This window comes from Nonomuraea zeae (genome assembly GCF_005889725.1).
Classification (GTDB): Bacteria; Actinomycetota; Actinomycetes; order Streptosporangiales; family Streptosporangiaceae; genus Nonomuraea; species Nonomuraea zeae.
In genome coordinates this window covers 1-95,935 of the sequence record NZ_VCKX01000011.1, presented here as the reverse complement: position 1 = coordinate 95,935, position 95,935 = coordinate 1, and the positions used below count along the sequence as shown (strand labels likewise).

Annotated in this window: 84 protein-coding genes, 2 tRNA genes and 1 pseudogene; 57 read left to right on the top strand and 30 right to left on the bottom strand. The window is 67.9% G+C overall.

Annotated features, from left to right (window positions below):
- From ETD85_RS05935 to ETD85_RS05920, 4 genes are all read left to right on the top strand, one after another.
- Positions 1 to 353, top strand: a 353-nt coding sequence (locus ETD85_RS05935) for a CehA/McbA family metallohydrolase domain-containing protein (protein ID WP_206058117.1), incomplete at its 5' end; no start/stop codon positions are given.
- 25 nt (positions 354 to 378) lie between these two features.
- Positions 379 to 1,389, top strand: coding sequence for an extracellular solute-binding protein (locus tag ETD85_RS05930; RefSeq protein ID WP_138688577.1), 1,011 nt, complete (start codon positions 379 to 381; stop codon positions 1,387 to 1,389).
- Positions 1,389 to 3,095 (top strand): ABC transporter permease, encoded by a 1,707-nt coding sequence (locus ETD85_RS05925; protein ID WP_138688576.1) that lies wholly within the window; start codon positions 1,389 to 1,391, stop codon positions 3,093 to 3,095. Before ETD85_RS05930 ends, ETD85_RS05925 begins: the two co-directional genes overlap by 1 nt.
- A 10-nt stretch (positions 3,096 to 3,105) precedes the next feature.
- Positions 3,106 to 4,149, top strand: coding sequence for an ABC transporter ATP-binding protein (locus ETD85_RS05920; RefSeq protein ID WP_138688575.1), 1,044 nt, complete (start codon positions 3,106 to 3,108; stop codon positions 4,147 to 4,149).
- A 14-nt stretch (positions 4,150 to 4,163) separates the two neighbouring features.
- Here ETD85_RS05920 and ETD85_RS05915 read toward each other — a convergent pair whose 3' ends face one another.
- A complete protein-coding gene (locus ETD85_RS05915) occupies positions 4,164 to 5,711 on the bottom strand; it encodes a hypothetical protein (RefSeq protein WP_138688574.1) in 1,548 nt (515 codons plus the stop codon).
- Positions 5,708 to 8,443 (bottom strand): NACHT domain-containing protein, encoded by a 2,736-nt coding sequence (locus tag ETD85_RS05910; RefSeq protein WP_170246521.1) that lies wholly within the window; start codon positions 8,441 to 8,443, stop codon positions 5,708 to 5,710. Before ETD85_RS05910 ends, ETD85_RS05915 begins: the two co-directional genes overlap by 4 nt.
- Before the next feature lie 231 nt (positions 8,444 to 8,674).
- Between ETD85_RS05910 and ETD85_RS05905 the strand changes: the two genes are divergently transcribed.
- From ETD85_RS05905 to ETD85_RS05865, 9 genes are all read left to right on the top strand, one after another.
- A complete protein-coding gene (locus ETD85_RS05905) occupies positions 8,675 to 9,715 on the top strand; it encodes a LacI family DNA-binding transcriptional regulator (RefSeq protein ID WP_276617176.1) in 1,041 nt (346 codons plus the stop codon).
- A gap of 143 nt (positions 9,716 to 9,858) precedes the next feature.
- Positions 9,859 to 11,310, top strand: a complete 1,452-nt coding sequence (locus ETD85_RS05900; RefSeq protein ID WP_240778983.1) for an ABC transporter substrate-binding protein — start codon at positions 9,859 to 9,861, stop codon at positions 11,308 to 11,310.
- Positions 11,307 to 12,242: a carbohydrate ABC transporter permease gene (locus tag ETD85_RS05895; RefSeq protein ID WP_206058116.1), complete on the top strand. Its 936-nt coding sequence runs from the start codon at positions 11,307 to 11,309 to the stop codon at positions 12,240 to 12,242. The genes ETD85_RS05900 and ETD85_RS05895 overlap by 4 nt, the downstream gene beginning before the upstream one ends.
- A complete protein-coding gene (locus ETD85_RS05890; protein WP_206058115.1) occupies positions 12,239 to 13,099 on the top strand; it encodes a carbohydrate ABC transporter permease in 861 nt (286 codons plus the stop codon). Before ETD85_RS05895 ends, ETD85_RS05890 begins: the two co-directional genes overlap by 4 nt.
- Complete coding sequence (locus tag ETD85_RS05885) at positions 13,083 to 14,429, top strand: sulfatase family protein (RefSeq protein WP_206058114.1); 1,347 nt, start codon at positions 13,083 to 13,085, stop codon at positions 14,427 to 14,429. The genes ETD85_RS05890 and ETD85_RS05885 overlap by 17 nt, the downstream gene beginning before the upstream one ends.
- On the top strand, positions 14,422 to 15,645 hold the full coding sequence (locus ETD85_RS05880; protein WP_138688570.1) for a hypothetical protein: 1,224 nt from the start codon (positions 14,422 to 14,424) through the stop codon (positions 15,643 to 15,645). The genes ETD85_RS05885 and ETD85_RS05880 overlap by 8 nt, the downstream gene beginning before the upstream one ends.
- 8 nt (positions 15,646 to 15,653) lie before the next feature.
- The gene (locus ETD85_RS05875; protein ID WP_138688569.1) at positions 15,654 to 17,030 is read left to right on the top strand and encodes a sulfatase family protein; all 1,377 of its coding nucleotides are present in this window, start codon (positions 15,654 to 15,656) and stop codon (positions 17,028 to 17,030) included.
- A 60-nt stretch (positions 17,031 to 17,090) separates the two neighbouring features.
- The gene (locus ETD85_RS05870) at positions 17,091 to 17,588 is read left to right on the top strand and encodes a hypothetical protein (RefSeq protein WP_138688568.1); all 498 of its coding nucleotides are present in this window, start codon (positions 17,091 to 17,093) and stop codon (positions 17,586 to 17,588) included.
- 143 nt (positions 17,589 to 17,731) lie between these two features.
- Positions 17,732 to 19,321 carry an FG-GAP-like repeat-containing protein gene (locus tag ETD85_RS05865; RefSeq protein ID WP_138688567.1) on the top strand — a complete coding sequence of 530 codons (1,590 nt, stop codon included), beginning with the start codon at positions 17,732 to 17,734 and terminating at the stop codon, positions 19,319 to 19,321.
- Positions 19,322 to 19,444: 123 nt separating this feature from the next.
- Here the strand turns inward: ETD85_RS05865 and ETD85_RS05860 are convergent, their stop codons facing one another.
- The 3 genes from ETD85_RS05860 to ETD85_RS05850 form a co-directional block, all read right to left on the bottom strand.
- A complete protein-coding gene (locus ETD85_RS05860; RefSeq protein WP_206058113.1) occupies positions 19,445 to 20,695 on the bottom strand; it encodes a serine hydrolase domain-containing protein in 1,251 nt (416 codons plus the stop codon).
- A 100-nt stretch (positions 20,696 to 20,795) separates the two neighbouring features.
- Positions 20,796 to 22,775 carry an FxSxx-COOH system tetratricopeptide repeat protein gene (gene fxsT, locus ETD85_RS05855; RefSeq protein ID WP_170246519.1) on the bottom strand — a complete coding sequence of 660 codons (1,980 nt, stop codon included), beginning with the start codon at positions 22,773 to 22,775 and terminating at the stop codon, positions 20,796 to 20,798.
- A 258-nt stretch (positions 22,776 to 23,033) separates the two neighbouring features.
- Positions 23,034 to 24,185, bottom strand: coding sequence for an ROK family transcriptional regulator (locus ETD85_RS05850; RefSeq protein ID WP_138688564.1), 1,152 nt, complete (start codon positions 24,183 to 24,185; stop codon positions 23,034 to 23,036).
- 167 nt (positions 24,186 to 24,352) lie between these two features.
- Here ETD85_RS05850 and ETD85_RS05845 point away from each other — a divergent pair, with 167 nt between their 5' ends.
- The 13 genes from ETD85_RS05845 (at position 24,353) to ETD85_RS05785 (ending at position 39,883) form a co-directional block, all read left to right on the top strand.
- Entirely contained in the window at positions 24,353 to 25,657 is a 1,305-nt protein-coding gene (locus ETD85_RS05845; protein ID WP_138688563.1) for a glycoside hydrolase family 36 protein, read from the top strand.
- Positions 25,654 to 26,580 carry a carbohydrate ABC transporter permease gene (locus ETD85_RS05840; RefSeq protein WP_206058112.1) on the top strand — a complete coding sequence of 309 codons (927 nt, stop codon included), beginning with the start codon at positions 25,654 to 25,656 and terminating at the stop codon, positions 26,578 to 26,580. Before ETD85_RS05845 ends, ETD85_RS05840 begins: the two co-directional genes overlap by 4 nt.
- Positions 26,581 to 26,586: 6 nt before the next feature.
- Entirely contained in the window at positions 26,587 to 27,393 is an 807-nt protein-coding gene (locus ETD85_RS05835) for a carbohydrate ABC transporter permease (RefSeq protein ID WP_138688562.1), read from the top strand.
- Between the two features lie 25 nt (positions 27,394 to 27,418).
- Positions 27,419 to 28,717: an ABC transporter substrate-binding protein gene (locus ETD85_RS05830; protein ID WP_206058111.1), complete on the top strand. Its 1,299-nt coding sequence runs from the start codon at positions 27,419 to 27,421 to the stop codon at positions 28,715 to 28,717.
- A 9-nt stretch (positions 28,718 to 28,726) separates the two neighbouring features.
- Positions 28,727 to 30,274: an alkaline phosphatase D family protein gene (locus ETD85_RS05825; protein WP_206058110.1), complete on the top strand. Its 1,548-nt coding sequence runs from the start codon at positions 28,727 to 28,729 to the stop codon at positions 30,272 to 30,274.
- A 122-nt stretch (positions 30,275 to 30,396) separates the two neighbouring features.
- Complete coding sequence (locus ETD85_RS05820; RefSeq protein ID WP_170246518.1) at positions 30,397 to 32,247, top strand: NPCBM/NEW2 domain-containing protein; 1,851 nt, start codon at positions 30,397 to 30,399, stop codon at positions 32,245 to 32,247.
- 12 nt (positions 32,248 to 32,259) lie between these two features.
- Complete coding sequence (locus tag ETD85_RS05815) at positions 32,260 to 33,873, top strand: beta-N-acetylhexosaminidase (RefSeq protein ID WP_138688559.1); 1,614 nt, start codon at positions 32,260 to 32,262, stop codon at positions 33,871 to 33,873.
- 8 nt (positions 33,874 to 33,881) lie between these two features.
- On the top strand, positions 33,882 to 34,580 hold the full coding sequence (locus ETD85_RS05810; protein WP_170246517.1) for a tyrosine-protein phosphatase: 699 nt from the start codon (positions 33,882 to 33,884) through the stop codon (positions 34,578 to 34,580).
- A gap of 250 nt (positions 34,581 to 34,830) precedes the next feature.
- Positions 34,831 to 36,207, top strand: a complete 1,377-nt coding sequence (locus tag ETD85_RS05805) for an NADP-dependent succinic semialdehyde dehydrogenase (protein ID WP_138688557.1) — start codon at positions 34,831 to 34,833, stop codon at positions 36,205 to 36,207.
- A gap of 158 nt (positions 36,208 to 36,365) precedes the next feature.
- Positions 36,366 to 36,599: a hypothetical protein gene (locus tag ETD85_RS05800; RefSeq protein WP_138688556.1), complete on the top strand. Its 234-nt coding sequence runs from the start codon at positions 36,366 to 36,368 to the stop codon at positions 36,597 to 36,599.
- 94 nt (positions 36,600 to 36,693) lie between these two features.
- Positions 36,694 to 37,347, top strand: a complete 654-nt coding sequence (locus ETD85_RS05795) for a TetR/AcrR family transcriptional regulator (protein ID WP_206058109.1) — start codon at positions 36,694 to 36,696, stop codon at positions 37,345 to 37,347.
- Positions 37,344 to 38,276, top strand: a complete 933-nt coding sequence (locus tag ETD85_RS05790) for an ABC transporter ATP-binding protein (RefSeq protein WP_138688554.1) — start codon at positions 37,344 to 37,346, stop codon at positions 38,274 to 38,276. The genes ETD85_RS05795 and ETD85_RS05790 overlap by 4 nt, the downstream gene beginning before the upstream one ends.
- Entirely contained in the window at positions 38,273 to 39,883 is a 1,611-nt protein-coding gene (locus ETD85_RS05785; RefSeq protein WP_138688553.1) for an ABC transporter permease, read from the top strand. Before ETD85_RS05790 ends, ETD85_RS05785 begins: the two co-directional genes overlap by 4 nt.
- A gap of 58 nt (positions 39,884 to 39,941) precedes the next feature.
- On the opposite strand, the gene ETD85_RS05780 is transcribed toward ETD85_RS05785, so the two are convergent.
- Positions 39,942 to 41,021, bottom strand: a complete 1,080-nt coding sequence (locus tag ETD85_RS05780) for an ABC transporter substrate-binding protein (RefSeq protein ID WP_138688552.1) — start codon at positions 41,019 to 41,021, stop codon at positions 39,942 to 39,944.
- Positions 41,018 to 41,554 carry a SigE family RNA polymerase sigma factor gene (locus tag ETD85_RS05775; protein WP_138688551.1) on the bottom strand — a complete coding sequence of 179 codons (537 nt, stop codon included), beginning with the start codon at positions 41,552 to 41,554 and terminating at the stop codon, positions 41,018 to 41,020. The genes ETD85_RS05780 and ETD85_RS05775 overlap by 4 nt, the downstream gene beginning before the upstream one ends.
- Before the next feature lie 180 nt (positions 41,555 to 41,734).
- On the opposite strand from ETD85_RS05775, the gene ETD85_RS05770 reads away from it, so the two are divergent.
- Positions 41,735 to 43,660 (top strand): ABC transporter ATP-binding protein/permease, encoded by a 1,926-nt coding sequence (locus ETD85_RS05770; RefSeq protein WP_138688550.1) that lies wholly within the window; start codon positions 41,735 to 41,737, stop codon positions 43,658 to 43,660.
- Positions 43,661 to 43,685: 25 nt separating this feature from the next.
- Here ETD85_RS05770 and ETD85_RS64475 read toward each other — a convergent pair whose 3' ends face one another.
- Complete coding sequence (locus tag ETD85_RS64475) at positions 43,686 to 45,290, bottom strand: EamA family transporter (RefSeq protein ID WP_206058108.1); 1,605 nt, start codon at positions 45,288 to 45,290, stop codon at positions 43,686 to 43,688.
- Between the two features lie 73 nt (positions 45,291 to 45,363).
- Between ETD85_RS64475 and ETD85_RS05755 the strand changes: the two genes are divergently transcribed.
- Complete coding sequence (locus ETD85_RS05755; RefSeq protein ID WP_138688549.1) at positions 45,364 to 46,305, top strand: LysR substrate-binding domain-containing protein; 942 nt, start codon at positions 45,364 to 45,366, stop codon at positions 46,303 to 46,305.
- A 487-nt stretch (positions 46,306 to 46,792) separates the two neighbouring features.
- On the opposite strand, the gene ETD85_RS05750 is transcribed toward ETD85_RS05755, so the two are convergent.
- On the bottom strand, positions 46,793 to 47,899 hold the full coding sequence (locus ETD85_RS05750) for a sigma-70 family RNA polymerase sigma factor (protein ID WP_240778982.1): 1,107 nt from the start codon (positions 47,897 to 47,899) through the stop codon (positions 46,793 to 46,795).
- A 212-nt stretch (positions 47,900 to 48,111) separates the two neighbouring features.
- On the bottom strand, positions 48,112 to 48,525 hold the full coding sequence (locus ETD85_RS05745; protein ID WP_138688548.1) for an SgcJ/EcaC family oxidoreductase: 414 nt from the start codon (positions 48,523 to 48,525) through the stop codon (positions 48,112 to 48,114).
- Between the two features lie 1,031 nt (positions 48,526 to 49,556).
- On the opposite strand from ETD85_RS05745, the gene ETD85_RS05740 reads away from it, so the two are divergent.
- Positions 49,557 to 50,099, top strand: coding sequence for a cysteine hydrolase family protein (locus tag ETD85_RS05740; RefSeq protein WP_138688547.1), 543 nt, complete (start codon positions 49,557 to 49,559; stop codon positions 50,097 to 50,099).
- Positions 50,100 to 50,272: 173 nt separating this feature from the next.
- Positions 50,273 to 52,084, top strand: a complete 1,812-nt coding sequence (locus ETD85_RS05735; RefSeq protein WP_206058107.1) for a protein kinase domain-containing protein — start codon at positions 50,273 to 50,275, stop codon at positions 52,082 to 52,084.
- A gap of 1,119 nt (positions 52,085 to 53,203) precedes the next feature.
- On the opposite strand, the gene ETD85_RS05730 is transcribed toward ETD85_RS05735, so the two are convergent.
- Together ETD85_RS05730 and ETD85_RS05725 are read right to left on the bottom strand one after the other, a co-directional pair.
- Complete coding sequence (locus ETD85_RS05730; RefSeq protein ID WP_170246516.1) at positions 53,204 to 53,635, bottom strand: IS3 family transposase; 432 nt, start codon at positions 53,633 to 53,635, stop codon at positions 53,204 to 53,206.
- Positions 53,632 to 54,009, bottom strand: a complete 378-nt coding sequence (locus ETD85_RS05725; RefSeq protein ID WP_170246515.1) for an IS3 family transposase — start codon at positions 54,007 to 54,009, stop codon at positions 53,632 to 53,634. The genes ETD85_RS05730 and ETD85_RS05725 overlap by 4 nt, the downstream gene beginning before the upstream one ends.
- A 305-nt stretch (positions 54,010 to 54,314) precedes the next feature.
- On the opposite strand from ETD85_RS05725, the pseudogene ETD85_RS05720 reads away from it, so the two are divergent.
- Positions 54,315 to 54,548, top strand: a pseudogene (locus ETD85_RS05720) (transposase); the annotation flags it as partial.
- 330 nt (positions 54,549 to 54,878) lie between these two features.
- Positions 54,879 to 55,109, top strand: a complete 231-nt coding sequence (locus ETD85_RS05715) for a hypothetical protein (RefSeq protein ID WP_138688543.1) — start codon at positions 54,879 to 54,881, stop codon at positions 55,107 to 55,109.
- Here the strand turns inward: ETD85_RS05715 and ETD85_RS05710 are convergent.
- Genes ETD85_RS05710 through ETD85_RS05690 form a run of 5 tightly spaced genes read right to left on the bottom strand, consistent with a single transcriptional unit; the run spans position 55,087 to position 60,101 of the window.
- Positions 55,087 to 55,914: an endonuclease/exonuclease/phosphatase family protein gene (locus ETD85_RS05710; RefSeq protein WP_206058106.1), complete on the bottom strand. Its 828-nt coding sequence runs from the start codon at positions 55,912 to 55,914 to the stop codon at positions 55,087 to 55,089. The genes ETD85_RS05715 and ETD85_RS05710 overlap by 23 nt on opposite strands.
- A gap of 23 nt (positions 55,915 to 55,937) precedes the next feature.
- Positions 55,938 to 56,744, bottom strand: a complete 807-nt coding sequence (locus ETD85_RS05705) for a carbohydrate ABC transporter permease (protein WP_138688541.1) — start codon at positions 56,742 to 56,744, stop codon at positions 55,938 to 55,940.
- Positions 56,741 to 57,601 carry a carbohydrate ABC transporter permease gene (locus ETD85_RS05700; RefSeq protein ID WP_206058105.1) on the bottom strand — a complete coding sequence of 287 codons (861 nt, stop codon included), beginning with the start codon at positions 57,599 to 57,601 and terminating at the stop codon, positions 56,741 to 56,743. The genes ETD85_RS05705 and ETD85_RS05700 overlap by 4 nt, the downstream gene beginning before the upstream one ends.
- A gap of 29 nt (positions 57,602 to 57,630) precedes the next feature.
- On the bottom strand, positions 57,631 to 58,872 hold the full coding sequence (locus tag ETD85_RS05695; protein WP_138688539.1) for an ABC transporter substrate-binding protein: 1,242 nt from the start codon (positions 58,870 to 58,872) through the stop codon (positions 57,631 to 57,633).
- Positions 58,869 to 60,101 carry a Gfo/Idh/MocA family protein gene (locus ETD85_RS05690; protein ID WP_138688538.1) on the bottom strand — a complete coding sequence of 411 codons (1,233 nt, stop codon included), beginning with the start codon at positions 60,099 to 60,101 and terminating at the stop codon, positions 58,869 to 58,871. Before ETD85_RS05690 ends, ETD85_RS05695 begins: the two co-directional genes overlap by 4 nt.
- 72 nt (positions 60,102 to 60,173) lie before the next feature.
- Here ETD85_RS05690 and ETD85_RS05685 point away from each other — a divergent pair, with 72 nt between their 5' ends.
- Genes ETD85_RS05685 through ETD85_RS05675 form a run of 3 tightly spaced genes read left to right on the top strand, consistent with a single transcriptional unit; the run spans position 60,174 to position 62,855 of the window.
- Complete coding sequence (locus ETD85_RS05685; RefSeq protein ID WP_138688537.1) at positions 60,174 to 61,277, top strand: ROK family transcriptional regulator; 1,104 nt, start codon at positions 60,174 to 60,176, stop codon at positions 61,275 to 61,277.
- A gap of 19 nt (positions 61,278 to 61,296) precedes the next feature.
- Positions 61,297 to 62,226, top strand: coding sequence for an inorganic phosphate transporter (locus ETD85_RS05680; RefSeq protein ID WP_138688536.1), 930 nt, complete (start codon positions 61,297 to 61,299; stop codon positions 62,224 to 62,226).
- Positions 62,223 to 62,855, top strand: coding sequence for a DUF47 domain-containing protein (locus tag ETD85_RS05675; protein WP_138688535.1), 633 nt, complete (start codon positions 62,223 to 62,225; stop codon positions 62,853 to 62,855). Before ETD85_RS05680 ends, ETD85_RS05675 begins: the two co-directional genes overlap by 4 nt.
- A gap of 782 nt (positions 62,856 to 63,637) precedes the next feature.
- Here the strand turns inward: ETD85_RS05675 and ETD85_RS64470 are convergent.
- Complete coding sequence (locus ETD85_RS64470; RefSeq protein ID WP_206058104.1) at positions 63,638 to 64,135, bottom strand: integrase core domain-containing protein; 498 nt, start codon at positions 64,133 to 64,135, stop codon at positions 63,638 to 63,640.
- Positions 64,136 to 64,514: 379 nt separating this feature from the next.
- Here ETD85_RS64470 and ETD85_RS64460 point away from each other — a divergent pair, with 379 nt between their 5' ends.
- Positions 64,515 to 64,907: a hypothetical protein gene (locus tag ETD85_RS64460; RefSeq protein ID WP_206058103.1), complete on the top strand. Its 393-nt coding sequence runs from the start codon at positions 64,515 to 64,517 to the stop codon at positions 64,905 to 64,907.
- A 365-nt stretch (positions 64,908 to 65,272) separates the two neighbouring features.
- On the opposite strand, the gene ETD85_RS05655 is transcribed toward ETD85_RS64460, so the two are convergent.
- Positions 65,273 to 65,998, bottom strand: a complete 726-nt coding sequence (locus tag ETD85_RS05655; RefSeq protein WP_240778981.1) for a helix-turn-helix transcriptional regulator — start codon at positions 65,996 to 65,998, stop codon at positions 65,273 to 65,275.
- 76 nt (positions 65,999 to 66,074) lie between these two features.
- On the opposite strand from ETD85_RS05655, the gene ETD85_RS05650 reads away from it, so the two are divergent.
- The gene (locus ETD85_RS05650; RefSeq protein WP_138688580.1) at positions 66,075 to 67,448 is read left to right on the top strand and encodes a DHA2 family efflux MFS transporter permease subunit; all 1,374 of its coding nucleotides are present in this window, start codon (positions 66,075 to 66,077) and stop codon (positions 67,446 to 67,448) included.
- Here the strand turns inward: ETD85_RS05650 and ETD85_RS64455 are convergent.
- Both ETD85_RS64455 and ETD85_RS62880 read right to left on the bottom strand, forming a co-directional pair.
- Complete coding sequence (locus ETD85_RS64455; RefSeq protein ID WP_206058102.1) at positions 67,342 to 68,040, bottom strand: DUF6262 family protein; 699 nt, start codon at positions 68,038 to 68,040, stop codon at positions 67,342 to 67,344. The genes ETD85_RS05650 and ETD85_RS64455 overlap by 107 nt on opposite strands.
- A gap of 138 nt (positions 68,041 to 68,178) precedes the next feature.
- Positions 68,179 to 68,291: transfer RNA gene (locus ETD85_RS62880), tRNA-Cys, on the bottom strand.
- A gap of 147 nt (positions 68,292 to 68,438) precedes the next feature.
- Between ETD85_RS62880 and ETD85_RS05640 the strand changes: the two genes are divergently transcribed.
- Positions 68,439 to 69,011 (top strand): Pycsar system effector family protein, encoded by a 573-nt coding sequence (locus ETD85_RS05640; protein WP_138688532.1) that lies wholly within the window; start codon positions 68,439 to 68,441, stop codon positions 69,009 to 69,011.
- Between the two features lie 39 nt (positions 69,012 to 69,050).
- Here ETD85_RS05640 and ETD85_RS05635 read toward each other — a convergent pair whose 3' ends face one another.
- From ETD85_RS05635 to ETD85_RS05620, 4 genes are read right to left on the bottom strand one after another with little or no spacing between them, the layout of a single operon-like run.
- Positions 69,051 to 69,821, bottom strand: a complete 771-nt coding sequence (locus ETD85_RS05635) for a hypothetical protein (protein WP_138688531.1) — start codon at positions 69,819 to 69,821, stop codon at positions 69,051 to 69,053.
- A 4-nt stretch (positions 69,822 to 69,825) separates the two neighbouring features.
- Entirely contained in the window at positions 69,826 to 71,913 is a 2,088-nt protein-coding gene (locus ETD85_RS05630; RefSeq protein WP_138688530.1) for a hypothetical protein, read from the bottom strand.
- Positions 71,910 to 72,668 (bottom strand): hypothetical protein, encoded by a 759-nt coding sequence (locus ETD85_RS05625; protein WP_138688529.1) that lies wholly within the window; start codon positions 72,666 to 72,668, stop codon positions 71,910 to 71,912. The genes ETD85_RS05630 and ETD85_RS05625 overlap by 4 nt, the downstream gene beginning before the upstream one ends.
- A gap of 57 nt (positions 72,669 to 72,725) precedes the next feature.
- Positions 72,726 to 73,430, bottom strand: a complete 705-nt coding sequence (locus tag ETD85_RS05620) for a Crp/Fnr family transcriptional regulator (RefSeq protein ID WP_240778979.1) — start codon at positions 73,428 to 73,430, stop codon at positions 72,726 to 72,728.
- 747 nt (positions 73,431 to 74,177) lie between these two features.
- Here ETD85_RS05620 and ETD85_RS05615 point away from each other — a divergent pair.
- Positions 74,178 to 75,314 (top strand): ATP-binding protein, encoded by a 1,137-nt coding sequence (locus tag ETD85_RS05615; protein ID WP_170246514.1) that lies wholly within the window; start codon positions 74,178 to 74,180, stop codon positions 75,312 to 75,314.
- Positions 75,315 to 75,319: 5 nt separating this feature from the next.
- Positions 75,320 to 76,693, top strand: a complete 1,374-nt coding sequence (locus ETD85_RS05610) for a DUF6414 family protein (protein WP_138688526.1) — start codon at positions 75,320 to 75,322, stop codon at positions 76,691 to 76,693.
- A gap of 78 nt (positions 76,694 to 76,771) precedes the next feature.
- Here ETD85_RS05610 and ETD85_RS05605 read toward each other — a convergent pair whose 3' ends face one another.
- Positions 76,772 to 77,224, bottom strand: a complete 453-nt coding sequence (locus ETD85_RS05605; RefSeq protein ID WP_170246513.1) for a GntR family transcriptional regulator — start codon at positions 77,222 to 77,224, stop codon at positions 76,772 to 76,774.
- A 138-nt stretch (positions 77,225 to 77,362) separates the two neighbouring features.
- Here ETD85_RS05605 and ETD85_RS05600 point away from each other — a divergent pair, with 138 nt between their 5' ends.
- The 3 genes from ETD85_RS05600 to ETD85_RS05590 all read left to right on the top strand — a co-directional run bounded on the left by ETD85_RS05600 (position 77,363) and on the right by ETD85_RS05590 (position 79,767).
- Entirely contained in the window at positions 77,363 to 77,632 is a 270-nt protein-coding gene (locus ETD85_RS05600; RefSeq protein ID WP_138688524.1) for a hypothetical protein, read from the top strand.
- A gap of 537 nt (positions 77,633 to 78,169) precedes the next feature.
- Positions 78,170 to 78,859 carry a GntR family transcriptional regulator gene (locus ETD85_RS05595; RefSeq protein ID WP_170246512.1) on the top strand — a complete coding sequence of 230 codons (690 nt, stop codon included), beginning with the start codon at positions 78,170 to 78,172 and terminating at the stop codon, positions 78,857 to 78,859.
- The gene (locus tag ETD85_RS05590) at positions 78,859 to 79,767 is read left to right on the top strand and encodes an aminoglycoside phosphotransferase family protein (protein ID WP_170246511.1); all 909 of its coding nucleotides are present in this window, start codon (positions 78,859 to 78,861) and stop codon (positions 79,765 to 79,767) included. Before ETD85_RS05595 ends, ETD85_RS05590 begins: the two co-directional genes overlap by 1 nt.
- On the opposite strand, the gene ETD85_RS05585 is transcribed toward ETD85_RS05590, so the two are convergent.
- Positions 79,764 to 81,011, bottom strand: a complete 1,248-nt coding sequence (locus tag ETD85_RS05585; protein WP_138688521.1) for an NsdA family TPR-like regulatory protein — start codon at positions 81,009 to 81,011, stop codon at positions 79,764 to 79,766. The two genes, ETD85_RS05590 and ETD85_RS05585, sit on opposite strands and share 4 nt — an antisense overlap.
- 447 nt (positions 81,012 to 81,458) lie before the next feature.
- Here ETD85_RS05585 and ETD85_RS62875 point away from each other — a divergent pair, with 447 nt between their 5' ends.
- The 12 genes from ETD85_RS62875 to ETD85_RS05530 all read left to right on the top strand — a co-directional run bounded on the left by ETD85_RS62875 (position 81,459) and on the right by ETD85_RS05530 (position 91,035).
- Complete coding sequence (locus tag ETD85_RS62875; protein WP_166427605.1) at positions 81,459 to 81,626, top strand: hypothetical protein; 168 nt, start codon at positions 81,459 to 81,461, stop codon at positions 81,624 to 81,626.
- A gap of 61 nt (positions 81,627 to 81,687) precedes the next feature.
- A complete protein-coding gene (locus tag ETD85_RS05580) occupies positions 81,688 to 81,978 on the top strand; it encodes a WhiB family transcriptional regulator (RefSeq protein WP_138688520.1) in 291 nt (96 codons plus the stop codon).
- Complete coding sequence (locus ETD85_RS05575) at positions 81,978 to 82,361, top strand: RRQRL motif-containing zinc-binding protein (protein WP_132638290.1); 384 nt, start codon at positions 81,978 to 81,980, stop codon at positions 82,359 to 82,361. The genes ETD85_RS05580 and ETD85_RS05575 overlap by 1 nt, the downstream gene beginning before the upstream one ends.
- Positions 82,358 to 83,365 carry a DUF2637 domain-containing protein gene (locus tag ETD85_RS05570; RefSeq protein ID WP_138688519.1) on the top strand — a complete coding sequence of 336 codons (1,008 nt, stop codon included), beginning with the start codon at positions 82,358 to 82,360 and terminating at the stop codon, positions 83,363 to 83,365. The genes ETD85_RS05575 and ETD85_RS05570 overlap by 4 nt, the downstream gene beginning before the upstream one ends.
- Positions 83,365 to 83,769 (top strand): hypothetical protein, encoded by a 405-nt coding sequence (locus ETD85_RS05565; protein ID WP_138688518.1) that lies wholly within the window; start codon positions 83,365 to 83,367, stop codon positions 83,767 to 83,769. The genes ETD85_RS05570 and ETD85_RS05565 overlap by 1 nt, the downstream gene beginning before the upstream one ends.
- On the top strand, positions 83,766 to 86,018 hold the full coding sequence (locus ETD85_RS05560; protein WP_138688517.1) for a cell division protein FtsK: 2,253 nt from the start codon (positions 83,766 to 83,768) through the stop codon (positions 86,016 to 86,018). The genes ETD85_RS05565 and ETD85_RS05560 overlap by 4 nt, the downstream gene beginning before the upstream one ends.
- Before the next feature lie 140 nt (positions 86,019 to 86,158).
- A complete protein-coding gene (locus tag ETD85_RS05555; RefSeq protein WP_138688516.1) occupies positions 86,159 to 86,377 on the top strand; it encodes a DnaJ-like cysteine-rich domain-containing protein in 219 nt (72 codons plus the stop codon).
- Positions 86,378 to 86,404: 27 nt separating this feature from the next.
- Positions 86,405 to 86,851: a single-stranded DNA-binding protein gene (locus ETD85_RS05550; RefSeq protein ID WP_138688515.1), complete on the top strand. Its 447-nt coding sequence runs from the start codon at positions 86,405 to 86,407 to the stop codon at positions 86,849 to 86,851.
- A 291-nt stretch (positions 86,852 to 87,142) separates the two neighbouring features.
- Positions 87,143 to 88,069 (top strand): bifunctional DNA primase/polymerase, encoded by a 927-nt coding sequence (locus tag ETD85_RS05545; RefSeq protein WP_138688514.1) that lies wholly within the window; start codon positions 87,143 to 87,145, stop codon positions 88,067 to 88,069.
- 23 nt (positions 88,070 to 88,092) lie between these two features.
- The gene (locus ETD85_RS05540; protein WP_138688513.1) at positions 88,093 to 89,271 is read left to right on the top strand and encodes a DUF3631 domain-containing protein; all 1,179 of its coding nucleotides are present in this window, start codon (positions 88,093 to 88,095) and stop codon (positions 89,269 to 89,271) included.
- 175 nt (positions 89,272 to 89,446) lie between these two features.
- Positions 89,447 to 89,641, top strand: a complete 195-nt coding sequence (locus ETD85_RS05535; RefSeq protein ID WP_138688512.1) for a helix-turn-helix transcriptional regulator — start codon at positions 89,447 to 89,449, stop codon at positions 89,639 to 89,641.
- An 11-nt stretch (positions 89,642 to 89,652) separates the two neighbouring features.
- Positions 89,653 to 91,035: a tyrosine-type recombinase/integrase gene (locus tag ETD85_RS05530; protein ID WP_138688511.1), complete on the top strand. Its 1,383-nt coding sequence runs from the start codon at positions 89,653 to 89,655 to the stop codon at positions 91,033 to 91,035.
- Positions 91,036 to 91,196: 161 nt separating this feature from the next.
- On the opposite strand, the gene ETD85_RS05525 is transcribed toward ETD85_RS05530, so the two are convergent.
- The 3 genes from ETD85_RS05525 to ETD85_RS05515 form a co-directional block, all read right to left on the bottom strand.
- Complete coding sequence (locus ETD85_RS05525; protein WP_138688510.1) at positions 91,197 to 92,228, bottom strand: HNH endonuclease; 1,032 nt, start codon at positions 92,226 to 92,228, stop codon at positions 91,197 to 91,199.
- Positions 92,229 to 92,411: 183 nt separating this feature from the next.
- Positions 92,412 to 93,980 carry an RNA-directed DNA polymerase gene (locus tag ETD85_RS05520; RefSeq protein WP_138688509.1) on the bottom strand — a complete coding sequence of 523 codons (1,569 nt, stop codon included), beginning with the start codon at positions 93,978 to 93,980 and terminating at the stop codon, positions 92,412 to 92,414.
- Between the two features lie 640 nt (positions 93,981 to 94,620).
- Positions 94,621 to 94,692 (bottom strand) — tRNA-Arg (locus ETD85_RS05515).
- A gap of 115 nt (positions 94,693 to 94,807) precedes the next feature.
- Here ETD85_RS05515 and ETD85_RS05510 point away from each other — a divergent pair.
- Both ETD85_RS05510 and ETD85_RS05505 read left to right on the top strand, forming a co-directional pair.
- Entirely contained in the window at positions 94,808 to 95,200 is a 393-nt protein-coding gene (locus ETD85_RS05510) for a response regulator transcription factor (protein ID WP_138688508.1), read from the top strand.
- Positions 95,201 to 95,355: 155 nt separating this feature from the next.
- Positions 95,356 to 95,935, top strand: a 580-nt coding sequence (locus ETD85_RS05505) for an AIM24 family protein (RefSeq protein WP_206058101.1), incomplete at its 3' end; no start/stop codon positions are given.

Genomic DNA, 95,935 nt, shown 5'->3' with positions numbered 1-95,935 from the left:
AGATGTGTATAAGTGACAGCATGGACATGCACGTCAACGGCGTCCCCATGGGCGCGACCGCGGCGGCCCCCGGCGGGCGGGTCCAGGTCGAGGTGGACGTGTGCGCGGACGGCCCGGTCGTCGTGTTCGTCCTGCGCGACGGCCTGCTGATCAACGTCGTCCCGGCCGCCGACCGGCCGGGAGAGTGGCAGCGCATCACCGTCGAGGACCGGATCGCCACGCCCGGGTACTACCGGGCGGAGATCCACGCCGACCCGGGCAGGAACGACCCCCAGTTCTGGGCGAGCTCGCTCAGGAACCACGACTCCCTGCGGGCCGCGGGCAACCCGGTGTGGGTGCGCCCCGGCTCTTGAATCCCCCACGTGTCAGGAGAAGTTCATGCGGTATGCCACCACGCTGGGTGCCGGCCTGCTCGCGCTGGCCCTCACAGGCTGCTCGGGCGTGTTGACCAACAACGCCACCGCAGGCCAGAACGACGACAACACGGTAACGGTCTACTCGGTGAGCGGTCCCGAGGTGACGGATCCGATCCTCAGCGAGTTCAAGGCCAAGCACCCGGAGATCAAGGTCAACAAGATCGGCCTGCCGGGAACCGGGGAGGCGTTCGCCAGAGTACGGGCCGAGAAGGACCGCCCGCTGGGTGACGTGATCTGGGGCGGCTCGTCGGAGCTGTACTCCGCCAACGCCGACCTCCTCGCCCCCGTCGAGCTGCCGAACGACGCCGCCACCGTGGCCAAGGACCCGAACCACATCTGGCACGCCACCGACCTGCTCTTCCAGGCGATCGCCGTGAACACCGACAAGTTCCCCGACGCGGCCAAGCATCCCAAGACATTCGAGGACCTGGCCAAGCCCGGCTATCCGGGCGGTGAAGTCGCCTTCGCCACGCCCAAGTCGTCGGGCACCTCCTACAGCCTGCTCACCACCATGGTCACGCTCCACGACTGGGAGTACGTCAACCGGTTCGTCAAGAACGCCCGCCTGCTCGACGGCTCGACCGCGATGTTCAACATGGTCAAGGACGGCGAGGTCGGCACCTCGTTCATCAACGAGGACCTGGGCGCGAAGTGGCTCACCGCCGGCGCGAAGATCAAGCTGATCTACCCGGAGGACGGCGTGTCCAGCCAGACCGGGTCCGCGGGCGTCATCAAGGGCGCCACGCACGAGGCGGCCGCCAAGACGTTCGTGGACTTCCTCATGTCGAAGGAGGCCCAGCAGATCATGGTGGACCAGGTGCAGCGCCGCTCGTCGCGTAACGACGTGTCCGCGCCCAAGGGGCTGCCGCCGGTCGAGCAGCTCAAGCGGGCCGACATCGACGAGAAGTGGGCGTCGGAGAAGAAGGACGAGATCCTCGCCAAGTTCGACGACGCGGTGAAGAGCGCAGGCTGATGACGGCTCAGACCGCGGCTCAGAGGACGGGGCCGGCCCGGTCGCGCCGGCGTCCCCGGACCAGCTGGCGCGACCCTTGGCGGCTGGCCGGGCTGCTCGCGCTCCTCATCCTGGTGATCTTCATCGTCTACCCGCAGCTGTGGATCGTCAGGGCGGCGTTCACCGGCGACTCGGGCGAGTTCACGCTCGCCAGGTTCGGCGCGTTCGTCACCGACGCACGATTCACCCGGCCGCTCCTGCACAGCGTGGTCGTCAGCCTGGCCGTGGGCGCGGGGGCGGCCGTGGTGGCGGTGCCGCTCGCGTTCGTCATGGCGCGTTACCGCATCCCCGGCCGGCAGGGCATCCTCACCATGCTCACGATGGCCACCACCTCGCCGCCGTTCCTCGGCGCGTACGCGTGGCTGCTGCTGCTGGGCAGCGGCGGCATCATCACCAAGGCCGCCAGGGAGCTGGGCCTGCCGCTGCCGTTCGACTCGATTCTCGGCGTCGGCGGCATCATCTGGGTCGGCGTGTGGTTCACGTTCGCGCTGATCTTCCTCATGGTGTACGACGCCTTCCGGGCGGTGGACCCGGCGCTGGAGGAGGCCGCCGCGTCCGTCGGGTCGACGCCGTGGCGCACCCACGCGAAGGTGACGTTGCCGCTGGCCGTGCCTGCCGTCGCGACCGGCTGCTACCTGGCCGCGATGCGCATCTTCGCCGACTTCGGCACGCCCATGCTGATCGGCGGCGGCTACCAGATGCTGCCGGTCGTGGTGTACCAGAACTTCATGTCGGAGGTCGCGGCCAGCCCGGGCGTTGCGGCCACGGCCAGCATCATGATGGTGCTCGTCTCCGGGCTGGCGCTGCTGGCCCAGCGCAGGATCGTGGCCCGGCGGTCGTTCGCCGTGACGGGCAACAGGGACCAGCCGCTGCGCGAGCTGCGCCGCGGCCCGAAGGCGCTGGTGCTCACCGGGATCTGGACTGCGCTGCTGCTCGGCTTCGTGCCACACCTCGTGGTCCTGCTCACCAGCTTCCTGCGCTGGCAGTCGGGCATCCTGCAGTGGGAGCCGACGCTGGAGAACTACCGGCGGCTGTTCGAGGAGTCGCTGCAGCCGATCGTGCTGAGCTTCGTCTTCGCCGGCATCGCCTGCCTGATCGCGCTCGTGCTCGGCGTCGTCGTGGCCTACATCGTGGCGCGCAAGCGGTTCCTGATCTCCGGGCCGCTGCTGAACAACCTCGTCATGGTGCCGTACATCCTGCCGGGGACGGTCTTCGCGATCGGGTTCATCCTGGCCTTCAACCACCTGCCGGTCATCCTCACCGGCACCGCGCTGATCATCGTGGTGGCGTACTTCATCAGGCGCCTGCCGTACGTGATGAAGTCGATCGAGACCGCGCTCGGGCAGGTCCACCCGTCGCTGGAGGAGGCCGCGATGAGCGTGGGCGCGCCGCCGAGGCGCAGCTTCCGCGACATCGTCGTGCCGATCATCAGGCCCGCCGTCATCTCGGGCGGCACCGTCGGGTTCCTGCAGATGATCACCGAGCTGTCGGCCACCGTCATGTTGTACGCGGTGCCGTGGGTGACCATGACCGTGGTCATCTTCACCAACGCGATGCAGCCGGGCAGCCCGTTCGGCGTCGCCTCCGCCATGACGACGGTGCTGCTGGTCTCGGTCTACGTCCCTCTTTACCTGCTGCGCCGTCGCTACAAGACGGTCTCCCTGTGATCCGGAGCTCATGATGGACATCAGCATTCGAGGGGTCTCCAAGACGTTCGGGGAGACCACCGCGCTCGAGTCGGTCGACCTGCGCGTGCCGTCCGGGCGGCTGGCCACGCTGCTGGGCGCGTCCGGCTGCGGCAAGACCACGCTGCTGCGCATCATCGCCGGGTTCGAGAGCGCCGACGCGGGCGGCGTGCACTTCGGCGAGGTCGACATCGCGAAGGTGCCCGTGTGGAAGCGCCGCATCGGGTTCGTCTTCCAGAGCTACGCGCTCTGGCCGCACATGACGGTCGCCGAGAACGTCGCGTACGGCCTGCGCCTGCGCAAGCTGCCCAAGGAGACCGTCGCGGAGAAGGTCGCCGCCGGCCTGGAGATGGTCGGGCTCACCGGCCGGGACCGGCACCGGCCTGGCCAGCTCTCCGGCGGCCAGCAGCAGCGCGTGGCCCTGGCCAGGGCGCTCGCCCTGGAGCCGGACGTGCTCCTGATGGACGAGCCCCTGTCGAACCTCGACGCCAAGCTCCGCGTCGAGATGCGCAGGGAGATCCGCCGCATCCAGCAGGAGACCGGCATCACCGCCGTCTACGTCACCCACGACCAGGACGAGGCGCTGGAGATCTCCGACCTGGTCGCGGTCATGAACGGCGGCCGCATCGAGCAGATCGGCACGCCCGAGGACGTCTACGAGCGGCCGGAGACCACGTTCGTGGCGTCGTTCGTCGGAAGCGTCACGCTGCTCCGCGGCCGGATCGCCGACGCGGGCGCGCTCGCGCTCGCGGGCGGTGACAAGGTGGACTTCGGGCGGCCGCTCGGCGCCGCCGGCTCCGACGTGTACGTCGCCTTGCGCCCCGAGGACCTGCGGATCGTCGAGAACGGCACCGCCCAGTTCACCGGCAAGGTCGTCCGCAGCAGCTTCCAGGGCAGCGTCAGGGAGTCGGTCGCCGAGCTGCCCGGTGGGGAACTGCTGGCCTTCGAGCACCGTCGCCCCCTGCCCACCGGCACCACCGTGGGGCTGGCTGCGGATCGGTTCACGGTCATCGAGAACGACACCGGCGTCGCCTGACGCGCTCATCCCCGTCAGCCCTTCCTGAGTTGTCGGCGCACCTCTCCGACGTTGAGTAACAGCTCCGTCCTGACCGGCCGGGGTTGTGGCGGGTGATCGGTGATCAGGCGTTCGAGCCACCGCTTTCCCTCGGGATCGGGTTTCTCGTCCCCGAGACAGGCGCGGACGATCGCAGATTCCAGCCGGCTGGGTCCGGTCCCGCCGTAGCCCCAGGTGAACGGGGGATTGTCTGTGACGCACGGACTCGGGAGCAGATCATGGGTGCCGTCCGGAAGGCGGACGTACACGGGTCTGCCGCCCGACGACTGGGGCTTGGTGACGGCGATGATGTTCGCCTCGTCGGGATGAGGACTTCCGCCGTGGCGGAGTGGCCATTCGACCACGAAGAAGGTTTTCCCGGCGGTCCAGCGGAGAACTCTCCGCCCGTAGGGGTCCCGGCCGTGTTCCACGACGGGCCGGGCCTGTTCGTGGAGACGCAGGGTGCACCTGTCGAACCCTTCGGGGAAGAACTCGGCAGCCGCCTCCAGGCCCGTACCCCGCCAGCGAACGGTGGCCAGGAAGTCGAAATCCGCGGCCCCCAGCGCGGGAACGGCGAGACTGACTGCGAACTCTGGCCCCGGATCTTCCGGCAGGAGCCCGGCGAGCCGAAGAACCGCTGCCATTTCCCGGCCGACGAACCTCAGTGCCGCCACGATCCTGGCAGCCGCGGGATTGGCGGATTCCAGTTCCCGGGCGAGCGCCTCGATGGCGTGGTAGGACGCCGGGTCCTGGTAGGCGCCAGGATCCCCTCGGCTCGCGAGAGACTCGGCGACCCCGCGTTCGCCGGGTGACAGCGGAGGGGGCTGGCGCGTACGGATCGGGCCGCCGGGCCCGCGGTCACGGCCGGACCCGGCCTCCAAGGCGTAGGCCCGGTCGATGCGGAGCACAAGGTCGGCCAGCACTCCAGTCGCCGTGGCCAGCGCGCCGGTCTCCGAATCTCCGGCGGCCGCCTGCAGAGCTCCCAGATGTTCGCGGTAGACGGTGAGCATATAAGGGTCATCGACTATCTCGATGTCCGCTCGCCCTTCGGCCACGTACCGCTCCACCAGGGCCGCGGTATAGGTCTTCGCCGGGAAATCAGGCAGGCTGATCCCGGTGTCCGTGGTGAACTCCTCCGGAGTCAACGTGCGCCAGGTCGGATTGTGGAACACGGTCTCCTCGGCGGCCGCACGGTCGACCTCCGGTGGCAGGCCGCCGGCCAGCTCGCCGACCCGGGCAAGGAAAGCGGCGTCACCGCGCCCCTGCACATCGACATCGAAGCCGACCCGGATGAGGGCCGCGCCGTCGCGACCAGGAGCGTCGAGCAGGTACTGGTAGAACTCGAAGTCCTCACCCGAAAGGAAACGCGCTCTGGCGATCTTCGAGACGCACTGCTCGATCCAGCCTTGCGGGAGGAACGGACCGTCCGTCAGGTTGCCGGCGACGACGATGATCCGGCGCTCAAGCCGCCAGATCCGCAGATGACATCCGAAGTGATCGCTGAGCATGGGCAGCCGGACGATGTCCTCGTCGTCAGGGGTCATCCCGCTCCTCCTCGATCAGGCTCCGACTCCCGGATGAGCAGAACCGCGGCGCCGGCGTCGGCGGGACCGGGGTCGTGGCGGGCCTCGACGAGCGCGAGCGCGGCGTACAGCCGGCCGCAAAGACCGGCCAGGTCCTCCAGTGACGCGCCAACCTCTGAAGCAGCCCGCCCGGCGCCGGCTTGGTTCAGGACCGTGGCCAGGGCGGCAGCCTCGACGGCGAGCACCAAGGCGGTCAGCCTCGCGCACCACCGCAGGCCCACGACGGCCGGCCAGTCCAGGGGGCCGCGGCCCTCTCCTCGTCCCTCCAGACCACGTTCCCGATCCAGGCCCGTGCGCGTCGCCGCCAGCACCACCAGGGCCAGCCGGCGTAGCCGGGTGATGCGCGTCCCCTCCCGTGAGGAGCGCAGGCTCCTGGACAGCTCGGCGATCTCGGCCGCTGTCTCCGTCTCGACGTTCAGCAAGGCGATGTCCGGAGGAGAGCCGACGATCATCCGGCAGATCCGTTCGGCTGCGGTGCCGAGCACCCGGTCGGCTCGCGCCGCATGGGCCTTCTCCTCAAGGTACGGACGGGCCAGCTCGATCGCGATCGCGGTCAAGGGCTGTTCGGGCAGGTCGACATCGAGGCTCTGGCGAATTCTGGGATCCACTCGCCAGGCCGGAACGCCGACGGCCGTGGCCAGACCGCTCCAGAGCTCGGCGTCCACCCGTTTCGCCATGGAGGTGCTCAGTTCCTGGAACACGTCGCGTTCGAGCTGGGCACGGAGCAGTTGCCCGGTGCCCGGCTCGCGGGAGGCATGGACAGCCGGTCGGCCGTCGGCCACAAACCAGATCAGCGGCACCTCATCGGGAACGCTCAGCAGGCGGAGCTCCTCCTCGCGCGGCAGGCGATAGCGGAAGCGTCCCCCCACATATCCGGAAAGCCAGGAGCACAGTCGCGGCAGGTCGCCGGACCTGACCCCGACGGCGGGTCGCCCCGCGTGTTCCTCGCTCACGCGGCGGGCAGCCCAGTGATCCAGGTACGCGTCAGGGGCGTCTGCGACGAACAGCTCGTAGTCGGCGCAGGTCAGCACCTGTTCGAGCACCTGACGACGCCCGTCGATGCTGGTGACCGCGTCGAGCCGGGCCAGCAGGCCGACGGCCGGATCGACCGGCTCGTGCCGATCACCGGCCCCGTGCCGGGCGAGGGACAGCCCCAGCGAGCGCGCCCGGGGATCGCGCTCATCGGCGCACGCCCGTTCGACCCGCTCGGCGTCGGCCTCGCCGTAGAGCAGGAGGGGATGCCTCCACCACGGGTCGGCTGCCAATTCGCGCAGGTCGGCCTCGCTCACGCCCGTCCGCCGCAGGTGGCGGGCCGCCAGATGGTCTCCCAACGCCGAATGGGCCAGGACGAGCGACGTTTGACTGTTCTCGTACCGCCAGCCGGTCAGTCCCGAGCGCGCCAGTGGCTCGCCGAGATCTGCCGGGACGTCCAGAGAGTCGCGGTGCTCCCGCAGCGAGGTCGCCATGACGGAGGCCAAGGTGTCCAGGACTCCCTCGGGATCCGGGTGATCTGAGAGGAGATGGCTGGTGAGCCGGTCCCAGACCTGCCCCGGTGGGACCTCCTTACCGTGGGTATGCCAGTGATTCCAGGCGACGGTGAACATCTCGTGCAGTGCCCCCGGGTTTCCAGCGCATGCCCACAGGCCCGGTTCCCGCCGCAGCTGAGCGAGGAAGCCGGCGGGAAATCGCGAGGCCTCCGGTGACACCGCGCCGGCCCAGTTGGTCACCAGGGCCTGGACCTGGGCCACGGTCAGGGCCGACATCCGGAAGGAGGTGAACTTGCCAGGGAGATCCGCGGCCCGATCTGCCGAGTCTTCGGTGATGAGGCAGGAGATGTGCGGATAGCAGCGCAGCTGCCGGCCGAACCACTCACGCACGAGTTCGCAGTGATGTTCGAGTCCGTCGGCCACCAGCAGTCCCTTGCCGGTACGGAGCCTGTCGCCGAACCAGCTCCGCGGGGCGGACACCGACGGGGGCGGCGACAGGTGCAGGACCTCATCGAGCCCGACGGCCTCACCTGCCCGAATCCGCTTCGCACACTCCTCGTCCACCCGCAGGACCAGCGGCAACCGCCGTGACCGCCCACCCGCCAGCTTCAGGACGACTCGCGCGAGCGCGGTGCTCTTGCCGCTGCCTCGGGCGCCGGTCACCAGCAGCCGGACCGGTCCGCGGACGGCAAGCCGGGCCAGGAGCGCCGCGGAAGCCTGCTCGACCGGTGATTCATTGGCGGGTGCCACGAACACCGCGTCGGTGCTCCCCGCATGCGCCTGCCGGACCCCGATATCGACCTGGACCTCTGCTGGTGCCGACGATGCGACAGCCGCGATCTTGACCTGCGCGTGCGAGTGGATGACGGCCTCGCGGTAGGCACGCGCGTGCCTGAGGCCGAGGGCGTCGAGTTGCGCTGACCAGAGGGGGATCGAGCGCCGCGCCGGTGGTCCGACGGGCGGATTCGTCCCGGCCGCTCGCGGCGATTCCGCGAGGCTCTCGCGTGCTGCCGTGCCCGGTCCGGCCCGGCCGGCGAACAGGCCGACGACCGACAACCCCAGACCGGCCAACGCGATGAACACGCCGAACACACTCGCGAGCTGGTCGGCTGCCTCGAGCCCGACCGTCGTGAAGTAGAAGGCCAGCGCCACGACGGCGCAACCGGCCAGCGCCGCACCGGCCCGCACCATGCCTCGAGATGGCATGCGCCCATGAGACCACATGAAGCGATGAGGTGGCGATGAGCCGGCCTCGACGCTGCGGGTGCGCTGGTGCGGGGATTCCTTCCTGTACGCGCTGGACCTGCCCGTCCCCCTGGTGAGCCTGGGCCATGACGTCGCCTGGGACCCCGTCGGCGCGCTCAACCGTCCCTGAGAGGGCTCGGACCGCATCCTAATGATCTTCGAAGCGGATCGGGGCTGTTATCGTTATCAGGTGTGAGGAATCGAAGCCGACCCACTGTCCGGGACGTGGCCGCCGCCGCGGGCGTCAGTCCGATGACCGTTTCCAGGGTGCTCAACCGCAGCCCGCTCGTGGCGCCGGAGACCGCGGACCGGGTACGGGAGGTCATGGAGCAGGTCGGTTTCCGGCTCAACCAGAGCGCGCGCAACCTGCGTCAGGGGCGCACCACCACGATGATCGGCCTGGTCGTGGACGACATCGCCAACCCGTTCTACGCGAGCCTGGGCCGGGAGGTCGAGCAGGTGGCCGAGCGGCATGACGCGTTGCTCGTGGTCGCGAGCTGCGGCAGCGACCTGGCGCGCGAGCGCAGGGTCGTCACGACGCTGCTCGATCGTGGCCTCGACGGCCTGCTCATGTATCCGACGGCCGGCGACCACGGCTACCTGTCCGAGGAGCTGCTGGAGAAGCGTCCGGTCGTGCTGCTGGGCCGCCGGCCGAGCGGGCTGGACACCGACGCGGTCGGGGTGGACAACGTCGGTGCGGCGATGCGCGCGGTGCTGCACCTGTTCGATCACGGGCACCGGCGGATCGGGCTGGTGGGGTACGGCAGGGCCGAGTCCGGCGACGATCCGAACGCGGACCACCGGCTCGGCCGCATCGAGGGCTACCGGCGCGGGCTCGCCTCGGCCGGCATCGGATACGACCCGGACCTGGTCCGGCTGCGTTGCGCCGGGGTGAACGAGGCGGCGACGGCGGTCCGTGAGCTGCTCGCACTGCCGGACCCGCCGACGGCGTTGTTCGCCATGAACAACCGGATGACCGTGGGCGCGCTGCGGGTGCTGGGTGCCGGGCTCGGCGGGGTCGCGCTGGTGGGCTTCGACGACTTCGAGCTGGCCGATGTCTTCGACCCTCCGATCACGGTGGTGGCTCCGGATCCGGGTGAGATGGGACGGCGAGCTGCGGAGATCCTGTTCGCGCGGCTCGGGGGTGACGAGCGCCCGATCGAGCGCACCACCCTGGGCGCCGTCCTCATCGCGCGCGGCTCCGGCGAGCTGCGGCCGAGGAGCCGGCCTTGACGTGACTCGCATAACCCATCTAACCTACTGCCTCGGTAGGTTTTGGTAACGATAACATAGGGGCACGACCGGTGATCTCTCGGCGGCAACTCATCAAGGGCCTTGGTGGCCTGGGCGCGGGCGCCGCACTCAGTGCCTGCAGCGTGTCCACATCGAGCGGCGGATCCAGCCCGAAGCCGGCCTCGGTCGCCTTCGATCTCTCCGAGACGGGCGCGACGTTGCCGGCCGGCGCGACGACCGTCCGCTGGCTCAACGGCGGGCCCGGCCCCAAGACGTACTTCTTCGCCGACTTCATCGCCGCATACCGGAAGAAGCACCCGAATGTCGCGGTGCAGTACGACGAGCTGCCCAACAACAAGATCGCCGAAGTGCTGCCGATCCAGCTGCGCGGCGGCGACGTCGCCGATGTCTTCCTCGTCGTAGACGTACCGATCTCGGAGCTGGTGGCCGGCGGCCGGCTCGCGGCCCTCGACGACGTCATCCCGAACTTCGCCGAATGGAAGAAGTCCTTTCCCTTCGGCACGCTCACCCCGGGCGTTCAGGTCTTCGGCGGCAAGACGTACGCGATCACGCCGAGCAGCGACCGGCGCAGCACACTGCTGCTGCACAACGCCGAGTATCTCCAGAAGGCCGGGTACGATCCGGCGGCGAAGCCGTTCACCTGGGACGAGTTCCGTGCTGCCGCGAAGAAGGTCACCCAGCAGGGCGAAGGCAAGTATTTCGGCCTGATCCTCCCGCAGGTGTTCCAGGGCGTCGTCGTCAACCTCGCCCAGCTCGCCGGCGTGCGTCTCGCCGACAACGGCATCGACTGGCGGACGGGCGAGTTCAACTACCACGCCGACGGCATGGTGGCGCTGGTGGAACTGCTGCTGGCGATCAAAGCCGACGGCAGCCTGTTCCCGGGGTTCGCCTCGCTCAAGGACGAGCAGGCCAGGGCCCGGATGGCCCAGGGCGCTGCCGGGATGATCCTGTCCGGGCCGTGGAACTTCCCGGTCTGGAAAGAGCAGAACCCGGCCTTCAAGTACGGAGTGTCGCGCCTGCCCGGGCCCGGCGGCGGCCACGTGGCGTACTCCGTCGGCGGCAGCAACCAGTTCGCCGTGTACGCGAACGCCGGCGCCGGCCAGAAGGCGATCGCCGGCGACATGCTCTACCAACTCGGCACGGAGTCCGGCCAGCTGGCATGGAACCGGCTGACCGGCGCCGCCGACCCGGCCTGGTCGGCGCAGGCGATGAAGGACATCCTCGCCTCCGACGCCCTCGACGCGCCCAACCGGGCGGCTCTCAAGATCTTCGACGAGACGGTACGCCTGGCGCCGAGCCCGCTGGTGCGCAACCCGGACAACGAGCACGTCGAGCTGGTGCTGACGCCGCCGAAGCCCAACCTCGGCCAGGTGGTGCAGGGCGTCCTGACCGGCCAGCTCACCGACGTCCGGAAGGCTCTGCGCGACCTGAGCGACCGATCGGAGAAGGCGCTCGACGCGGCGATCGCCAAGGCGAAGAGCCAGGGCGCGGACGTGTCCCGCGACGACTGGAAGTTCCCCAACTGGGATCCGGCGCAGGACTACGCCGAGGCCGACTACCGGAAACCGGCGTGACGCTCGGGGGCAGGCTCTGGCAGTACCGATGGTGCTACCTGTTCATGGTGCCGTCGGGCCTGCTGGCGCTGATGTTCACGCTCTACCCGACGGTCATGTCCTGGTATTTCTCCTTCCTGGACTGGTCCGGCTTCAGCGACTCTGCGCAGTTCGTCGGGTTCGCCAACTACCGTGAGGTGCTGCGCGACGGAATGTTCTGGGACGCGTTCTGGCGGTCGTTCCTGTTCGTGCTCGTGGCGGTGCCGATCCGGCTCACGCTGGCGCTGCTGGTGGCGATCGTGCTCAACAACCAGGCGCTGAAGCTCGGTCCCGCGTTCCGGACGATGTTCTTCCTGCCCGTCGTCACCACCGCCGCCATCGTCGGCGTGGTCATGTCGCTGATGTACAGCCCGTTCAACGGTCCGATCAACCAGGCGCTGATGGCGGCGCACCTCATCGACCGGCCGATCGACTTCCTCGGCGACCCGGGCACGTCGCTGTGGTCGGTGATGGCCGTCGAGATCTGGAAGAACTTCGGCATCACGATGATCTACTGGCTCGCCGCGCTGCAGACCGTCCCGCGCGCGTGCTACGAGGCGGCGGCGGTGGACGGCGCCGGGCGGTGGCAGGTGCTGCGGCACGTCACCGTGCCGATCCTGCTGCCGTTCGCCGCGATCATCACGCTGCTCACCGCGAACAGCGTGCTGCACACGTTCGGCGTCGTGCAGACGATGACCGCGGGCGGCCCGTACTTCGCCAGCCAGACGGTGGAGGTCTACATCTACCAGACCGCGTTCGCGCCGGGTCAGGGCGGCCTGCCGCGCCTGGGATACGCCTCGGCCGCCGGCTGCCTGTTCGGCCTCTGTGCGATGCTCATCGCCCTGCTTCAGCTCTGGGCCGGCCGCAAAGTGGCGCAGACCCGGGCGAACCTCGCCGTGGCGAGGGCGGCGTGACGGGCAAGCGACACTCGACCGGGTCGCCGCGCCACGCCCACCGGATCCGGTCGGCCGTGATCTCGGCCGTGCTCCTCGCGGTCTGCCTGGTCTGGATCTATCCGCTGATCTGGATGGCCGGCACGTCACTGAAGGCGAACGCCGAGGTCTTCGACGGCCTCGGCGTCTTCTCCAGCGTGCTGCACCTGGAGAACTACGTTCGGGCGTGGCGTGACGCGCGGATGGGGGAGTACTTCCTCAACACCGTCTTCGTCACGGGCCTGTCGATCGCCATCACCGTGACCGTCGTGGCGATGACGGGCTACGTCCTGGGCCGATACCGGTTTCCCGGCAAGCCTGCCGTGATCGCGGTGCTCGCTGCCGTGATCTTCCTGCCCGAGGGCTACACGATCATCCCGGTGGTCGACCTCATCGGCAAGCTGCACCTCGACGGGTCGTTGTGGGGTCTGACGCTCGCCGAGTCCGGCGGCGCGCACGTGGTGTCGACGTTGCTGTTCGCCGGGTACTTCAGCCGGCTGCCGAAGGAGCTGGGCGAGGCGGCGGCGCTGGACGGCGCGGGCTTCTTCCGCATCTTCTGGCGGGTGTATCTGCCGCTGGCCAAGCCCGTGGTCGCGGTCGCGGTCATCCTGCAGTTCATGCACGCCTGGAACGACTTCCTGCTTCCGCTCGTGCTCACGCTGACCCGTCCGGAGCTCCGCACGCTCTCCGTCGGCATGTACGCCTTCCAGGGCGAGGAGTTCACCGACTGGTCGGGCATGATGGCCGCCGCGACCATCGGCCTGCTCCCGATCGTGCTGCTCTTCCTGTTTCTGCAGCGTTACTTCGTGGAGGGGGTCGCCGGTGCCGTCAAGGACTAGCTCGATCGCGGAGCGGCCGAACATCCTGCTGCTCTTCCCGGACCAGCACCGGCACGACTGGCTCCCGAGCGCCCCTGACCTCCCCCTGCACATGCCGCACCTGGCCGCGCTGATGGAGCGCGGAGTCCGGTTCGTCAACGCGGTCACACCGTCGCCGATCTGCGCGCCGGCACGCGCCTGTCTCGCCTCGGGGCGGGATTACGACGCCTGCGGCGTGCCGAACAACCAGGTGAACTACCCCCTCCACCAGGAGACGGTCTACCAGCGGCTACGTGCGACCGGGTATCGCGTCGGCGGAGTCGGCAAGTTCGACCTGCACAAGGCGACCCAGGACTGGGGGCTGGACGGCCGGCGGCTGCTTCCCGAGTGGGGGTTCACCGACGGCATCGACAACGAAGGAAAGATCGACGCGGTCAGCAGCGGCGCCGAGCGGCCGGCCGGACCGTACATGGCGTATCTGCACCGTGAAGGCCTCGCCGCCACCCACGTCGCCGACTTCGCCGCCCGGCACGGCAAGCTGCCCAGCTACGTCAACACCCGGCCCACCCCGCTGCCCGAGGAGGCGTACTGCGACAACTGGGTCGCCCGGAACGCGCTCGACGTGCTGGCCGGGTTCGAGCCGGGGCGGCCCTGGTATCTGGCCGTCAACTTCACCGGCCCGCACAACCCGATGGACGTCACGGCCGGGATGCAGCGGCGCCGGCGCGACGCGGCGTTCCCGCCGCCCGTGGCCGCCCAGGACTTCGACGCCGACACCCATCAGCGGGTGCGCCGCAACTACGCCGCGATGCTGGAGAACATCGACCGGCACATCGGGCGGCTGCTCGCCGCGGTCGCCGCCCGCGGCGAGCTGGAGCGTACGCTCGTCGTCTACAGCAGCGACCACGGCGAGATGCTCGGCGACCTCGGCCGCTGGTCGAAGAGCACGTGGCACCACCCGTCGATGGGGGTGCCGATGATCGTCTCGGGTCCTGGCGTGAACGCCGGCGTGACCAGCGACGCACTGGTCTCGCTGCAGGACCTGACGGCGACGTTCCTCGACTGCGCCGGCGCCGGCCCGCTGCCCGGCATGGACGGGCGCTCGCTCTGGCCGATCCTGCGGGGTGCGGCCACGGCGCACCGGCCGCACGTGCGGTGCGGGCTGGACGACTGGCGCGCGGTCTACGACGGGCGCTTCAAGCTCGTCCGCACCGGCGAGGCGCACCTGCTGTACGACCGCGGCGCCGACCCGCACGAGCTGACGGACGTGGCCGATCAGCACCCCGACGAGGTCAACAGGCTCGCACGGCTGCTGCGCGTGCCGTCATGGGAGGGAAGTCTCAATGTCTAGACAGCTGAGGCCGTTAGCGGTCGCGTTGGTGGCGCTGCTGCTCACCGTCGCCCCGGCACCGGCGCCCGCGAGTGCCGGCCCGGCGGCGGCCGCGGCCGAGACCCGGTCGAGCGATCCGCTGAAGGACATGGGGGACGCGTTCCTCGTGGAGCAGGACGGCGGCTGGTTCTGCCCGCACAACCCCGCGCTGGAGTCCACCGCCGTCTGTCCCGCCGACACCGGCGAAGGCGGCGACTCGCGGAGTTTCGCCGAGTTCATGGTCGAGCATGTCGTCGCGAACCCGCAGCTGACGCCGCCGATGTACCTGCGCGCGGGCAAGGCGCGCAACGACTGCTCGATCGCGCCCGGCGCCCCGTGCACCACCGGTGTGCCGCCGGCGCCGGCCGAGCCGTGCCTGGCGGTGAGCCTGCCGCCCGCCCAGTACACGATCACCTCGCCGTACTGCGCCTTGCAGGGCCTCAAGGACGTGGGGATCCAACTGGGTGTGGTCGTCGGTGCCGCCGGCGACGAGGACGGTGGCGCGAAACCGGCGCGCAGCGTTCAGGACATCACCTACCACGCGTGCCGGATCAACCAGGCCGACTCCGCGAATCTGTACGACTTCATGTTCCTCGACCTGGCGTTCAAGCTCCCGGACGCGGACCTGGTGAGCGTCGTGCAGAAGATCCAGAGCGGGGTCTACTGGGATCCGGCCGCCGGGGCGTACCGGACCTGCCCGTATGGCGGCTGGCCGAAGCTCATCACCAACGACACCACCTGGCCGGCGCGGACCCTCGCCACCGGCGCGTGGGGCCATGCCAAGTCGTTCAAGGTGCTGGAGGGCGATGGCTGGCGGCAGAACGCCGAGGCCGCGGCGGACGGGCTGGAGCCGTCGATCCGTACCGAGGACTTCGACTTCGTCCGCGCCGTACACCAGCAGGACCCGGGCGGCCACCCGGTGCTGAGGTTCGAAGTGCCCTCCCAGACCGACCGGTTCGCCCAGCTCGACAGCGGGGACCAGTGCAACCTGCTGCGTCGCTGGGCGAAGCAGCAGAAGCAGAGCGAGCAGGCGGTCGAGCAGTTCTCGATCATCTACGCGTTCTACGTGCACGCCCTGCCGGACAAGCCCGAGACGTACGACAGCGTCTACCGGGGCACCTTCCTGCGCCAGCGGGAGCTGATCCACTACTACAACCCCGACCTCGGCGAGCAGTCGCTGAGCGTCTGTCCCCAGTGAGCGGCCCCATGCGGCGGCCCAACGTCGTGCTCGTCTTCATGGACGACTGGACGCACTGGGCGCTGACGAGCGGACAGGTGCACACGCCGAACCTGGACCGGCTGGCGGCCGGTGGCACGTTGTTCACCCACGCGGTCAACCAGGGCTCCTGGACCGGCGCGGTCTGCGTCGCGTCGCGGGCGATGCTCGTCTCGGGGCGCTCGTTGTTCCACGCTCAGGCCGCGGTTGACGACTCGTCGGACACGCCGCTGCTGGGTGAGGTCTTCGGCGCGGCCGGCTACCGGACCTTCTTCACCGGCAAGTGGCACAATCCGCAGCGCGCGCTGCGACGCGGCTACCAGGAGATCGGGCCGTACGCGGGCGCGATGCTGACGCCGGCGCGACTGCCGGACGGCAGCCAGGATGTCGGCCGGCCGGCGCCGGGCAACACCTGGGACCCGGCCGACCCGGCCGGCGAGGGTCACTGGATGCGCGTCGACGGCGAGGTCGTGCACTCCAGCCGGCGGTGGGTGGACTCGGCCCTGAGCTTCCTCGACTCGGCGGCGGGTGGCGCCGATCCGTTCTTCCTGCACCTCGCGCTGCACGCGCCGCACGATCCACGCCAGGCGCCGGCGCGCTGGCTCGACCGATACCCGGCCCACGAGGTGCGGTTGCCGCCCAACATGCTGCCGGAGCACCCGTTCGACCAGGGCGACCGCCTCATCCGCGACGAGTTGCTCGCGCCGTTCCCGCGTACGCCCGAGGCGGTGCGCCTGCACCGCCGGGAGTACTTCGCCATCGCCTCGCACGCCGACGAGCAGATCGGCCGGCTCCTGGACGATCTGGACCGCCGTGGCCTCGCCGGCGACACGATCGTGGTCTTCTCCGGCGACCACGGGCTGGCCCTCGGCGAGCACGGGCTGATGGGCAAGCAGTCGCTGTACGACCACAGCGTGCGGGTGCCGCTCGTGCTCGCCGGGCCGGGCGTGCGATCCGGCGTGCGTGATGACCGGCTGGTCTACCAGGCGAGCATCTTCCCGACGCTGTGCGCGCTCACCGGCGTGCCGGCGCCGGCCACGGTGGAGTTCCCCAGCCTGACCGAATCCGGGGACGACGAGCCGGTCTTCCTGGCGTACCGGCATCTCCAGCGCGGGGTGCGGACCCGGCGGTGGGCGCTGATCGCGTACGCGCCGGCCCGCCGGATCCAGCTCTTCGACGTGATCGCCGACCCCTGGCAGACCCGGGATCTGGCGGCAGACCCGGCGCATGGCGACACCGTTCGCGGGCTGCTGGCGGCGCTGCGCCGCCGCCAGGGCGAGCTGGCCGACCCGAGCGGCGGATGGGCCGACCAGATCGACGAGTCGTGGCACCGGACGGAGGACTCCACCGCCGGGCACGCTGTCTGATCACCCGGCGAGCATCATGAGCATCGATGTACGGGGTACACCTATGGTCAGGGCAACGGCATGGAGTGGAACAACGTCGAAAGCCACAACTGCGGCACCGTGTCCCCGCACGGCGTGGCGTCGGTCTACGGGGTGCTGTCGGATGGGCGGCTGACCTACACCTCGATCGACGCGGCGACAGGTGAGCGGACCGCGGGTGCCGAGGTGTCGGAGGTGTCGCTGGGGTTCAAGCCGAAGGCGATGGCGACCTTGGATTTCAACACGCTGCTGGTGACCGAGGACGCTCCCGGCGGCCGGCTGTACCGGGTGGACATCGTGTCGGTGCGGGACAAGGTCACGTTCGCGACGCCGGTGTTTCTGGGGACCGGATACACCCACGACCTGCTGGCCTACGACGGGTCGAGCCATCTGTTCGGCATCGCCGACGGGTCGCTGCACCGCTACTTCGACGAAGACCCGCAGGACGGCCAGGGCGATGACCTGACCGGGCAGGGCGCGGTGGACACCGGGGGCTGGACCCAGGTGCTGCTGTCAACCAGCCCCGACACCGTCACCTGAGTCTGAAGTGCCCGGCACCTGCCGGGCACTTCGCATGCCTGCCATCGTGCTGGAGATGCTCGACCGGCGGGGGAGGCAAGGCCGCGCAACCCGCCCCTGTGGACATACCGCGCGCATACCGGTAATCCCTATTCTGCCCGCTCATGAGATGGATGAGATCCGGCGTCTGTGCCGCCCTGATAGCGATGTCGGCGGCGGTGGCCGTCTCCGAGCCCGCCGCGGCTCAGGCAAGCGGGTTGAGCCCGTACGACCAACTGGTCCTCTCGCACGAACCCGCGGCGTACTGGCGGCTGTCCCACCCGTCGGCCGGCACGGAACTCGACCGGGCCGGCAACGGGTACAAGGGCACCTTCCGCGGCGTCACGAGCGCCGAACAGCTCCCGAACAGGGACGGCGCCGCCGTCTTCAACGGCACGTCGGGCTATTTCGAGGTGCCCGACGCCAGGGCCTTCCACATCTCCACCACCGGGAAGTTCACCGTCGAGGCGTGGATCAGGCCGCACACCCTGAACTTCCCCGACGTGGAACAGGACGGCTACATCTACTTCATGGGGAAGGGCACGAAGTCCCGCGAGGGCGGCGACCAGGAGTGGGCCGGCCGCATGTACAACAAGTCCCACCCGGAACGCCCCAACCGCATCTCCGGCTACGCGTGGAACCCCGAGGGCGGATTCGGGGCCGGCGCCGCCTTCCAGCACCCACTGACGGTCACCCAGTGGATCCACGTCGCGATCACCTTCGACACCTCCGAGGGCACGTACGGGAAGGTGCGCATCTACAAGAACGGCGTGCTCTCCGGCTCCGACAACCTCGTCTATCGCCCGGGCCAGGAGGACGAGGTCATCGTCAAGCCCAGGCCCGGCACGGCTCCCGTCCGGGTGGGCACGCGCAACTTCGCCTCGTATTTCAAGGGGGCGATCGGGAAGTTCGCGATGTACAACCGCGCGCTCACAGCGGCCGAACTCCGCTCGCACTACGCGGTGATGACCGGCGCGAACCAGGACTTCAACCGCGACGGGGTCGGCGACCTCTTCTCGGCCGCCACCGGGACGCTGACCATCTGGAACGGCACGGGCGCCAACGGCTTCGCCGCCGCCACGCCCGCCGGGCCCAACTGGGCCGCCTACAGCCGGCCGATCGCGGGTGACTTCAACCGTGACGGCCTCACCGATCTGGTCGCCTCGAAGAAGGACGACCACACCCTGCACATCTGGAACGGCAAGGGTGCCAACAACTTCACCTCCGCCCAGCAACTCGGGCCGGGCTGGGCGCCGTATGAGAGTACGTTGACCTCGCTCGGCGACATCAACCAGGACGGCAACGACGACATCGCGGCCACGTACAACGGCACGCTGTACGTCTGGAACGGCGAGGGCGGGAACGCCTTCGGCCCGAAGACCGCCATCGGCGCCAACTGGGGCGTCTACACCCGGCCGATCGGCGGGGATTTCAACGGCGACGGGATCGGTGACCTGGCGGCGGTGAGGAAGGCCGACCACGTTCTCTTCGTCTGGAACGGCAAGGGTGCCAACAATTTCACCGCCGGCCAGGAAATCGGACCGAGCTGGGAACAGTACGCGAGCACGTTGATGACGCCCGGCGACATCAACCAGAACGGCATCACCGATCTGGCCGCCGTCCACAACGGCACCCTGTACATCTGGAACGGCAAGGGCGCTAACACGTTCGGGGTCGCCCAGTCCCGCGGGACCGGCTGGGCAGGGTATTTCTGAGCTTGCCCTCAGGCCGGTTCGCCCGGGGGAATCGCACCCCCGGGCTCCCGCAGAGCGGATCGTGACAGTCTCCCGTCACTCCGCTCTCATCATCCTGATCACCCGCCCGCGTCGCGCCGCCGGTCATGGCGTGGCCGTGCCCCCGTCCACGCCGATCATCGGGAGTGGCCGCGCCGCCCTGGTCGCCGCCCCAGCGTCAGGCCCGCACGCCGCCTCCACCAGGTGGTTCCCGATCGCGAAGTCGATGGCGTGCGTGACAGGACTGCCGTTCTCGTCGAGCTGCTGATAGTTCCTCAGGTTGGTGCCCAAGGCGAACTGGCGGCCGCCGTCGGCGCTGGCGAACGCGAAGGTCTCCATGCCCGGGACGCTCCCGTCGTGCCCCCAGAACCTGCCGCACGGCAGGTCGAGGGGGAAGATCCCGAGACCGTAGTCGAGCACCGCGCCGGTGAACGACCGGATGGGCACGGTCTTCTGCATCTCGGCGAGCAGGGTCGCGTCGAGCAGCTCGCCGCGCAGCAGCAGCCGGAAGAAGCGGTTGAGGTCCTCCATCGTCGAGGCGACCGCACCCGACGTCCAGGCCCAGGACATGTTGTAGACGCTGTAGTCCTTGGGCGGGTCGAAGAGCCCGAACAGCGCCTCGTACGCCTTGGAGCTCGGCCGGGGGAGGTACGGCGTACGCGGGAACGACGTGTGCCGCAGCCCGGCCTTCCGGAAGACATGGTCGGTGATGTACCGCTCGGCACTCTCACCGGTCACCTTCTCCAGCAGCAGGCCGGCGATGACGTAGTTCGTGTTCGAGTACGCCCCGGGCGTCACCCCTGGCTGCCCGGTCGCGGGGGCGCCGAGCCCCGCCCGCGCGAGCACCTCCGGCGGGAAGACGCTGAAGCGGTTGGCGTCCAGGCTCTCGATCGTCGGGAAGAGCACGCCGGTGTGGTTGGCGATGTGGCTGGTGTGGTTGAGCAGCATGCGTACGGTGATCTGCTGCCCGCGCTCACCCGGGATCAAGTCCGGCAGGTAGCGGCCGATGGGGGCGTCGAGCTCGATCGTGCCCTTGCCGACCTGTTGTAATACGGCCACCGCGACGAACGACTTGGTGATGCTCCCGGCTCGGTGCACCATCTCGGGACGCGCCGGGCGGCCGGTCTCGACGTCGGCGACGCCTGCGGCGCCCTTCCAGCTCCGCCGGCCGTCCACGACGTTCGAATAGGTGCCGTACATGCCGGCCTCATGCACGGCGTCCAGCGTCTGGCGCAGCCGCTGCCGATCGAGGCCGCCGTCCTCAGCGGCGGCCGCGGGTCCCGCCGCGAGCAGCGCGGCGGCCAGAGTCGCGGCTCCCAGCCGCGAAGCGAACGTGCTGAATCTACGAATGGTCATGGCGCCCAGCATGAGCCTTCCGCGCGGCGAAGGTCAGTGGCCTGTGTCACAGGTCTCGTTTGACAGAAGTCAGCCCGGTGGGGTGCTGCGGCGCCGTTCCTCAGCGAGCCAGCTGCGTCCATCGGGCCAGCTCCCGCCGGGTGGCCAAGGTGTAGGGGTCCTCGGCGCCGAGCACGCGCTCGCGGAGGGGGAGGAGGGCGGCGAGCTGGTCGCGGGCCGCGGCCGGAGCTCCCGCTTCTCCGGTCCAGACGGCCAGGTCGTGCCGGGTGATGAGGGTATTGAGGTTGTCGGCGCCGAGCACGCGTTCGCGGATGGGCAGAAGGGCGGCGAGCTGGTCGCGGGCCGCGGCCGGGTCGCCTGCGGCTCCCGTCCAGCGGGCCAGCACATGCCGGACCAGCAAAGTCCGCGGGTCTTCGGCGCCGTGAAGGCGCTCGCGGATGGGCAGGAGGGCGGCGAGCTGGTCGCGGGCGGTGACCGGATCGCCCTCTTCCCCGGTCCAGTGGGCCATGTCATGCCGGGCGTCCAAGGTGAGGGGATGATCCACGCCGTGCAGGCGGGCGTAGATGGCCAGGAGGGCGGCGCACTGCTCACGGGCGGCGGCCGCGTCCCCGGCCAGGCCCGTATAGTTCGCCAGGTAGCTCCGGGTGATCAGCGTGTCGGGATGCTCGGCACCCAGGACGCGCTCCCGGATGGGCAGCAGGGCGGCGAACTCGTCCCGCGCCGCGGCGGTGTCCCAGGTCAACCCGGTCCAGCCGGCGAGTTCGTGGCGGGCGGCCAGGGTGCTGGGATGTTCGGCGCCCCTACTGGCGGCGAGGGTGTCGTGAATGTGCCGGCTGAGCTCCTTGGCGGTGTGGTGGTCGGCGCGGCTGCCCAGATAGCTGAGCATGCGCTGCAGCGCTGGTGAGGACGCCGGCAAGGCGACGCGCGCATGCGGCAGCAACCGGGCGAACAACGGCCAGTCGGCCCGTGACTGAGGGTCGGCAGGCACGGCGTCCTGCAGCAGGCCGGCGGCCACGGCCCGCCAGCGCTCGCGCTGGTCCGGCGTGAGCTGGTCGAGCGTGACGGCCTGGACGAGGCGGTGCACGCTCACCAGATCCTCTGGGGCCCGGCCGAGGCCGAGGGCCGGACTCGTGGTCACTGTGATCAGACTGTAGGAGGCCAGCAGCGCCAGCGCCTCGCTCACGGCCACGTCGTCGGCGTCGTCGAAGCCGGTCAAGACGGTGACCGGTAGATCGTCGGGGGCGTAGCAGGACAGCACGTTCAGCACGCGGACAGTCAGCGGGTCGATGGCTCGCAGGCGGGCGTGGCTGAGCGTCCAGACCTTGGCCACCACCCGGGCGGCGTCCCCACCGGCCGGGGCGGCGGCGTGCATACGGGCGGGTGTGTCGGACAGCAGGCGCAGGTAGCGGGCCGGCGTGATGCCGGGAGTGCGGGCGATGTAGGCGCCGGCCTGGGCCAGCGCCAACGGCAGGTCGCCGAGCCGGTTGGCCAGCTCGTTGAGCACCGGGCGCCGGTCGGCGGCCAGGGACCCTATGAGCCCGGCCAGCAGGGTGATGGAAGCGGGGCGATCCAGCACCTCCAGCCGCAGGGGCGTGATGCCGCGTTGCGGCCAGCCGATGTCGCGCCGGGTGGTGATCAGCACGTGCCCGCGGGCGAGCCACGCGAGGTGTGGCTCGACGTCGGCGACCTCTTCGACGTTGTCGAAGACCACCAGCCAGCCGGTCCGGGTGCCCAGCCAGGCCAGCGCCCAGGCGGCGGCCTCTTCCGTGGTGGCCTGCTCGGCGGCCACCGAATCGACCCCCGCGACCATCGCCCTGGTGAGCCCGGCCAGGCCCGCTTGGACGTGGGCAGGGCTCTCGGCCTCCATCCACCACACCAGCCGGTAGTCGGCTCGATGCCGATGTGCGTATTGCAGGGCCAGCTCGCTCTTTCCCACACCGCCGAGCCCGACGATGGCCTGGGAGATGACGCCCGGCCCGGTCGCCAGGGCCTCTCGCAGCGCGGACAGGGCTTGTTCCCGGCCGACGAAGGAGGCTACCGGCAGGCGTGGAAGCCCGACCAGTGCCTCGGGCTCTGCCATCCGGGCCGCGTCGGGTAACGATCGCCGTGACAGCAGCTGTATGTCCCCGGTGAAGACCGCACCGGAGAGCTCCCCGCCCACCGCGACCGACCGCGGCCCGCTCGCCTCGGAACGGCCACCGTCCGGGCGGTGACCAGGGTCCGGCGGATGCGTCATACCGCCACTGTGAAACCGCCTTCGGTCCGGCGGCAACTCACTCGTACGGACTGTCGTTCTCGTGATCCCGGCTCAGCGCATCGCGCCGAGCAGCTTCCCGCGTCAGCGGCTGATGGGCAGCGGCCCGGCCTCGGGGGTGAAGAACCGGCGGTCGACATGCTCCACCGCGTGATCGATCGCCCCCACCACCACGCACTCGTCGCCCAGGGTGGAGGCCCGCACCTCGGGCAGGCGGATGCAGCGCCGCTCCAGCCGGTCGCGCAGCGGGGGCAGCAGCACGTCGGCCGAGCGGGAGAAGCCGCCGCCGAGGACGACCAGTTGCGGGTCGAGCAGCAGCACCATCGCGGCGGTGCCCACGGCCAGGTCGTCCACGTAGCGGCCGACCGCCTCCAGCGCGACCGGGTCGCCGGAGCGGGCGGCGGTCAGCGTGTGGCCGGCGGCGTCCTCGGGCGGGGTCCCGGGCGGCACGACTGCACACGTGTTGAGGTGCTCGGGGGCGTCGAACCAGCGGGACTCCGGCAGCATGGCGACTTCGCCGGCGGCCGCGCCGAACCCTCGGTGCACCTTGCCGTCGATGATGAGACCGGCGCCCATGCGCCTGCCGACGTGCAGGAACACCACGTCGCGGGCATCGCGCGCGGCCCCTCGCCGGAACTCGGCGAGCGCGGCGAGCCGGCTGTCGTTCTCGACCAGGATCTCGCACGGGAACATCTCCCGCAGGCGGCCCGCCAGGTCGAGGCCGGTCCACGCCGGGACGGCGGAGGAGAAGGCGATGCGGCCGTCTGGAGTGATCACGCCGGTGCTGCCGGCGGCCAGGGCCCACAGGTCCGCGGGGGTCTTGCGGCTGGCCGCGAGGCAGCCGGACACGGCGCGCTCGATGGCGGCCAGGCGTTCGTCCAGCGGAGCGTCCGGTTCGACGGGTTGGCGGGTCTCCGCCAGGACGTGGCCGTCGAGGTCGGACAGTGCGGCGCGAACGTTGTGCCCGCCTATGTCGACGCCGACGAGGTGCCCGCTGTCGGCGCGGAAACGGTAGCGGCGGGCCGGTCGCCCCATGGTGCCGGGACTCGGCGGCACCTCCTCGACCCAGCCGAGCGCGGCGAGCTCGTCGACGACCTCCTTCATGGAGGGGCGTGACAGCCCGGCCCGTTCGGCGAGCGCCGACAAGGTGAGCGGCCCGGTCTCCCGCAGTGCCCTGATGGCGGTCAGCGAGTTGAGCTGCCTGAGCCGGGACAGGTCGCCGCCGCGTAGATCCACCAGGCCATCCTAATGTAGGTCTCCTCTGTAACTGCCGATTATGCCAGCGATCAGCTGTCGGCGCTTCCCTCTGATGCAGCGGCTATCCCCGCAGAATGCCCATTGACCGCCCTGATCGGACACTGCTACTAATGAAGCGCTCCTTCTTAAGTGAGATGAGGCAGGCGATGTCCTTCGCAGATATCGGCGAGGTCAGGTGTGCGCCCGGCGCGGCGCGGGTGTTCGAGCACGGCTGGCAGTCGTGGAGTCCTACTGGCGTCTACCGGCTCGACGACACCCCGCCCCGCCCGGCCGACGGCAACATCCAGACCCTCTGCTACCGCCCGGAGACGCCGGTGCCCGCCGGGTCGTTCCAGGGCGAGGGCCTGCTGGCCGCCGACCCGGGCGACGGCGGCCCGGTGGAGCTGTGGTCGGCGCCGGACCCGCTCGCCGTGCCCTCGATCCGGGCGCGCCGGGTGGAGGACCGGCTGGTGGTCTCCGCCGACGGCCCGGTACGGCACGAGCGCGTCGAGGGCGGTCTGGAGCGGGCGCTACGCCGGTGGGCGGACGGCCTGGCACCCGGCCATGCCTTCCCCGCGGTGCCGCCGATGTGGTGCTCCTGGTACGGCTACTTCGACCGGATCACCGAGGCCGACGTGCTGGAGAACCTGGAGCTGGCCGCCAGGCACGAGCTCGGGGCGGACATGTTCCTCATCGACGACGGCTACGAGGCCGGGATCGGCGACTGGCTGGACCCGCGTCCCGGCTTCGGCTCGCTCGACCGAGCCGTCGGCACGGTGGTCGCGGCCGGCAGGCGGGCGGGCATCTGGACGGCCCCCTTCCTCGTCGGACACCAGAGCAGGATCTTCGGCGAGCACCCCGAATGGCTGGTCCGAGGCGGTGACGCGGGCCACATGTGGGACCAGGACCTGGCCGTGCTCGACGTCACCCATCCGGGCGCCGCCGAGCATCTGGTGGGCGTCTTCGCGGCACTGGCCGCCAAGGGCATCAGCCACTTCAAACTCGACTACCTCTACGCGGGAGCGCTGCACGGCGGCCGGCACGAGGATCTCGGCCCGATCGAGGCGTACCGGCGCGGCCTGGAGCTCATCCGGGAGGGCGCGGGCCCGCAGGCCACCCTGCACGGCTGCGGCGCTCCGATGCTGCCCAGCATCGGGCTGGTCGACGTGATGCGGGTCGGCCCTGACATCGCGCCCACGCTGCACCCCAAATCGGGCGACATCAGCCAGCCCTCCCAGCTCGGCGCCCGCCTGACCAGCGGGGCCAGGGAGTTCCTGCACGCGCGCTGGTGGGTGAACGACCCCGATTGCATCCTCCTGCGACCAGAGGTCGAGGCGCGCGAGGAGTGGGCGGCCTTTCTCGCGACCACCGGTGGGCTGCGCGGCTCCAGCGATCCCATCGCCGCACTGGACGCATGGGGACTGGAGACCACCAGACGTCTGATGGTGCCGAGCCTGGCGGAGCCGGCGTGATCGCTCACGCCACCGCACAGCCGGCCGCGTCGTCAGGGAGCCGGGCGAGGAGGCGTCAGTGGAGCTGGGCGCCGTACCTGTTCGTGGGCCCGAGCCTGTTCGGGGTCGTGGCGTTCCTGCTGCTCCCGGTTCTGATCGTCTTCGGGCTCAGCTTCTTCGACTGGGAGCTCCTGTCGGACCCCACCTTCGTCGGCCTCGGCAACTACCGCCGGCTGGCCGCGGACGGCTCGGTGTGGAGCTCTCTGGGGATCACCTGCGTCTACGTGGCGATGTGCATCCCGCTGCAGACCGTGCTGGCGCTCGGGCTTGCCGTCATGCTGAACCAGAAGATCCGCGCGGTGAAGTTCCTGCGCGCCCTGTTCGTGGTGCCGTGGATGGCCACGCCGATCGTCCTCGGCCTGATCTGGAGCTGGATCTTCGATCCCCGCGACGGCGCCATCAACCAGCTGCTCGACCTGGCCGGCATCACCGGGCCCGCCTGGCTGTCGGAAAGCTCGCTCGCCCTGCCCGCCGTCGCGCTGGTGAGCGTGTGGCAGCACACCGGGTACACGATGCTGTTCTTCCTGGCCGGGCTGCAGGGCATCCCGCAGGAGCTCTACGACGCGGCGGCCTGCGACGGGGCCACGTCCGGCCAGCGGTTCTGGCGGGTGACGCTGCCGCTGCTCAACCCGACGATGTTCTTCGTCACGGTGACGAACCTGATCGGCGCCTTCCAGGCTTTCGACACGATCTACTCGATGACCGACGGCGGGCCGAGCGAGTCGACTGCGGTGATGAACTTCAAGATCTTCCACGTTGCGTTCCGCGAGTTCGACTTCGGCTACGCCGCGACCCTGTCGATCGTGCTGTTCCTGGTGATCCTGCTGGTGACGCTGGTCCAGGTCAGGTTCTTCGGCAAACGCACCACTTACGACCTGAGCTGAGGAGCCATGAAACGAGTTCTGCTCTACGTCACGCTCGTGGTGGGCGCGGTCGTCACCGTCTTCCCGTACCTGCTGGTGCTGTTGACGGCGTTCAAGTCCTCCGGCCAGCTGCACACCACGCAGCCGTGGCTGCCCGGAGTCCCGCCGACCACCGCGAACCTGACCAAGCTGCTGGGCGGCGAGTTCCCGCACTACATCCTCAACACGCTGGTCATGACCATCGCGCTGACCACGGGGCAACTGGTGTTCACCACCTTCGCCGCCTACGCCTTCGCCAGGCTCCGCTTCCCCGGCAGGGACGTGCTGTTCTGGCTGTTCGTGGCGACCATGATGGTGCCCGTCGCGGTGACCGTCATCCCGCTGTTCCTCATCATGCGCGAGCTGGAGCTGGTCAACACGTGGGCCGGGCTGCTCATCCCGTACGTCCTGGGCACCCCGTACGGGATCTTCCTGATGCGGCAGTTCTTCCGCAGCCTGCCCGCAGGGCTGGAGGAGGCGGCGCGGATCGACGGCGCGGGCCAGCTCACGATCCTCCTCCGCGTGATGCTGCCGCTGTGCAAGCCGGCGCTGGGGACGCTGGCCATCATCACCGTCATCTCGTCGTGGAACAGCTTCCTGTGGCCGCTCATCATCACCAGCGACGAGCAGACCAAGGTCATCACGGTCGCGCTGGCGGCGCTCAAGGTGGGCATCGGCGTCGACTATGCGCAGATCATGGCCGGCGGGCTGATCGCGCTCGTGCCGATGATCGCCATCTTCGTCTTCTTCCAGAGATACATCGTCCGGTCGGTCGTCCTGACCGGGTTGAAGTGAAAGGCACGCCATGAAATCCCCCCGCATGAGTCTTGCCGTCGTGGCCCTGTCCGTCCTTCCCCTCGCCGCCTGCGGCTCCGGTGGCGGGAGCGGCGACGATGGTCCGGTCACGCTGACCTACCGGATCTGGGACGAGCAGCAGAAGGTCGGCTACGACAAGGTGATGGCCGGCTTCCAGCAGGCCAACCCGGACATCAAAGTCAAGATCGAGGTCATGCCCTATGACGACTACTGGACCAAGCTGACCGCCGACGCGGTCGCGGGCACCGCACCCGACGTGTTCTGGATGCAGCCCGGCTACTTCCCGGCGTTCGCCACGAAGGGCGTACTGGCCGACCTGAGCTCTCTCGGCCTGGACACCTCCAAGTACCACCCGAACGTGGTCGCCTCCAACACCTACGAGGGCAAGCTGTACGGCGTGCCGAAGGACTGGGGCACGCCCGGCGTCCTGTACAACAAGGACCTGTTCAAGAAGGCCGGCGTCACGATGCCGGACAAGCTCACCTGGGCCCCCGACGGCTCCGGCACCCTGGTCGAGACCGCGAAGAAGCTCACGGTCGACGAGGCGGGCAAGCACCCCGGCGAGGCGGGCTTCGACCCCGACCAGGTCAAGGTGTACGGGTTCGCCTCGTGGAACCACTCCCAGACCCAGTGGATGAACTGGATCGAGTCCAACGGCGGGAAGCTGATCGACAAGCCCTTCGGCAAGTACACCTTCAACGACGACGCCTCGGTGCAGGCCGTCCAGTTCGGCGTCGACCTCATCGCCAAGCAGCACGTCTCTCCGCCGGCCACCCGGACCAACCCGCCCACCGGCAAGGCGACCGACATGTTCAAGGCCGGCCAGGTCGCGATGTTCCCCGCGAACAACGCCCTGCTGCCGTACGTGGCCCCCGAGGTGAACTTCGAGCTCGGCGTCGCCGCGATGCCCGAGGGCCCCAAGGGCCGCGCCGCCAACATCAACGGCCTGGGCGAGGCCGTCTACGCCAAGAGCAAGCATCAGGCCGAGGCGATGAAGCTGGCCAAGTTCCTGGCCGGCGAGCAGGCCCAGAAGTCGATGGCCGACCAGGGCTACATCTTCCCCGCGCTGGTCGGTGACCAGCTCGCCCAGGGCTACGTCGATTACTGGAAGGCCAAGCGGATCGACGTCACGCCCTATCTGGAGGAGTCGAAGGGGACCACCTTCAACATGCCGATCGTCACCGGCTGGACCGGCTTCGAATCGAAGCTCAACCAGATACTCAACGAGGTCTACCTCGGCAAGATCACCGTCAAGGGCGGCCTGGACCAGGCCGTCGCCGAAGGTAACGCGACCATCAAGTAGGGAGACCCCTTGATCACCCGGCGCATGCTCTTCGCCGGGGGCGCGAGCGTGGGCATCACCGCCGCACTGGGTGCCGCCGCACCCGTGCGCGCGGCGGCCCGCCGTGCCCCCCTGTCCGATGTCTTTCGCCTCGGTGTCGCCTCCGGCGAGCCGACCCCTGACGGCGTGGTCCTGTGGACCCGCCTGGCCATGGACCCGGTCGCGCCTGACGGGCTGGGCGGCATGCCCGCCCGCCCGGTCCCCGTCGAGTGGCAGCTCGCCAGGGACGAGAACTTCAAGCGGGTGGTCCGCCGCGGCACCGAGACCGCCCGCCGGGAGGAGGCGCACAGCGTCCATGTCGAACTCGACCGGCTGGACCCGGGAACGGAGTACTTCTACCGGTTCCGGGTCGGCACCGACATCTCCCCGGTCGGGCGCACCCTCACCACCCCGGCCGCCGGCACCGCGAGCCGTGACCTGAAGCTGGCCGTCGCATCGTGCGCCGACTGGCAGGTGGGCTGGTTCACCGCCTACCGCCGCATGGCCGAGGACCACCCGGACGTCGTCGCCTTCCTCGGCGACTACTACTACGAATACGGCGACTACAAGTACCCGGTGCGCGACCAGGCCGGCGGGGAATGCCTCGACCTGGCCGGATACCGCTTACGCCAGGCCCAGCACAAGTCCGACCCCGACCTTCAGGCCGCCCACGCCGCGGCGCCCTGGGTGGTGGTGTGGGACGACCACGACATCGAGAACGCCTGGGCGGGTGACGTGCCCGAGCAGCCGGACCCGCCGTTCCTGCCCCGGCGGGCCGCCGCCTTCCAGGCCTACTACGAGAACATGCCGCTGCGCCGGAACCAGCGCCCGGACGGCTGGGCGATGAGCCTCTACCGCACCATCCGCTGGGGGGCGGTGGCCAACCTGCACCTGCTCGACACCCGCCAGTACCGCGACCTGTACGCCTGCACCGGCAAGAGCGGCACCGTCGGCCCCGACTGCGCCGAGCGGCTCGACCCCAACCGGACGATCCTCGGCGGGAAGCAGGAGGACTGGCTGTTCGACGGCCTGCGCACGTCCGAGGCCACCTGGGACGTCATCGGCCAGCAGGTCTTCATGATGGAGATGGACTGGGTCAACGGGGAGCAGAAGGGCTACTCCAACGAGGGCTGGGACGGCTACGTCGGCTCCCGCAACCGCCTGACGGCCGCCATCGAGGAGAGCGGGCGCAACGCCGTCGTGCTCACCGGCGACGTGCACTCCCACTGGGCGGGCGAGCTCAAGCGCGACCACCAGGACCCCGGCTCCAAGAGCGTCGCGGTCGAGCTGGTCACCACCTCCATCACCAGCGCCGGCAACGGCCTGGACGAGTACCCCAACACCCAGGTCCTGCTCGACGAGAACCCGCACGTGAAGTTCTTCAACGGCCGCCGCGGCTACGTCAACGCCACCTTCACGCAGAAGGAGATGAAGGTCGACTTCCGCTCCCTCGCCGTGGTCACCCAGCCGCACTACCCGGCCTACACCTCCGGCTCCTTCGTCGTCGAGCCCGGCATCCCCGCGCTCAACCAGGTCTGACAGGGACATCCATGCGCAAGCTCCCGGCCGCCCTCTCCGTGGCGGCCCTACTGACCATGCCGATAACCGGGCCATTATCCGGCGCCGCAATCGCGGCGCCGCCCGCCGCTGACGCACCGCCGATGGGCTGGAGCAGCCGCGCCCTGGGCTGCTCGGTCTCCGAGACCGCAGTACGGCAGGCCGCCGACGCCCTGACCGCGCTCCGCCCGGCCGGCTACCGCTACGTCATCCTCGACGGCTGCTGGCAGGGCGCCGACGGGAACGCCGATCCGGCCCGCTTCCCCTCCGGCATCGAGTCCCTGGCCGACTACGTTCACGGCAAGGGCCTCAAGCTGGGCCTCAGCCTGTCGGCTGGAACCAGGGCCTGCGCCGGAGCCGGGCGCGGCTCGTACAAGCACGAGGCCGACGACGCCGCCATGGTGCGCGGCTGGGGCGTCGACTACGTCAAGTACGACTGGTGCAACGTCCCGCTGGCCGACTTCCCCGGCAAGACCACCCGCGACATCGCGCAGGCGCTCTACCCGCCGATGCGCGCGGCCCTCGGCGACTCGGTCCTGTTCGCCATGAACAACGAGGAGGGCAACACGGTCCCGTGGCTGTGGGGCAAGGACGTGGCCACCACCTGGCGGACGAACCTGGTCACCCGCCCGATCGACGGCACCTACGCGAGCATGCTGTCCATCTGGGAGACGAACATGCTGCGCGCCGACTACGCCGGCCAGGGCTCCTGGGCCGACCCCGACCTGCTGCAGGCCGGGCTCGGCGGCATGACCGAGACCGAGCACCGCACCCAGCTGAGCCTGTGGGCGATCGGCGCGGCGCCCCTCATCCTGCAGAGCCTCGACGCGCCGCGGGAGGTCATCGCCAACCCGAAGGTGATCGCGGTCGACCAGGACGGGCTCGGCGCGATGGGCCGCTACGCCCAGACCGACGGCTGGTACCACGTCATCACCAAGCCGCTGGCGAACGGAGACGTCGCGGTCGCGCTGTTCAACGAGAGCGATCGCTCGGCCACGATCTCCGTCAAGGGCTCCCGGCTGAACCTGCCCGGAGGCGGCCGCTACCGCGTGGAGGACCTGTGGACCGGCGCCGTCTGGTCCACCCGGGGCGACCTGTCGGCCGCGGTGCCCGCGCACGGCACGGTCATGTACCGGATCAGCCCCGGCTCAGGTCAGGCCGCGCCCATGGTCTCCTTCGAGGTGGACCCGGGCGACTTCCTCGGCGACAACCGGCCGACCGTGTTCGAGCCGGGCAAGGAGGCCGAGGTCACGGCCGCGGTCACCAACACCGGCGGCACCGATGTGCTGAGGGACGTCGCGGTACGGCTGGCCGTACCGCCGGGGTGGACCGCGGTCCCCAAGGCCGACGGGACCGCCAGGCTGAAGCCGGGGGAGACCTACACCGCGCGCTGGGCCGTCACCGCGCCCACCGGGTCCGAGTGGAAGACCTACGACCTGACCGGCACCGTCACCGCGGCGGGCGGCGTCAGGATCGGCGGCGCGGCGGTCGCCCGCGTCGCGCAGGCCCCCGGGCCCGGCCCGTCGTACATCTCCGATCTGGCGTGGATCAGGAGCGCCAACTACTGGGGTCCGGTCGAGCGCGACCAGAGCGTCGGCGGCAAGGGCTTGAACGACGGCCTGCCGCTGACCGTCGGCGGCGTCCGGTACGCCAAGGGGCTCGGCACCCACGCGCCGGCCGAGATCGAGCTCTACACCGCCGGCCGCTGCTCGACGATCTCCTTCCAGGCCGGGGTCGACGACGAGACGGGCGATGCCGGCTCGGTCGATCTGGAGGTCTGGACCGACGGCGGGCGAGCCGCCCACTCCGGCATCGTCACCGGCGCCCAACCCGCGAGGAAGGTCACCGCCGACGTCAAGGGCGCTCGGTACGTCCGGCTGGTCGTCACCAACGGCGGCGACAACGCCACCTCGGACCACGCCGACTTCGGCGATGCCACCATCACCTGCTCCTAGGAGACCCACTTGATGATCGTTCCCAAGCCCGCGCAGTTCGAGAACCGGCCCGGCCGCTTCGTCCTGGACCAGGAGACGGCACTCACCGCCGAGCCCGCGCTCCGGGAGGTGGCGGCCTGGCTCCGCGGAGAGCTCACCCCCGTCACCGGCGGTGAGCTGCTCCCCGGCCGGCCGGGCGCGGGAACGATCGCCCTCGGGATCGACGACGGCCTGCCGCCCGAGGCCTACCGGCTGACCGTGGCGGCGGACGGGGTCGAGATCGAGGCCGGGGGAGCGGCGGGCGCCTTCTACGGGGCGCAGACGTTCCGGCAGCTCATGCCGCCCGTCGCCTTCCGCCGGGCGGCGATCGGCGGGCCCCTGGAGCTGCCGGCCGTACGCGTGGAGGATCGGCCGCGCTTCGGGTGGCGCGGCGTGATCCTGGACGTGGCCCGGCACTTCATGACCAAGGCCGACCTGCTGCGCTTCATCGACCTGATGGCCCTGCACAAGCTGAACGTCCTGCACCTGCACCTGACCGACGACCAGGGCTGGCGCATCGAGATCAAGCGCTATCCGCGGCTGACCGAGGTGGGCGGCTGGCGCAAGGAGAGCCAGATCGGCTGGATGGGCGAGATGGACGGCCGCCCGCACGGCGGCTACTACACCCAGGACGACATCCGCGAGATCGTCGCCTACGCCGCCCGACGCCACATCGCCGTCGTGCCCGAGATCGACCTGCCCGGGCACACCCAGTCGGCCATCGCGGCCTACCCCGAGCTGGGCAACCTCGACACCGCCCTGGAGGTGGGCACCACCTGGGGAGTCAGCGTCAACGTGCTGAACGTGGAGGACGCCACGATCGCGTTCTTCAAGAACGTCTTCGACGAGGTGCTGGAGCTGTTCCCGAGCCCGTACGTGTGCGTGGGCGGGGACGAGTGCCCCAAGGATCAGTGGCGCGACAGCCCCGCGGCCCGGCGCCGCATCCGTGAGCTGGGACTGCGCGACGAGGACGAGCTGCAGAGCTGGTTCATCCACCAGTTCGACGAGTACTTCGCCGCGCGCGGGCGGCGGCTGCTGGGCTGGGACGAGATCCTGGAGGGCGGGCTCGCGCCGGGCGCGGTCGTCGCCGCCTGGCGGGCCGACCTGGGCGCGGTGGCCGCCGCGCGGGCCGGGCACGATGTCGTCAACTGCTCCAACACCGCCGCCTACTTCGACTACCGGCAGAGCGAGCGGGCCGACGAACCGGTGCCGTTCGGGACCGTGCTGACCCTCGACGACGCCTACGCCTTCGAGCCCGTCCCGGAGGAGCTGCGCGGCGACCCGGCGGCCGATCGGGTCCTGGGGGCGCAGTGCGGGATGTGGACCGAGCTGATCGACTCCAACCGGCACCTTGACTACATGGCCTTCCCGCGCCTGGCGGCCTTCGCCGAGACCGTGTGGTGCGGGCCCGGACGGGACCTGCCGGACTTCCGCCGCCGCCTGACCGCCCACCTGCTCCGGTTGGAGGCCATCGGGGTCGAGTACCGGCGCGAGCCGGGCCCGCTGCCCTGGCAGACCCGGCCCGGCGTGCCCGGCAGACCGGAGGACCCCCTGGAATGGCAGGCCACCATCGACGCCTGGACCGCCAACCTCCGCGACCGGCGATGACCGGCCCCATGCCGGCGGGGTCGCCGCGGGCGCGCGTGGTGGCCTGGCCCGGCTGTCTGAACGCGCGCGATCTGGGCGGCCTGCCCATCGAGCGGGGCGGCGCGACCCGGGCGGGCGTGCTCTTCCGCGCCGACCGGCCGCGGGCGCAGAGCGTGGAGGCGATCCTGGCACACGGCGTCTCCCGCGTTCTCGACCTCCGGCTCGACGCGGAGGCACGGGCCGATCCCAGCCCGCTGGCCGGAATGCCGGTCTACCGCCGGGTATCGGTGCTGCGACCCGAGGACACCGAGCTGGAGGCGATGGGCGAGTCGCTACCGGAGATCTACCGCGCGATCCTCGATCGAGGCCGGGCCAACCTGGCCGCCGCGCTCGGCGCGATCGCCCGCGCCCCGGCCGGGGGCGTGCTCGTGCACTGCCACTCCGGCAGGGACCGCACCGGACTCGTCGTGGCGCTCGCGCTGAGCCTGGCCGGGGTGCCCGATGCGGAAATCGCCGCGGACTACGCTCTGACCGCGACCTTCCTGCGGCCGGAGGTCGTCGCCGCGCCCCGGTCTGTCCTCCTCTTCGCCGAGATCACCGCGGCCACCATGCTCGCCACGGTCGCCCATCTCCGCCGCGCCTACGGGGGCGCGGAGCCGTACCTGCTGGGAGGCGGGCTGCGGCCCGAGGAGGTGGCGCTGATACGCGACCGGCTGGGGTGCGCCTGAAGCGCCGTGACCCCGTGTTCGACGAGCACCTCGTCCGGGCCCGGCTCGGAGTCCGGGCCCGGCTCGGAAACCGGTTAAACCCCAGGTCGCAGTGCTTGTGCAGATGGGGGACAAGGCGTTACCTCGCCATGGCATCGCGCCCCTACCACGTCACTAGGCTGAATCGAAGTACCGTTCTGGGCGCTCCCCCATCGACGGTCACGCCGCCGGCCGTGTGAGTGCTCAGACGAGCGGAGGGGAGCCCGCAGTCATGGCCATCGCCACGATCAACCCCACGACCGGGGAGGCCGTCAAGACGTTCGAAGAGTTGAGCGAGACCGAGCTGCGGCAGAAGATCGGCCTCGCGTTCGACCGATGGCAGACCTACCGCACCACCAGCTTCGAGGAGCGGGCCGGGCGCATGCACGCCACCGCCGACCTGTTCGAGAAAGAGGCCGACCTCTCCGCGGAGCTCATGACCACCGAGATGGGCAAGACGGTGGCCTCGGCCCGGGCGGAGGCGCTCAAATGCGTCCACGGCATGCGGTACTACGCCGACCACGCGGCCGAATTCCTGGCCGACGAGCCGCTGGCCGACCCGTCGCAGGTCGGGGCCGTGCGCGCCCTGGGGCGCTATCAGCCGCTGGGCCCGGTGCTGGCGGTGATGCCGTGGAACTTCCCGATGTGGCAGGTGATGCGGTTCGCCGCACCGGCGCTGATGGCCGGCAACGTCGCGCTGCTCAAGCACGCCTCCAACGTGCCGCAGTGCGCGCTTTACCTCCAGGATGTCTTCCGCCGCGGCGGGTTCCCGGAAGGCTGCTTCCAGACGTTGCTGATCTCCTCCCGGCGGGTGGAGTCGATCCTGCGCGATCCCCGGGTGGTCGCCGCGACGCTGACCGGCAGCGAGCCGGCCGGCCGCTCGGTGGCGGCGATCTGTGGTGACGAGATCAAGCACACGGTGATGGAGCTGGGTGGCAGCGACCCGTTCATCGTGATGCCCTCGGCGGATCTGGATCGCTGCGCCGCGACCGCGGTGGAGGCGCGGGTGCAGAACAACGGGCAGTCCTGCATCGCGGCCAAGCGGTTCATCGTGCACGCCGACGTCTTCGACGCCTTCACCGACCGGTTCGTCTCGCGCATGCGCGAGCTGACGGTCGGCGACCCCTTCGAGGAATCCACCGACGTCGGGCCGGTGGCCACCGAGCAGGGCCGGGCCGACATCGAGGAGATCGTCGAGGATGCCGTCTCCGCCGGAGCCACCGTGTTGTGCGGCGGGCGGCGGCCGGACGGGCCCGGCTGGTTCTACCCGCCGACGGTGATCACCGACATCACCCGCGACATGCGCATCTACCTGGAGGAAGTGTTCGGCCCGGTCGCCTCGCTGTACCGGGTGGCGGACATCGACCAGGCCCTGGAGATCGCCAACGCCACCACCTTCGGGCTGGGATCCAACGCCTGGACCGACGACGAAGTGGAACAGGAACGCTTCATCTCCGACCTGGACGCCGGGCAGGTCTTCATCAACGGCAAGACGACCTCCTACCCCCAGCTGCCGTTCGGCGGGACCAAGCGCTCAGGCTACGGGCGCGAGCTCGCCGCCCACGGCATCCGCGAGTTCTGCAACCTCAAGACCGTCTGGGTCGGCTGACCCGGCCACGTCGCGGGCCCGACCGCCGGCCGGCCTTCCTGGCGGTGCCTACCAGTTGCCCACCCCCCGAGCTCCCCGTCTGAATGGACCTTGTGCGACAAGTAACTATTAGTAAAATTTACTAATAGTTACGCCTGAATTCGCAGGTGAGGAGACTTATGAGAAGAGCAGCTTTACGCCTCGCCGTCACCGGCCTCGGCCTCGCCGCGCTCGTCGGCGCCACGGCCCCCGCCGGTGCAACGGCCTCATCCGCTCCGGTCAGCATCTACGGCTACTATCCCAGCGCTGAGAGTTGCCACCACGTCGGCCAGCAGGGCCTGAGCACCGGCCTGTGGCCGTGGTACACCTGCTTCCCGTCGAACCAGGTCTGGGCCCTTCAAATCCCCTGGTAAACCCCTCCCTTTCCCCGCACGCAGGCGTGGTCCGGGGGCCTTTCCGGACCACGCCTGATTGCCCATCGGTGAACATGTGTTTACTATGGTAAACGTGTGTTCAGCCCATTCGGCGGATCTGACCGCCCAGGCCAAGATCCGCAACGCCGCCGTCGCGCACTTCGCCCGCGACGGCTTCCAGAAGACGAACTTGCGCGCCGTCGCGGCCACCGCAGGGGTGAGCGCCGCGCTGATCATCCGCCACTTCGGCAGCAAGGAGAATCTGCGGAGCGTCTGTGACGACCACGTCCTGCGGATACTGGTGCGAAGATCCCGGACCGCCGCCGGCTCGACCGGCGTACAGGACCTGTCCCGCGAATACCTCGCGGACCCGGAGGAATACGGCCTCCACGTGCGGTACATGGTGCGCGCGATCGAGGAGGACACCTCCGCGGCCACCACGTTCGTCAACACGCTGGTGGCGGAGACCGAGGAGCTCTTCGGCGCCGGGATCGCCGACGGCTCGATGCACCCCTCCTCGGACCTGCGGGCGCTGGCCGTGCTCAACGTGCTGGTCAGCCTCGCCACGCTGACCATGGCGCCGGCCCTGACGCGGGCGCTCGGTTTCGAGCGGATGGGCCCCGACGTGCTGCGGCGCATCGGGCTGCCCATGCTCGAGCTCTACACCCGCGGGATGTACGCGGACGACACGATGCTCAAGGCCGCCCGGGCCGCCTGGGAGACCCCGACGCAAGGAAACCCCTCATGACTGAGACCGATGCCATCACCGTGGCCGGACTGGTCAAGTCGTTCGGCCCGGCCCGGGCACTGAACGGCCTCGACCTCGTCGTGCGGATCGGCGAGGTGCACGGCTTCCTCGGACCCAACGGCGCGGGCAAGAGCACCACGCTCAGGATCCTGCTGGGCCTGATGCGCCCCGACGCGGGCACCGCCCGGCTGCTCGGCGGCGACCCCTGGACACAGGCCGCCGAGCTGCACCGCCGCCTGGCGTACGTGCCCGGCGACGTCACCCTGTGGCCCAACCTGTCCGGCGGCGAGGCCATCGACCTGCTCGGCCGGCTGCGCGGGGGCCTGGACCGGCGGCGCCGGGACGAGCTGATCGAACGCTTCGACCTCGACCCGCGCAAGAAGGGCCGCACCTACTCCAAGGGCAACCGCCAGAAGGTGGCCCTGATCGCCGCGCTGTCCTCCGACGCCGAACTCCTCATACTCGACGAACCCACCTCCGGCCTCGACCCCCTGATGGAAGAGGTCTTCCGGCAGACGATCCAGGAGGCGCAGCGCGCGGGCGACCGTACGGTGCTGCTGTCCAGCCACATCCTCTCCGAGGTCGAAGCGCTCTGCGACCGGGTCACCATCATCCGCGACGGCCGTACCGTGGAGTCCGGCACCATGGCCGAGCTGCGCCACCTCACCCGCACCTCCATCGAGGCCGAGCTGGCCGGATCGCCGGACGGGCTGGCCGGCCTGCCAGGCGTGCACGGCCTGCGGGCCGACGGCGGCCGGGTGCGGTTCAGCGTCGACGCCGCCGCGCTGGACGCGGCGCTGCGTCACCTCACCACGGCGGGCGTGCGCAGCCTGGTCAGCCGGCCGCCGACGCTGGAGGAGCTGTTCCTGCGGCATTACGACCGTGCGGCCGGCAGCGCCGGGGGCAAGCAGGCGGAGGCGGCACGATGAACGCGTTCACCGGCACGGGACAGCTCATCCGCCTGGTGCTGCGGCGCGATCGCGTGCTGCTGCCCCTGTGGGTCGGGTTCATCTGCCTGGTCCCGATGGTGTTCGTCGGGGCGTTCACCGGCGCGTACCCCACGGCCGAGGCCCGCCAGGTCTACTACGAGACCAGCGTCCACACCAGGGCCTTCACCGTCGCCTACGGCGCGCTGAACGGCTCCGGCCTCGGCGAGCTCGTCGCCTGGCGGTCGGGGTTCGTCACGGTCATGGTCGCTCTGATCGCCCTGCTCACGGTCATCAGGCACACGCGTACGGAAGAGGAGGCCGGGCGGCGCGAGCTGGTGGGAGCCACCGCGGTGGCGCGGCACGCGAACCTGGCCGCCACCCTCGTCGTCACCTGCGGGGCCAGCCTCGTCCTCGGTGTCGTGTCGGCACTGGCGCTGGTCGGCCAGGACCTGCCGGCGGCGGGTTCCTTCGCGCTCGGGCTCGGGTTCGCGACGGCCGGCTGCGTGTTCGCCGCGATCGGCGCCGTGACCGCGCAGCTCACGACCGGCGCGGGCGGCGCGCGCGCCATCGGGATCAGCGTGCTCGGCGGCGCGCTCATCCTGCGCGGCATCGGGGACATCGCGGCGCAGCGGGGCGACGGGCCCGCCTGGGTGTCATGGCTGACGCCGCTCGGCTGGGCGGAGGCGCTGCGGCCCTTCAGCGGGGAACGCTGGTGGGTCCTCGCGCTCGCGGCCGCCGCCGTCACCGCGCTCGGTGCGCTGGCCGTGGCGCTGTCGGCGCGGCGCGACCTCGGCAGCGGCATGTTCCAGGCCCGCCTGGGCCCGGCCGGCGCCGGTCCCCGCCTGCGCGGCCCGCTGGCGCTGGCCTGGCGGCTGCACCGAGGCCCGCTGATCAGCAGGACCGTGGGCCTCGCCCTGGTCGGGCTCGTGATCGGCGCGATGTCGGCGAGCCTCGGCACGCTGATGGACAACAGCGGCGCCGCGGCACGAGAGGTGCTGGCCCGGCTCGGCGGGCCTGGCACGCTCGTCGACCAGTTCCTCGTTCCCATGATGACCATGCTCGGCCTGGTCAGCGCCTGCTTCGCGATCCAGGCCACACTGCTGCTCAGGAACGAGGAGCGCGACGGGCGGGCCGAACCCCTGCTGGCCACGCCGGTGAGCCGGCTGCGCTGGGCCGGCAGCCACGTCGCCTTCACGCTGCTCGGCCCGGCCCTCGGCGTCGTGGCCTTCGGGGCTGCCGCCGGTCTGGCCCACGGACTCAACACCGGCGACGTCGCCCGCGAACTGCCCCGGCTGCTGACCGCCGCGCTCGTACAGCTCCCCGTGGTGTGGGTGTTCACCGGGCTCGCGTTCGCACTGTACGGGCTGCTGCCCCGGCTGGTCGCCGGTGCGTTCGCGGTGGCCATGGTGAGCATGCTGTTCGGCTGGATCGGCGGGGAGCTGCAGCTCGACCGGTGGTTCATCGACCTGTCGGTCTTCGAGCACGTACCGAAGCTTCCCGGCGCGGACCTGACGGCCACACCACTGGTCGTCATGACCGTCGGAGCGGCGGCCCTGGTCGCGGTCGGCCTGGCCGGCTTCGGACGGCGCGACCTGCCGACCCCTTGAACCCGCGATCACGGGCGTACCCATGCCATCTTGGTCCGTGGCTCAGGGCGGGGCGAGCTCACCCGTTCCTCACGACTGCGCTCCCGAGATCTGCCGGGCGTCGGAGCAACTTGTAAGCGCGGGCCAGATCGGCCACCCGCTGGAGTTCTGCCCGGTCCAGCTTGTCGGGATAGGAGCCGAGTGCGACGCCTGCCGCCATCTCCCGGGAGATCTTCGTGTAGGTAGGCAGCACCTCGACCACCTGCCGCGGATCGCTCGCGATCAGGCGCTGCGCCTTGGCCAGCGCGCGCTGGAAGGCCGCCAGCGTGCGAGGGTTCGCCTGGATCCACCGGTCGGTGGCCGTCATGCCCGCGGTGTGCAGGCTCGCGAGCTCCTTGGTCATCACGTCATCCACCGTCCGCGTGCCCCTGGTCGCGCGGCCCAGGGTGACGAACGGCTCGGCCAGCAGCGCGGCGTCGAACTGTCCGTTGCTCATCGGGTGGAGCACGTCCGGATAGGGCCTTTCGACCAGCACGACGTCCCTCAACGTCAGCCCGGCCCGCTTCAGTGCGGCCGTCAGCGCCAACAGCCCGAGCCCCGTGATGTTCGGGATCGCGATCCTCTTGCGCTTGAGGTCGGACATCGTCCTGATCTTCGACTTGGCGTCGACGACGATCGCGAAGCTTCCTGGCGCGGCCTGGTACAGGCTGGAGACGATCTTGAACCTTTTGCCCGCCTCGTTCACGTCGAAGACCGTGGCGTAATCGGTCTGCGCCAGATCCAGCGCGCCGCTTTCCACCGAGGGCACCGCGGCCGCCGGGCCGGTGATGGCCGTCGGCCGCACCGTCAGCCCTTCCTCCGCGAAAAAGCCCTTGGTGAGGGCCACGTACACGGGCGCGGACTCCACGTCCGGCACCACGCCGACCCTGATGGTGGACAGCTCGGGCGGACTGGACGGGCGGGCGGCGGCGCGGGGCTCCGCGGGCAGCGCCCGCACCCCGACGGTGGCGGCGAGCACGGTGACGACGACCACCACGGCGGCGGTGAGCGCCATGATGTTGCGCCGCCGTCGCTGATGGATCTCGATGGCCTTGGCGGCCAGGTCGCGCTCCGGCATCTCGTCCGCGATGCGGCCGAGCTGTTCTCCGAGCCAGGTCATCGGCGTGCCCCCTCAACATGGGCCGGGTCGTCGTCCAGAACGGGCAGTCTCGGCGCCAGCTCGGGCGCCAGCGCGCGCAGGCGGGCCAGGGCGTGGTGTGCCTGGCTCTTCACGGTGCCGATGGAGCATCCCAGCAGGTCGGCGACGTCACGCTCGGTCCGGTCCTCGTAGAAGCGCAGGACGATCACCGCGCGCTGCTTGGGCGTCAGCCGCATGAGCGCCTGGCGCAGGACGATCCGCAGGACTGCGGAATCCTCGGGGGAGTAGGCGCGGTCGGGCGGCTCGGCGCTCGGCACCTCGCCGGAACCGCGACGCCGCCGCCACGAGATGTGCTGGTTCACCATGGTCCTGCGGGCATAAGCGGCAAGATTGTCGATATGGCGTAACTTCGCCCATCGCCCGATCATGCGTACCAGCACGCTCTGCAAGAGGTCCTCTGCGAGGTGGGCCTCTCCGGTGAGCAGGTAGGCCAGGCGCATCAACGGGCGTTGGTGAGCATCCACGAACGCCTGGAAACTGGCATCGCGATCCAACGTCTCTCCTCAGGTCGGTACTCTCCAGACGTGGTGGGCGCGGCAAAAGGTTGGCACTCTTGAGAAGGCGCGAAGCACGAGAACGGCTCGCCCTCGCGAGCTCTCGTGAAGTCTCGCTAACTCTCGCGAAATTGGGCCGTCCAGGATGCCCGTCACTCTCTGTGCCGATACGTTTCCGGAATGGAGTTGTTCACCCCATCGCTCGACTGGGGCTCTGAGGTCTGGACGTCGCTGGTGTGGATCGCCGAAGCCTGGGCGATCGCCGCGATGTGCACTCTGGCGGTCCTCGTGCTGATCGGCCTCTTCACGACGTGGGGCCGGCAATTCACGCGCATCACCGGTGCGTACTTCGCCGGCCGAGGAAGCGTCAAGGTCTGGCTCGGGCTCGGCGCCCTGCTGCTGTCGGTGGTCACCGGCGTCCGGCTGAACGTGCTGCTCAGTTACCAGGGCAACGACATGCTGTCCAGCCTCCAGGTCGCGGTCCAGGGCATCGCCGTCCACGACAGCCAGGTGAAGGACTCCGGCGAACGCGGCTTCTGGATGTCCCTGTGGATCTTCTGCATCCTGGCGGCGATCCACGTCGCCCGGCTGCTGCTGGATCTGTTCCTGCTCCAGCGGTTCGTGCTGGCCTGGCGCGCCTGGCTGACCGACCGGCTGACCGGAGACTGGCTGGACGGCAGGGCCTACTACCGGTCGCGATTCATCGACGACACCATCGACAACCCGGACCAGCGTATTCAGTCCGACATCGACCTGGTCACCGCCGGATACGGACCTCTGCCCAACCTTCCGAGCAACGGGGGCACGTCCAGCACGCTGCTGTTCGGCGCGATCTCGGCGGTCACCTCGATCGTGTCGTTCACGGCGATCCTGTGGAATCTCTCGGGCACGCTTTCCGGCTTCGGGGTCGAGATTCCCAAGGCGATGTTCTGGATCGGCCTGGTCTACGTCCTCATCGCCTCCGCCATCGCGTTCTGGATCGGCAGGCCGATCATCTGGCTGGCCTTCCGGAACGAGAAGTTCAACGCGGCGTTCCGGTACGCCCTGGTGCGCCTGCGCGATGCGGCGGAGGCGGTCGCGTTCTATCGCGGCGAGGTCGCGGAGCGCTCAGGGCTGCGGCGCCTGTTCGCCCCCGTCGTCGTCAACTACAAGCGGTATCTGAACAGGACCATCGGCTTCAACGCCTGGAACTACTCGATCAGCCAGAGCATCGTGCCCCTGCCCTATCTCCTCCAGGCACCCCGGCTGTTCGCCGGCGAGATCCGCCTCGGCGATCTCACCCAGTCGGCATCGGCGTTCAACGAGATCCAGAGCGGTCTCTCGTTCTTCCGCAACGCCTACGACGCCTTCGCCGGCTACCGGGCGGCGATCATCCGGCTTCACGGTCTGGTCGTCGCCGACGAAGAGGCCAGGGCGTTGCCGGAGGTGACGACGCTGCCGTGCGCCGACGGGACCGTTCGGCTCAAGGCCGTCGAGGTCCGCACCCCCGATGGCGTGCAGCTGATCAAGCCGCTCGACATGCGGCTCGAAGTGGGTGACACGCTGGTCGTCACCGGGCCGTCGGGCAGCGGCAAGACCACGCTGTTGCGCAGCCTTGCCGAGTTGTGGCCGTTCACCACCGGCACGCTGACCCGGCCGTGCGGACCCAACGAGACGATGTTCCTGTCGCAGCTGCCCTACGTGCCGCTGGGTGACCTGCGTGCCGTCGTCACATATCCCGGCAACGAAGGCACCGTCGATGACGAGACCCTGCGCGGCACCCTGCAGAAGGTCGCGCTGGCGCACCTCACGCACCGGCTCGACGAGGCGCAGGACTGGGCCAAGGTGCTTTCCCCGGGCGAGCAGCAGCGGATCGCGTTCGCCCGGATCCTGCTGACGAAGCCGAAGGTGGTGTTCCTCGACGAGTCGACCTCGGCGTTGGACGAGGACCTGGAATTCAACCTCTATCGACTGCTGCGGTCGGAGCTGCCCGAGACCATCGTCGTCAGCGTCAGCCACCGCTCGACGGTCGAGCAGCACCACACCCACGAACTCGAGCTGCTCGGCGAAGGCGAATGGCGCTTCGGCCGGCTGGGGGACGACGAGCCGGAACCCGCTCCGGCGTGACCAGGATGGGGATGTCGTCGCGGGGTCAGGACTGTTGCCCGACGTGCTCAGGCGTGGATGTGAGTGCGGCGACCGTCAGCGTCAGGTGCTGGGCCAGCACGTCGGCGGCGGTGTCGGCGTCACGGGCCAGCGCCGCCTCCTCCAGCCGGCGGTGCTCCGCGACGCCGTCGCGGTCGGGCGTGCGCTGCGCCGACCAGCGGCGGGCCAGCTCGCCGGCCGTCCACAGCCGGTCGAACGTGTCGAGCAGCACGAGGTTGCCGCACCCGTCCAGCAGCGTCCGGTGGAAGACGCGGTGTGCCTCTGACCAGGCGCTGCTGTAGTACTCGCCTTCCTCGGGCACGTACGCCGGTGTGCGGGTCAGGCGGTGGTGGGCCGCGCGTACCCGTGCCTCCCAGTCGAGGTCGCCGCGCTCGATCGCCAGGCGCAGCATGACCGGCTCGACCGTACGGCGGGCCTCCGCGATCTCCTGCCACCGCCGGTCCGAGAAGTCGGGGACGGCGAAGCCGCGGTTGGGCAGCCGCACCGCGATGCCCTCGCCGACCAGCCGCACCAGGGCCTCGCGTACGACGGCCAGGCTGACCTCGTGCTGCTGGGCCAGCTGCTGCGGTTTGAGCGCCTCGCCCGGGGCGTGCTCGCCCCTCATGATCGCGCCCTGGATCCGAGGTCTGGTGGGTCCAAGGTCGGGTTGGTCGGACGCCGGGCGCAAGCTCTGGTCCTGGCGGCGGGTGCCGGTGCGTCGGAGCTGGAGGATGACCACGGACGACAACACCAGCGCGCCGCCGGCGAGCTGTACCGGGGTCAGGGACTCGCCAAGGATGAGCGCGGCCAGTGTGGCGGTGACGACGGGCTCGAAGGTGGACAGGATGGCGGCGGTCGACGGGCCGGTGCGCTTGAGCCCGGCGAAGAAGGTCAGCATCGCCACGACGGTGGAGGCCACGGCGATGCAGGCCAGCCAGAGCCACCCCGACACCCCGAAGCCGAGATCGACGCCGCTGGTGAGCAGGGCGCGGGTGCCGAGGGTGCCGGCCGCGCCGGTCATCACCAGCGCCGACAGCACTACCGGTGCCAGCCGGTGCACGACGGTGTCGGCGACGAGGATGTAGACGGTGTAGGTGATCGCGGAGGCGAAGGCCAGCAGCGCCCCGAGCGGGTGGAAGCTCACGCCGCCGGCGCCGAGCAGGACCAGCAGCGTTCCGCCCGAGGCGGCCGCCAGCGCGGCTCCGCGCGCGGGGGTGAGCCGGTCGCGGCCGAGCAGCACCGCCGCCACGGTGACCATGACCGGGTAGGTGTAGAGGATCAGAGCCAGCAGGGATGCGTCCATCAGCTGCAGCGCCGAGAAGAACAGACTCGCCTGCGTGGCATACCCGATGGCACCCAGGCCGATGGCGATGGCCAGCACTCGGCCGCGCGTCATCGCCGGCCGACCGGCCGCCTCACCCCGGGGGGAACCGGAGGCGGCGCGGCGCAGCCCCGGCCGTACCAGCAGGACGATCCCGAGCAGGACGGCGGCCAGGGTGAAGCGCACCAGCAGCAGTGCCCCAGGGGAGACGCCGGCGTCGTAGGCGAGCTTGCCGAAGATCGCCATAGCGCCGAAGCCGGCCGCGGACAAAAGACACAGTGCTGCACCCATGCACCCAAGGATTGGACACGTGACCCATCGGGTCTAGCGATGATTTTCGAAGGTGACTCGTTAGGATTCCCGCATGATCGAGCTGGACCTGCGACGGCTGCGCTTTCTGCGGGAGTTCGAGGAACGAGGCACGCTGGCCGCAGTCGCCGCGGCTTTGGGCTACAGCCCTTCCACGGTCTCCCAGCAGTTCGCCCTGCTGGAGAAGGAAGTCGGCGTCCGGCTGCTCGACAAGGCCGGGCGCGGTGTGCGGCTTACCGACGCCGGGCACCTGCTTGCTCAGCACGCGCGGGTGTTGCTGTCAGCCGCCGAGGCGGCAGAAGCCGACCTGGCCACCCTCAGCGGCGCCATCCGGGGCACTGTCCGCGCCGGCGGTCTGCAATCGGCGGCCCGCCGCCTCCTCATCCCGGCAGTGGCCCGCATGAAGGCAGACCACCCGCGGGTTCGCGTGGAGATCTTCGAGCTGGAACTCGAACAGTCCCTGCCAGGTCTACGCCTGGGCGCGGTCGACCTCGTTATCGGTGACGAGTACGACGGCCACCCCCGCCCTCGCCCGGCCGGACTCCGCTTCACGCTTCTGCTCGAAGAGCACCTGAAGATCGTGCTGCCGGCCGCGCATCCACTCGCCCAGTCCGGGAGATCCGTGGCGGTCACCGACCTTCGATCCGACATCTGGGCAGCCTCCGCCGAGGGCACCGGCCACCACGCCATGGTCGTCGGGACCTGCCGCGCACTCGGCGGCTACGAGCCCGACCTCCGGCACCGCTCCACCGACGCCGATGTCCAACTCGAACTCGTCCGCGCCGCGACTGCCGTCGCCCTCATGCCGGCCCTGACCCTGCCCGGCAACGACCCCGCACTTGCGATCCGAGACATCGCCGAATCCCCCCTCAAACGCCGCCTGGTCGCCGTCACCCGAGACACCCCACCCACACCCGCGCTGACCGCCCTCCTGGCAGCCGTGACGGACCAGGTACACAACCTAGATCTGGAGAAGCCCGTTAGATCAACTGCTTAGCGTTGGTTTGGGCTCTAGAAACTACGGGCGGTCACAGGGTCAGGCTGGTAGGAGGCGGATTTTTGTCCTGCTGTCGGTGCTCGTGTCGGCGTTCAGATTGAGGTGTTGGAATCCACCTTCGTGCCCGATCTTTGGTGGTGCAGAATGCTCGGCCATGACGGCTTTGCGCGCGCTGCGCCGCTGCGCGAACCTGGCGCCCTATGAGCCCGTGCCGCCCGACGCGCTCAGCAGCAGCCGCAGGGAAGCTCGGCCCATTTCCCGACGGGTGCGGCGACTTGGCTTGTTCCGGAGCGTTTGAGGAGTTTCCCCTGGTCATGGCGGGTCGCCTGCTTCCGGTTCGTGGAGCGTCTCGGGGCCGTCCTGAGTCCGGCACCCCGAAGTACGGGGCGCCCAACGTCACGAACGCGCCCTGATCCGGAGCGAACGCGGACCCCGCTGGGGCCGACCAGCCCCAGCGGATAACACTCGGAAACGAACGGTCACCGCACTATGCCCCGGCGATGGCGAGTCCCTGGTCGTCGAGCTTGGCCGCCAGGCCGAAAGTCGCGTAGATGTCGGGGTCCTGGAAGACCGAGTTCCGGGTGATGCCCTCGTCGGTGACGGTGAAGATCTGGAGCGTGTGCAGGTTGTACCCGTGGGAGACGCGCTGATAGGCGGCGAATCCGGGCTGGCCGCCGTTGGCCGTGACCTCCTTGAGGAGCCAGTCCTTCCCGGCCGCCCCGAAGACCCATTCCATGAACAGGCCGTAGTTGCCGCGGCCGGAGAACCAGTTGAGCATCGGCGGCATCTCCATGATCACGTCTTCGGTGAGCAGCCGCTTGAGACCCTCGATGTCGGCGAGCTCGAACGCCTTCATGTAGCGTTCGACCCAGGCGCGCTGCTCGGCCGCGGACGGCTCGCTGACCCGTTCCTGCCGGACCCCGACCTCCTTGACGCGGGTACGCGCCCGCTGCAGGGAACTGTTCACCGACACGACGGTGGTGCCGAGGATTTCCGCCGTTTCGGACGCGGAAAAGCTGAGCACGTCACGCAGGATCAGTGCACCGCGCTGACGCGCCGACAGGTGCTGGAGGGCGGCGGCGAACGCCAAGCGCAGGCTGCTGCGGTCGATCACGGCTCCAGCCGGATCGCCCGCGTCCAGCAGCGAGTCCGGCAAGGGCTGCAGCCAGGCGGCGTGCTCTCCCTGGACGAGCGGCCCGAGCGGATCCGACGCGGCCACCAGCCCCGACGGCAGCGGTCGGCGACCGTGAACCTCCAGGGCGGTCAGGCAGGCGTTGGTTGCGATCCGGTAGAGCCAGGTGCGCAGTGAGCTGCGGGTGTCGTCGTACTGATCCCGCGCCCGCCACGCCCTCAGGTACGTGTCCTGGACCAAGTCCTCTGCGTCGTGAGCCGAGCCGAGCATCCGGTAGCAGTACGCCAGCAGCTCCGTCCGGAACGGTTCGATCCGACGGTCGAAGCCTTCCTTCCCCGTCATGACGCCACGCTCCCTCTCCGGTACCGCCGCGGCCACCATATCTGGCGCCTGCAGTGAGCAGCCGCTATGGGTGGATAGATCACCCTGCGCGGTCATCAACGCCCTGGCCATGGCATACATCCCAGATCCTGGATAAATAGTGCTGTTCCTGAACGCCACTCGTAGGTACGAGCGCCGGTACGAAAGTCACGCCAAGGGTCCTGGAACAGGTCCTTGGCGTGACATTTCGTTCGGATGGGTCGTGGGTCCTCCGGGTTGCATGTGGTGCAGGGCTTTTCGGCCCGATATTCGTCATAGCCCACACATGGTTACTGCTGGTTACAGAGAAGGGTTCACTGCGCAGGTGCCAGCACCGGGCTGTTGTGATAGGCGGCGATCAGCCACCGGCCGTCCCGCTTCTCGAAGACCCAGGTCGCGTTCACCTTACGCACGTCGTCTGGGACCTCGGTCTCGCCGGGGAACAGGATGGCGGATTCGCTGATGACGATCGCGCCGTCCCTGCCGACGAAGCGGATGCCCAGCTGCTTGTTGTAGGTCGAGCTGCCCTTGAGCGGCCCCTCGAAGGCCAGGGCCATGTTCCGACGGATCACGTCACGGCTGTCCCGAAACGAGCCGGTCATGATGGCGGTCGCGTCCGCGGTGTAGTTGGCGACCATGCCATCGGCGTCGCCGGCCTCCCACGCCTTGTAGGAGTCAACCAGTACGGCCTGGATGGCGGCCTCGTCTGCCGCACGACTGTTCGACATTGGATTCTCCCCTTGTGATCGATTCGCCCGAGGTAGTCCGGCGAGCTCGTGAGTACATACCGGCGGCGGGGTCGGAACTCATCGCAGCGGATGAGAATTTGTCTCCACGCCGTCGATGGCGGCCTGGCGGGCGCCGTTCCGCCGGGCGTGCGTGCCTCTTGGGGCCCGTCTCCGTGGCCGAGGGCAGCATGATGTTGATTGGTGCACCTCGCTGACCGGGGCGCGTACCTGTACGGCACGCGGCACCCGAGTGGGCGGTGGCGGCCCGACCCCATCGGAGGCTGAGTGACTGTTCCTGCACCTCGCTGGTAGGTAGTCCGACCTTCCCTTCGGGAAGGTTGTCCGCGGCCGAGGCCCGTCCTGACACCTGGCCAGACTCGTCATCGGTGGTGTCCAGCGCGACGTAGATCGCGGCTTCTCCTGTCTTCCACTACTCCTGGATTGCCGCCGGGTTATCCCGTCGCTGACAGCAGTGAGCTTGCCGCCAGCCCCAGTGCCAGCTTGTGCAGCGCCTCAGGACAGCTCTGACCGGCGTCGGGAAGTTTCTCGGTAGTCTTCCGGGCCGGCATCCCGCACGCGACGTCCTCCCGATGAGCGGTGAGCGCCGTATGGAAGCCATCCGCCGCCCGCGCCGGCCCCGTCACGTCGACCGCTCACCGGGCGGCGGCCGCGGCCAGCACCAGCACCATGCACGCGATTCTCACGAGTCCCTTGTTACCCGCACACTCACCAGGCATTTGCGCAGCAACGCCAGCGGACCCGGCACGGATGATGGAGCAACTCATTGATGTGAGCCGCCACTTTCCCCATCACCGCGCGGCCAGGCTGAAGAGCAGTTGACCCACCGCGTCGCAATCTCCAGAAACGTCCTGGTCAGCTGGGATGATCAGGACCGACCGCCCCCGATGCCGTGCGGCGCCGGATGCCGTGGTGTCCCGTGCTGTCGTCTTGATCGTCCTTCGCCGGTCGGGATCAAGGTCACCTGCCCCGTGCCGGGATAAACGGGCGGACCTCTGGAGATGACAGAGGCTATGGCAAGGTCCGCGCTGGTCGTCATCGACATGCTCAATCCGTACGACCACCAGGACGCCGAGCAACTCGGCGAGCAGGTGGCAGCGATCATCGAACCGCTGGCGCGATTGGTCGCGCGCGCCCGTGAGCGTGACGATGTCGAGCTGGTGTACGTCAACGACAACTACGGCGACTTCGCCACGGACCGGCACGGGATCGAGGCGCGGGCGCTGAACGGCAGGCGGCCGGATCTGGTGGAGCCGATCCTGCCGCCGCCCGGGTGCGCCTTCCTGCCTAAGGTGCGCCACAGCGCGTTCTTCGGTACTGCCCTGGAATACCTGCTGTCTCGTGCGCAGGTGGAGACGGTCGTGCTGACCGGACAAGTGACAGAGCAGTGCGTGCTGTACAGCGCGTTGGACGCGTACGTGCGGCACTACGCATTGATCGTGCCGCCTGACTGTGTGGCGGCCATTCACGAGGACCTCGGCCAGGCGGCACTGTGCATGATGCAGCGCAACATGTCGGCCCGCCTCACCCCGTCAGCCGTCTGCTTCGCTCGTTAAGCGACATGCGCTCCCGGTGGCTCCGCGCTGGTCAACCGTCACCGGTGCCGGCGTTACAGCGGTGAGCCGGTCTCGTAGCGTGGAATCGAACCGGTGAGGCCTGATCGTGGCAGGAACCACGAAGGGTCGCTATGATCCGCCGCACGATACTCAAGGAGAGGGAGCCGCCAGCTGTGCAGCCTCTGCGAGGGCAGGACCCCGACCGGATCGCCGACTACCGGCTCATCGGCAGGCTTGGGGAAGGCGGCATGGGAGTGGTCTACCTCGCCCGGTCGCCACGCGGCCGGATGGTGGCGGTGAAGACCATCCGCGCTGATCTGGCGGCGGCCCCGGATTTCCGCCGGCGGTTCGCCAAGGAGGTCGCCGTGGCCCAGCAGGTCGGTGGGGAGTGGACGGCCGCCGTGCTGGCCGCCGACCCGGAGGCGGCATTGCCCTGGGTGGCCACGGCGTACGTCGCCGGGCCGACCCTGCATCAGGTGGTGGCGGAGCAGCGCGGGCCGCTGCCAGAGCATTCGGTGCGCGGCTTGGCCTCAGGGTTGTGCCGGGCGCTGGGCGACATCCACGCCGCCGGGCTCATCCACCGCGATCTGAAGCCGTCGAACGTGATGGTGACCATCGACGGACCGAAGGTGATCGACTTCGGCATCGTCCGCGCCTTGGATGCCTCCACCACCGGGGGCCTGACCTCCACCGGGGCGGTGATCGGCTCGCCCGGCTTCATGTCACCGGAACAGATCCGGGGCGAGAGCCTGACCGAGGCGAGCGACATCTTCTCGCTCGGCACGGTGCTGGCCTTCGCCGCCGCCGGGCGGCTGCCGTTCGACGCGCCGGAGAGCCAGTTGCACGCCCTGATGTACCGGGTGGTGCACGAGCCGCCGGACCTCACCGGCGTGCCGGAGCCGCTGCTGGGGCTGATCGAGGGCTGCCTGGCCAAGGACCCGGCCGACCGTCCGACCCTGGCCCAGTTACGGGAACGGGAAGAGACGCAGTACCGCCTGCTGGGGCCGTGGCTGCCGTCGGAGGTTCTGGCCAGGCTGGGCCAGGAAGCGGTGCAGCTTCTCGACCAGGAGGATCCGCGTACCCGGATGATCCTCGCCGCCGGCGACACACCCGGCGCGGCCCAGGTCACAGAGGCGATGGCCGCGGCCCCGACCCGCCCGCCGCAACCGCTCACTGCCCGGCTCACCATGTCCGTCGCCGGCCCCGATGCCCCCGCCACCGGCAACCAGCCGCATCAGCAGCCGAAGGTACTGCGGCCCCGGCTGGTCGACGAACGCCGCCGCGCGCGCGGCCGGGCGCTCCCCGCCGACGGATACCGGGCCGGTGTCTACTGGCTCCTCGCCCTCTTCGCCCTGGTCTCCGTACTCACGGCCGTCCAGCAGCTCATTGTCGCCGCCGATCCGACAGACCAGTACCTGGGGTACTCCACCTGGTGGGGTAGCCGGAGCGAAATGGAGGAAACCGCCTACGTTCTGACGGGCGCACAGGCTCTCTTCGGGGTGGGGCTGGTGGTGAGCTGGCTGATCTGGTCCGCTCGGGTACGCGCTGTCGCCGAGCGGCTCACTCCCGGGCAGCTGCGGTACCCCGCGTTCATGGCGGTGGTCGGCTGGTTCATCCCGGTGGGGAACGTCTTCCTTCCCAAGCAGATCGCCAACGACGTCTGGCATGCCTCCAGCCCGCCCGGCCGGGGCAGCGGTATGGCCCCCGCCGGTCTCCTGCACACCTGGTGGTTCGTCTGGCTGGCCACCTTCCTCACCTGGCCCCTCTTCTGGACCCCGTGGACGGAAACGATCGAGGTGAACTACCCCCAAGAGGATTCCGATGGGACGTTCGCCCGCTGGTACGTGTTCGAGCCGCTGACCTGGATCGGTCTGACCCTCCACGTGCTGGTTGTGCCGGCAGCGGTCGTCACCGCTCTCTATGTCCACCGGCTGACCGCCATGCAGGCGGCCAAACGCCGTGGACCTCAGCCACCTGGAAGGTGACGAGGTCGTGTCCGACCGGCCGGGGAAGCAGCGCGACGGCTATTCCGCGGCCACGTAGCGCTGGTGGGACCCCGTGGGTCGAATCCGGGCTCGGGGCGCATAACGAGAGGCGGGCCCCTCGGAAGGGGCCCGCCTGGGAATGATTAGGTCAGCAGGTCTTCGGGGTTGAGGTCAAACGCCGGGTAGCGGGAACGGATCGTCGCCACCAGCTCGTCGTAGCGCAGTAGGCGATCATGGACTTCCAGACGACGTGACAGTTTCCCGAAGCGCACGCTGCTTTCGAGTTGACTCTGACATAGATGTCAGAGTTTAGCCTTCCCGCAATGAAACGAACGATCTTCACACTGGCTTGCTGGTCCCTCAGCGTCTGCGTCCACTCTGGAGCGATGCAGCGCTGCCGGGCCCGATTGGCTTCTCCCACGAGGACCGCAGCAAGCTCGCCTCGGCGCATGACGCACCTCAACCAGCAGCACCTCGATCGCAACCCGATCATGGGCGGGCCGGTGGCTTCTCCGCGCTGTGCACCCACTGGCTCCTGCCGGTGTGTGAAACCAAGGTCCGCCGCGACGGCGGAGCTCTCTGGTGCCGGTCGGACATTGCTACAAAGCGGTCTGGCCGTGAACAGGTGCACGCCACGTTCGGTGGCACCGTCTTCGCCACCCGGCTACGTGCGCGGATCCGTCTCGCTTGTGCCTGATTCCGTCACCGAGCCCGCGTCGTACTGCCACACGGGCCTCATCGGAAGCAACTGCGACGGCCCGCCCGCACGGGAAGTGAACAGCCCGGGTAGCCCGGCATCCGGTCGACCCCAACACAGACACGATGGAGATCGACGTGGTAAATGCCCCAAACCAACGGCGCTCGCGTGAAAGATCGGGCCGGCCGCGGTCGCCTTGGCCGATGCAAGCCTGCAGGAGCGGCCAGGAATCCGGCACGTCCATGATGCTTAACAGGCCGACCCAGCAGCCATCGCTACCTGCGTCCAGAAGGTCGCTCAAGCCGGCAAAGACGTCATGCCCACCCCATGTCTGCGGAACAACACCGATGAGAACTTCTCCACAGCGGACAACAGCACTGAGGAGCCACGGTGATTCCGGACAGCCGCCTTATGGGCGTAGCCTATGCGGCCATTTGCGTTGAAAGGGCCTCGTTGAGTACTTCCAGGGGTGGCCGGTAGCCGAGCGCCGAGTGCAGGCGCCGACGGTTGTAGAACCCTTCGATATAGCGGAAGACCTGGCTTTTCGCCTTGGCCCGGGTGGTGAAGACGAAGCGGTGCAGCCACTCGTTCTTGATCACAGTGAAGAACGACTCGGCCATCGCGTTGTCCCAGCAGACGCCGGTGCGGCCGACCGAGCGGCGGATGCCCAGGCCGGTCAGGAACCGGCCGAACTCATCGCTGGTGTAGTTCGAGCCGCGGTCGCTGTGGAACACGGCGCCGCTCTGGAGCAGGCCGGTGCCGGCGGCCATCCGGATCGCGTCGGCGACCAGCTCGGTGCGGTAGTGGTCGGCCATCGCCCAGCCCAGCACCGCCTTGCTGTGGCAGTCGATCACGGTGGCCAGGTAGAGGAGCCCTCCCAGGTGCGGATGTAGGTGACGTCGCCGACCAGCTTGGTGCCCGGCCGGGTGGCGGTGAAGTCGCGGCCGACCAGGTCGGGGATGCCGCGGTAGTCGCCCTGGACGGTGGTGGCCGGCCGGAACGCCCGCACCTGGGCCGGGATGAGGCCCTGCTCGCGCATCAGGGCGCGCACCAGTTCGGCCGAGCAGTGCTCGCCACGACGGGCCAGGGCGGCGTGCACCCGCCGATAGCCGTAGGTCTCGTGCGAGCCGGCGAAGATCTCGGCGACCAGGGCGGCCAGCAGCGCGCGGCGTTGTGCGGTGGCCGAGGCCGGCCGCTCACGCCACTCGTAGAAGCCCGAGCGGGACACGCCCAGCCAGGCACATCCGCGCGATCGAGTGATGCGCCTTCTCCGCGTCGATGAGCTCGTACTTGGCGAGCGTCATCGAGTCTCGGACGCGAAGAAGGCGGCCGCTTTTTTCAAGAAGATCAACTTCTCCCGCAGCTCGGCGTTCTCCCGCTCCAGCTCCCGGATCCGGGCCCGGTCCGGCCCAGAGACCGGCGACTGCTCCTGCTGTGCGCTCGCGATCCGATGCCGGTTCACCCAACTGCCCAGCGTGCTGGCATTGATGTCCAGCGCGCCCAGGTCCGAGACTTGACATTCATAGGGGCATCAATCCGCAAGAGCGGCTGAACAAGGAGATCCGCCACCGCACCGACATGGTCGGCATCTTCCCCGACCGGCCCTCGATCGTCCGGCTAGTCGGCGCGGTGCTGGCCGAGCAGACCGACGAGTGGGTCGAAGCCCGTCGCTATATGGGCCTGGACATTCTCGCCAAAGCCCGGATCCGAGTCATCGCTGGCGACACACCGGCCCAGAACCCGCTTCCGCAGACACTTACCGCTTAACCTGCAGAAAACAGGATCACGCGAAGATCGATTCATACACCACGTCCGTGGACGTGACCGACCCGCGTGGCCGCCCGTACGGTGTGAGCGCCGAGCAGAGCGGTGCCAGGTGGCCGGCCCGGTGGCGTCCGGTAGGTAGATGCTGACGGCCAGGTCCTGGCCGCTTCTGACCTTCAGCGCGACCGGGTCGCTGGAGACGTCCTGACCGGCGGGGACCGTCACCGAGGGCGCGCTGCCGAAGGCGAGCCTCCTCAGCGTGCCCTCGGCCAGCGCCGGGCCGGAGCCGCGCAAAGCCACGGTGGCGCCGCCGAAGGTCACCGGCCGGTCGCCATGCAGGTTGGAGAGCCGGACGCGCACCTGGTCGCCGTCGCCGCGCATCCGTACGACCATGCGGATGCTCTGGTTCTCGTACGCGGGCGGCACGTGGCCCACGCGTCGGCCCAGTGCTCGCCGGCCCGCGCGGGAAGCGCGATCGGCGTGGCCCGCGCAACGCCGAGCAACGCGGTGAGCAGCCGCCGGGAGGTCATGGAGGCGTCCTTCACGGGAGCAGAAGGTCGGTGACCAGCGGCAGGTGGTCCGAGGCGTCGGTGCTCACCAGCCAGGCCGAGCGCACGTCGGACCCCTTGGGCACGAAGACGTAGTCGAAGCGCCACGTGTTCGCCGCCGACAGGCCGGGGCCCACGCCGACCCGTGCCCACACGTCGTCGTACCGGTCGGTGAAGGTCTTGATGCCGGGGAAGGCCGGCACGGCGTTGGTGTCGCCGAGCAGGATGACCGGCTGGGCCGACTGGGCGAGCCGGGCCACGATGGCGTCGGCCTGCTCCTGCCACTCGGCGTCGCTGGTGTGCTGCATGTGCGAGTTGCCCAGCCGTACCTGCCTGCCCTGGATGTTGACGACGACCTCCAGCAGGCCGCGCGGCTCGCTGCCGGTGTACTGCGGAAGGCGGGTGTTGCTCGATTCGAGGATCGGCCAGCGGGACAGGAACGCGGTGCCGTACTGCCTGCGCGGCTGGCCCGGCTCCAGCGGGTCCAGGTCGTAGTTGGCGCCGTAGGCCTGGTGCATGCCGAGCATGCCGGCCAGCTCGCCGGCGGTGTCGAGCCACTCGCTGCGCGCGCGGAAGTGCTTGTCGACCTCCTGGAGGCCGATGACGTCGGCGTCGATGGCCTCGATCATCTCGGCGGTGTGCCGGAGGTCGAAGACGTTGTCGGGACCGGCGCCGTAGTGGATGTTGAAGGAGGCCACGCGGATGACTCCGCGCCGGATCCTGCGCTTCTCCGCGGTCGCGGAGGCGGGCATCGCGGCCAGTCCGACGCCGGCCGCCGCCACGGCGCCGGCGCCGAGCAGACCTCTCCTGCTGATGCTCATGATGGGGGGTTCCTTTCCGGGGTTTACTTGAGCGCGCCGGACGTGAGACCGGCGACGATCCTCTTCTGGAAGACCAGGACGAGGATCACGAGGGGGATCGTGACGACGACCCCCGCGGCCATCTGGGTGCCGAACGGGGTGTCGAAGTCGGAGGCTCCGCCGAACTGGGCCACCCGCACGGTGGCGGTCTGCATGTCCGCCTTGCTGATCATGGTCAGCGCGATCATGAACTCGTTCCAGGTGGCGAAGAACGCGAGGATGGCCGTGGTGAACACGCCCGGCGCGGCGATCGGCAGGATCACTCGCCGGAACGCGCCCCAGCGGGTGCAGCCGTCGATCGTGGCGGCCTGCTCCAGCTCGTGCGGCATCTGGCGGAAGAACGCGGTGAGCGTCCAGACGGCCAGCGGCAGCGCGAACGACATGCTCGGCACGATCATCGCGTGGTAGGTGTTGATCCAGCCCAGCTCGGTGAAGAGCTTGAGCAGCGGCACGATCAGCAGCGCGCCGGGGAACATCGAGGTGCCCATGATCAGGCCGAGCACGAGGTTCTTGCCGCGGAAGGTGAGCCGGGCCAGCGCGTAGGCGCAGCAGACGCCGAGGACCAGCGTCAGCGCGGTGGTGCCGGCCGACACGATCAGGCTGTTGAGCAGCGCCCGGCCGAAGTCGCTGTGCCCGGAGAACACCGCGGCGTAGTTCTCCAGTGACGGCGGCGACGGCCAGGGCGTGGTGGAGAAGATGTCGCCGGTGCGCCGCAGGCTGGAGACGACCATCCAGTAGAACGGCGCCAGGCAGTACACCACGACGAGCCCGGCACCCAAGGCCCTCTTCATGCCGTCCTCTTCCTTGATCGTGCGTCGGCGAGCAGGTCGGCGCCGAGCAGGCGGACGAAGACGAACACCACGACGGCCACGTACGAGATGAGCACGATCCCGTAGGCGGCGGCCGACCCGTACCTGAGCTGGGTGGCCTCGTCCCAGACCAGGGCCGACAGGGTCTCCACGGAGAGCTTGCCCCGGCCGATCATCACGAACGGCAGGTCGAACATGGCCAGCGCGTCGAGGATGCGGAACAGGACCGCCACCACCAGCGCGGGCCTGACCAGCGGCAACGTGATGCGCCAGAACGTCTGCCAGGCCGAGGCGCCGTCCACTTTCGCGGCCTCGTAGACCATCTTGGGGATGATCTGCAGCCCGGCGAGCACCAGCAGCCCGACGAACGGCGCGGTCTTCCACGTGTCGGCGATGATGACGGCGAGCTTGGCCTGGACACCCTCGGTGGTCCACAGGATCTTCTCGCCGATGACGGCGTTGGCCACGCCGTCGGCCTGGAACACCCACCGCCACATCAGGCCGGAGATGGCGGTCGGCACCGCCCAGGGGATGAGGATGCTGGCCCGGACCAGGCCGCGGCCGCGCAGGACGTTGTGCATGACCAGCGCCATCGCGACGCCGAGCACGGTCTCCAGCGTGACGGTGACGACGGTGAAGATGGTGGTGTTGGCCAGGGCGTTGAGGAAGCGCTCGCCGACCAGCTCCGCGTAGTGCGCCAGGCCGACGAACCGTTCGCCCTCGACGACGAAACCGTCGGCGTCCAGGCCCTCGCCCCGGACGTACATCGACTCTCGCGCGGCCGCGACCAGCGGGTACAGGACCACCAGGGCGAGGGCGAGCAGTGTCGGGGAGATCATCAGTGCGGTGAACCACCGCGAGCCGCGCCTCATTGCTTGAGCAGCCCCGACAGTTGCTGCTGCAGCCCGGACAGCGCCTGGTCGACGGCCACCTCGCCGGACAGAGCCGGGTAGACGGCGTTCTGGATCGCCGCGGTCACGTCACCGTACTTGACGGCGACCGGCCGGGGCTTGGCCGCGACGATGCCGTCCTTGAGGGAGGGCAGGTACGGGTACTGCTTGACGAGCTCCGGGTCGTCGTAGAGCGCCGCGCGGGCGACGGGTGTGCTGTTGACCGTGGCCCAGGTCTTCATCTGCTCGGGCGAGGTGAGGAAGGCCAGGAAGTCCTTGGCGGTCTCCTTGTGCTTGGAGAACGCGGAGATCGCCAGGTTCGCCCCGCCCAGGGTGCCGCTGCCCGGACCGTCGAGGCCGGGAATGGGGGCGACCCCGACCTTGCCCGCCACGGGGCTGTCGGCGGCGTTGGCGGTGCCGTACAGCGAGGCCCAGCTGCGGGCGAAGAGCACCTTGCCGCTCTGCAGGGCGTTCTTGACCTCGTCCTCCTTGAAGGTGATGCCCTCCTTGGGGATCATGCCGCTCTTGAGCCCGTCGACGAGGAAGGTCAGTCCCGCCTTGGCGGCGTCGGTGTCCAGGTGCGGCACGCCGGACTCGTCGGCCACGGTGCCGCCCGCGGACTGCACGGCCTCGGAGAAGGAGACGGTCAGGCCCTCGTACTTGTCGAGCAGGCCCGCGTAGCAGGACATCTCCTTGTGCCCGGGCAGCACCTCGTCGCAGGTCTCCTTCATCCCGGCCCAGGTCGTGGGGGCCTTGTCGACCAGGTCGCTGCGGTAGTAGAGCAGTCCGGTCCCGGTGAGCCAGGGCATCGCGTACAGGGTGCCCCGGTAGGTGGCGGTCTGCAGGGTGGGGGCGAGGAACTCCTCGGCCTTGAACGTGCCGGCGGCGATGGGGTCCACCCAGCGGTTGGCGGCGAACTCGGCCGTCCAGACGGCGTCCAGCATGATGACGTCCATGGCGTCGGACTTGGTCTGCGCGTTGTTGATCAGGCGCTGGCGCTGGCTGTCGGCGTCCTTGGGCTGGATGTCCAGGGTCACCTGCTGGTCGGGGTGGGCCGCGTTCCAGGCGTCGATGACCTTTCTGGTCGCGGCCTCGTGGCTCTGGGTGTCGACGATGGTGATCGGGCCGCGTCCGTCGGCGGGCGCTTCCTCCTCGTCCGCGCCGCACGCGGTGGTCGTGGCGAGTGTCAGCGCGCAGGCGAGCAAGAGGGTCTTCTTCATCGTGGTTCCTTCAGGGTGACGACGGTTCCGGTGAGGCGGGCTTCCTCTGCCGCCCACGCGATCTCGTGGCTGTGCAGGCTCTCGCGGGGGTCCGAGAGGATGGGGGAGGGGTCGTTGCGGGTGAGGGCGTCCAGGAACGCCGTGACCAGGCCCTGGTCGCCGCCGCTGTGCCCGTCGGCGGGCGGGTTGGTGTCGATGACCTCGACGTCCCCGGTCACGAAGTCGGTCACGGTGAGCCGGGCGCCGTCCCCTTCGAGGGAGCCGCGCGTGCCGAAGATACGGGTCTGGCGCGGGGCCTTGGGGGAGAAGGCGGTCATGGTGAACGAGGCGGTCGCCCCGCCGTCGAAGTCGAGGTTGACCACCTGGTGGTCGACCACGTCGTTGTCGCAGGCGTACACGCACCTGCCGTAGGGGCCCTCGCGCAGCGCGCGCAGCACGCCCGCCTCGGTGGTGTCCTCGCTCAGCACGGCCAGCGGCCAGCGGTCCTGGCTGCCCACGAAGGGGAGGTAGATGCGCTGGGCGTCGTAGGGGCAGGCGTCCGCGACGGCGCAGTCCAGGCAGCGCTCCGCCGCGCCCGCCGGCTGGTTGCCGGCCGTGAAGTGCTTCAACCCCCCGAACGACGACACCCGCGTCACCCGGCGGCCCATCACGTACGTCAGCCAGTCAAGATCGTGGCACGATTTGGCCAGCAGCATGAACGTGGCCTGATCGGTGCGACGCCAGTTGCCGCGCACATAGGAGTGGGCGTGATGCCACCAGCCGACGGGCTCCAGGTGCTCGATGTTCACGATCTCGCCGAGCCGCCCGCTGTCGAGCACGGCCTTCACCCCACGGGTGTAGGACGTGTAGCGCATCACGTGGCAGACGGCGAACAACACGCCCGCGCGTTCGGCGGCAGCGACGATCCTCCGGCAGTCCTCCAGCCGGATCGCCATCGGCTTCTCCAGCAGGATGTGGTAGCCGAGCTCGGCGAAGCGCACCGCCGGTTCCACGTGGTTGGCGTCCAGCGTCGCGATCACCACCGCGTCCGCGAGCTGCGGCTGCTCGGCGAGCTCACGCCAGTCGCCGAAGCCGACGGCGTCCGGGTGCTCGGCGAGCAGTCCTTCCCGGCGCCGTGGATCAGGCTCGGCCACGGCGGCGAGCCTGGCACGGCCGTCCGCCGTCGCATACCGCGTGTATCTCGTCCCTCGGTCGCCCGCACCGACCAAGGCCAGTCCAACCTGTCGCATGTTCCCAACTCCAATTATGAGAAGACGCGACGTAAAGCTAGAGTTTGCCCAGTCCTACCGTCAAGGGGCCTTATGAGAACTCTCGGTGTTACTAACGACACCGCCCTGCTGCGCCGCCTTAACACGCGCGCCACCCTGCACACCCTGCGCCAGGGCGGGCCGCAAACGCTGACCCAGCTCGCACGTGCCGCCGGCCTGTCGCGGCAGACGGCCGAGGTGGCGCTGTCCGACCTGACCGAGCGGGGGCTCGCGGAGGAGGCCGCGCCGACCGAGGGCAGGGCGGGGCGGCCCGCCCGGCGCTTCAGGTTCAGGTCCGAAGCCGGTCACGTCGTCGGCCTGGACGTGGGGCCGCGGCGGATTCTCGCCATGCTGGCCGACCTCAACGGCGACGTGATCGAGGAACGAAGGCTCGACGCGGACGAGCACATGCCCGCCGCCGAACGCCTCGCGCTGGCCGAGCGGGCCGCCACCGCGTGCGTGGAGGCCGCGGGGCTGGCGCGCGGGGGCGTGTGGGCGGCCACGGTGGGCACCTCGGGCGTCGTGGACCGGTCCGGCCGGGTGTCGGTCTCGCACCTCATCCCCGGCTGGACCGGGCTCGACCTCGGCGGCCAGGTCGGGCGATGGTTCGGCTGCCCGGGGTTCGCGGCCAACGACGCCAATCTCGCGGCCGTCGCCGAGCACTGGCGGGGGAGCGCGCGGCACGTCGAGGACCTGGTCTACGTGTTGTCCGGATACCGGGCCGGGCACGGCCTACTGCTCGACGGCCGGTTGCGCACCGGCCGCACCGGCAGCGCCGGCGAGCTGGGCAGACTGCCGCTGACCGGCTGGGAGGACTCCTCCATCGTGCTCGCCAAGGCGGGACGGGACGCCGAGGAGATCTTCCGGGCGGCGCAGGCAGGTGAGGAGCAGGCGCTCGCGGTGGTGGACCGGCTCGCACACGGGCTCGCGCGCGGCGCGTCGGCGCTCGTGCTCGTGGTTGACCCCGAGCTGGTCGTCGTGGGCGGTGGGTTCTCGCGCGCAGGCGAGTTGCTGCTCGGACGCATGCGGGCGCATCTGGCCCAGATGTGCCTCAATCCTCCCGAGGTCGCGCTGTCCACGTTCGGCGAGGAGAGCATCGCACTCGGCGCGGTCCGGATGGCGCTCGACCACGTCGAGCGGGAACGGCTCGGGCTGTGACCGAACGAGGCGGCCCGCCGTGCCCTTAGAAGTCCTGCTCGCGGCCGTCTTCGCCCTGGTCACGGGCATCAACGACGGCGGCACCCTGCTGGCCCCCGGCCACAAGCTGCCCACGGTACGGCCACGGACCGGCATCGCCGTGCTCGTCGCGATGAACGCGCTGGTCCCCCTGCTGACCCAGGAGGTGGCGCAGACGTTCACCCGGCGCCTGGCCACGCCGCAGGGCCCGCACGCCCGGCACGTCCTGGCGGTCGCGGTGATCGCGGCGCTGGTCGTCGTCCTCACCCTCGGTCATCTCGGCAAGCCCACCAGCCTCACGCTGGCCATCGTCGGCGGCCTCACCGGGGCCGGGATCGGCTGGGGGATGCCCGTGGCGGCCGGGCCGGTGGCGCTCGTGCTGGCGGTGGGGCTGGCCGCGCCGTTCGCCGGGGCGCTGGCGGCGCCCCTGGTGGCGCGGCTGCTGGGCGCCGTGACCGCGAGCCGGGGGCTGGCGCGCTGGCACTGGGCCGGGTTCGCCGTCCAGAGCCTGGCCTACGCCGCCAACGACGGCCAGAAGATGACGGCGGTCTTCATCCTCGCGCTGGGCGTCCCGGAGGCGCCGCTTCCCGTCACGCTGACGGCCGCGGCCCTGTTCGGCGTCGGAGCCCTGTACGGCCTGCCGAAGGCGGGCCGCACGCTGAGCATCGAGATCACCTCCGTCCGCCCCCTGTACGGCGTGGCCGCCCAGGCCGGCTCCGGACTCACCGTGATCGGCTGCGCCGCGGCCGGGATGCCGGTGAGCATGACCCAGGCGGTCGCGGGCGGGCTCATCGGGTCGGCGATGGCGGACGGCGGCGGCAGGGTGCGCTGGCACGCGGCCGTCAAGATCGTGCTGGCCTGGCTGCTGACGTTGCCGACGAGCGCCCTGCTCGCAGGGCTGGCCTCTTTCGGGCTGAGGATGGCCGTATGAGGCGGCTGAGCCGGTTCCGCGATCTGCTGGCCGGGCGCATGGACACCGCGCTGACGGAGGCCCTGGCCGGACAGCTCCAGGCGACCAGGGAGGGCGCCCGGCTCGCGCTGGCCATGGTGGCGGGCGAGGTCGATTACGCGGGGGCGCACGAGCGGATGCGGACAATCGAGCACCTCGGCGACACCCAGCGGGCCCGGCTGGTGGGCGAGCTGGAGTCCGTCCTGATCACCCCGATCGACCGGGAGGACCTGTTCCGGCTCTCGCGCGCCATCGACGACGTGCTCGACGCGCTGCGCGACTTCGTCAGGGGCGCCCACCTGTACCGGCTGCCCGGCCGGACCGGCTTCACCCCGCTGCTCGACCAGGTGCTCGCGGGCGTCGAGGCGTTGGACGAAGCGGTCCGCGCGCTGGCGTCGAAACCGTCGGCAGCCGTCGGGGACGCCCTGGCGGCCAAGAAGGCGGGCGGGGCGGTGCGCAGGATGTACCAGTACGAGATCGCCCGGATCTTCACCGGCGAGCTGACGGCGGACAAGATGAAGGAACGGGAGCTCGCCCGCCGCCTGGAGCTCGCCGGCACGGCCATCGCCGCCGCGGCCGACGCGGCGGCCGAGGGCGCGATGAAGCGCTGAACGCCGCGCCCGCCGGCCGGCTGACGGTACCGCCTAAGGGTTCTGGAAGGTGACCTCGGGGTCGGCAGGGGCCGGGGCTCGCCGTGCAGGTGCCGGTCGAAGAAGGCACGCACGTACGCCGTGGTGATCTCGCCCGACCGCTTTCCCGACAGGGGCGCGCTGGGGTCGGTGATCCCCACCTGCCCGCCCATGTCGGGAAGGTCGACGAAGGTGGGGTGGCCAGAGTCGTGCCTTGATGCTCGTCGGTTCGCAGACTCTGCGCCGGGAGCTCGAGGCGGTGCGTGAACGGGCTGTGACCGAGGATGCTTGTCTTCCCGCGGCGTTGCTGGGGGCAAGCGGAGGTGACCACAGGGCCCCGGTGACTTCTGGAGCCGGATCCTCTACAGAGCCGGCTCGTCAACGAAGCCCACTTCCTTGGCAGAAGTGACCAATCGGAGCCAAGGAACCCACGACCAGTGCAGCGTCGGCGATCGGCCGGTTGGAGGCCCAGCCGAGCATTCTCGGCCTGTCCTCCCATGTCCTGGTCATCGCCCAGCGCGCTGACGCCGAGCAGCGTCGATCCAGGTGGAGATGCCATGGATCTCACCCAGCAACGCCGTCCGCGATCGTGAGGCACTGCTGTGGAGCCGAGTGGCCAAGGTCGCTGAGGAGGGCGGGGAGGTGATCGCCGCGCTGGTGGGCGCCACCGACAGCAACCCGCGCAAGGGCTGCTCGGCCACCATGCAGGACGTGGAAGACGAGCTTCTCGACACTGCGCTTGCCGACAATTCCATCCACGCAGGTCAAGCCGCTTGTGAGTATTCGTGGAGGACGCCGCCGAGCCGGTCTCGTCGGCGGACGTTCAGGTCGATGATTCGCTCTGGGGCCGTGATCGGATCGGGGACGCTGCGCAGCGGGGCTGCTTGGTTCAGGGCTTGATGTGCTCGGTGCTGGTTGTAGAAGTGTTCGTACTCGCGCGGGGCGTGCCGCAGGTGGTGTTCGTTCCAGATCAGGCAGCGGTCGAGAAGCTCGTTGCGACAGGACTGCACCCACCGCTCCATGATCGAGTTCATTCCCGGCATCCGGATGCCGGTGAGCACCGTCTTGATGCTGGACTCGGCGAGCACCTCGTCCACGAAGGCAGGGAACTTCCCATCCCGATCGCGGAGCAGAAAGCGCGCCCGACAGCCCGCATCGTTCAGATCCATCACCAGATTCCTGATCGCTTGGATGACCCAGCTGGCGCTCGGGTGTGCGGTGGTGCCGAGCACACGGACCCGCCGAGTGGCGTGCTCGATCACCGCCAGGATGTACTGGCGTTGCCCCGTTGAGGGTGATGGTCTCGATGAAATCGCAGGCCAGGAGGGCGTCGGCTTGCGAGCGCAGGAAGTCGGCCCATGTGGTGGACGCCCGCTGGGGGGCCGGATCAAGGCCGGCCTGCTTGAGGATCTCCCACACCGTGGACGGCGCGACCTTGATACCGAGTGTGGCGAGCTCGCTATGCACCCGCCGATAGCCCCAGCTGGGGTTCTCGCGTACCAGGCGCAGGATGAGGGCGCGAACAGAGCGGACGGTGGGTGAGCGACCAGGCCGCTTCGGCCGACAGGTACGGGCATGGCGACGTCACATCAGATCGCGGTGCCAGCGGAGAACCGTGTCCGGACGGATGAGGAGCCGTAGTTGGCGCAGGACCTCGCGCGGCAGCGACGTCAGGAGCGCGGCAAGGAAGGCTCGGTCCTCCGGCGCGAATCGCACTCTGGTGTCGGCGCCGAGCTGGCGTTCAAGGACGGTGATCTGGTGACGCAGAGCAAGTATCTCCACGTCCTTGTCCCGATCGCGCATGGGCAGCAACCGCAAGAGACCCATGCCTGCGCTGGGACTGGGGACCGGTCGGCCGCGACCCTCGAACGCCTGCGCGTCGACCGGCAGCTCGAAGAAGCCCTCACCCACGGCCCCGATCCTCTCCACCTCGCCGCCGTCTTCGGCCTGGACCCCAAGACCGCCATCCGCTACGCCGAGAACGCCCGAGCCCTCCTCGCGGTCATGATCGAGGAACAAGACCCCGCCAGTTGAGACGAACTCAAGGGTCCAAACGGCCTATGAAAGCTGAAGACCCATGTTCATCCTGAAGACCCTTCAGTTCGCCTGAACTCTGGGATTTCTCAGGGGTCCAGTAGCAATGGAGCAGAATCCAACGAACCCGCGCCTGACCTGCATGGTGGGCTCGACGGCCTCAATGTGATGACCTGTGACTTCTTCGGCGCTCCTTGGCCCGGCGCTCGGGTCCGTGTCACCGGGGGCAAAGTAGGCCGTTGCCGCAGGCCATAGCGGGACCTGCATCTCAAGGGCAGTCCTCAGCCTGTGCCGGAGGCGAGATCATCGGCACTCCTGGCGTTGCCGGGGTCTTCTCCCCGGCCTAACGTGAGGGAGATCAAAGTTCAACGGCTGAGCAGGTAGCGCCGGGGCGTGGTGCCGACCGTGCGGCGGAAGGCCGCCAGGAACGCGCTCGCCGTGGCGTATCCCACGTCGTGCGCCACCCGGGACACCGGCTGCCCCTCGGCCAGCAGCGGCAGGGCGGCGCGTAGCCGTACCTGCGTGCGCCATTGGTCGAAGCTCATGCCCGTGTCGCGCGCGAACAGCCGCGTCAACGTCCGCCTGCTGACGCCGGCCGCACGGGCGTGAGCCTCCAGGCTGCGCGGGTCGGCCGGGTGCGCCAGCAGGGCGGCCGCCACTACCCGGACGCGCTCGTCGGTGGGCTGCGGCACGTCGATGGGCCGGGTGGGCAGCGGGCGCAGCAGGTCGGGCAGCACCGCCTCGGCGCGCAGCCGCACGTCGTCGGGGAGATCGGGGCGGCCCAGGTACCCGATCAGCTCGGCGAGCAAGCCGTCGACGCCGACCGCTGTCGGCTCGGGCCAGTCCAGCGGGCAGCGCTCCGGCGCCAGGTACAGGCTGCACAACACCGCGTCGCGGGTCGCACCGGTGGCATGGGTGACACCCGCGGGCAGCCACAGCGCCCTGGTGGGAGGTAGGACCCAGTACACCTCGCCCACGCCGACGCTCAGGACACCGCGCCGGGTCCAGGCGAGCTGGTGGTGGGTGTGGCTGTGCGGGGAGATCCACTCCCCCGAGGCGAGGGGGAAGTGGCCTACGGTGATCGCGCTCATGTCCTCCATTCGACATAGTCTGGCCTCATCGCGGATTGTGGCCAAATGCGGCGGATCATAGCGTCGTCGGGTGCCGATGATTGTGTTGTGTCTTGTTCAGTTCATGCTCGTGCTCGATGACACCGTCGTGAACGTGGCCCTGCCGAGCATCCGCGATGAGCTGGGCTTCAGCGCGTCCGGGTTGCCCTGGGTCGTCAATGCCTACTTCCTGGCCTTCGGCGGGCTGCTGCTGCTGTGCGGCCGGCTGGCTGATCTGCTCGGCCGGCGCCGCGTCTTCCTCATCGGGGTTGCGCTGTTCGGGGTGGCCAGCCTGGCCTGCGGGCTCGCGCAGGAGCCGTGGCAGCTCGTGATCGGGCGGTTCGTCCAGGGCGCGGGTTCCGCGATGGCCAGCCCGGCGGCGATGTCGATGATCACGTTGCTGTATCCGGGGCCGGAGGAGCGGGCCAAGGCGCTGGGCATCTGGGGTGGTGTCGCGGCCCTGGGCGGGACCTCGGGCCTGGTGCTGTCCGGGGCGCTGACCGATCTGGTGTCCTGGCGTGGGATCTTCCTGATCAACCTGCCCATCGTCGCCGTGGCCCTGGCGCTGCTCCCCCGGCTGGTCCCCGAGTCCCGCGCGCCCGGCCGGCGCCGCCTCGACGTTCCCGGCGCGGTCCTGGTCACCGGCGCCGCTGTGTCGCTGGTGTACGGGCTGCTGCGGGCCGGAGAGACCGGCTGGAGCGACCCGATCGTCATCGGCGCCGTCGTGCTGTCCGCGGCCTTGGCAGCGGCGTTCCTGGTGGCGGAATCGCGGGCGGCGGCACCGCTGGTGCCCGCATCGTTCCTGGCCTCGCGGACGCGGGCAGTCGCCAACGGGGCGACCCTGCTGTTCTCGATGGCGATGTACGCGATGTCGTTCCTGCTGATGATCCAGGTGCAGACCGTTCTGGGCTACAGCCCGCTCCTGGCCGGCATCGCCTACCTGCCCTACGGCGCCGGCATCCTGGCGGGCATGTGGCTGTCCTCCCGCATCTCTTCCAGGATCGGGACACGCTGGGCGCTCCTGCTGGCGTTCCTGGTCAACATCGTCGGCCTGCTGCTGCTGTCCGGCGTGGCGGCGGGCGACTCCTACGTCGCCCACGTCCTGCCCGGCATGCTCATACTGAGCGTGGGCAACGGGCTGAGCCTGCCCGTCATGGCGGTGGCCGCGGTCGACGGCACCACCGAGGAGGACGCCGGTCTCGGCTCGGCCCTGTTCACCTCCGTCCAGCAGATCGGCGGCGCCATCGGGGTGGCCGCGCTGGCCGTCATGGGCTACTCAGGCGGGCTCATGGCGGGCGCGGTCTGCGTGGCGCTCGGCGCCGTGATCATCGTCGTGTTGCTGCCATGGCATGCCGGCGGCCCGCAGCAGCCAGCTGGACATGGAGCCGGCGGCCAAAGCAAGCCGACAGCCGCTCCCAGCCTTCCGCATTGAGTGCGCGCTCTCGCCAGGAGGCTTCGATGGTAGCGTCGCCGCGTGCGCGGTCTTGGCTGCGCTGGTTGCCGGTGGTGGCGAGCGCGGTCTCCATGAGCGTTTTGGCGTCCGGGTTTTGATAGAGGAAGGATCGGGATACGTCAGCGCGGCGAGCAACGGCCGGGTAGGTGATGGGGGCGCGTTCGCGGTGCATGACCCGCAAGGCTTCCTCGATCGCCATCAGCTTGGTCTGGATGCGTTGCTGGCGGGCCTGGTTGGCGGCGAGGGTTCTCGTGCGGTGGTCATGGGGTGTCCTGTCGGGTGCCGATAGCGGCGAGGTCAGTGATGCGGAAGCCGGTGCTCCAGAGCCGCTGGGAGTAGTCCTGGGGGCGGCGCAGGTCGAGGGCCAGTGCCTCTTCGAGGAGGCCGAGCCGGCGAGGGAGTGACACTGATCGCGTTTGCGCTGCCAATAGAGCAGGTCAGCGCCGGTCATGACGAACTTGTCGCAGTTCTCGCAGTCGAGTTTCCAGGGGCAGGCGCCGCCGTCGACGACGACCTGGAAAGGGCAGGTGCCGCCATCGGTAGGGGTGCTGCGCCGGTTCAGATCGATCACGAGGGCCTGCGCTTCTTCGTGCGAGAGCGGGGTGACCCCGCGGGAGAGCAGTTCGCCTGGTTGGGCGGCGCCTGGCCCGGCCTCCAAGAAGGCAAGCAAAAAGCCAGGTCAGACGAATGTCTGACCTGGCTGTCGAAATGGTGCCCCCTGTAGGATTCGAACCTACGCACCCGGCTCCGGAGAGCATTGCAGGTTTGCTGGCGAGCATGCCCTTGACCAGTGATGACGCTCGAATGTCACTCGGCCAAGGCTATGGTTGGCCCACACGTGGCCCACGATCAGACAGAGAGCCTCCTATTGACGTGGTGTACAGCGGGCGCGAAGCGCATCACGGGCTTCAACCCATGGCGGTCGTGGAATGCTCTGCGTTGTGATCGCCCCCGGCCAGGAGGTTCGTCGTGTTCCACAAGATCGTACGATCCCTCACCCAAACTGCTGCAGACCAACGGCAGGCAGCCGAGGACGTTGCGTGCGCTTACGGAACACAGTTGCTCAGAGAGGCCCGCGAGGAGCTCAACCGGGCGGACACCAAAGCCCAGGTGCTCCTCGGCATCGTTGGCATCGGTCTCGGTGCCGTCACAGGCGGTCTGCTCGCGGGCAACTGGTCACCTTTTGCGATGTCGAATGCCGTCGAGTGGCTGTGGTGGGTAGGGGCAGCAGCAGCTTTGGCGTCCGTGGTGGTGCTCGCTGGCGCGGTCTATCCGCGATTGGATCGACGGAAGGGGAACGCCGCCGTCATGTACTACGCCGATGTCTTACGCCTCGACTCCACGGTGACCGTCACCAGCGCTCTGATGCGGTCCTCGGCACTGGACCTGGAGCGGGTTGCTGATCAGTTGTACCGGGTCAGCCGCATCGTCGGGCAGAAGTATCGCCTCATCCGCTGGGGGTTCTGGCTGCTCCTGAGTGGAATGACGGCCACGGTGAGCGCGGCGCTGATCAACGTCGTGCTCACCGGGTCTCCGCCGTGACCGCGCAGCCGTAGGTATGACGCCGCCCCGACAGGCAGGTCACACTCCGCCTACCAGCAGCGTGTCGTCCTCCAGCGGCGGAACGGGCAGGCCGAGAAGTTCCAGGGTCCTGCGGAGCACGGTTTCGTTTTTGACCATGAAGTTGAGCATGTCCACCGTCTCGTACCGCTGCATGATCGAGTCGACGGTGCCGAGCAGTTGTTGTGCTCCCTGCTGGCGCTGCTCGACGAGTTCCGCGATGATCTGCGGTAGTTGCTCCGGGGAAACAGCCAATTTGATCGCGTGCTCCACTTGAGCGCTTCCCACCACGGTGGTGAGGAAGCCCTGCCACTCCTGCCGGACCTCGTCGGTGCTTTTGATCTGGAGCAGCGCGGCGGCGGCGTCGGCTCTGATGTCATGCTGCTTTCTGTGGGCATCCCGGTTGAGTTGGCGTATCTCCTCAGGAACGTTGACCTCGGCTCTGACCGCCCACCGGTAGACACCCGTCATCGAGCCTGAGATCGCTTGGAGTCTCTCGTTCGTGGCCTGCTCCGCCGCGCCCGGCGCGGTGATCTCGAACTGTCGGGTGGTCGTGCGTACCTCCTGACACGCGCGCTGGAGGACCGCCTCCGCTTCCGGCACTTCATCGCTGAGGAGGGCTCGGGCCCGTTTCCCGCCCGAGGTCGCGGTTCGGAACAGGGTGACGGAGAAGTCGTAAGCATCGCCCTTGGCGGGCGAGGCCAGAATGAACGGCTCGATGTCGACGGGCGGTTCGGCCTCGGGCTGGTTCTGCTGGATGCCGTAGAGCATGGGTGCCAGCCATTTGCGCATGAGATCAGCTCCTGTGAACGAGTTGACGCAGGTGATGGTGCAGTTCGGCGGAGATCTCGCCGTGGTGCCGCCAGAGCCGGAGGTAGAGCAGGGCCCGCTCGGCGTTCCGCACATCGGTCAGGCTGAAGATCTGGTCCGTGATCTCCCGTACGGTGGGCCGTTCGTCGTAATGGCGCAGCCACTCGTTCAGCAGCAGATCCCAGGACTCGGGGACGACCAGGCTCCCCTCGTCCTCGTAGCTGAGCGCGTTGCGCCAGAGCATCACCAGGGAGGGATGGGGATCGAGCTCACTCGGATGCGGCCGATCGGGGCTCGAGACGGGAAGCGCGGCCAGCCGTCCGAAGGCGAGGGCGGCGCCGCGACGACCGGCCGCTCCTCCATCACTGACCCAGTCAGCGAGGTGGTTCATGATGGTGGGCACGGTGTCCCTGCGATAGAGGTAGGCGATGGACTGGGCTACGTCGTGGTGGAACTTGGTGCCCCTGGTCAGGACCAGGGTCCTGAACGCGGCGAGGGCTTGGTCGGGTGCGGAGAGGCCGACGGACGAGGCGTAGGCGCGGATCGCGATCGCTTTCTTCGCGTCGTTGCCATGGATCATCGAATCGAGATGGAGGTGGACGCGGCGGGTCATCGATGGGTCCTCGGCGGCGGCTTCCAGCGCCAGGGCTGCGAGTTGATGGTCACGGGACCGGCGGGAGCGGCTCCACACGTCCAGGAACCGCTCGTTCACGAGGGCGAAGTCGAAGGTCGCGAGCTTTCCGACCGCGTGCCCGACCTTGATTCTTGTATGCCAGGATCCCTCGCCGCCGAGCCAGATCAGCCAGTCGACTAGCGAGTCGCGGATGGTCGGCTGGTCCTCCCAGATCACGCGCAGCATGACGGCCGCTAGTTCGGGGCGTCTCAGCCTGATGCTTCGCCCTCCGCCGGGCCCGGCGGGTGTGGCCTCGGCATCCACGTACTTCAGCCAGGCCGGCAGGTTCTCCCAGAGCTGGACCGATTTCGGCGAATGATCACGACGCCACTTCTCGTCGAGCCGTTCGGCCAGGGCCAGGGCCGCGCCGGAGATTTCCGCCTCGGGCAGTCCGTGCAGTACGGCGATGCTGGTCATGAAGCACCGGCCCAGAGTCGGCCTGCGCTTGTCGAGGTTTTCGCCCACCTTCGCGCGCATTCGATGGAATCGCCGGTTTAGCATGGTTTCTATGGGGCTGCCGGACTCCATCGTGGCGGCCACCTGCCTGACCAGTTCGACCACTTGCCAGGGCGCGGAGAGGGCGCGGAGTTCCTCGTCCAGAATCCGCTGATCGTCTGCGGCAAGCCGTGCGCCCGATGCCTGAACGGACAGATGCTTGGCGAAGATCCGGCGGTTCGGCGGTGGGTCGTGCTCGATCACGGGCGCGATGGAGGACTGGACGTGCTCCGGCACCAGGACGATCACCCTGCAGTCCGCGTTGACGCCGGCACGTTTGAGACTCGTGGTCACCCTGCCCACGGCATTGGGTGTATCGACCAGGTCCAGCAAATAGCCGTGACCCGATTCCAGTTTCCAGTCGCGGGGGTTCGGCGTGCTCGCTCCGTGCGGCATGATCCAGCTCACCCTGCCACCCCAGTCGAGCAGCGCCGCCAGGGCCGTTGTCGCCTTTCCCGTCTCTGCCGCTCCACCGAGCAAGACCAGGCGCCGGCTGTCGAGCAGCCTGCGTATTTCGGTTTGTGACTGGGTCGGTACCAGCGTTCGCCGTAGGTCTTCGATCTCGGTTTCCGTCAGTTCGTTGATGGTCGCTGTCGGTTGTGGCCGCCCCTGGCCTACGTGGATGTCGCCCTGGGCGAACCAGATGTTTCCCTTCTTGACTCGGTTGCTCACGCGGCCGCTCAGGTCCCGGGTACCGGGGCTGGGCAGTTCGTCGCTGTACAGGTCGTCCAAGCTCTGCCGGCGTTCCTGCCACTCCTGCCGGGAAACGGTCATTTCAGAACGGATTGATCGGTTGTCGGGTTCCTGGAATGTCTCGTCCTCCTCCTCGGGCGCGGCTTCCTCGACCAGCGGTTCTTCCGGCTGCGGGACCTCGGGGCCCGATGCCCCGGGCGGGGACTCGCTCATTTCTTCCTCCGCTTCGAGTCACGAGTGACGTTGATGTCCCCTTGCGCGAAGAGAATGTCGCCTCTCTTGACCTGGTTCGTGATCGGCCCGCTCCTCGGCGACGGTGGTGACGGAGCGTCCTTTCTGGACGACGAGGGCTCCGGACCTTCCATGTCGTGGACGTCGAAGTGCGGCACGTACAGGTAGGCCGGATATTCCTGCCTCTTCTCCGCTACCGCGACCTCCAGGAACTCCGACGGTCTCGGCCGTCCCGGCCCCTGCGACACGTAGTCGCGGAACACCTCCCGCGAGATGATCAGCGCCAGGTCGGCGTCACGGAAGGTGTCGAGCGCGGCCCGTATCGGCGCCGAATCACGCAACCTCGCGGGCTGCACCGCATGCTGCCCAGGCCATCCGGCCGCGCCGTCCAACTGCAGCGGTCCGACGTGGACAGCCAGCCGTACTCTCATTCGGGCCCAGGTGGGATCGCCGCGTCGGCTGTTGTGCGCCGCAATGGCCATGTCCAACTCGGTCAAGAACTGGTCGAGAAGAAGAGGAATCGTGACGAGAGGGCCCGGCTCGGCGGGAAGGACAGCGGTCAGCGAATCACCGCCCACCTGGCACGACCACGACTCCCGGTCCAGTCCAACACAGCCCGCCGCCGTCTCGATGGCGCCGATCAGGCCGGATTGGAGGGTGCGCTGCTGGGCGTCGGTGCGGCCGCCGTAGTTCTCGATGTCGGCTGTGAGTAGAACGCGGTACTCGTGCGTGACCATGGCATCTCCAATGAGCGGGTGAGCTCAACGGTGAGGCACGATCCGACAGGAGAAGCCTTACAAATATGGCTTGGCGAGGAACGCGAGGTCGGCGAGCGCAGTCAACGCTGCCAGGTCCTTCACCACCACGTCACGGTGCCCTCGTCGGATAACCCCCTCCGCGGCCAGTTCACGCAGCGCCTTCTGCGTCGTGATCTCCTTGGCGCCCACCAGCATGCCAAGCTCGGCTCTCGTGAGCGGGACTCCGATGCTCACACCGTCCTCCGTGGTGCGGCCGTGCCGCGAGATTAACGCGATCAGCACGCGTGCCAGGCAGATTTTCGTTTCGTAGCCGGCGAAGTCGAGGCGCCGCTGATTGGCCCAACGCAGCCGCTCGGCCACGACCTGCGTCAGCGCCAGTGCCGCGGCCGGGCGGCTGGTCACGAAAGAGCGGAACACCGGGCCCTTGACCTGTTGGCAGACCGCGCGCCCGCAGGTGGTTACGGTCGCCGACCGTGGCGACCCGTCCATGGCGGCCATATCGCCCACGATGTCGCCCGACACCCGGATTGCCAGGGTCGCCTCCACACCGTTCTCAACACCCCCGGTCACCTTGACCAGCGCGTCCAACAGGATCCAAACCGATGTGCCGCGATCTCCCTGGCTAATCAGCACGTGCCCGGGCGGGAACGAGCGCAAGGTCCCAAGCCCAAGAAGCTCCGAGCGCAGCTCGTCCCGCAGACGGTGCATGAAGGTGCCGGTCGGCCATCGGTTGGGTGCCAAATTTCCTCCAGCAGGCGATGTCTCACACATATGCCAGCAGGGCTATCTCGGCAAGGGAGTCATACGTTCGCGGACGTTCGGCCCCATCGGTGGGGCCTTCGCACCGATGGTTCACAAACCTGTGAGCGTCAACGAGAACAGGCGGGACTCCGTGAAAGGCCAACCCATGTGTGCGGTGTTCCTCCAGGTCAGCGATTAGGAACCACCGGTCAAGATCGTGTGCCCTCTTTAGGATTCGAACCTACCCACCAGGCTCCGGAGGGGGCTGCCGATTACCCGCGCATAGGCCAATTGACCAGGTAATACGTGGGAAACGCACCGTTGACCCCACACTCCTGGTCCACAACTGGTCCATGGGCACACCGCGACTCGCATGACGCCTTGCTGAACTGACAGTCGGTCATGCACGTGCCACCTTCATGCACGTGCCACCTTGGGGAAGGTGGCGGCGCACGCCACGTCGCTGGGGCCGCTCCTGCCTCGCTGCGTGACGCCACTGTGAGTGCTGGGCGCATAGAAGTGAGATTTGTCGGATTTGGTCCGGGCTGCGGAGGCTGAGGGGTTGCCCAGCTTCGGTACGGCTCATGTCATTCCAGTTCTCCAACTCCGACGGGATCACTTCGGGAGGACCACCATCATTGGAGCTCGAAACCGTAGGATGCTTGAGTGGTGTCGGAAGAGGACTTCAGCGGGTGGGGCAGGCTAGCCCGCGTACGCCGAGTTGTCGGCAATGGATGCCGAGTCTACTTGGATATCCCCACAGGTCAGACTGGTTGGATCGATACAAGTGAACCTGTTGATTTCAAGCCGGGAGATACGGTCCTTCTTGGAACCAATCGCGAAATTGAGCTAGCTCCAGAAGAAGTATGGTCTGAAGATCCATGGGTTGCTGTAGTGCGGATCAAAAATCCAGATAAAACGGTGGTGGAGTCCGGCGGAAGCGCAAAAGTAATCCCTACCCGAAGCGATATAGAGTATCATCCAGGAAACACAGTCGAGGCTACAGCGGCAGGCGTGCAGTCGGTCTTGTCGGAACGACCAATAAAGCTTTTCGACTTGCCAGAAGTGGACGACTCGTCCATAGAGCCCTACATCTATGATGTCTCAAAAATCAAGGAAAATTACAGCGATTTCGCTGGACTGCATGAAGTTATCGCTCGAGCGAAACGCCTCATAGAGATTCCGCTCCGACACGCAGACGAGCTAGCCGAGATCGGAGCTAGAAGAGTAAAGGGTGTCCTATTCACCGGGGCGCCTGGTACTGGAAAGACAATGCTTGCGCGAATTATCGCGCGCGAGAGCGGTGCTACCTTCTATCAGATTAGTGGACCTGAAGTCGTCAGCAAGTGGCACGGCCAAACTGAAGAGATTTTGCGTCGACTATTCGCGCACGCGGAGAGCCGTGAACGCGCGATTATATTTTTCGACGAGATCGACAGTATTGCTTCGCAGCGAGATGAAGATGCGCACGAAGCCTCCAAACGGACCGTCGCTCAACTTCTCACGTTGATGGATGGTTTCAACGCAAGCAACGTCATGGTGATCGCGACTACTAACCGACCACAGGATATCGATCGTGCTTTGTTGAGGCCCGGTCGCTTTGACTGGGAGATCACTTTCCCACTTCCTGATCGCGGTGATCGCGAGGCTATTCTTCGAACTGGTGCGCAACGAGTAGAAACGTACGGCGTTCTTCCTATTAGGGAGATTGCCGATAGAAGTGACTCATGGTCGCCAGCCGAACTGATGCTGATATGGGCGGAGGCGGCCTTGCTCGCCGTGACCGATGGTCGCCGTGTGATCATGTGGGAAGATTGTGTTGGAGGCTTTGAGCGCGCATCGACCCAAAGAGCTAGGCCGATCGATGTTTCTCCATCCAACTAAGGTGCATGATGATCTTCAGAAGAGCCCTAGCCAGGTATAAGCGTCGCAAGCGCATCAAGAACGCAAGGGCAGCGAAGGCGCCGCTGCGCGAATTTGTATATTTGGATGAGGTGAGTGTTTACAGCCTTCTAGCGTCTCGACAGGGCGCCCTTGCGTCGGAATACACTGAGAATCAGTCAACCACTAGTACGGCGGAGATCGGCTCCGCTGTAGGAGCAACCGCGGGCGTGCTGAAGGGTGACTTGAATTCCAAGATGTCAAGTGCTCAAACTAGAAGTTCCCAAGTTCTAAAAAAATCCACCATCCAATCCGCCTTCAAAGAACTGCATGATTGCGAAGAAGGTAGATTGGCGATCCGCCCTATTGACTCCAAAGATGCGGCTCCCAGGATTGAGTCATGGATAGATTTCCAGAACTCATCAACGCAGGCTATATTCGATCGATGGGTGATTCAGCCGTCCAAGATTCGGCGAGGCCATTTGATGGAGCTTGAGGTCGAGGTAGGCGTACATGATGTATTCAAGGTTACATCGATTATCGCCGCACTCGGCGGAATTATTGAAGATAGCTCTGGGGTAATAGCACTGCCAGGCCAAGATAAGTTCGGGCAAGCAATGGCGATCAACCGAATCTTCGAGAGGCTCATGGTTGGGCTGGTTCCAATTGAGTGCAAGCTGGTTGAATATAGGTCAGTGACGCTCAGAGGCCGCGAATACCTTATACATACGCGCCTACTGGAGAAACTTCCTGCTGCGGAATGTGAAGTCAAAGATGTATTTGTCGTCGGTGTGACGGAACAGCGTCTTTACTGGAAAGATCTTCGGAGAGTGCTTTTTTCTGGGGCGCGCTTTCGCATCATGTGCAGATCGAACGACCAGGGCCTCAAGGATGATTGGGTCCCTGTCAAACTCACCGATTTGCTGAAAGACCTTACGCCTGGACTCGATACGCAGATAGCGCAATTCGGTCAGATGGCCTTCGTGAAAGCGCGGTCGCCAGAGCCGTCAGTAGCTCCTGCGGATGCCGGTATGGTGCGAGCGTTGATAGCGTACGGAAACCTTCTCGCTGCACATGGTGATGTCTTGCTGAATCCCGACCAGAAGGCTCTTCTTACTGCGCTTGCTCAAAGTCAAAGTGAAGCAGGCCGCGACTTCGAAAGTCGAAAGGCTGCCTTCAGCGAGGTTGCCAAGGTCGTGAAAGAATGGGCTGATATCGAGATAGACCCCGTGTTCGCCGCTCAATCTCGAGTCGACGCGCTTGCTGCGTCAGGTGTTGACTTCGATGGCGACGTTGCAGAACGGGACAATGTTGATGATGTGCTTCCAAGCCCTGAGCCTCGCCGCGTACTGGACGCAGAGATCGTCGCTCTTTACTGGTGAAATTCAAGCGTGAAGGAGGTTGCTAGAAGCACCTTCTTCAACCTCGCCATGTTCCCAGCCTCTCCGCACTGCTGTGAATCATTTGTTCTCAGGTGGATCGATGACGAGTTCTACCTGATCTCCTCGGAGCACTTTGCGATGCTTGCGCGCTCCCGGGAAGATTTCGAAGACCGGTACACCCTCGGGTATTCCACCAAACTCCCGCAATTCTACGGACGTGGCCAAGTCTCGTCGCTCATCTGGGGTCGGCATACGAGCGATCACGCGCGCTCCAGGTGGAACGTGATGCGCCTCGCGCGTCACCTCAGCGGCCACCATCGACCCCCGCTTGCGGACGGTAGTGATCTTTCCTTCGGCTCGAAGGTAGGCCAAGGCTTCTCGAACAGTGTCCCTGCCGACTTCGTACATCTGTGCCAGTTGGGCCTCTGAGGGCAACCACGCTCCTGGGCGGTAGCGGCCGGCGGTGATGTCGTCGCGGATCGCGTTGGCGACCTGCCGATACACCGGCACCCCAGAGCTGTAGTCGATCACAGCACACAAGTGTCACGCGGCTATGTTGCCATGAGCCTTGTGGCCATGAGGCCCTAGGGTTAACGTGGGCAAACGTCATCCAGGGCAGATTTTTGGCTGACATCCCTGTCCAAGGCAACACGGGGAGATCAATCCCGCATGACTTCCATCTTCGGCGTCTCGCCGCACGACCTGCGCGGCGCGTTCAGACGCTTCTACGTGTGGCGCGACCAGCTCGGCGTCTGGCGGGCGAGGCCGCTGCCCAAGCTGACCGCCGACGAGATCGCCTATGGCGTCAAGCTGCAGCTCGAAGCCGAAACGCTGCTAGAACTCGCCTTCGCCTGCGCATGGCAGCGATGCCGCCGCAACGTCTTCCGCTACCTCCAGGAGTACGCCGAAGAAGTACCGAGCGGCCATGTCGGCCCCTGACCTGCCGGTACTCCAGTGGGAACCTTATCTGCGCCCCCGGAAGGACCACCTTCGAATCACTGAGACGTCGTGCTGCGGCGTGTACGAGTGGGCGAGCCAGGGTGGGCAGTTCTTGCTTCTCCGGGCTGCAGAGGCCGGGGGCTATGAGGAGGCTGGCAGGGGAGGCTACAAGCACGCGCGTGAGCGCTGGACGATGCTCATCGTGGAGTTCGAGAAGGACCATGTGTGTAGAGATCCGTACGCTGCCGACATCGACGCCGGGTGGCGCGGTGACACGAGGCCGGGTAAGAGTCCGCGGCTTGAGCGGTCATCGGCATCTGCCGTAAGCGCTGCGTCCAGGGATGCGTAGAGAGCCGGAGCCCTCATAATCCTCTCTCAGAGATCTCGGTAAGACTTGTTGGCTCAATCTGGCGCCGCATCGCGTCTATGAGCCCACGGAGGGAAAGACTTCGAGAGGAGACGTGGAGCCGCGTTACTCCGCAGGTCCTGCCCTGTCCGCCCTACCCTAGAGACGATGTGCCTCGGCGAGGGAGCGCGATGAGCAAGGCGAAAGATGGGCCCACCTACGTTCGGATAGCCGAGGATATCCGCCGTCGTATCCGTGATGGAGATCCCCCCGCCGGCGGCATGATGCCTTCTGAGGCAGTCCTTGCCCGCACGTATGGCGTGGCACGAGGAACCGTACGCCAAGCCGTCGCCGAGCTGGAGCGGGCGGGCCTGGTGGCCAGCGAGGCAGGCCGTGGACGTCGGGTGGTTGGAGAAGCGCCTGCAGGAGACCGCCGTGCGGCCTCGACGCAGTACGAGACGATCGCCGAGGCGATGCGCAAGCGGATCGAGAGCGGCGAACTCGCGGCCGGCCAACAGCTACCGGGCGAAGCCGCGACCGCGGTGGAGTATGGCGTCTCGAAGGGCACTGTCCGACAGGCGTTCCAGTTGCTTGCCTCTGAGCAGACGATCACCTCCATCCACGGGAGGGGGTGGTTCGTCGGCGGGCCCGCCCACGCGCATACGCGCGCTGACGACGTCGCCGCTGCCCTACGACGAGAGATAGCCAGTGGTCAGTTCGCCATAGGTGCCGTGCTCCCTGGAGAGACTGCACTGGCGCAAGAGCGAGGCGTTGGCCGTATCACTGTCAGACGGGCGTTCGCGCTGCTAGAAGCAGAGGGGATAGTCGAGAAGCGGGCCGGTAAAGGCCGCGTGGTCAAGACACAACCAAAGGGTTCATAGTGACCGTGTTCCAGTCAGCCGCCGTCCCGTTCACCTCTCAGGAAGCACAGGCGACTCTCCAGGAGGCATGCAAGGTCGCCGGCCTCGAGAGCGAGGACGCGCGGCTGATCCGCCTCGGTGAGAATGCTCTCTTCGTGCTGGCGTCCGAACACGTCGTCGTACGCATCGCGCGAAGCCTGGACGTTCTTGACGACGCCCGCAAGGAGGTGGCTGTGTCCGCCTGGCTTCATGAAGCGGGACTGCCAGCGGCGCGGACAACCCATCACCCCCAACCTCTCGTTGTCAGGGACAGGCCAGTCACGCTGTGGCGCTTCATCGACAGCGGCGGTGGTGCCGCGACCTTGACTGACCTAGCCGAGGTTCTGCAGGCTCTGCATCGGATGCCGGTTCCGGAAGACCTGGCGCTGCCACAGCTCGACATCCTTGGGCGCGTCTCGGAACGCATCTCCTCGGCCAGTGTCCTCACCGACCAGGAACGCCAGTTCCTGCTCACGAGGCACCAGCAGCTCCAGACAGCCTACGAGGCCCTGCACTTCCCCTTGGCCGCCTGTGCCGTGCACGGCGACGCGCACTCGGACAACCTCATCAAGACCACCGAAGGCGCCGTCGTGCTGATCGACTTCGAGCGTTTCGCCTTCGGCCCTCCTGAGACCGATCTCGCCGTCACAGCCATCGAACACTCAGTGGGCTGGGGTACCCGTGCCGAATATGACCAGTTCGCAGAGCACTACGGCTTCGACGTCGTGGCATGGGAGGGCTATCCCGTGCTTAGAGACATCAACGAGTTGAAGATGACGACATGGCTCATGCAGAACGTCAATGAGGATGAGGCCATCGCTCGCGAGTTTCGTAACCGCCTTTTCTGCCTGCAGAATCCGGACGCGCCTCGTCAGTGGCGGGCTTTCTAGCCACCGAGGGACGGATATTTTTCCGCGATGAGGGTGTTGAAGGCCCTGACCGAATCTTCGCAGTCGAAGCCTGCGAGGTCGGCTTTCAGATCTCGAACGTACCGGAGATAACGCGCGGACTTGAGTGGCCCGGCAAGGTTGACGGCTTCTAGCGCAACCAAGGCGGCCTTCGCGGGTTGCCCCATGTGGACGTAGCTGGCTGCCTGCACGAGGCGGTCGAAGGCGAGCGTCCGCACGTACAGCGGGTCGCAGAGATCGACGGCCTGGCCGACGAACTCCATGGCTTGGGAGGGGATTTTGAGGTCGCGGTAGCAGTGCGCGCCCTCACTCGCCAGCTCGGCGGCGTCGAAGTAGCGTGACCATGGCGGGTCATCGTCCACCTTGCGCTTGCTGAAATACGTCTCGGCCTGGAGCAAGGCGCGTGCGCACTGGTCCTGGTCGCCGTTCCCTGCGTGGGCCCGCGCTTCCATGGCGTGGAACAAAGCCATGGGCGTGGCGGTGGAGACGTCCTTGCATCCTTCCTGTGCTGCCCGCGCAAGCTGTATCGCCTGGTTGTACCGGCCAAGGTAGTTGGCCTGGTGGCTCATATCGGCGAGCAGCAGACCGCCCATCATGCGGTCACCCGATGCCTGCGCGAGGCGTAGCCCTTGCAGGAAATACCGCTGAGCGAGCCCATGCCTGCCCAGGTCGTAAGCCGTCCAGGCAACCAGCTCCGTGATTTCCGCAGCCGCCGCATACAACGATCGTCCGACCGACTCGGTGTATTTGCCGTTCAGCATCGGGACGACTTCGCGGTTGTAATACTGGATGAGCGCAGAACGCGCGTGACCGCCGCCGAACTGGAATCCCATGTTGGCGAAGATCTCGGTTGTCACCCGGATCGCGTGGACGTCCCACACACCCACAGATGGCCGGGCGTTCTGCCTGGTTTGATGCGGCTCAGGGCGGGACAGCAGCCATGCGATCAGAGCCTCGCTCCAGGCGTCCGGCACGATCACGGACTCCAGAGCTACGGGATCATCGGCGAGGTCGCGCCGGGTAAGACCCAGCAGCAGGCTCCCGACATCGGATATCCCGCCGCCGTGGGCAAGGGTGGCTTCAAGCGTCTCGGGAGTGACGACGCTGCCCAAGCCGACGTCGTCCAACGAGAACGTCACGCCGGCCTTCTGCGAGAGGGCCTCGGTGATGAACCTTGCCGTTGTCGGCCGAGGCTTCACGCCATCAAGCCAGCGCTTGACGTCCACATGGGTGCAGCTAAGCCTTATGCCCTCTTTCTGGGCAATTTGCCGTACTCGTGAAGCAAGTCCCGAATTTGAGCAATCCGCACGTCGCATAGCCTGCGCGAGCGCAACATTGGGCATTCGAGACACGTTCACCTCCATATATCCGCGCCTTCGCATCATGGCGCGGACAAGGCATCCGCGGCTCGAACTCCACAAATTTGGTCTGGATGTTTTCGCTGGTCGAGGGCCAGATCACCCCTAAAAAGCACCCCCTGTGCATTCAGTCCCGGGGGTGATCACAGTGTTGCCGCAGCGTGCGGCGAGGAATCCTTGAGTCAGCAGGAACGAGCGAGGCGAGACCCGCAGCAACCCAACGCGACCGGTGCTGTGGACTTGACTCTCAGTGACTGTACATGTTCTATGTCTCTTAGAACCTGCTCGCAGGTTCTCGAACCGAGAGGGCTCACCATGCTTGTCCGTCCGCGAAAGGTGCTCCCGACCGTCCTCATGATCTGCGCCGTCCTCTACGCCCTGAAGGACCCGGAGGGCGCGGCGACCATCGTCAAGGCGGCGGCGCACCTGGTCATGAGCGCGTCCGAGTCGTTCGCGCGGTTCGTCCAGACCGTCAGCAGCTAACCGCAGGAAGAGAGACCCACCAGTGGGACACAACATCAACCGTCCGATCCATCCGGCGCGCATGTCTCTCGCCGAAGTCGAAGCGACCTGGCGCGTGGACGGTGAAACGCCGCTCCCCGAATGCACCTACGACCCCGAGCTGCACACCGGCCCTCGGCTCACGATCGAGACCACCGAGGAACGCGCCGCCCGCGAGGCCGTCGCCCGCGAGATCTGCGCAACCTGCCCGGCGCGCCTGTTCTGCGACGTCTACGCGCTGGAGACGCGCCCGACCTCGGGCATCTGGGCGGGCCGGACGCCCGCCGAGGTGGCCGAGCACGCCGCCGAGCTGGAAGACCTGGAGGTGGCCTGATGGCAAGCCGCGTCCGCGCCCGCTTCTGGGACCCGACCGGCGACCGGTACGGCATCCCCACCTACCCGTGGAAGATGGCCCCGTCGCACCTGCGCACCCTTCGCCAGCTCACCGCCGAAGGGCTGCGGCCTGGCGGCCAGGGCGTACAGGCTCAAGTGCTGTGGTGCTCCCGCCGCTACGGCGCGCCCGGCGTCCGCACCGCCTACCTGTACGACGTCCGGTTCGCTCTGCCCAAGCGCACCGCGACCCTTCGCCAGCGCGCCGCCTTGTCGAAGGCGAACGCGGCTCGGCGTACCTGCCCGGAGTGCCTGACGGATGTCGGCTACGTGCTGCCGCGCCACCTCGGCACCTGTCTCGACTGTGCGGAGGAGATCGCCGCATGAACGTATGCCACACCGCACCCCGCCCCCTCACCGAGGGCGAGCGGACAGCCGTAGCCGTCACGGCCGCCGTAACCGGCGCGCTCGGACTGATCGGGTTCATCAACAGCTTCGAGCGCGTCGCACACGCCGCCGGCCCGTCGTTCGGCTGGTTCGCGTGGACGGTCCCGCTCGGCATTGACCTGGGCATCGCCGTGTTCTCAGCGCTCGACATCGTGCTGGCCCGCCTCGGCATGCGGGTGAGCTGGCTCCGGTTCATCCCGTGGGCGCTGACCGGCGCGACGGTCTACCTCAACGTGGCCGCCTACCTCAGCGCACCGGGTGCCACCGACTGGTTCGCGGTCGTCGCCCACGCCCTGGTCCCGCTGCTGTGGGTCATCGCCATCGAGGTCGGTGCCCACGTCATCCGCAAGCGTGCCGACCTGGCCAAGCCCGACCACATGGACGGGATCCGCCGCTCTCGCTGGCTGCTCGCCCCGATGGCGACCGTCGCGCTCTGGCGCCGCATGGTGCTCTGGGAGATCTGCAGCTACCCCGAGGCCCTCGGCCGCGAGCGCGAACGCATCCTGGCCAAGACAGAGCTGCAGGACCGGTACGGCCTGCTCTGGCGCTGGAAGGCCACCCGTCGAGAGCGAGCCCTGTACTACCTCGGCGAACTCACACCGAAGAACATCCCAGTGCAGGTGGAAGCCGTACGTGTCGATCAGGAGAACGTCTCCCCAGCCCTGCCACCCGCGCCGCGCAAGCGCCCAGCCCCGAAGAGCACCCGTGCCAAGAAGTCCCCGTCGCGAACGCCGAACGTGGGTGACCTCGTCCCCCTCGGACGACGCGTCGCCGCTGACCTCAAGGCACAAGGCGAGCCTCTGACCCGTGACCGCCTTCGAGACGCCTTCCGCCGCCAAGGACAGAGCATTTCAACCGATCGGGCCGGAGCGCTCCTGTCTCGGCTGAAGAGCGAGGGCTCCGCGAAACAGGCGACGCCCGTACGCGAGAACGAGGCCGCCTGATGACCCTGACCATCACCGACACGCACATGACCTCGGACGACTGCCCGAACATGGCCGAACTTCGAGACCGCCTCTGGAGCGTCACCGGCTACCCCGGACGCACCTTCGACCGCAACCAAGCCATCACCGCCATGCTGCTGGCCGAACTACTGGCTACGCGCCAGTTCCCGGAGGACCGTACCGAGCTGCTCGCCGCCACCTGGCGCGCCGAACTCGGCCTCACCGAAGCGGACGGGCCGCACACTCCGACCGCTGCCGAAACGCCCGCAGACCGACCGGACGAGAAGCGGTCCGACCGCCTATCGTCCCTGACCGCCACATGGGGCGCGGCCTCATCCGCCAAGACAACGACCGCGCCCCAGGACCCCGCGACCAGCAAGTCAAACGAGGTGCACACATCATGACCCACCAGCAGGACAATCCCAACCACGAGGACGATAAGGACCCGGACCGGTCCGCCGCTCCGAACCAGGAGAACGGCAAGGACGCGGACATCGTCCATTTGGATGTCGCCCGCGCTGGACGTCAGCCACAGAATCCCGCCGACCGGTCCGAGCAGGACAACGAGGACAGCCCCGCGAGCGCGGACGGACCGGTCCTCGAAGGCGCGGTCGTCCGCGTCGACCAACCCGGTCCGACCGCCGCCGACTGGCGGACCGCGCTGGAGGCGAAGGCTCGCAGCCGACAGCCGATCGTCCCGCTGTGGCTGCGCTCCCGGAGTGAGGCGGTCGAGACCGTCAAGTGGGTCGGTCTCCACTACCTGCACGTGGCCGGATACCAGGTCTGCCGCGTGCCGCTGTACGGCGGACGGCTGACCGCCCGCGCTCCCCGCGGTTTGCTTCGGCTGATCGGTGGAAGCCTCAAGTGGACGTTCGATCTGGAGGGTGAGCCGGTACGACTTGCCGCCGTCCAGAAGGCCGACCCGGAGGCGTACCTCAAGCTCAGCAGACAACGTGATCGGCGCGTGCGGCTGCGAGCTCTGGTCTCCGCCGCTGCGCTGGTGACGCTGCTGATCGTGGCCATCATGGTGGCCAAGCAGCCGACCGCCATGCAATGGATGGCGCTCGCGGTCGCCATCGTCACGCTTGGCATCCTTGGCAAGCCCGCCGACCGCCCGCTGATCAACCGCGCGGTCGTGCCGTCCACGGTGGAGAAGCTCACCAGCGACATCGTCGTCCGGTCCCTGACCGTGCTCGGCATCGCCGGCATCAACCAGGCCATCGCCAAGAACCCGAAGGACGCCATCCGGTTCGTCGCCCCGATCACCCGCGACGGTCCCGGCTGGCGGGCGGACATCGACCTGCCTTACGGCGTGACCGTGGCCGACGTGATGGACAAGCGTGACCGCATGGCCTCGGCCCTACGCCGCCCGCTGGGCTGCATCTGGCCCGAGGGCGACTCGACCATCCACGAGGGACGGCTAATTCTGTGGGTGGGGGACAAGGACCTGTCCAAGACCGTCATCAAGTCCCCGCTGCTCAAGGCGAGCTCGCACGATGTCTTCAAGGGCATCCCGTTCGGCTGCGATCCGCGAGGCCGCGCCATCGTCGTACCGCTCATTGAGCAGAACATCCTGATCGGCTCGCAGCCCGGCCAGGGCAAGACCGCCTCCGTGCGGGTTCTCGCCTCCGGCGCGGCCCTCGACCCGAGCGCCGAACTGTGGATCCACGAACTCAAAGGCACCGGCGACCTCGACCCGCACGAACAGAACTGCCACCGCTACGTCTCCGGCATCGAGGACGAGGCCATCGGCTACGCCGCCGACTCACTGGCGCTGCTCCGCAAGGAGGTGATGCGCCGCGCCGCCGCCCTCAAAGCTCTGCCGCCGGACCTGTGCCCGGACAAGAAGGTCACCCGGCAGATCGCCGACAAACGCTCACTGGGCCTGCATCCGCTGGTCGCCATCTTCGACGAGTGCCAGAACCTGTTCGCCCACGCCGAGTACGGCGACAAGGCAGGCGACGACGCCGAGTTCATCATCAAGCTCGGCCGCGCCCTCGGCGTGATCCTCGTGCTGGCCACTCAGCGCCCGGACAAGGACAGCCTGCCCACCGGCATCAGCGCGAACGTCACCATCCGGTTCTGCCTGCGCGTGGCCGGCCAGCTCGAAAACGACATGATCCTCGGCACGTCCGCCTACAAGAACGGCATCCGCGCCACCGTCTTCCAACCCAAGATGGACGCCGGTACCGGTTACCTGCTCGGTGCGACCCCGATGCCCAAGGTCGTACGCACGGCCTATCTGGACACGCCCGCCACCCAACGCATCGCCGACCGTGCTCACGCGCTGCGGGCGAGCACGGGAGCACTGAGCGGGCACGCCCTCGGCGAGACGCCCGAGCAGAACGCGCCCACGTTCGATCTGCTCGCTGACGTCCTGGCCGTGGTCCCGCCGTCCGAGGCCAAGGTGTGGAACGAGGCGATCGTGGATCGTCTCGCCGAGCTGCGGCCGGACGTCTACGGCGCGTGGGCGCGTCTGGAGGGCGGCGCGAAGACGGCCCAGCTCACTACCGCGCTCAAGCCGTACGGCATCAAGACCATGCAGGTGTGGGGCACGCCCGAGGGCGGCGGCAAGGGCGCGAACCGCATCGGCATCACCCGTGACGACATCGTCACCGCCGTCACCCAGCGTGACAGAGGCAGGGCCTCGTAGCTCAGCCGATCGCCTCTAGACCTAGAGGCAGACCCCTCTAGGTCTAGAGGCCCGCCTAGAGCCCAAAACCGCACTCGACCTGCGATCTAGCACCTAGACCCTGACCTGCGGAAACCCTGGAAATCGGCCTGGAGGCCCACATGGCCACTGCCCTCACCCTGCTAGCAGTCTGCCTACCGTCAATCACTCTCAGTTACATCATCGTCTGCCTGACGTGGCCCTGGCGCCGCTGCATCCGCTGCCGCCCGGGCGGCAAGAACCGCACCTGCCGCGCCTGCGACGGCACCGGCATGCGGCCCCGCCTCGGCTGGCAGCTCTACGTCTACCTCCGCCGCCTGTACCGCGACGGCACCCACTAACTCCGGCCTCAAGGAAGGAAGCCCGCCATGTCCGGCGAGACCACCATCACGATCATCGGCAACCTGACCAACGACCCCGAGCTGCGCTTCACCCAGACCGGAACGGCCGTCGCCACCTTCACGATCGCCTCAAGCCCGCGCGTCTACAACAAGCAGCTTGAGCAGTGGGAGGACGGCGAGGCCCTGTTCATGCGCTGCTCGGCCTGGCGTGACCTCGGCGAGCACATCTGCGAGTCCCTCACCCGAGGCACCCGCGTCATCGCCTCCGGACAGCTTCGAATGCGTACCTACGAGACCGACGAGGGCGAACACCGCACCGTCTTCGAGATGACCGTGGACGAGATCGGCCCGTCCCTGCGCTTCGCCACCGCCAAGCCCGCCAGAGCGACCCGCAAGGCCACTACCAGCCACAACAGCGGCGCACCCGACGCATGGGCCACCACCGCCGCAACGGGCGACAAACCGCCGTTCTAGCCACGCTCACGCACCACCGGGATACGGCCTCGGCGACCAGCCGCCAAGCACAACCGCCGAGGCCACCCACCCCGATCACGAGGAAAGGCACTGCCAGCATGACACCGACCAGCACCCATTCCCACCGCCACACCCAAACGACCACACCGCGCCCACACCTGCACGACCTCAGCCACCTCGGCCGGGATCGGCTCACGCTCGACGCGCATGCCGCCACCCCATTGGACGCACTCATGTACGTCCCTGCCGAGGGCTACCGCCTGCGGTTCCTTGCGGCCAAGGAGGCGTCCAATGGGGTGGCCTGACCTGACCCGCGCCGCCCTTCAGGCCGCCGCTCGTGGCTGGTACGTCTTCCCGCTCACCCCACGCGGCAAGAAGCCGTTGCGCGGCTTCACCGACTGGGAGCGGCACGCCACCACCGACACCGACCGCATCGCCGCCTTCTGGCCGCGCCAGCCGTACAACATCGGCATCGCCTGCGGCCCGTCCCGCCTGGTCGTGATCGACCTCGACCAGCCCAAGCCCGGCGAGTACCCGCCCGCCGGCCTCGCCCAGCACCACCCGCAGAACGGAGAACACGTCTTCCGCCTGCTGTACGCCGAGCACGCCCAGCCCTACCCCGACGACACCTTCACCGTCCGCACCCGGCGCGGCGGCACACACCTCTACTTCACCCCGCCCGAGGGTCTGCGGTTGCGCAACAGCGCAGGCCACAAGGGCGGGCTCGGCTGGCTGATCGACACCCGCGCCTGCGGCGGCTACGTCGTCGGTCCCGGCAGCCACGTCACCCAACCGGACGGCACCGGCCCGTACGAGATCCTCCGCGACCTACCACCCACGCCGCTCCCGGCCTGGCTCGCCGAGGCACTCGCACCGACCGCACCGCCCTCGATGAGCGCCGCCGATCTCCTGGCCAGCCTGCCCGATCACCGGCTGACCAAGTACGGCCAGGCCGCGCTACGCGGCGAGGTCGACCGCGTGGCCACCGCCCAACGCGGCGAGCGCAACCGCGCGCTCAACACCGCCGCCTTCAACCTCGGTCAGCTCGTCACACGCCGCGTACTGCCCGCCGAGGTCGTCATCACCGCCCTCCAGTCCGCCGCCGAGACCGCCAACGCCGAAGGCGACCCGAACCCGCCACGCGAGATCGCCGCCGTCATCGCCTCGGGCCTGTCCGCAGGCATGAAAGCCCAGCCACGCCGTAGCAGGGCCGCATGAACACCAGCCAAGGAGCACCAGCCATGAACAACCGCACACCCACCGGCGCCGCCCTACTCGACCGACTACGCGCCGCGCTCACCCGCTACGTGATCCTGCCGAGTTCCGAGGCGGCCGACGCCGTCACGCTGTGGATCGCCGCCACCCACGCGCAACCGGCTTGGGCCCACGCGCCCCGGCTGGTCATCCGCGGACCGGAGAAGCGCTGCGGCAAGTCCCGGCTCCTGGACGTGGTCGAGGCCACCTGCCACGAACCGTTCATCACCGTCAACAGCTCCAGCGCCGCCGTCTACCGCTCCATCACCGAAGACCCACCGACCATGCTCGTGGACGAGGCCGACACCATCTTCGGCCCCAAAGCCGACGGCAACGAAGACCTCCGCGGCCTGCTGAATGCCGGACACCAGCGCAACCGCCCGGCCAAGCGCTACGACGCCGCCACCAACCGCGTCGAAAGCATCCCGACCTTCGCCATGGCCGCACTCGCCGGCATCGGCGCCATGCCCGACACCATCGAAGACCGCGCCGTCGTCATCCGCATGCGCCGCCGCGCTCCCGGCGAGAACGCCGCTCCCTACCGGCACCGCCGCGACCGGCCCGCTCTCCGCGACCTGGCCACCGACTTGAATCTATGGCTCCGCGCTGACCTGTCCGTCTTGGAAGCGGCAGAACCCAGCATGCCGGTAGAAGACCGCGCTGCCGACACCTGGGAACCCCTCGTCATCGTCGCCGACCACGCGGGGGAGACCTGGCCGGATCGCGCCCGCGCCGCCACCTTGACGCTCACTACCGAGGCCGACGACAACGGGCAGACCTCGGCTCGGGTGCGACTACTGGCCGCCTGCCGTACTGCATTCGGCCCCGACACCGCTCTGCCTACTGCCCTCTTGCTGGAGCGTCTCAAGAGCGACCCAGAAAGCGAATGGGCTGATCACGGCCCTGCCGGACTGACCGCGATGAAGCTCGGCACGATGCTGCGCGAATACGACATCCGCTCGGCCAACATCCGCTTCCCCAACGGCCAGCAGGCCAAGGGCTACCAGCGGGCCGACTTCGCCGACTCATGGGCCCGCTACTGCCCGGCCCTCGGACCCATTCCAGAGGCCGACGTCGTTCCGATCGAGAGGGAGGCCCGTCCCAGCCGTCCCAGCCTCGTCACCGCAGGTCAGAGCGGGACGGCTCCCATCGCTGGGACGGCATAACCCGTCCCAGCACAACAAGCCGTCCCAGGCTTGACCTGCGGAAATGACCCTGGGACGGCTGGGACGGCTCACCCCTCCGGAACCGCCCCCGAGCACCCTCGGCGACCAGCCGCCAAGCACAACCGCCGAGGCATCACCCAGCACCGATCACGATGCCCGAAAGGCAGTCACCACCATGACAACGCGTCCTAAGACACTGCTCACCATCGCCGAGGTCCTCGACGAGATCGACGTCCCGAAGTCCACCTTCTACCGCTGGCTCAACACCGGCCGAGGACCGAGGTCCCTGAAACTCCCCAACGGCAAGCGCAAGGTCCGCCGCTGCGACCTGGATGCCTGGCTCACCACCTTCGAGCAGACCGCAGCCTAGGAGGACAGCACATGGAAACCCTCGACGTCGTCATCTGGACCATCCGCCAACGCAAGGGCCGCGCCAAGCCCTACGAACTCCGTTGGAAGGTCGGCATCGAACCCAAGTCCAAGTCCTTCCTCACCCGCGCCCTCGCCGACCACTTCCGTGCCGACCTGCTCAAGGCCGCCAAGAAGGGCGAACCCTTCGACACACTCACCGGCCTTCCCACCTCCATGACCAAGACCGAAAAGGTCACCCTGAGCTGGTACGACTTCTGCCGCAAGTACGTGCACATGCGCTGGCAGGGTGCCGCCGCCAAAACCCGCGAGAGCATCGTGGACAGCCTCACGGTGGCCACCTTCGCCCTCCTGGCCGACGAGGCTTCCGGCCTTCCCAAGAAAGAGATCAGAGCTGCGATGCAGTGGGCTCTCATACCTCGCCAGGAGGGTGGGCCTCCCCCGCTCCACCTTGAAGACGCTGTTCGCCTGCTCAGCAAGGGCACGCTAGATGTAAGCGACCTTGCAGATCCCATCGTGGCCCGCAACGTCTGCGAGGAGCTCACCCTCACGCGTGACGGCAAGCGGGCAGCGGCCGACACGACGGCCCGCCGACGCCGCGGTCTCAACACTGCTCTTGAATACGCGATCGACCTCGGCGAACTGACCGAGAACCCGCTAAAGCGCGTCAAGCAGAAGAAGGTCGCCAGAGACAACACCGTTGACCGGCGATGTGTAGTGAACCCCATCCAGGCCCGGGAACTTCTCGTAAGCCTCTCCTACGTCGGCAGCTGGCACCGTGGGAGAGGCCGCCGCTTGGTGGCGTTCTTCGCCACGCTGTACTTCGCCGGCCTCCGTCCCGCCGAAGCGATCGGGCTTCGTAAGACCGACTGTCACCTGCCTCAGGAGGGTTGGGGACTGCTCACCCTTGAAGTTACCCGCCCGAGCAGCGGCAAGCAGTGGACCGACAACGGAACCGTGCATGATCAGCGCGGACTCAAGCAGAGAGAGGAACACGAGGCCCGCCCCGTGCCGATCCCGCCGGGACTGGTTCGCGTTCTGCGGGCACACCTTGACGAATTCGGGACGGCCGCGGACGGACGCCTATTCCGCAATGAGCGCGGCGGCATCCTCGGCGCATCCACCTACTCGCGGGCCTGGGAGGAGGCCCGTCGCTTCGCCTTGACTCCTCAGCAGGTTGTCTCGTCTCTTGCTGGAAGGCCCTACGACCTGCGCCACGCCGCGCTCTCCACGTGGCTCAACGCAGGTGTCGACGTGGCAGTGGTTGCGGAGCGCGCAGGCAACAGTGTGGAGGTCCTCCTAAAGCGGTACGCCAAGTGCCTCGATGGACGTGACAGCCAGATCAATCGTCGGATCGAGGCCGCACTTGAAAACCAAATCCAGATTGATAGATAGCAGGCTGATTACGCCTCCAGCAGTCGGGCAGCGGAACGCCGGCGTACCCCCACGCCCTGCTTGGAGGGCCGATGGCGCAAGAGACACTTGTGCGGTGTGCGGCACCCGCTGAATGATCTACTCACCAGCCGAGCTACAGTCTGACCCAGGGCTGTGACAGCTCATAGCTTCGCCGTTGACACATAGTTTGATATCCATGAGTCGATCAGACATTCGCCGGTATCCACGTCCCCGGGCGCTCTCCAGAAATCCCAAATGACGTCGAACGAGAATCTTCCCGAAGCTTGAATATCCCCCTGAAGATCGACTAACCCGTGCCCTTCGAGAGGGTTCTGTTGCACCAGGCTAGCCGATGCTTCGTTCTCAAACTTGCCGCCGAAAGAGAACACAAGGGATTGCGCACGGCGCTCGTAGCTGATTGAGTCGACGACGACCTCCAGATATAGAGTTATTGGTGGACCTGAGGTGGTTGGCCCGACGGGCCCCTCGATGTACTCGAACTCGGCTCGGGCGCTCTGGCGAGTTTTGTCAACCAGCTCGCCGATGGGGCTTTTTAGCGCGTCTTTGATCGTGCACCCACACACCCCCTCTAAAATCGCCAGTGCGGTCCGGCTCGGGCCGCTGAGGGATACACCAATCCCAAAAGGATGCTCTTCGCCGAACTCGAGGCTTACGGTCTTAAAGGATATGAAATCGGCTTTCGTCTCATCTAGGAGCGCCAGCTTCTGGACGATCACAGGGGCATGCTCTTCGAACGCTTGCCTGGCATTCGGGTCCTTGAGATCAGTTTGGCTGGCCTTGAGTAAATATTCTGCGACCTTGTTTGAGTTGCCGAAGTTTAACACTCGCTCTATGACCTTCGGCCTGAGTTTTCTAGCCTGCTCCAGTTGAGACAACATGACAGGCCTAGGCCCGTAGTTCATTTTCCCCTTTCCCCGGGTTCCGTTGCACACATTGCAGATCGGAGCAAGGTTCTCTGGACCGTCGATGTCGAAGTTATGGGGCAGCTCGTACCTAGTCTTGAGTTCCTCATAATCCTTAGCCCCAGTATCCTGTGAAAGAATGTGGTCGATCTGGATATCGTTGAATTCTTTCGGCTTATGGCACCAGTAGCACCGCGGGCCCCACGTTTCGTACAAGATGAATCTGAGGATGGAGTTATCCCCACCGCTGTACCTGACGCTGCCGGTCATTATTGCCCCTTCCTAAGCAAGCTTGTAGCTTTATTACGTCTGAGAGATCCACGCCGCCGCGATTCAATTTGGTACAGGACACAGGCCCACGGGTAACCCATCAACTGCGAAACGATGCTCCATCGAGCTGGAGGCCTCAGGAATTCAGTCGGTCGTTTTATGGCAATCGTTCGAAGTCGAGCCCTACTGATCGCTTCTTGTCTGATCGAAATCGTTGGCCACTTTCAGGGCACGATAACCTCGACTATCTATCATTTTGAGAAGCAAGAGATTTCTTGGGTCGCGCTGAAGTATGGACATCACGAAACGACTTTCTTCATTTGCCGCCATTAGTCCTAGCGCGAAGTTGCGCAACATCAGTGGGCTGGTTACCGCATCCACCCTTGCTCTAGTAATGTCCCGGACGAGGCTCGGCTCCATGGAGCCGAGTCGCTGAATTGCTATCGCCACAAGCTGCAAGTCGCTGCTGTGCTCCAGCCATTCGATCAGACGACCCTTAATGGAAGATGAAGAATCTCCGCTAGAGTCGAAAGTTAGTGCAGCCTGAGCCTTTACCCATGAAAGGGTAGACCAAGGGCCGGAGAGATATTCGTTGAGCCACTCTCCAACAAGTCCGCTGCTGAGGTCGCCGAACGGGAAGTGAACAGCATCCCGTAGGTAGCGCCCGATGAGATCTGCATGATGCGGTAGTTTGGGGGCTATCTCCAACCACTGTTGTACGCTATCGAATTCGTAGTTCTCCCTCAGACCTCGGAGAACAAGGCGGACGACATGCCGGCTCCAAGATTGTGGATCTGCAAGTATGCGTTCTTCTAGTCCCAGAATCTGGCTTGTATCGTATGATACATAACCCAATCCGGAGACGTCAGCGATTAGCTGTTGAGGAGTTTCGATCTCCTCAACTTTTTCTAGCTCGAATTCGTCGGCGAGCTCTGCGGCCGGAAGGAGGCCGCTCTTGCTAGCATTTAGCTCCAATCCTAGCTGTCGCATCCGCTGATGCAGTTCTACATTTAGTGCAAACAACTCTCCTTCGGCGCCATGGATATGGATGTCATCCATCCAGCGCACCGCTCGAGGTATCCGGCCGCTTGCGATACTGTGGGCGATGAGGTCATCTACGGGTTGCAGTAGAGAATTCGCTATAATCGCGGATCCATAGCTGCGCTGTGGCAAGCCTGAAAACGAGGAGAGCGCGTCATGCGCGCGCAAGATAGAGACAGCAATAGTTGCGGGGGCGCTCTTGCCTAGCTTGTCCAGTAGATGCGTTTCCGCTCGATCTGCATCTATGGAGGCAAAGAAGGAGGTTATATCTGTTTTGAGCGCCCATTCGCCTTGTTGATGTTGTTCGAGTACGCTAAGGTAGCTGCGCCACTCATCCGCATTTCGCGTAATAAATTGCGTGTCTCTTATTCGCCACCCGAATACCCATTCCGGCAGATTTGCGTGGAGCTTTGGCGCTACTGCAGCTATTGAGGCTAGATACAGTAGATGAGCGTCTGGCGTCATCACGACAGCCGGACGTATACCTAGGAGGCTCTTGGGCACGTGGAGCGGGCTAAACTCCGGAGTGAATCGTGCAACAATGCCCTCACCCGTCTTGGACACCAAATCCGTTATGGGGATTTTTGACGGTTCCTCTTTGGCCCATGTGATCTCTGCCCATTCCCAAGGATCCCGATACCAGTCGCCATACATCTCCGTCCGGCAAAGCTGGGCGCCTTTCTGGAGATCAAGGCCAAAAGTCTCGCTCACGGTAACCGCCAGCTCTGGAACGTAAGTTAGGGGCGCGGAACATGCATAGCTCAGACGTTCCGCATAGCTTAAGGGTACTCGTAAAGCGCAGCGACTGCATCGGTTCGTCCCAGATGTAGTTGTCTGTAACAGGCTGGTGTATATAGTCCTAATTCTTGCGTCGGGGAACGTGGAGAGGCTGCAAGGGCGGACTCCCGATAGCGATACGCGTGTGTCTGGGCGCGACAGGCTGCATGCGCAGGGCGTCCGCCGCGCACAGCAGGCAGCAGTGTGGCCGAGGCCTTGATGTGCCGCTGAGAGTCAGCAGGCCGACTCACCGTGCGGTTGGTTTGCCCCTGCACGACTCGACGGATCTGTGCTGTTGTCACACAAGGCGCGCCAGCGGTCTCGCGCTGCTCGTTGCTACAGGATTGAGCGGCGCCCTATTGGCCCTCGGGAAGATCGCAGAGCTCTGACCGCATCTCAGGAACGCCAGGCGATGGCCCTAGTGGAGCGTGCAGGCAGCGCCAATAGTGGCCCACAACTGGCCCACAGCCAGTGAGCGTCAACGAGAACGGGCGGGACTCTGTGAGACTAGAGGCCCGCCCGTCCGTACGATGTTTGCCCTGGTCAGCGGCCGGAACCGCTGATCAAGATCGAGTGCCCCCTGTAGGATTCGAACCTACGCACCCGGCTCCGGAGGCCGGTGCTCTATCCCCTGAGCTAAGGGGGCTCGACACGTCACAAGGCTATCAGCAACCCAGCACCACTCGGCACAGGATAAAGGTCTTCGAACACTTCCCGGGAAACCGCCCGTGACGGCCCCGCTACAGGTTAGCTTTGCGCCCGTGGGTGAGGTTCTTGGCAAAGTACTGGTTGTGGACGATGACGAGGTCATCCGGCAGCTCATCGCGGTCAACCTGAACCTTGAGGGGTTCGAGGTCGCGACCGCCACCGACGGGCAGGACTGCATCGATCGGGTCCTCGACGTCATGCCGGATGTCATCACGCTCGACGTGATGATGCCGCACCTGGATGGGTGGGCGACGGCGCAGAAGTTGCGGACGGAGGAGGCGACGAGCCATATCAAGGTGGTGCTGATCACGGCCCGGGCGCAGGATGATGACAGGCGCCGAGGGCTGGGGATCGGGGTCGATGCCTATCTGACGAAGCCGTTCGATCCTGCTGAGTTGATCCAGGTTGTGCGGGATCTGGCGGCCGGGGTGGAGATACAGAGTTGAGAGCCAGATAGGTCCTGCGCTGGTGCCGTAGAAAGAGGGTCGGGCGCCGGCGTGGCGGTTGAGGCTGTGCGGGGTGGAGGTCGGAGGCGAAGGGGTGCGTGCGCGGGCGTGGTTCTCCGTACGCTGGCGGCATCACCTCTTCGAAAGGTCAAACGGTGCGCAGCTCGATTTTTGGAAACCTCGACTCCTCCCAGCCGCAGCCAGGCGGGTTCGTGCTGGAGAACCACAAGATGCTCCGGGTGCAGTTGCCTCCTGGTGAGGTGCTGGCCAAGCAGGGCTCCATGGTCGCCTTCCAGGGGCAGATGGACTTCGACTACGAAGGCTCCGGGGGCATCGGGAAGCTGTTCAAGAAGGCCATGACGGGGGAGGGCGCCTCGCTCATGCGCGTACGTGGCCAGGGGTTGCTCTACCTGGCCGACAACGCCGATGACATCCACCTGTTCTACCTCGAGAACGAGGGGCTCACGGTCAACGGGCGTAACCTGCTGGCGTTCCAGCCGCAGCTCACGTGGGACATCCAGCGGGTGCAGGGGGCGGGGATCGCGGCCGGTGGGCTGTTCAACACGACGGTGGTCGGCACCGGGTGGGTGGCGGTGACCACGCATGGCACGCCGGTGTTGCTCGATGTCGCACGGATGCCTACCTTCGCCGATGGGCAGTCGGCGGTGTGCTGGAGCACTGGGCTGCAGGTCGGGGTCAACCGGACGATGAAGGCCGGGGCGCTGATCGGGCGGG

What these genes read in the sequence shown, in the direction of transcription:
- ETD85_RS05815 (WP_138688559.1), top strand. Translation starts at nt 32,260, where the DNA reads ATGATCGTTCCCAAGCCCGCGCAGTTCGAGAACCGGCCCGGCCGCTTC.
- ETD85_RS64475 (WP_206058108.1), bottom strand. Translation starts at nt 45,290, where the DNA reads ATGGGTGCAGCACTGTGTCTTTTGTCCGCGGCCGGCTTCGGCGCTATG.
- ETD85_RS05845 (WP_138688563.1), top strand. Translation starts at nt 24,353, where the DNA reads ATGTCCTTCGCAGATATCGGCGAGGTCAGGTGTGCGCCCGGCGCGGCG.
- ETD85_RS05910 (WP_170246521.1), bottom strand. Translation starts at nt 8,443, where the DNA reads ATGCCATCTCGAGGCATGGTGCGGGCCGGTGCGGCGCTGGCCGGTTGC.
- ETD85_RS05860 (WP_206058113.1), bottom strand. Translation starts at nt 20,695, where the DNA reads ATGACCATTCGTAGATTCAGCACGTTCGCTTCGCGGCTGGGAGCCGCG.
- ETD85_RS05880 (WP_138688570.1), top strand. Translation starts at nt 14,422, where the DNA reads ATGTCTAGACAGCTGAGGCCGTTAGCGGTCGCGTTGGTGGCGCTGCTG.
- ETD85_RS05545 (WP_138688514.1), top strand. Translation starts at nt 87,143, where the DNA reads ATGGGGTGGCCTGACCTGACCCGCGCCGCCCTTCAGGCCGCCGCTCGT.
- ETD85_RS05630 (WP_138688530.1), bottom strand. Translation starts at nt 71,913, where the DNA reads ATGAGCGAGTCCCCGCCCGGGGCATCGGGCCCCGAGGTCCCGCAGCCG.
- ETD85_RS05625 (WP_138688529.1), bottom strand. Translation starts at nt 72,668, where the DNA reads ATGGTCACGCACGAGTACCGCGTTCTACTCACAGCCGACATCGAGAAC.
- ETD85_RS05540 (WP_138688513.1), top strand. Translation starts at nt 88,093, where the DNA reads ATGAACAACCGCACACCCACCGGCGCCGCCCTACTCGACCGACTACGC.
- fxsT (WP_170246519.1), bottom strand. Translation starts at nt 22,775, where the DNA reads ATGGCAGAGCCCGAGGCACTGGTCGGGCTTCCACGCCTGCCGGTAGCC.
- ETD85_RS05715 (WP_138688543.1), top strand. Translation starts at nt 54,879, where the DNA reads ATGCAGGTTGGAGAGCCGGACGCGCACCTGGTCGCCGTCGCCGCGCAT.
- ETD85_RS05600 (WP_138688524.1), top strand. Translation starts at nt 77,363, where the DNA reads ATGACTTCCATCTTCGGCGTCTCGCCGCACGACCTGCGCGGCGCGTTC.
- ETD85_RS05705 (WP_138688541.1), bottom strand. Translation starts at nt 56,744, where the DNA reads ATGAAGAGGGCCTTGGGTGCCGGGCTCGTCGTGGTGTACTGCCTGGCG.
- ETD85_RS05675 (WP_138688535.1), top strand. Translation starts at nt 62,223, where the DNA reads ATGAGGCGGCTGAGCCGGTTCCGCGATCTGCTGGCCGGGCGCATGGAC.
- ETD85_RS05745 (WP_138688548.1), bottom strand. Translation starts at nt 48,525, where the DNA reads ATGTCGAACAGTCGTGCGGCAGACGAGGCCGCCATCCAGGCCGTACTG.
- ETD85_RS05710 (WP_206058106.1), bottom strand. Translation starts at nt 55,914, where the DNA reads ATGAGCATCAGCAGGAGAGGTCTGCTCGGCGCCGGCGCCGTGGCGGCG.
- ETD85_RS05770 (WP_138688550.1), top strand. Translation starts at nt 41,735, where the DNA reads ATGGAGTTGTTCACCCCATCGCTCGACTGGGGCTCTGAGGTCTGGACG.
- ETD85_RS05785 (WP_138688553.1), top strand. Translation starts at nt 38,273, where the DNA reads ATGAACGCGTTCACCGGCACGGGACAGCTCATCCGCCTGGTGCTGCGG.
- ETD85_RS05550 (WP_138688515.1), top strand. Translation starts at nt 86,405, where the DNA reads ATGTCCGGCGAGACCACCATCACGATCATCGGCAACCTGACCAACGAC.
- ETD85_RS05790 (WP_138688554.1), top strand. Translation starts at nt 37,344, where the DNA reads ATGACTGAGACCGATGCCATCACCGTGGCCGGACTGGTCAAGTCGTTC.
- ETD85_RS05700 (WP_206058105.1), bottom strand. Translation starts at nt 57,601, where the DNA reads ATGATCTCCCCGACACTGCTCGCCCTCGCCCTGGTGGTCCTGTACCCG.
- ETD85_RS05800 (WP_138688556.1), top strand. Translation starts at nt 36,366, where the DNA reads ATGAGAAGAGCAGCTTTACGCCTCGCCGTCACCGGCCTCGGCCTCGCC.
- ETD85_RS05530 (WP_138688511.1), top strand. Translation starts at nt 89,653, where the DNA reads ATGGAAACCCTCGACGTCGTCATCTGGACCATCCGCCAACGCAAGGGC.
- ETD85_RS05580 (WP_138688520.1), top strand. Translation starts at nt 81,688, where the DNA reads ATGTCTCTCGCCGAAGTCGAAGCGACCTGGCGCGTGGACGGTGAAACG.
- ETD85_RS05570 (WP_138688519.1), top strand. Translation starts at nt 82,358, where the DNA reads ATGAACGTATGCCACACCGCACCCCGCCCCCTCACCGAGGGCGAGCGG.
- ETD85_RS05810 (WP_170246517.1), top strand. Translation starts at nt 33,882, where the DNA reads ATGCCGGCGGGGTCGCCGCGGGCGCGCGTGGTGGCCTGGCCCGGCTGT.
- ETD85_RS05915 (WP_138688574.1), bottom strand. Translation starts at nt 5,711, where the DNA reads ATGACCCCTGACGACGAGGACATCGTCCGGCTGCCCATGCTCAGCGAT.
- ETD85_RS05780 (WP_138688552.1), bottom strand. Translation starts at nt 41,021, where the DNA reads ATGACCTGGCTCGGAGAACAGCTCGGCCGCATCGCGGACGAGATGCCG.
- ETD85_RS05920 (WP_138688575.1), top strand. Translation starts at nt 3,106, where the DNA reads ATGATGGACATCAGCATTCGAGGGGTCTCCAAGACGTTCGGGGAGACC.
- ETD85_RS05635 (WP_138688531.1), bottom strand. Translation starts at nt 69,821, where the DNA reads ATGCGCAAATGGCTGGCACCCATGCTCTACGGCATCCAGCAGAACCAG.
- ETD85_RS05875 (WP_138688569.1), top strand. Translation starts at nt 15,654, where the DNA reads ATGCGGCGGCCCAACGTCGTGCTCGTCTTCATGGACGACTGGACGCAC.
- ETD85_RS05595 (WP_170246512.1), top strand. Translation starts at nt 78,170, where the DNA reads ATGAGCAAGGCGAAAGATGGGCCCACCTACGTTCGGATAGCCGAGGAT.
- ETD85_RS05650 (WP_138688580.1), top strand. Translation starts at nt 66,075, where the DNA reads ATGATTGTGTTGTGTCTTGTTCAGTTCATGCTCGTGCTCGATGACACC.
- ETD85_RS05575 (WP_132638290.1), top strand. Translation starts at nt 81,978, where the DNA reads ATGGCAAGCCGCGTCCGCGCCCGCTTCTGGGACCCGACCGGCGACCGG.
- ETD85_RS62875 (WP_166427605.1), top strand. Translation starts at nt 81,459, where the DNA reads ATGCTTGTCCGTCCGCGAAAGGTGCTCCCGACCGTCCTCATGATCTGC.
- ETD85_RS05555 (WP_138688516.1), top strand. Translation starts at nt 86,159, where the DNA reads ATGGCCACTGCCCTCACCCTGCTAGCAGTCTGCCTACCGTCAATCACT.
- ETD85_RS05560 (WP_138688517.1), top strand. Translation starts at nt 83,766, where the DNA reads ATGACCCACCAGCAGGACAATCCCAACCACGAGGACGATAAGGACCCG.
- ETD85_RS05835 (WP_138688562.1), top strand. Translation starts at nt 26,587, where the DNA reads ATGAAACGAGTTCTGCTCTACGTCACGCTCGTGGTGGGCGCGGTCGTC.
- ETD85_RS05740 (WP_138688547.1), top strand. Translation starts at nt 49,557, where the DNA reads ATGGCAAGGTCCGCGCTGGTCGTCATCGACATGCTCAATCCGTACGAC.
- ETD85_RS05535 (WP_138688512.1), top strand. Translation starts at nt 89,447, where the DNA reads ATGACAACGCGTCCTAAGACACTGCTCACCATCGCCGAGGTCCTCGAC.
- ETD85_RS05690 (WP_138688538.1), bottom strand. Translation starts at nt 60,101, where the DNA reads ATGCGACAGGTTGGACTGGCCTTGGTCGGTGCGGGCGACCGAGGGACG.
- ETD85_RS05865 (WP_138688567.1), top strand. Translation starts at nt 17,732, where the DNA reads ATGAGATGGATGAGATCCGGCGTCTGTGCCGCCCTGATAGCGATGTCG.
- ETD85_RS05695 (WP_138688539.1), bottom strand. Translation starts at nt 58,872, where the DNA reads ATGAAGAAGACCCTCTTGCTCGCCTGCGCGCTGACACTCGCCACGACC.
- ETD85_RS05610 (WP_138688526.1), top strand. Translation starts at nt 75,320, where the DNA reads ATGATGATCTTCAGAAGAGCCCTAGCCAGGTATAAGCGTCGCAAGCGC.
- ETD85_RS05820 (WP_170246518.1), top strand. Translation starts at nt 30,397, where the DNA reads ATGGGCTGGAGCAGCCGCGCCCTGGGCTGCTCGGTCTCCGAGACCGCA.
- ETD85_RS05525 (WP_138688510.1), bottom strand. Translation starts at nt 92,228, where the DNA reads ATGACCGGCAGCGTCAGGTACAGCGGTGGGGATAACTCCATCCTCAGA.
- ETD85_RS05925 (WP_138688576.1), top strand. Translation starts at nt 1,389, where the DNA reads ATGACGGCTCAGACCGCGGCTCAGAGGACGGGGCCGGCCCGGTCGCGC.
- ETD85_RS05685 (WP_138688537.1), top strand. Translation starts at nt 60,174, where the DNA reads ATGAGAACTCTCGGTGTTACTAACGACACCGCCCTGCTGCGCCGCCTT.
- ETD85_RS05930 (WP_138688577.1), top strand. Translation starts at nt 379, where the DNA reads ATGCGGTATGCCACCACGCTGGGTGCCGGCCTGCTCGCGCTGGCCCTC.
- ETD85_RS05755 (WP_138688549.1), top strand. Translation starts at nt 45,364, where the DNA reads ATGATCGAGCTGGACCTGCGACGGCTGCGCTTTCTGCGGGAGTTCGAG.
- ETD85_RS05830 (WP_206058111.1), top strand. Translation starts at nt 27,419, where the DNA reads ATGAGTCTTGCCGTCGTGGCCCTGTCCGTCCTTCCCCTCGCCGCCTGC.
- ETD85_RS05655 (WP_240778981.1), bottom strand. Translation starts at nt 65,998, where the DNA reads ATGAGCGCGATCACCGTAGGCCACTTCCCCCTCGCCTCGGGGGAGTGG.
- ETD85_RS05805 (WP_138688557.1), top strand. Translation starts at nt 34,831, where the DNA reads ATGGCCATCGCCACGATCAACCCCACGACCGGGGAGGCCGTCAAGACG.
- ETD85_RS05870 (WP_138688568.1), top strand. Translation starts at nt 17,091, where the DNA reads ATGGAGTGGAACAACGTCGAAAGCCACAACTGCGGCACCGTGTCCCCG.
- ETD85_RS05750 (WP_240778982.1), bottom strand. Translation starts at nt 47,899, where the DNA reads ATGTATGCCATGGCCAGGGCGTTGATGACCGCGCAGGGTGATCTATCC.
- ETD85_RS05565 (WP_138688518.1), top strand. Translation starts at nt 83,365, where the DNA reads ATGACCCTGACCATCACCGACACGCACATGACCTCGGACGACTGCCCG.